95 protein-coding genes and 2 tRNA genes (1 of these 97 only partly in view) are annotated in these 106,383 nt (G+C 44.1%); 28 read left to right on the top strand and 69 right to left on the bottom strand.

All coding sequences use genetic code 11. The features are described 5' to 3' along the window. The 9 genes from THMIRH_RS11570 to THMIRH_RS11610 form a co-directional block, all read right to left on the bottom strand. On the bottom strand, nt 1-738 hold the 5' portion of the coding sequence (locus THMIRH_RS11570) for a tetratricopeptide repeat protein (RefSeq protein ID WP_173292243.1). 213 nt of this gene lie to the left of the window's left edge; the window shows 738 of its 951 coding nt (coding positions 1-738); it begins with the start codon at nt 736-738; its stop codon lies off the left edge, out of view. After that, nucleotides 738-1,088 (bottom strand): hypothetical protein, encoded by a 351-nt coding sequence (locus tag THMIRH_RS11575; RefSeq protein WP_173292244.1) that lies wholly within the window; start codon nt 1,086-1,088, stop codon nt 738-740. Before THMIRH_RS11575 ends, THMIRH_RS11570 begins: the two co-directional genes overlap by 1 nt. 11 nt (nt 1,089-1,099) lie before the next feature. Beyond that, the gene (locus THMIRH_RS11580; RefSeq protein WP_173292245.1) at nt 1,100-1,804 is read right to left on the bottom strand and encodes a hypothetical protein; all 705 of its coding nucleotides are present in this window, start codon (nt 1,802-1,804) and stop codon (nt 1,100-1,102) included. Between the two features lie 15 nt (nt 1,805-1,819). Next, nucleotides 1,820-2,731 (bottom strand): Lcl C-terminal domain-containing protein, encoded by a 912-nt coding sequence (locus THMIRH_RS11585; RefSeq protein WP_173292246.1) that lies wholly within the window; start codon nt 2,729-2,731, stop codon nt 1,820-1,822. A 443-nt stretch (nt 2,732-3,174) separates the two neighbouring features. Beyond that, the gene (locus tag THMIRH_RS11590) at nt 3,175-3,885 is read right to left on the bottom strand and encodes a leucine-rich repeat domain-containing protein (protein ID WP_173292247.1); all 711 of its coding nucleotides are present in this window, start codon (nt 3,883-3,885) and stop codon (nt 3,175-3,177) included. 143 nt (nt 3,886-4,028) lie between these two features. After that, entirely contained in the window at nt 4,029-5,063 is a 1,035-nt protein-coding gene (locus THMIRH_RS11595; protein ID WP_173292248.1) for an HDIG domain-containing metalloprotein, read from the bottom strand. Beyond that, complete coding sequence (locus tag THMIRH_RS11600; protein ID WP_173292249.1) at nt 5,060-5,416, bottom strand: hypothetical protein; 357 nt, start codon at nt 5,414-5,416, stop codon at nt 5,060-5,062. Before THMIRH_RS11600 ends, THMIRH_RS11595 begins: the two co-directional genes overlap by 4 nt. Continuing rightward, nucleotides 5,416-6,747, bottom strand: a complete 1,332-nt coding sequence (locus tag THMIRH_RS11605; protein WP_173292250.1) for a site-specific integrase — start codon at nt 6,745-6,747, stop codon at nt 5,416-5,418. Before THMIRH_RS11605 ends, THMIRH_RS11600 begins: the two co-directional genes overlap by 1 nt. A gap of 18 nt (nt 6,748-6,765) precedes the next feature. Then, on the bottom strand, nt 6,766-7,008 hold the full coding sequence (locus THMIRH_RS11610; RefSeq protein ID WP_173292251.1) for a hypothetical protein: 243 nt from the start codon (nt 7,006-7,008) through the stop codon (nt 6,766-6,768). A gap of 191 nt (nt 7,009-7,199) precedes the next feature. Between THMIRH_RS11610 and THMIRH_RS11615 the strand changes: the two genes are divergently transcribed. The 3 genes from THMIRH_RS11615 (at nt 7,200) to THMIRH_RS11625 (ending at nt 7,717) form a co-directional block, all read left to right on the top strand. Continuing rightward, nucleotides 7,200-7,382: a helix-turn-helix domain-containing protein gene (locus THMIRH_RS11615; protein WP_243831537.1), complete on the top strand. Its 183-nt coding sequence runs from the start codon at nt 7,200-7,202 to the stop codon at nt 7,380-7,382. Between the two features lie 142 nt (nt 7,383-7,524). Further along, a tRNA-Phe gene (locus THMIRH_RS11620) sits at nt 7,525-7,600 on the top strand. 33 nt (nt 7,601-7,633) lie between these two features. After that, nucleotides 7,634-7,717 (top strand) — tRNA-Leu (locus THMIRH_RS11625). A gap of 376 nt (nt 7,718-8,093) precedes the next feature. On the opposite strand, the gene THMIRH_RS11630 is transcribed toward THMIRH_RS11625, so the two are convergent. The 18 genes from THMIRH_RS11630 to THMIRH_RS11715 all read right to left on the bottom strand — a co-directional run bounded on the left by THMIRH_RS11630 (nt 8,094) and on the right by THMIRH_RS11715 (nt 22,099). After that, nucleotides 8,094-10,442, bottom strand: a complete 2,349-nt coding sequence (locus THMIRH_RS11630) for an ADP-ribosyltransferase-containing protein (protein ID WP_173292253.1) — start codon at nt 10,440-10,442, stop codon at nt 8,094-8,096. Nucleotides 10,443-10,492: 50 nt separating this feature from the next. After that, the gene (locus tag THMIRH_RS11635; protein WP_173292254.1) at nt 10,493-10,816 is read right to left on the bottom strand and encodes a hypothetical protein; all 324 of its coding nucleotides are present in this window, start codon (nt 10,814-10,816) and stop codon (nt 10,493-10,495) included. Nucleotides 10,817-11,035: 219 nt separating this feature from the next. Continuing rightward, nucleotides 11,036-11,782, bottom strand: a complete 747-nt coding sequence (locus THMIRH_RS11640; protein WP_173292255.1) for a group I intron-associated PD-(D/E)XK endonuclease — start codon at nt 11,780-11,782, stop codon at nt 11,036-11,038. Between the two features lie 28 nt (nt 11,783-11,810). Then, nucleotides 11,811-12,935 carry a hypothetical protein gene (locus tag THMIRH_RS11645; RefSeq protein WP_173292256.1) on the bottom strand — a complete coding sequence of 375 codons (1,125 nt, stop codon included), beginning with the start codon at nt 12,933-12,935 and terminating at the stop codon, nt 11,811-11,813. 279 nt (nt 12,936-13,214) lie between these two features. Continuing rightward, entirely contained in the window at nt 13,215-13,565 is a 351-nt protein-coding gene (locus THMIRH_RS11650) for a hypothetical protein (RefSeq protein WP_173292257.1), read from the bottom strand. A gap of 13 nt (nt 13,566-13,578) precedes the next feature. Further along, entirely contained in the window at nt 13,579-13,764 is a 186-nt protein-coding gene (locus THMIRH_RS11655) for a hypothetical protein (protein ID WP_173292258.1), read from the bottom strand. A gap of 331 nt (nt 13,765-14,095) precedes the next feature. Beyond that, a complete protein-coding gene (locus THMIRH_RS11660) occupies nt 14,096-15,850 on the bottom strand; it encodes a DUF927 domain-containing protein (RefSeq protein WP_173292259.1) in 1,755 nt (584 codons plus the stop codon). Continuing rightward, a complete protein-coding gene (locus THMIRH_RS11665) occupies nt 15,847-16,902 on the bottom strand; it encodes a PriCT-2 domain-containing protein (protein WP_173292260.1) in 1,056 nt (351 codons plus the stop codon). The genes THMIRH_RS11660 and THMIRH_RS11665 overlap by 4 nt, the downstream gene beginning before the upstream one ends. After that, on the bottom strand, nt 16,899-17,204 hold the full coding sequence (locus THMIRH_RS11670; protein ID WP_173292261.1) for a hypothetical protein: 306 nt from the start codon (nt 17,202-17,204) through the stop codon (nt 16,899-16,901). Before THMIRH_RS11670 ends, THMIRH_RS11665 begins: the two co-directional genes overlap by 4 nt. After that, complete coding sequence (locus THMIRH_RS11675; protein WP_173292262.1) at nt 17,201-17,608, bottom strand: hypothetical protein; 408 nt, start codon at nt 17,606-17,608, stop codon at nt 17,201-17,203. The genes THMIRH_RS11670 and THMIRH_RS11675 overlap by 4 nt, the downstream gene beginning before the upstream one ends. Then, nucleotides 17,605-18,129, bottom strand: a complete 525-nt coding sequence (locus THMIRH_RS11680) for a hypothetical protein (protein ID WP_173292263.1) — start codon at nt 18,127-18,129, stop codon at nt 17,605-17,607. Before THMIRH_RS11680 ends, THMIRH_RS11675 begins: the two co-directional genes overlap by 4 nt. Then, nucleotides 18,126-18,425, bottom strand: coding sequence for a hypothetical protein (locus THMIRH_RS11685; RefSeq protein WP_173292264.1), 300 nt, complete (start codon nt 18,423-18,425; stop codon nt 18,126-18,128). Before THMIRH_RS11685 ends, THMIRH_RS11680 begins: the two co-directional genes overlap by 4 nt. Further along, on the bottom strand, nt 18,422-18,796 hold the full coding sequence (locus THMIRH_RS11690) for a hypothetical protein (protein WP_173292265.1): 375 nt from the start codon (nt 18,794-18,796) through the stop codon (nt 18,422-18,424). The genes THMIRH_RS11685 and THMIRH_RS11690 overlap by 4 nt, the downstream gene beginning before the upstream one ends. Continuing rightward, entirely contained in the window at nt 18,793-18,999 is a 207-nt protein-coding gene (locus tag THMIRH_RS11695) for a helix-turn-helix transcriptional regulator (RefSeq protein WP_173292266.1), read from the bottom strand. The genes THMIRH_RS11690 and THMIRH_RS11695 overlap by 4 nt, the downstream gene beginning before the upstream one ends. Nucleotides 19,000-19,130: 131 nt before the next feature. Next, on the bottom strand, nt 19,131-19,724 hold the full coding sequence (locus tag THMIRH_RS11700; RefSeq protein ID WP_173292267.1) for a hypothetical protein: 594 nt from the start codon (nt 19,722-19,724) through the stop codon (nt 19,131-19,133). 342 nt (nt 19,725-20,066) lie between these two features. Next, nucleotides 20,067-20,423 (bottom strand): helix-turn-helix domain-containing protein, encoded by a 357-nt coding sequence (locus THMIRH_RS11705; RefSeq protein ID WP_173292268.1) that lies wholly within the window; start codon nt 20,421-20,423, stop codon nt 20,067-20,069. Then, complete coding sequence (locus tag THMIRH_RS11710; RefSeq protein ID WP_173292269.1) at nt 20,407-20,661, bottom strand: type II toxin-antitoxin system RelE family toxin; 255 nt, start codon at nt 20,659-20,661, stop codon at nt 20,407-20,409. Before THMIRH_RS11710 ends, THMIRH_RS11705 begins: the two co-directional genes overlap by 17 nt. A 217-nt stretch (nt 20,662-20,878) precedes the next feature. After that, nucleotides 20,879-22,099, bottom strand: coding sequence for a tyrosine-type recombinase/integrase (locus THMIRH_RS11715; RefSeq protein ID WP_173292270.1), 1,221 nt, complete (start codon nt 22,097-22,099; stop codon nt 20,879-20,881). 392 nt (nt 22,100-22,491) lie between these two features. On the opposite strand from THMIRH_RS11715, the gene THMIRH_RS11720 reads away from it, so the two are divergent. Continuing rightward, nucleotides 22,492-22,860, top strand: coding sequence for a DUF2237 family protein (locus THMIRH_RS11720; protein WP_207710575.1), 369 nt, complete (start codon nt 22,492-22,494; stop codon nt 22,858-22,860). 245 nt (nt 22,861-23,105) lie between these two features. On the opposite strand, the gene THMIRH_RS11725 is transcribed toward THMIRH_RS11720, so the two are convergent. After that, nucleotides 23,106-23,498: a hypothetical protein gene (locus THMIRH_RS11725; protein ID WP_173292272.1), complete on the bottom strand. Its 393-nt coding sequence runs from the start codon at nt 23,496-23,498 to the stop codon at nt 23,106-23,108. Between the two features lie 57 nt (nt 23,499-23,555). Here THMIRH_RS11725 and THMIRH_RS11730 point away from each other — a divergent pair, with 57 nt between their 5' ends. Genes THMIRH_RS11730 through THMIRH_RS11740 form a run of 3 tightly spaced genes read left to right on the top strand, consistent with a single transcriptional unit; the run spans nt 23,556 to nt 29,611 of the window. Next, complete coding sequence (locus THMIRH_RS11730) at nt 23,556-24,002, top strand: BLUF domain-containing protein (RefSeq protein ID WP_173292273.1); 447 nt, start codon at nt 23,556-23,558, stop codon at nt 24,000-24,002. Nucleotides 24,003-24,033: 31 nt separating this feature from the next. Continuing rightward, nucleotides 24,034-26,967 carry a chemotaxis protein CheB gene (locus THMIRH_RS11735; RefSeq protein ID WP_173292274.1) on the top strand — a complete coding sequence of 978 codons (2,934 nt, stop codon included), beginning with the start codon at nt 24,034-24,036 and terminating at the stop codon, nt 26,965-26,967. After that, nucleotides 26,954-29,611: a sensor domain-containing protein gene (locus THMIRH_RS11740; RefSeq protein ID WP_173292275.1), complete on the top strand. Its 2,658-nt coding sequence runs from the start codon at nt 26,954-26,956 to the stop codon at nt 29,609-29,611. Before THMIRH_RS11735 ends, THMIRH_RS11740 begins: the two co-directional genes overlap by 14 nt. 43 nt (nt 29,612-29,654) lie before the next feature. Here the strand turns inward: THMIRH_RS11740 and THMIRH_RS11745 are convergent, their stop codons facing one another. Next, nucleotides 29,655-30,266, bottom strand: coding sequence for a flavin reductase family protein (locus THMIRH_RS11745; protein ID WP_173292276.1), 612 nt, complete (start codon nt 30,264-30,266; stop codon nt 29,655-29,657). 80 nt (nt 30,267-30,346) lie between these two features. Then, nucleotides 30,347-31,714: an ABC1 kinase family protein gene (locus THMIRH_RS11750; RefSeq protein ID WP_173292277.1), complete on the bottom strand. Its 1,368-nt coding sequence runs from the start codon at nt 31,712-31,714 to the stop codon at nt 30,347-30,349. A 120-nt stretch (nt 31,715-31,834) separates the two neighbouring features. On the opposite strand from THMIRH_RS11750, the gene THMIRH_RS11755 reads away from it, so the two are divergent. After that, the gene (locus THMIRH_RS11755) at nt 31,835-32,626 is read left to right on the top strand and encodes an SDR family NAD(P)-dependent oxidoreductase (RefSeq protein ID WP_243831453.1); all 792 of its coding nucleotides are present in this window, start codon (nt 31,835-31,837) and stop codon (nt 32,624-32,626) included. A gap of 90 nt (nt 32,627-32,716) precedes the next feature. On the opposite strand, the gene THMIRH_RS11760 is transcribed toward THMIRH_RS11755, so the two are convergent. Beyond that, the gene (locus THMIRH_RS11760) at nt 32,717-33,370 is read right to left on the bottom strand and encodes a hypothetical protein (RefSeq protein WP_173292278.1); all 654 of its coding nucleotides are present in this window, start codon (nt 33,368-33,370) and stop codon (nt 32,717-32,719) included. Nucleotides 33,371-33,744: 374 nt separating this feature from the next. Here THMIRH_RS11760 and THMIRH_RS11765 point away from each other — a divergent pair, with 374 nt between their 5' ends. Both THMIRH_RS11765 and THMIRH_RS11770 read left to right on the top strand, forming a co-directional pair. Beyond that, complete coding sequence (locus THMIRH_RS11765) at nt 33,745-33,897, top strand: EAL domain-containing protein (protein ID WP_279585849.1); 153 nt, start codon at nt 33,745-33,747, stop codon at nt 33,895-33,897. Nucleotides 33,898-34,008: 111 nt separating this feature from the next. Next, nucleotides 34,009-34,233: a hypothetical protein gene (locus tag THMIRH_RS11770; protein ID WP_173292280.1), complete on the top strand. Its 225-nt coding sequence runs from the start codon at nt 34,009-34,011 to the stop codon at nt 34,231-34,233. Nucleotides 34,234-34,311: 78 nt separating this feature from the next. Here the strand turns inward: THMIRH_RS11770 and THMIRH_RS11775 are convergent, their stop codons facing one another. The 19 genes from THMIRH_RS11775 to THMIRH_RS11865 form a co-directional block, all read right to left on the bottom strand. Beyond that, nucleotides 34,312-37,161 carry an EAL domain-containing protein gene (locus tag THMIRH_RS11775; RefSeq protein ID WP_173292281.1) on the bottom strand — a complete coding sequence of 950 codons (2,850 nt, stop codon included), beginning with the start codon at nt 37,159-37,161 and terminating at the stop codon, nt 34,312-34,314. 36 nt (nt 37,162-37,197) lie between these two features. Further along, a complete protein-coding gene (locus THMIRH_RS11780; protein ID WP_173292282.1) occupies nt 37,198-39,504 on the bottom strand; it encodes a YgiQ family radical SAM protein in 2,307 nt (768 codons plus the stop codon). Between the two features lie 155 nt (nt 39,505-39,659). Continuing rightward, a complete protein-coding gene (locus THMIRH_RS11785) occupies nt 39,660-41,615 on the bottom strand; it encodes an ATP-binding protein (protein WP_173292283.1) in 1,956 nt (651 codons plus the stop codon). A 59-nt stretch (nt 41,616-41,674) separates the two neighbouring features. Then, the gene (gene modA / locus THMIRH_RS11790; protein WP_173292284.1) at nt 41,675-42,499 is read right to left on the bottom strand and encodes a molybdate ABC transporter substrate-binding protein; all 825 of its coding nucleotides are present in this window, start codon (nt 42,497-42,499) and stop codon (nt 41,675-41,677) included. Between the two features lie 109 nt (nt 42,500-42,608). Continuing rightward, entirely contained in the window at nt 42,609-42,914 is a 306-nt protein-coding gene (locus THMIRH_RS11795; protein ID WP_173292285.1) for a hypothetical protein, read from the bottom strand. Between the two features lie 2 nt (nt 42,915-42,916). Then, complete coding sequence (locus THMIRH_RS11800) at nt 42,917-43,078, bottom strand: hypothetical protein (protein ID WP_173292286.1); 162 nt, start codon at nt 43,076-43,078, stop codon at nt 42,917-42,919. Next, nucleotides 43,078-43,908 carry an NADPH-dependent 7-cyano-7-deazaguanine reductase QueF gene (queF, locus tag THMIRH_RS11805; protein WP_173292287.1) on the bottom strand — a complete coding sequence of 277 codons (831 nt, stop codon included), beginning with the start codon at nt 43,906-43,908 and terminating at the stop codon, nt 43,078-43,080. Before queF ends, THMIRH_RS11800 begins: the two co-directional genes overlap by 1 nt. Nucleotides 43,909-43,992: 84 nt before the next feature. Beyond that, nucleotides 43,993-44,856: an ORF6N domain-containing protein gene (locus THMIRH_RS11810; protein WP_173292288.1), complete on the bottom strand. Its 864-nt coding sequence runs from the start codon at nt 44,854-44,856 to the stop codon at nt 43,993-43,995. A 13-nt stretch (nt 44,857-44,869) separates the two neighbouring features. Then, nucleotides 44,870-45,268 (bottom strand): hypothetical protein, encoded by a 399-nt coding sequence (locus tag THMIRH_RS11815; RefSeq protein ID WP_173292289.1) that lies wholly within the window; start codon nt 45,266-45,268, stop codon nt 44,870-44,872. 24 nt (nt 45,269-45,292) lie between these two features. Then, complete coding sequence (locus THMIRH_RS11820) at nt 45,293-46,072, bottom strand: HvfC family RiPP maturation protein (RefSeq protein WP_173292290.1); 780 nt, start codon at nt 46,070-46,072, stop codon at nt 45,293-45,295. Continuing rightward, a complete protein-coding gene (locus THMIRH_RS11825) occupies nt 46,065-46,895 on the bottom strand; it encodes an HvfB family MNIO-type RiPP peptide maturase (RefSeq protein ID WP_173292291.1) in 831 nt (276 codons plus the stop codon). The genes THMIRH_RS11820 and THMIRH_RS11825 overlap by 8 nt, the downstream gene beginning before the upstream one ends. Nucleotides 46,896-46,945: 50 nt before the next feature. Then, nucleotides 46,946-47,254, bottom strand: coding sequence for a type II toxin-antitoxin system PemK/MazF family toxin (locus THMIRH_RS11830; RefSeq protein WP_173292292.1), 309 nt, complete (start codon nt 47,252-47,254; stop codon nt 46,946-46,948). Beyond that, the gene (locus THMIRH_RS11835; RefSeq protein WP_173292293.1) at nt 47,248-47,487 is read right to left on the bottom strand and encodes an AbrB/MazE/SpoVT family DNA-binding domain-containing protein; all 240 of its coding nucleotides are present in this window, start codon (nt 47,485-47,487) and stop codon (nt 47,248-47,250) included. The genes THMIRH_RS11830 and THMIRH_RS11835 overlap by 7 nt, the downstream gene beginning before the upstream one ends. A 175-nt stretch (nt 47,488-47,662) precedes the next feature. Then, nucleotides 47,663-47,995 carry an HvfA family oxazolone/thioamide-modified RiPP metallophore gene (locus THMIRH_RS11840; RefSeq protein ID WP_173292294.1) on the bottom strand — a complete coding sequence of 111 codons (333 nt, stop codon included), beginning with the start codon at nt 47,993-47,995 and terminating at the stop codon, nt 47,663-47,665. A 69-nt stretch (nt 47,996-48,064) separates the two neighbouring features. Continuing rightward, complete coding sequence (locus THMIRH_RS11845; RefSeq protein ID WP_173292295.1) at nt 48,065-49,363, bottom strand: TolC family protein; 1,299 nt, start codon at nt 49,361-49,363, stop codon at nt 48,065-48,067. Continuing rightward, a complete protein-coding gene (locus THMIRH_RS11850) occupies nt 49,363-52,521 on the bottom strand; it encodes an efflux RND transporter permease subunit (protein WP_341829832.1) in 3,159 nt (1,052 codons plus the stop codon). Before THMIRH_RS11850 ends, THMIRH_RS11845 begins: the two co-directional genes overlap by 1 nt. Nucleotides 52,522-52,527: 6 nt before the next feature. Further along, nucleotides 52,528-53,790 (bottom strand): efflux RND transporter periplasmic adaptor subunit, encoded by a 1,263-nt coding sequence (locus tag THMIRH_RS11855; protein ID WP_173292297.1) that lies wholly within the window; start codon nt 53,788-53,790, stop codon nt 52,528-52,530. 270 nt (nt 53,791-54,060) lie between these two features. Next, nucleotides 54,061-58,158, bottom strand: coding sequence for an EAL domain-containing protein (locus tag THMIRH_RS11860; protein ID WP_173292298.1), 4,098 nt, complete (start codon nt 58,156-58,158; stop codon nt 54,061-54,063). A gap of 1 nt (nt 58,159) precedes the next feature. Next, entirely contained in the window at nt 58,160-59,137 is a 978-nt protein-coding gene (locus tag THMIRH_RS11865; RefSeq protein WP_173292299.1) for an ABC transporter substrate-binding protein, read from the bottom strand. Between the two features lie 134 nt (nt 59,138-59,271). On the opposite strand from THMIRH_RS11865, the gene THMIRH_RS11870 reads away from it, so the two are divergent. The 6 genes from THMIRH_RS11870 to THMIRH_RS11895 all read left to right on the top strand — a co-directional run bounded on the left by THMIRH_RS11870 (nt 59,272) and on the right by THMIRH_RS11895 (nt 64,308). Further along, complete coding sequence (locus tag THMIRH_RS11870; protein ID WP_173292300.1) at nt 59,272-59,478, top strand: hypothetical protein; 207 nt, start codon at nt 59,272-59,274, stop codon at nt 59,476-59,478. Between the two features lie 77 nt (nt 59,479-59,555). Beyond that, on the top strand, nt 59,556-62,390 hold the full coding sequence (locus THMIRH_RS11875; protein WP_173292301.1) for an EAL domain-containing protein: 2,835 nt from the start codon (nt 59,556-59,558) through the stop codon (nt 62,388-62,390). 9 nt (nt 62,391-62,399) lie between these two features. Next, nucleotides 62,400-62,876: a hypothetical protein gene (locus THMIRH_RS11880; RefSeq protein WP_173292302.1), complete on the top strand. Its 477-nt coding sequence runs from the start codon at nt 62,400-62,402 to the stop codon at nt 62,874-62,876. Nucleotides 62,877-62,985: 109 nt separating this feature from the next. Then, nucleotides 62,986-63,228 carry a type II toxin-antitoxin system VapB family antitoxin gene (vapB, locus tag THMIRH_RS11885; protein ID WP_194240842.1) on the top strand — a complete coding sequence of 81 codons (243 nt, stop codon included), beginning with the start codon at nt 62,986-62,988 and terminating at the stop codon, nt 63,226-63,228. Continuing rightward, complete coding sequence (gene vapC, locus THMIRH_RS11890; protein ID WP_173292303.1) at nt 63,221-63,622, top strand: type II toxin-antitoxin system tRNA(fMet)-specific endonuclease VapC; 402 nt, start codon at nt 63,221-63,223, stop codon at nt 63,620-63,622. Before vapB ends, vapC begins: the two co-directional genes overlap by 8 nt. 164 nt (nt 63,623-63,786) lie before the next feature. After that, entirely contained in the window at nt 63,787-64,308 is a 522-nt protein-coding gene (locus THMIRH_RS11895; protein ID WP_173292304.1) for a transposase, read from the top strand. Nucleotides 64,309-64,581: 273 nt separating this feature from the next. Here the strand turns inward: THMIRH_RS11895 and THMIRH_RS11900 are convergent, their stop codons facing one another. After that, complete coding sequence (locus THMIRH_RS11900; protein WP_173292305.1) at nt 64,582-65,184, bottom strand: LPP20 family lipoprotein; 603 nt, start codon at nt 65,182-65,184, stop codon at nt 64,582-64,584. 412 nt (nt 65,185-65,596) lie between these two features. Between THMIRH_RS11900 and THMIRH_RS11905 the strand changes: the two genes are divergently transcribed. Further along, nucleotides 65,597-68,302: a response regulator gene (locus THMIRH_RS11905; RefSeq protein ID WP_173292306.1), complete on the top strand. Its 2,706-nt coding sequence runs from the start codon at nt 65,597-65,599 to the stop codon at nt 68,300-68,302. A 764-nt stretch (nt 68,303-69,066) separates the two neighbouring features. Here THMIRH_RS11905 and THMIRH_RS11910 read toward each other — a convergent pair. From THMIRH_RS11910 to rlmD, 12 genes are all read right to left on the bottom strand, one after another. Continuing rightward, the gene (locus THMIRH_RS11910; RefSeq protein WP_173292307.1) at nt 69,067-70,944 is read right to left on the bottom strand and encodes a methyl-accepting chemotaxis protein; all 1,878 of its coding nucleotides are present in this window, start codon (nt 70,942-70,944) and stop codon (nt 69,067-69,069) included. Nucleotides 70,945-71,053: 109 nt separating this feature from the next. Continuing rightward, on the bottom strand, nt 71,054-71,932 hold the full coding sequence (locus tag THMIRH_RS11915; protein WP_173292308.1) for an HDOD domain-containing protein: 879 nt from the start codon (nt 71,930-71,932) through the stop codon (nt 71,054-71,056). 43 nt (nt 71,933-71,975) lie between these two features. After that, nucleotides 71,976-72,542: a chemotaxis protein CheW gene (locus THMIRH_RS11920; protein ID WP_173292309.1), complete on the bottom strand. Its 567-nt coding sequence runs from the start codon at nt 72,540-72,542 to the stop codon at nt 71,976-71,978. Further along, a complete protein-coding gene (locus tag THMIRH_RS11925) occupies nt 72,542-74,851 on the bottom strand; it encodes a HAMP domain-containing methyl-accepting chemotaxis protein (RefSeq protein ID WP_173292310.1) in 2,310 nt (769 codons plus the stop codon). The genes THMIRH_RS11920 and THMIRH_RS11925 overlap by 1 nt, the downstream gene beginning before the upstream one ends. A gap of 92 nt (nt 74,852-74,943) precedes the next feature. Beyond that, nucleotides 74,944-75,303 carry a response regulator gene (locus tag THMIRH_RS11930; RefSeq protein ID WP_173292311.1) on the bottom strand — a complete coding sequence of 120 codons (360 nt, stop codon included), beginning with the start codon at nt 75,301-75,303 and terminating at the stop codon, nt 74,944-74,946. 39 nt (nt 75,304-75,342) lie between these two features. Then, nucleotides 75,343-75,912, bottom strand: a complete 570-nt coding sequence (locus THMIRH_RS11935; RefSeq protein ID WP_173292312.1) for a hypothetical protein — start codon at nt 75,910-75,912, stop codon at nt 75,343-75,345. Nucleotides 75,913-76,379: 467 nt separating this feature from the next. Further along, nucleotides 76,380-76,988, bottom strand: coding sequence for a YigZ family protein (locus tag THMIRH_RS11940; RefSeq protein ID WP_173292313.1), 609 nt, complete (start codon nt 76,986-76,988; stop codon nt 76,380-76,382). Nucleotides 76,989-77,162: 174 nt separating this feature from the next. Then, a complete protein-coding gene (locus THMIRH_RS11945) occupies nt 77,163-78,260 on the bottom strand; it encodes a Fic family protein (RefSeq protein WP_243831454.1) in 1,098 nt (365 codons plus the stop codon). Between the two features lie 203 nt (nt 78,261-78,463). After that, entirely contained in the window at nt 78,464-81,463 is a 3,000-nt protein-coding gene (locus THMIRH_RS11950) for a methyl-accepting chemotaxis protein (protein ID WP_173292314.1), read from the bottom strand. Between the two features lie 86 nt (nt 81,464-81,549). Next, nucleotides 81,550-84,699: an efflux RND transporter permease subunit gene (locus THMIRH_RS11955; RefSeq protein ID WP_243831455.1), complete on the bottom strand. Its 3,150-nt coding sequence runs from the start codon at nt 84,697-84,699 to the stop codon at nt 81,550-81,552. Continuing rightward, nucleotides 84,696-85,745, bottom strand: a complete 1,050-nt coding sequence (locus tag THMIRH_RS11960) for an efflux RND transporter periplasmic adaptor subunit (RefSeq protein ID WP_173292315.1) — start codon at nt 85,743-85,745, stop codon at nt 84,696-84,698. Before THMIRH_RS11960 ends, THMIRH_RS11955 begins: the two co-directional genes overlap by 4 nt. A gap of 45 nt (nt 85,746-85,790) precedes the next feature. Further along, nucleotides 85,791-87,032 (bottom strand): 23S rRNA (uracil(1939)-C(5))-methyltransferase RlmD, encoded by a 1,242-nt coding sequence (rlmD, locus tag THMIRH_RS11965; RefSeq protein WP_173292316.1) that lies wholly within the window; start codon nt 87,030-87,032, stop codon nt 85,791-85,793. A 129-nt stretch (nt 87,033-87,161) separates the two neighbouring features. Between rlmD and THMIRH_RS11970 the strand changes: the two genes are divergently transcribed. Continuing rightward, nucleotides 87,162-88,097 (top strand): sensor domain-containing diguanylate cyclase, encoded by a 936-nt coding sequence (locus tag THMIRH_RS11970; RefSeq protein WP_198415232.1) that lies wholly within the window; start codon nt 87,162-87,164, stop codon nt 88,095-88,097. A 94-nt stretch (nt 88,098-88,191) separates the two neighbouring features. On the opposite strand, the gene THMIRH_RS11975 is transcribed toward THMIRH_RS11970, so the two are convergent. The 6 genes from THMIRH_RS11975 to rpmH all read right to left on the bottom strand — a co-directional run bounded on the left by THMIRH_RS11975 (nt 88,192) and on the right by rpmH (nt 92,765). Next, a complete protein-coding gene (locus THMIRH_RS11975; protein WP_173292318.1) occupies nt 88,192-88,479 on the bottom strand; it encodes a hypothetical protein in 288 nt (95 codons plus the stop codon). A gap of 146 nt (nt 88,480-88,625) precedes the next feature. After that, a complete protein-coding gene (gene mnmE, locus THMIRH_RS11980) occupies nt 88,626-89,993 on the bottom strand; it encodes a tRNA uridine-5-carboxymethylaminomethyl(34) synthesis GTPase MnmE (RefSeq protein ID WP_173292319.1) in 1,368 nt (455 codons plus the stop codon). Between the two features lie 72 nt (nt 89,994-90,065). Continuing rightward, complete coding sequence (locus tag THMIRH_RS11985) at nt 90,066-90,392, bottom strand: hypothetical protein (protein ID WP_173292320.1); 327 nt, start codon at nt 90,390-90,392, stop codon at nt 90,066-90,068. Nucleotides 90,393-90,401: 9 nt separating this feature from the next. Next, nucleotides 90,402-92,087: a membrane protein insertase YidC gene (yidC, locus tag THMIRH_RS11990; RefSeq protein ID WP_173292321.1), complete on the bottom strand. Its 1,686-nt coding sequence runs from the start codon at nt 92,085-92,087 to the stop codon at nt 90,402-90,404. A 3-nt stretch (nt 92,088-92,090) separates the two neighbouring features. Next, nucleotides 92,091-92,513: a ribonuclease P protein component gene (gene rnpA, locus THMIRH_RS11995; protein ID WP_173292322.1), complete on the bottom strand. Its 423-nt coding sequence runs from the start codon at nt 92,511-92,513 to the stop codon at nt 92,091-92,093. Between the two features lie 108 nt (nt 92,514-92,621). After that, nucleotides 92,622-92,765, bottom strand: coding sequence for a 50S ribosomal protein L34 (rpmH, locus tag THMIRH_RS12000; protein ID WP_173292323.1), 144 nt, complete (start codon nt 92,763-92,765; stop codon nt 92,622-92,624). A gap of 586 nt (nt 92,766-93,351) precedes the next feature. Here rpmH and THMIRH_RS12005 point away from each other — a divergent pair. From THMIRH_RS12005 to THMIRH_RS12050, 10 genes are all read left to right on the top strand, one after another. Continuing rightward, nucleotides 93,352-94,536, top strand: a complete 1,185-nt coding sequence (locus THMIRH_RS12005) for an efflux RND transporter periplasmic adaptor subunit (protein ID WP_173292324.1) — start codon at nt 93,352-93,354, stop codon at nt 94,534-94,536. Between the two features lie 24 nt (nt 94,537-94,560). Further along, on the top strand, nt 94,561-98,385 hold the full coding sequence (locus THMIRH_RS12010; protein ID WP_173292325.1) for an efflux RND transporter permease subunit: 3,825 nt from the start codon (nt 94,561-94,563) through the stop codon (nt 98,383-98,385). Continuing rightward, nucleotides 98,375-98,878, top strand: coding sequence for a hypothetical protein (locus tag THMIRH_RS12080; RefSeq protein WP_198415233.1), 504 nt, complete (start codon nt 98,375-98,377; stop codon nt 98,876-98,878). Before THMIRH_RS12010 ends, THMIRH_RS12080 begins: the two co-directional genes overlap by 11 nt. 132 nt (nt 98,879-99,010) lie before the next feature. Next, nucleotides 99,011-99,550 (top strand): hypothetical protein, encoded by a 540-nt coding sequence (locus tag THMIRH_RS12065; RefSeq protein WP_194240843.1) that lies wholly within the window; start codon nt 99,011-99,013, stop codon nt 99,548-99,550. 205 nt (nt 99,551-99,755) lie between these two features. After that, on the top strand, nt 99,756-100,376 hold the full coding sequence (locus THMIRH_RS12025) for a nucleotide-binding protein (RefSeq protein ID WP_173292326.1): 621 nt from the start codon (nt 99,756-99,758) through the stop codon (nt 100,374-100,376). 3 nt (nt 100,377-100,379) lie between these two features. Then, nucleotides 100,380-101,744 (top strand): hypothetical protein, encoded by a 1,365-nt coding sequence (locus THMIRH_RS12030; RefSeq protein ID WP_173292327.1) that lies wholly within the window; start codon nt 100,380-100,382, stop codon nt 101,742-101,744. An 85-nt stretch (nt 101,745-101,829) separates the two neighbouring features. Further along, nucleotides 101,830-102,492: a DUF948 domain-containing protein gene (locus THMIRH_RS12035; RefSeq protein ID WP_173292328.1), complete on the top strand. Its 663-nt coding sequence runs from the start codon at nt 101,830-101,832 to the stop codon at nt 102,490-102,492. Between the two features lie 12 nt (nt 102,493-102,504). Next, a complete protein-coding gene (locus THMIRH_RS12040; protein ID WP_173292329.1) occupies nt 102,505-104,094 on the top strand; it encodes a dynamin family protein in 1,590 nt (529 codons plus the stop codon). A gap of 269 nt (nt 104,095-104,363) precedes the next feature. Then, nucleotides 104,364-105,347 (top strand): virulence RhuM family protein/type II toxin-antitoxin system death-on-curing family toxin, encoded by a 984-nt coding sequence (locus THMIRH_RS12045; protein ID WP_173292330.1) that lies wholly within the window; start codon nt 104,364-104,366, stop codon nt 105,345-105,347. 74 nt (nt 105,348-105,421) lie between these two features. Next, nucleotides 105,422-106,210: a sulfite exporter TauE/SafE family protein gene (locus THMIRH_RS12050; RefSeq protein ID WP_173292331.1), complete on the top strand. Its 789-nt coding sequence runs from the start codon at nt 105,422-105,424 to the stop codon at nt 106,208-106,210. Nucleotides 106,211-106,383: the final 173 nt, after the last annotated feature.

Consider the following 106,383-nt stretch of genomic DNA (forward strand, 5'->3'; position numbering starts at 1 on the left):
CAAACCTTTAATGGGGTTGCCGTAAGATTCGGAAATTTCATGGCTTAACAACGCCAAACTCAACAGCACCAGCATAATCCACAACAGGCTGATTTGTTGTTGGCGTAATTGTTTTAACTGATTAGCCACGCTGGTGTTAAGCGGATTTTGGGTTAAAATCTGTCGCCAAATTTTGGTTTTATCTTGAGCAGAATTTGAAAAATCTGCCAGCAGTTCCAAAGCCCATTCGTGATGGGGTTCGCGGGCTAAAAAGTCTTGCAAATAGGCCTTTGCAATATCCGGGCGCTCTAAACTGCCATAAAGCATGGCCAAATGTAACCAGGCCTGGTGGTTTTTGGGGTTAATTTGCAGTGCTTTTTCAAAGTGGCTTTGGGCTTGAGCCAGTTGTCGTTGATACATCATCACGGTACCCAGCGTATCATGATGGTCGTCGTTGAAGGGGTTCATGGAGATTGCTTGGCGGGCGGCGGATTCGGCTAGCTTGTATTGCTTAAGCTGCAAGGCAATCTCGGCTTTAAGCGACCAGAAAAAACTCCTAAACCCACACACCGCTTGCAGCGCATTGGCACGCGTCAGTGCGGTGCTAAAGTTGCCTTGTTGCATTAACGCCAGCAGTTGGTAAAGCCCTGCGTCGGCATCGGCATGGTTTTCGCCAAAGGCTTGGGTGGCTTGGGCCAGCAGTTGCTCGTAACGGTTGAGTTTATACAGCAGTTCTAAAACATCTGATTGCTCACCCATTACCGACCCTGCAATTGGTGTGGCCAACGGTAACGAATGCAGTTTTTACAGGGATAATGCATCATCAGCAAAGTGAGTATAAAAGCCACGATAATCGCCTTGGGTGTGATGGCTAAAGCGCCCATGCCCATCACAAAACCAGCTAAGGTAATCACCAAGAGTTTTGGGGCGGGGTAATAATGGTTTGTTTGCACCCAAGCCGTATTCAAACCAATTAGCAAAACCACCAGCCCTACCAAAGCAATGGGCAAATCTAAACTGCTCAACCAAGCTAAGCCTAACAACAAATAGGTCACAATTAACAACAAGTGATCTAACAAACTGCGTAAAAACAACTTAAGCATTAACATAGTTAAGGGCTTTATTTAAGAGTATAGTTATTGAGGTAATAAATAATCCACTGCTTACGCGCTTCGAAACTACTGCTGTGGTTAGTGTTTGCTGAATAAACCGCATCTTTTGATATACCTTCGTCATAGATAAGACTGCCATGTGCCGCAAAACCTGCAAGATTTTTCATCACTTTATTATCAAAGCCATCATACAAAGCAGCATAGGCGCAAGAACCATCAAAGCAGCTTTCACACAAATAATGAACTTTGGAATTGTTGCTTAAATACGAACAATCTTTTGTTCTGCAATATCCTTGCAAATTGTAATTTCCATAAAGCCTGTCGCAGTCTACGCCACCTCCCGTCGACGAAGCCGATGACGCACTTGCCACACGCCTTGCTTCGGCTTCGCGTTGGCGTTGTGCGGCGAGTTGCCGTTCTTTTTCTTCCTTATCCGCCTTTGCTTGCTTATTGGTGGCAATCAGGGCTTCCACTTCTTTAACAGCGGCGGGGTTATAAGCGATAACTTTTGCCTGTTTGAGCAAACGTTCGGCATCGTCAAACTTCCAGTCTTTGGCGGCTTGTTTGGCTTGGTTCAGCACCGCCTGCTGGTCGCCACGGTCGAGCGCATCGAGTTTATCTAAGGTATCGCTGTCTTTAAGCGATAACGCCTGTGCCGAGCCGAGGCAAAGACCCAGCCCAAGGGCAAGGAGGGTACGTGTAGTGAGGTTCATAAGCCAAAAATCCAATTACTGACTGCGCACGAGACGCACGGCAAGACCATCGTTCTTATTGAACCAATAGTCACCGCCAAAGTCGAAATTGACAAACCACGCGCCGTAGGTGCCGTCGGCATACGCCGACGACGACCAGAATCTTCTTTTTGGCGTATTCGGGAAATCTCGGGTATTTATGGTTGGTTCTTGACTCCCATCAGCACAATAGCTATCTGGCTCACCATCACTACTGGTTTTTTTGACAACGCCAGTACTGCAATAGCGAATACTGAGTAACTCTTCACGCGTGGGCAATCGCCAGTCGGAATAGCCGGCAAAGCTATGGCGCAGTGCTTTAGCTTGCTGCCAAGTATATTCACTCTCTTTGCCTGAGCAGGTGCTGCCTGTCCAGGTTTGCCCCATGGCGCAACGCATCCACATCAGCTTGCCTTTGACGACCACGCCTTTGCCTTCGGCGGCTTTTTTGCGTTCGGCGGCGGCTTGCTTAGCGGCTTTGGCGGCAGCTTGTTCATCGGCTTGGCGTTTTTTACCCGCTTCGGTCAGCGTAGGAGTAAGTTTAATCAGAAGGGGTTGACGTGAGTTGGGGCTGACAAACACATCGTTTTTGCTGCCCTTATACACATAGTCGGTTTCTTCTTTGATGGCTTCAATTTTGTATTCGCCCTTGGGAAGCTCAAGGTCGGTGTACTGCCCCACCACTTCGGGCGAGTTGGGCTGGCGTTGGCCATTGATATAAATTTTGGCATTGGTGGGGTCAGTGGCAATGCGCACTATGCCGGTTTCAGCAGTGGCAGTAAAGCTGGTCACCGCGAGCATTAAGGCAAGCAAGGGCATTTTCAGGATGCTAACTTGGATAGCCAAAAAACGAGCAGCTGTTGTTTGCTTTAAGGTGAACTGCTGGCGGTTTGTAGTGATTGATTCCATCCGTTTTTCCTTTGACAGTTGTGGCTTTAAATTTAAAGGCATTTTGGGCACTTATTTTAACCAGGCCTGGTTAAAAAAGCACTGTATTATTGGCATTGTGTGTTGTTTTTTGGGTTTTATCCGCGGGTTAATATAATGGGACTTCCTTCACCTCAGTGAGTGTTATCTCAAAAAAAGTGTGTAGGGGTTCGTTGACTATATTGGGCAAGGGCGTGGTTACGCGTTTGCTGTTAATTTTGAGTTGTTGGTTTTGTGCCAGCTCAGGCGGCAGTTCGGTGACTTTGCATTTTAGTAGATTAAGGCGTCGAAGGTTGTGGAGGTTTTTGATGCTTTCAGGGAGCTGTCGCAGTTGTGTACCCTCTAGGGATAACAGCCGCAGGTTTGTTAAGTCGCCAAGGCTTTGGGGGAGCGTTTCTAGAGCGGTGCCATCCAGACGCAGCAGTTCAAGTTGCTGGAGTGCACCAAGGCTCTCGGGCAGTGTGTTTAATTGGGTGCAGCGCTGTAAGTCTAGGCGTTTGAGCCCCGTTGAGTTGACCAATACTCTCGGGGAGGTGGGTAATGGCACTGTGAGAAAGATCTAGGTTTTCAAGCTGGGTGAGTTGCCCTAGGCTAGTGGGCAGGGTTTGTATCTCTGAGCCGAAGGTGCGTATCACTTTTAGATTTTGACATTGGGCAAGGGTGTCGGGCAAGGTGTGATAATGCCCTGTCCATAAATCGAGGATTTCTAGCCCAGTCAGTTGGCCGATTTGCGCAGAGATTTGCGTTAGGTCGGTGCGCCCCAAAGTCAGCTGTTTGAGCTGGGTATGGCCGTAAAGGCTTTGCGGCAGTTGGTTGAGCGGGGTATCGCTGATTTTAAGAATTTCTAGGTTGTGGAGTTGGCCAAGGGTTTCGGGTAGGGATTGTATTTGGCATTTGTCGATGGCGAGTTTTTTAAGTTGGGTGAGTTGCCCTATCGACTCGGGTACAAAAGTTAAGGCGTCGTCGCCACCCACTTCAAGTTCGGTCAATTGCAGCAGTTGTTGGGTGCTAATAGCCCCTTGGCGACTGCGGGTAAAGCGGTTAACCCAGGTGGTGAGTTCGGCAAGGGTTTGTTGGTTGGCAGTGTTGTCAGCACTGCCGCTGATTTTTTGCATCAATTTTTTGAAAAAGGCCATAGAGTTTACCGAGTTAAGTTATTAGATTAGCGTCTTATAAAAAGTATGTTCTCCTTACAAGAATAATTTATGATGATTTGAGGGTTTGATTATTTCGACCCAAATAATGCACAGCTTAAACTCCTAGCAACCTCTAAAAAAGGCTAAATTCTATTCAAATAAACACTCTGCCCTCCCACCATCACCTTGGCATAGTTGTAATAATCGGGTTTATCCGAAAACCCCATTCTTCTGAGTGACAGTTTGGTGCTGAGTTGATCGGCATTTTTAATCATTTCACCGCCAATGAATTTGCAAAACCCAGCACTGGTTTTCCAAGTGATGAGGTATTGCAGGGTGATTGCGCCTTTTGACCATTTTGCCTTTAGCCGGCTTAAAGGTTCTGCTAACACCAATAGAGTCAGTTTTTCATGGTCTACCAGTCTGCCTAATTCAGTGTGGGTTTCAATAGTAAGAGTTTGAGTTTTTCCTATATCATGCAGTAAGGCGGCCAGTATGGTGACTTCAGTTTCTTGCACGCTAATTTCATTTTCAATTAGGGATAGGTTGTGTTTGACCATTTGCGCGACTTCTAGGGAATGCACCATTAAGCCCCCTGGAAAACTATGGTGATGCCGCTTGCTAGCAGGTATGGATAACCAGCTTGCCATTAAGTTTTCGTTGTAGAGCAGACTTTGAGCAAAGTCTTTAATCACTTGGGTTTTAAACCCTTGTATCAATTCCAGTAAATTGAGCAGAGTTTCAAAGTGCTGTGCTTTTTCATAGAGACTTTGAATTAGATGATTAGGCAGATCACTTTTAAATAATCGCCAGTTTTCTAATTCATGGCCCGATTCAACGCTGACCCAGAGCCAGAGATTTTCAGCTTGGCTTAACGAGAGTTGAGCCTGCTGTTGTTTGAGGGCTTGGAAGGTCGCATAGCAAACTTCAAAATCTAAGGTTTGTCCTCTTAGCGTGGTCAAACTGATGTAATGAATCGGTTCTGTTGGATAACCCAAAGATGAACTGAAAATACCTGCTAACCCAAGATATTGTTTGCTATTGGGTGGCAAAGGGATTTCAGTGGCTTCATAGGGCATGACTGACTCATCGGCATAATAGTCATAGGGCATGGGGAACGCATTTTGGTTAATTTCGTTCTGGCTATTGTTTTGGTTGTTGTTATTTGAGTTCATCATGAGTACACCTCTTGATTAAGTTGTTCTTGTAAATGTTCTACTAGGTAATGAAGCACATCGGCTGAATCTAGATGATGGTCTTCTAGTTGGTCTAGGACCCAGTACTTCAAAGCATCTTCGTTTTTGGTGCAGTGGCCTTGTCCAAGAATGAAGGTTAGGTAGTCACCGGACGTGATGTTGAACAGGTACATCAGGTTATTGACTAGGCGTTGCACCACTCTTGGGTCTTCGATTTCAATTGCTGGTTTTTGCCAGGGAGCGTTGAATGCGAGACTCGGATGCTGTGGTTCTAGTAGTGGATTGTTGTTCCCAAAATCATAACCGCTGTTTTGATTTAATCTAATTTGACTCATCATGATTGTCTCCCTGTTTGGGTAGGTTGAATGAATTGATCCCAAAAGGCTGATTCCATCGCGATTGCCTGAGGACTGTTTTCTAATGCATCATTGCCGTTTTGGTTGTTTATACCATCTGGGTTTTGCGATAGATTTTCTGGCGTTTGTTTGGTGTTTAATGGCGCATGAAAACCTTCTACTTGGGATGCCAACATTCTTTCCATTGCCGAGCCATCTTTACGGGTTAGGTTAGGCACATATCTGGCATAGACACTGAACAGCATATTGGTGGTTGAGTGCCCCATTTGCTTGGCAATCCAGTTAGGGTTTTCACCTGCCGCTAACCACAGGGTTGCTGCGGTGTGTCTGGTTTGATAAGGCTTACGGTATTTTAGGTGTAGGTATGCCAATAAGGGTGTCCATACCCGTCTTAGAAAGTTAGGTGTGTGGATGGGTGATCCATTATTGGCGTGGAAGACCATTTCAATATCTGGATCTCTGTGGTCATAGCGTTCTTTTAGGGTGTTATAGACAATCGAGGACATTTCTATTTCACGCTGCGATCCATCGTTTTTGGTGTATTCCCAGCGTCCCATGGAGAAGGTTTCTCGAATGAGGATTTCACGGCGTTCAAAATCAATGTTTTCCCATTTAAGGCCGTCGATTTCACCGGTACGCATACCGGTGAAGAATCTCACTAACAAATAATCCCGCCAATCAGGACGAACTGAAGACAAAATCAAATTCACTTCATTAATTGAAAAAGGTTCGATATGGACCTTTTCTTCTTTAAGAGGTTTTATATTGAGGTGTGGTGGCGTAAAATTGTATCGGTCAGCTGCTTCATTCATAACCATATTCAGACACTTGATAAATTTATTAATTGTTTTGGGTTTTAATTTACCGTCCGATTGTTTGGCGACGTTAGAGCGGTACTTTAAAATATCGGCTTTGGTGATTTGGCTGACTTCCATTTCTCCAAAATGTGGGATGAGTCGCACATTCAAATAACGCAAATATGATTGCGCTGTCGATGCTCTCCAAGTAGGTTCCATTTCAGAAAACCATTCCAAAGCAAATGCTTTGAATAATGGGGTTTTGGTATAACCCGGTTTTTGTTTAGCCTCAATGTCAGCAATCTTTTTCACCATACTGCTGTTTGGAAAATACTTGGCGTACTCAAATGAGCCAAGGGTTATTTCCGCTTCGATGCGTTCCATGATAACTTCCAACTTTTTACGGTTGGCTTTGGTGTCGGGGAGTGAAGTATATTCTCTACAGCGAACTTTTTGATGCTGAAAATCAAAGTATAGATTTCCAGTATTGTCTTTTTTTCTAATATTTCCCATTTCAAACTTCCTCCTTAATTAATGAACACCAACACAAAAACCACCATTTGCCATTGGAATTGCAAATGCTGAGTTCGCGGATTCAAGATGCATATCCATTTCAATGTTCTCCCAAATAAACAAAATTTTGCGTTGACCGAAAGGACGAATGTAATGGCGCCCCTCCAGTAAAACGCTGTCCTTAAGTTCATTGCGAATGGTTCTGGCGTTGTATTTTATTTTTTGCGCCAATTCTTCGGTGGTCAAGTAAGTCATACTCATGTTAAAATCCTCTTTATCAATTTAACTGAAACTTTTTCGATTAATTTAATCATAAATCGATTTAGAATTGATTTTACACTTATAAAATCACTTTGCAAGCGTTTTTATCAATTTTTTATTAAAAAAATCGATTTAAGATCGATTTCTATAAGAGGTGACTAATTATGATTAAGTCAAACCTATCAACCCTAATGGGAAGTAAACGCTTAAAGGTCATAGATGTAGCTAGGGAAATAGATGTAAACCGAAATGCAATCGACTTACTTTATAAGGACGAAGCCAAACGAGTAGATATTGAAGTACTAGATAAATTGTGTAAATTCTTTGAATGTACCCCAAATGACATCTTAGTATTTACAACTGAGGACAAATAAAGTCTTTTTGTCAAAGCAGGGGAAACTCATGAAAATTTGTCCCTGATTTGTCCCCGTTTTGTCCCCACAACTATTTTTAATATTTTTGAAATATTATTTGACAGGCGCGAAGCCGCTCTATACAATACGCTCCATTCTGTACGGCCATATAGCTCAGTCGGTAGAGCAAGGGATTGAAAATCCCTGTGTCCCTGGTTCGATTCCAGGTGTGGCCACCATTATTTTCGTTAGATTTTCTTAAAATTTAACACGCGGGAGTGGTGGAATTGGTAGACACACCAGATTTAGGTTCTGGCGCCTTTGGTGTAAGAGTTCGAGTCTCTTCTTCCGCACCAATACTAAAACCCTAGTTATTGATTTAACTGGGGTTTTTTCTTATCCAAAATCAACGATACTGTAAATAATACTGTAAAGTTAAAAAACTCAGCTTGTTTTGCTCGTTAGACCGCTCTAAATTCTCCAGTAATTGCACTCACCCAAAACCCAAACAATCTGTACAGGTGATTCTCCAGTAAACGCTCTCCCTTACCTGTTCAGCCCTATATCTAGCCATGCCCTATTTAATAAAATAAATTATATTATTATTTAAAAAAAGCATCTTAGTGAATCTGCTTTTTCTGCTTTTCCTAAAACTGACCTTTCTAAGCCATAACTGGTAAATGTTTCCTCTCCCATAGGGGCACCGCTTTTGTTTCAATAAATGATTATTTTTCAATGAATGCTTATTGCATAATAGGTATCAGCTTGAGGGCACAATCTCCTAGCGAATGCTGAGGGAGTGCTTAACCCAAAATGTCCTAAACCTAATAACTCTTTAGGGTAAATTGGTGGGATCGGAGTCCACCGCTTCAAGCAAAGCCAGCCTTGAGCAAGCTGGCAATCATAATATTTTTCTGTAATTTTTGAATAGCACCTTAGATTAAATTTTTGGCCAACACCATCGGCAATTTTGGCCAACTTCTGTTTTGCGCTAGCTGCTGTATCAGGCGTACCGATTTTAGATAAAAACCGCTCTTGGGTATCGGTAGTGTCGTCAAACTTGCGGGAAAATAGAATGTTTGGCGAGTCTGCGTTGTCTGGGTCGAATGCTGCGTTTATTGAGCGAATTTGATTAGGTTCAAATACAACAACCTCCAAAGAGTCTTTAAATGGCAGGATTGCTGAATCATAACCCTGGTCAACCAATGAGTTCGTGAACGCCTGCGTTTCAGATGCACTTGCGCCAATCAGCGATCTCTTATCACTTATTGTTGCAATATATGGATTAACGATTCTAAGATGAACAGGTATTAAATTCGGCTCTACTTCTCCAGACTTAGTGTTTGCATAACTGCCTGCCAGAACACTGGAATCTGTAAAATATATTCCTGATCCGAGCCATCCATTATCTTTTCTATTTGGATGAGCCTTTCCAAACCTAAATATGTTATCGGAAGTTCCGTGGTAGAAAGTGTCTGGTCTGATAGGATTTCCCTCTCCACCATCTTTATCTCTTGAAGATTCTGCGCTTCGATTAATTTTTGCAAAGTATGCAAGCTTACCTTGTTCACGAGCCTTCTCCAGTATTAATGAATTTATATCATAAACAAAACCATGCTTAATTGCTCGCGCCTTTCTAGCTTCGTGTGACATATCAAGACCTTTAGCTTTTGCGGCTTCCCATGCAGGTGAGCCTTTGCCGTTGTCTTGGTTTATTTGCTTTGAAAGATTGACTTCTGAATTAGGATTGTTGATACTATCATTAGTAGCAAAAGTAGCGCGTTCTTCTAATGAAGTGGCTTTAAATTCATTAGATATAGGAAAGCTTTGATCTTTGCCACGAAGTTTGTTTGACTTGGCGCGGTCAATCACTGCTACTATATCTTTATATCTATTATTAATACTGCCAAGTCTTGATATAAAAGCACTATCTATACTCCAAAAGTCACCTGATTCGCTTGGTTTCAATGTGACTATAGCTAGATGCCCTTTCTTTTTGTCTGGCAGAGGAACATCAATAACAAGCTTTCCTAGATTCGCTTTGCGAACCTCGGTGTAGTTTTTTACGACATGATTAATAAATTCTTCAATTGACTTAAATCCAGCCAACTTAACCTCGGATTCATGTTTTTTGGCATGAGCAAGTCCATAATCATCATTTCCAGTTTCAAGTCTAATTGAAGCAGTTTGTCTGTATCCATTAGAATCAAGCACGCCTAAATCAATTTCACCATCTATCTCTATAAACTGACCTTTCTTGCCGATTGTCATAAATGATGGGTCATTAAAGTTTACAAGTAAGTCGATGCGAGCCTTCGCCTTTTTATTACCCATACGCGACTTCATGTGTAGCGCTGCAAACTCTGCTACTGCATCTTGTGCAGCTTCTATGTCTGTAATGTAATTGTCGTGGCCTAGCGGGTTTAATGCGTTTTTAAGTGCAGCTAGGAACGACTTAACTTTCTTGATAAGCTGATTAAATAGACCTGGCTTTTTAGCATCTAAATTGATTGATACTTTTGCCCAGAACGCTTGATTAGTGAAGTTGTCGCCCATTACATCGGCCAATATTTCTTCAATGGCCAAGTCTAATTCAGCATCAGGCTTTCCTTCTTTTCTGCGCGCTTCGTTTAGCTTGTCTAGGTACTGCCATTCGTTTTTAATAATTGGCGTTACGGCTGCAACAAGGTCGGCATAAAGATCTGGATTTTCTTCTCGTATAGAATGCAACAACTCATGCCCTGCAATATTCATCACTGGCTTGGTTGAGTCACTGGCAACATAAATGCGGTCATTACGACCAGGCAGAATTAATCCGTTGAAGGCGTTGGCGTTTTTCCCGCCTTTAAAGCCAACAATTCTTTTTCCGAAAAGCGTTTCAAGTGTGGATTGTACATCATCGGGTAAAAGCAATTCATCCGCTCTGGCGTTGACTTGTTCTGGACTGATTCCGTAGTATTTTGCAAGGTCTGTTCTGAAGTCGGTAATGTCTTGTGATTCATTTTTGTCAATCTCTTGCGCTGCTTCTTTGACTTGTTGAGCGGGTAATTTCTGCGTGGCATCTTCAAGCTCTCCTAACATATCTGTTTGGCCTGCTATTGCCGCTTGGTCTAGGTAGGTATCACTACCGGTTAAAGTGAAGTTGTCGGTTTTTTTTTGCGCTTCGTCTTTTTTGGCTGCGTCAGCTTCTTGTTGTTGTGTAGCTTTTGTTTCTGCTCAATATCTTGAAGGTCTTGCTCTGTGTAGGTTGATAAGAGCAGTTGGTCTAATTCTGTTGCGTTGCTTTCAGTGCTGACTCGATCAGCATTTTCTTCTGGCTGTCCGTTAGTTTTTGAATTTCCAGCGCCAGTTCCCTGAGCTTCTGGTAATCCTCTTGGGTTGGTTGTGGTTTGTCCGATTTGTTGTCCTGCATAGTTGAATAACTCCATTATTGTTATGTTTTCGTCACCAAACATAGATGCTTGCTTTGGTGAGCCTTTGGCAACCAGATCTTACGGTGTCAATGGTTGCTCTAATGAGTTTACTTATGGCTGTTTTGCTAATAGCTGATTAATGAGTTTGGTGATTTGTCCATCAATACTTGGCTTTGCAGATTTTGCTTTTTTTTGCTTAATAAGTAACTTTAACCCTGAGAATTTCTTGTTATTTAAGGCTTATTTATAAGGCTTAACCTCCTACTTCAACTCAAACTTATTTAAATAATTCGTAATGTCGTGGATGCCATTAAGTACAGCTTTATTGTTTGGTTCAATCGTCACGGTAAGGCTAATCGAATCTTGCGACCGATTGATATAACTATTGGTAACAAAGAACTCAATAGCGGTACTTGGCAATATTACATAATCATTTCTATAAAAAGTCCTCATCTGTCTTCTGCAAAGTAAAACATAATAGGTGCTGATGTTTGAGTGAATATCAAATATCTTGGTACGAATAGAAAACTGAAATTTATCTGATTTTGACGATGAAGTTTTAACTTGAATGTTAGAGAAGGTATTTCCTTTAAAGACTGTCAAATCAATACCTGAATCAACTGCAGGCCGAGAAACATTATAGCCTTTAAATAGAAATTCAGACGCGACCGCATATTCACCTGCTGCCCCAATAAATGCCGTTTCAGAAATATCCTCTGTGACATTAGATACAATTGACTCAGATCTACCGTAGTAACGGTACACTCCTCTTAAATAAGAGCCTGGCTTTTTACCTTTGACTCTGCGAATGGTTGAATTTTTTTTCGGCTTGCTAACTGGCCCAGCTTTATTGCTGAGGTATGCAGTAACTTTGGTTTTTATCTCCTCTTCTGAGTCTGAAAAAACCTGACCATTATTAATAATTTGATTAGTAATATCATCAACATGCATTCCCTTTACACCAGCAGTTTTCAGTATTTCCTCAGCACTCTCTCCATATGATTTCATTTTTCAGTCCCTTTATTGATACCTGTATTCAGTTCGTATTTTGAGCTTTCTTTTTTGCAATTGCCTCGAGGAAAGCCGATTCTAAAAGCTTTTTAGAAACATAGCCTGAAAAATGCGGGTACTTTTTTAATATGAGGTTTTGAACAAGCTGCGTTGCATGTTTATAACTAATTTCTCCAATAGAAAATGCTGCTGCATAGAACTCTTGCAATATTTGATTCAACTCTATCTCATCCAGCTCATCTTGCGTCTTAAAAAAAGAATTTGATTTGTTAAACCAATAGTCGCGCTCTTGATTGCAATTAATCCATTTTTCAACATGCTGAGCCGCACGCATAGCAGCATTTAAATCAATGTTGCCAGGCATAAACTCTTTTTCATGGCGAAGTAAAAAGTTATCTGATGGAGGTTTCATTCCAACCCTTAGACACAATAAATATGCCACAAACACCGCTTCGACTTCCTGCTGTTCTTTTAACCTAAATCGTCTGTCAGAAATTGACAAAGCCTCATTTTTACCTAAAAAACCTAATGCTAATTTTGATAACTCGTAAACAAGATTAATAAATTGAACATCAGCCGAATGAAAATCATTCAGATACACGATGTAATTAGCTTTGGTTTTTTTCTTTCCTTTAGTTGTTGCTAAGAAAGCTTTTTTTTCAACAACCTCAATGCATCCACTAAAAACATCGAGTAAGGGTTCATACTGAACCGAGATGTTGAATTTGTTGGCGTACTCAATAAACTCATGCAATTCAAGAGCGTTTATTTTTCTATTTGTATTGAAGGATAACTTTAATTTTTTATCTAAAGAGTGTCCATTGGAATCCAAAACTGATTTCGCATCATAAATCAATGAAACTGGTCCAAAAGCGCGGGTTATTATGTAAGGCCTTGAACCTAATTTTACATTACATTGAAAATACTTTTGCCAATCATCCGCGGAAAAAGCGAGGTTAACATATGGGTTTTGCATATTCAGTAGAAGAGCATTAAATGGTGTTAAATGCGGCATTCTGGCAATAAACTGAATCAATTGAACATAATCAAAACGGGATTGGTAAAGCCTAGCTTGCTCAAGTTGTTCTTTAAAAAAGAAACCAGCTTGTCCTTGTGATTTTATTTCTTTTTTACTTGTGCAGACTTCCATAACAAAACCTAATTCTTTTTCCTGAAATTAAATTTAAAAAATCTAACATTTTTAAATCTTGAATTTATGAGTTTCTTGTGTCCAGAGTGTGTGATATATTTTACAGATATTAAGGTTAATCCTTTGGAGTTTACTTAGTATTACTTGCAGGCTCAACCAAAGAATTAAAAATTTTGAACACCGCTCTTATTAACAAAGCATGAATCACATGTTCTTTTCTTTCCCATCAAAAATCAAGCAAACCGACCATAAGGTCAACTTTGCTCAATGCATTCGTATTTACGACACCTTTAAACCCCGCTTTGCTTTTCGCCATTTCTTACAGTATTTAGCTTTCTCACTGCGCTGCTCAGGCTTGGTTAGACGGGCTGCCATATATTGCTCATTTTGTAAATGAAACGCCCACACCTGGTCATGGTAGCCACGCATATAAAGATTTTTGGCTCGATATAACCTACAGGCTTGGCGGTAAAGTCCTCGGATAGTGAAACGCAAGGCGTTCATCTTGCTAACTTCTTTGCCTTTTTCAGTTGTGGCACCTGTTGCGTTTTCCCACGGCTTCCAGTTGTGGATTAACTGGGCTTGCCGCTGTCTTCTCTCAGGTGTCCAGCCGTTATTGTTCGCTTTCATGGTTCGCACTCCATTAGTTCGTTTTTGAATTTCTGTTCACTTTCGCTTTAGAAGCGTTGCATTCAAGATCATTTTGAATGTCAATTGGTTGCTCGGGTAAATCATCAAGAATCATTAAACACCCCGATGTGGGGCTCTTGATTGCACTGACTTTTTTTGGGTTGTGCTCTGTGGCTTTATGATCTGATTGTTGTGTCATGGATGTTCTCCTGCTGAAATCGACAACTTTCTAAAATTATTACTTGGCAACCATCTTTGCACTTGTCCTTAAATAAGTATTGTTATTTGTGCCATGCGCTTTTAATCGTGTTACAGGTGTTACAGGTGTTACATCATTGATTTAGTTTATAAAAACCTGTAACACTTTTATTTTCTCAAGGTGTTACAAGGGTTACAAATCTCATTTTAAATTAGGCTTTGTAACACCTGTAACATTTTTGATTTTGAAGGTGTTACAGGCTCTAGCCCTTTGTTTATGGGCTTGTAACACCTGTAACCCATGTAACACCTTTTAAATTGAATGTTTTAAATTATTGGAGTATTTGCTCACTCACTGCAACCAATCTAAGTGGGTTTGAATGGTCGGGTACTCGTTTTAAAATGTCCTTTCCATCTGACCCAATTATTAAAAATCCTGCAATCCTTAAAGCGGTCTTAACCGTCTTCACACTCAAGCCTTTGCAAACCTCATTTTTAAATACCGTTGGCAAGAAGTAGTAAGTCATTCCGCTGTCCTCTAGTTTTTTATAACCCACACGATTAAACACTGGGGGTGCACTAAAACTATTTAATGGCGTTTGCTCTGATGCTTGTATAACGGTAAATCGACTCTCTCCATGTTGTTCTATGAATCCCTTAATGCGTTCTATGGCTTGATGGTGTTCTTGTGAGTGCATTACATTCCCCATATTACTTAACCAACTCTTAAAGCAGATTTTAGCGGCTTGGTAGGCTTCCCCAAATTGCCAGCCTGTTATATCAAAGTGACTGGCTAACTCGCCCCCTGCGGCAACAATGGCAAAGCGGTTCAAAACTCGTTTTACTTGGTTGTTGGCATCTTTTGGGGTGTTGTTTTTAATAAAGTTGGTCTTTATTTCCTCCATGTAATTTAAGGCGTATGACTTATTGGCGATAAACTTCTCAAGCATGGCCAAACCCGCTTGCCCGTAATAATCTTTAGTCACGGCTTCTAGGTGTTCGGCTTGGTCTTTTGAGCAATTAAAGCTGTCAATCAACACATTAAAAACTCCATATTCACCGCTGACCGCTTCTAAATCAATCAGTCTGACTTCTTGCCCTGCTTTGATGATATTACCCGCTTCTAGCATGGCTGTTTTTAGGTCAATCTCACCAGTGGATAGAAACAGTAAACGCCATTGCTTAGGGGTGCTTTCGGTCATGCGTTGTTTGGCTTGCCCGTTTGCCAACATATAAACGGCATTGCCAATATCACGCCCGTTCATCTCTCCCATTTCATCGAGTAATAAAATGCCGTCATTGTGCAGGAATGCGGTTTGTTCTAAGCCGTTGGTGGTGGCACGCCACATTTTCTTTCTGCTGTGGTCACCCCACACGCTGCCAGCCACATAAAGCGCAATGGTTTTGCCTTGACTGGACTCACCTCTAAAGTGAAAACCTCCCCCCTCAATACCTAGCAAGCTGATAAATGGCGCGGTTAGGCTTGCGCTAATGGCAAAAGCTAAACGGCTGTTGTTTACTGCAAAGCGTGCCACTTCATCACGCCATTGCTCAAGCGTCCCTTGCTGGTTAAAGCCTAAGCTGTCAGGGTGTGCGGTTTGCAGTAATATCTCTTTGCCTTTGGTATCGCCTAGCGTTCGGTCAGGTAACACATAACAACCATCAAACCATCCAACACGGTCAACACACACTGCTATTTTGTGCCCTTTGCTTTTGTTGATGAACTCACTCAATAAGTTTTTAGCCTTGTAGCTGGTTGAAAGGTTCAAGCCCATATTAAGAAGAGTTGAATGCAACAATTCCCCACGCCCTGCAAGTAGTTCCATTGGCATTACCCACTTCTTAGCGTGCCCTTCAATGTCTTTAAACTCCAATACTCGCCCCCAGTTTTTATTTTGACTGTCACGGGTAGAGGCTGTTACTTCTAGCCTTGAACAAATCCACACTGGGCTTGCGCTGTCGCTGTTTGGATCTAGGTAGTTCAAGCCTGTTTCACCATAAAAAAATCCCTCTGGCAATTCGGTGCTTTTGGCTTTGGTAATAGGGGTGACTTTCGGTAACACTTGCTTTGATTGTTTTGCACTCATGCATCACCCTCCAATAAAGTTTGCTCATAATCTTCTAGGACTTGGTTTTGTTGATCAAGGTGGTAACGGTCATTCCAATCACTGCCAACTTCCAGCGGATCAAACTCAGGAATGCTAATTAGGGCATCAATGGCTTTGGCCGCTTCTATGGCTTTAAACCTACCAGTGTTAAAAGCGGTTGGGTTACTTTCTTTGTCTAGGTGGTCGTTATCTCCCGCAATAATGATTTGAGTCATGGGGTAATGTCGTTTAAAAGCTTTGGCCACTGGTAATAGATTGCCAGCATCAAACGCACACACCACACTACTAAATGGCGTGTAATGCTCTGCAAGCGTTGCACCTGTGGCAAAACCCTCACAAATCACAATAGGCGCTCCATCAATCCACTGGATCGGATAATAGCCGCCTGTCTTTTTACCGCCTGCTAAGAAGCGTTTAGTGCCGTCAGGTTGGATAAACTGCAAGGTTTGTACTTCTCCAGCCATTGCGCCATCGCTGCCATACATGGGTACAATCAGGGCGTTTTGGTAAGTCATTACACTGCCAAATAGAACCCCATGTGACGCTATGCCCTTGCGGATTAAATAAGGGTGATTATCAAGGGCTGGGGTAGCGTGCTTTAAGATTTGATATGCCTGTTCACTTACCCGTTTATATTGATTGTCGAGTCGTTGCATTTCCTCAGCTTGCGCTTTGATCTGCTGCTCTTTGCGCTGTTGGCTTTCATAGGCCAAACGCTTTTTGTCTGCATCCGTCATGGGTGCAAATTTGTAACCGTTCTCTACTGCCAGCCTAACCAATGTGGCAATGCTAACCGCTCCTTTTGGCTTAATGCTTTTCCATGTGTAGGCAAAGTCTTTAGGTTTGTAGTTTGTAGCGGTGGCACTCCATTCTCTTGCCAATTCTTTAGCGGTATCGCCAAACTCTGACTTAATCGCCATTAAAACCCTTACCCATTGCTCACGCTCACAATCAGCAGCTAGATAACTGAGCATACCGCTTAAAATGTTTCGATCAATTGGCTGGTGTGCTTGGTGGCTAATGCTTTTCATGGTGTCACCTCCAAACTTTGCATCACGGTAGCGTATTGGCTTTTTAAATACTGCTGTCTGTTTGTCGTAATGCGGTCAAACTCAGTCATGAATGCAAATAAGTGTTGTGATAAACAAAAATGGTCTTCACCATGTTCAACATAAACAGGCTCAATATCTAGTAGGTGCCCTAGGTAGGAATCATGAGTCAGTTCATCCACAAAAAAAGGCAATGACTGGATAAATTCATCACAAGATAAAACGGTGTTTTGCGTTGGTTGCTGCTCAAGCGATTTGCTGGAAATATGAATAACATTGCTCATGCTTCACCTCCACGCTCACGAAATGACAAAGGGCTTAACTCAGCATTGTTTAGGTGGCGATTTTCAATGTCGCTTTTAACCTTGCCTTTAACGCTGTCATTAGCGTAAGCATCCCTTAGCAAATCGTCCATTGTTGAAAAAAATCCAACTGTAAATCCCCTAATCCCATTGGTAAGCGGGAGTTTGGCAAGTCCTAAAGCAATCAACTGCAAATCACCACCACAGGCCTTTGAATCGCATAAATAGCGGATAAAGTCATAAGCCCCAGCCTTGCCAGCGTTGCAGCCATCGCCATAACTCCAGTCGGGATTAATGTCTAGGGATGTTTCAGTTCTTGGAAAATCATTACCTAAGAAAAATGGGTAACTTGCTTGTTTTGCTGTGCGTTTAGTTTTACGGCTCATAATGCACCTCCAGCTAATAATTCAGCTTTAAGGCCTTGCGCTTGGATGAATGCTTTTAGCTGTTCGAGTGACGCAAATAAACGGCCTACGCGGGCAGTTTGGTTGTAGCGTGTGTGAATGTTTGCTTGAATGCCGTTTGGCGTTGTGGTGGTGCTGATTCTGCAAATTAATGCAGTCTTTGAAGTGTTTAAAGGCATGGTTTGCCCTCCGTGATGTTTTTTAGTTGAATGCCCACCTGTTTTAGTTTCAGGTGGACGGGTATCACTAAGTCGCATCACACGACTGCACTTATTCCCTATTGCTAGGTCTTTTATTCGTGCTTTAACCCGTCCATATTGTGAAATATGGTTGCGGTTTTTCATGCTCACATCAGGCACAAAAGCGGTTAAATTTAACCAGGCCTGGTCGATTTTGGGCACAAAAAAAGCCATGTTTGACGCTTGGCATTGCGTGTGATGTTTTTTAGTTAGGCTTGCAATGCTATCCATTGCGGTGCGTTGTGTCAATAGGTGTGTATTCATAAGGCCACCTTTTTAGCTTCTTTGCCTGCCAAAACACTGCTATAAATTGAATTATTAAAAATTATTTCCGCCTTCTCCACGGCTAATGCCGCCCCAGTTCCTGCACTTTTTTGCTTGGTAAGTGTTGATATAAAACTTCCAGCATCAGGCCACGACTTAAACTTAAAAACCCTGCCCGCTGGATCTAGCAACAAAGATGGCTTGCCGTTGCTATCAATCGCCCAAATAACAAAATCACTGTTATGTCGCTCAATCGTAAACGCTTTAACAGCTTCGTGAATTAATCCGTTAATCATCTCAAGCCCCCAAAATTTTTCTTAATCTGATAAGACTTTAAGGCCGCCTTTGCTTGCTCAAACTGTGATGGGTCTAGCTTGTAACTGCCAGCATCAACCTTGTTACCGTCACGGTCATACACGGGTGCGGTTATGGTGTGGATTCTCCAGCCATACGCTCTTAAACGCTTCACCACATCGGGCACATTGTTTGCACCGACTATGCCGATTAACTCATTGGTAGGTCTAGCTTGCTCTAGGATTGCCAGCACTAGGCGGTATTGGCGCATCGAGTTGATGATTAAAGATTGTTTAGCGGTGTCGCTGTTGATAGAATGGTTAAGCACTTCCAATGCCGCTTCATTCGTAATGTTTGGGCGGTTTTCCATCATGCAACCTCCCCACCTAAAGCACGCACACGGCTCTCAAGCCAAGCATCCACTTCATGCTCATACCAACCAACTGCATTAGCGGTTAACTGGATAGGTTTAGGGAATTTACCGTCTTTGATTAACTGGTAGATAGATGATTTTTTCAAACCGATTTTATCGGTCACTTTTGGCATTCTAAGAATGGTTTTTGATTTGTCGCTCATGGCATACTCTCCAACAAAGATTTAACTTATCCGCTTTGGTTTGTAGCGGTGTTGGGAGTATTTGAAAGGAAGTTTAAATGAATGAAAATTCGGGTCTAAATCATTTTAATTTTTACCGTATCGGGGTTTTATTATGTATTTTTTTCCCGCATGGATTTCTTATATTTTTCAAACTTTCTTCTTATAGTTACTGCTTTTATATCTTTACCAGTTTCTGCACTTAATTCCGCAGCGTACTTTTTATAAGCCTTATTGTATGAACCCTCCTCATTTCTAAACCCTTCAATTACTTCGGAAAACAATTTTTCTCTGTCACCATTTATTGTGACTATAATTGATTTGCCATTAAGCCTATCTTTCCATCTTTGATTAGCAAAACTTTGCGCCTTGTTTGGACGGCCTCTTTGATTAACTAATAAAGCATCCTTTGCTAACAATTTCGATAAAAGCCTTAAAGACTTTAGAATTAAAAAATCAGCATTTCGCTCTCTGAACACAGACCTTAAGTCTTTATTAGAAGGATCAACTGAAGCCCGTTCAATACTTTTTTTGTAAAATTCATTCGCAACCAAATCAATAATTTCGCAATTTAATTCCAAACTTTCTAGCTCTGAAGGTGCTTTATTAAGTAAACACTCAAGTTCAACGCCTTCTTTTTTATTGCTCTCATTGATAATATGCTCTAAAAGTAAATACATCTTTTTTTCAAACGATTCACTATTCATCCTACAACCTCCCACGGTCGCACCCAATTTAAATAAGGTGGCAATAACGGGCGTTTGGGTAACGCTTTTCGGCCGCTAAACCTAGTTATTGCCATTTACGGTTAAGCCGTCATAAGGCGGCAATTGTTTGTTTGGTGCTCATGTCTAATTGGCTTCCACAATTTTGTGGATGCGTTAAACTGTCGTTTGCATGGTTTTGTAATCAGCAATCAACTCAAAATCATACAAGTGGCAATGTCTTGCTTAACATCCACCATTGGTGTTTGTATGGACCTAATGACTTTCGCACCGTCTTTTAGAGTAGCTTGATGAAAGAAGTCATCGCTTAGTTCTGTTATGTCTTCAATTTTCGACATCATCCGTTTCCATTAGCAGATCTGCATTCACCCCAAGTACCTGCGACAACCTTAAAAGCGTGTCACCCCTTGGAATGCTTTTGTTGCTCTCATAATTGGCAATTTGTGCCTGCGTGCATTGGGTTTTGGTTGCGAGTTCGCTTTGTGACATTCCAAAATACTCACGCCACGCCTTTAAAAGTGAATAGCCTTGTTCAAGGTTCATCTTAACCACGGCATGGGGTAGGGTATTGCGCTTGCCATCATCTGACTTTCTTAGGCGTTCATAATCTGCAATTGGCAAAACGGCAAAGGCTGGAATACCGCCTTGTTGAATAATTTGCACCTCAGTATGTCCGTTCATCTCTTTTCTTTACCTCTTCAATAAATGCAATCTCTATGACTTCATCAATATTTAAAAATACTCTGTAATCGCCAACTCTCAAGCGGTGCGAATATTCGTGATTGGTCAGTGTGATTAGGTCAATGTTTGGTTGGTCAGACTCCAGCGCATCAATGCCCCTCAAAATTCTGCTAATGACTTGCGGGTTATTTAGCTTTTTGAGTTGTTTACGGGCTTTATTTTTCCATTCAACCTGCATCTAACACCCTTTTTTTAATTGTATATATTAACAGATATTTATATCTATAATTATATTAAAACCATCAAGATAATGCTTTTGCTTTGCGGTTATGCCAAAAAAAGCAACCGAAAAGCAACCCACCTGCTTTTATTTCATCCATTACAAAGCCCATGAAACCGTTGTTTTATTCAACCAAAACAGCAAAAAAGCAAGAAAAGCAGAAAAAGCAACTCACCTAAGCAATGGATTTATTAATCGGTATAACTTTGGCACCACTCACTAGGCTGTCGAGGTAATCGCTCCAGGCCTGCATCATTACTGTTCTTTCTTTCAATAGATCAGCTTTGTTGTAAGTTCGTCTTATGCGGTCTTTGTCTAAATGGGCCAGCTGCAACTCAATCACATCTGCATCAAATCGCAACTCATTCAACATGGTACTTGATGTGTGTCTAAAGCCGTGTGAAGTCATAAAACCCCTGCCTAATGGTTGCCCTGTCTTTGGGTGAATAAAACGCATAATGGCTTGGTTTAAAGTTGCTTCACTTAATGGCTTGCCTGTGCTTCTAGCAGACATAAATACATAAGGCTGTTTGCCAGTAACGGGCCGCATGGCTTCAATAATGGCTAATGCTTGCTCTGACAATGGCACTTGATGTGGGCGCTTCATTTTCATTTCTTCGGCTGGAATGGTGATTAAACGCTTTTCTATGTCGATATAATCCCAGCGCAAGAAACGCACATTGTATGGTCTAAGGAAAACATGGGGCAATAGTTCCAAAGCTTTACAAGTGGCAAAGTCACCTTTATATTCTTTAATGCCATTGAGTAAGATTAAAAAATCCTCTTTAGTAGTCACATGGGCAAAATTAGTATCACGCTTGGGCGTTGGCAATAATCGGCTTATGCTCTCAGCGGGGTTATTGGTGATTAACTGCATTGCTAGCAGCGTATCAAATGTTTGACGGCAATAGGTAGCCAATAACTTTGCGGTTTCATGTTTTCCAGCATCGGCCACTGGTTTGCAGATATTGAGAATATCCACCGCTGTAATCTGCTCTATGGGCTTGCGGTCTAATACTGGAAAGACATAGTTATTTAAACGCTCTAATCGCTTCTTTAAGGTGTTAGGGCTTAGGTTTAGGATTGTGTTTGTTTCAATGGCGTAATAAGAGAATGGCTTATTCAAGTGACTAGATTCTGTCTGTCTAGGGTCACGGTCATTTTCAAGGTTAATTTTGGCCGCCTTATGTTTTTCTCTTGCTTCCAGCAACCCTACTGTTGGATATTCACCAAAGGACAAAGTTATACGCTTACCTTGAAATGTGCAGTCATAACGCCACAACTTTGCACCTGTCGCTTTGACTAATACATAAAGATTCCCACCATCTGCGACACGGTAATCCTTTTCTCTAGGCTTCAAAGCCTTAACCGCTCTGTCCGTTAATTTCTGTGCCATGCTTAGTAGTCCGTATAAATCCAATACTGTAAACGATACTGTAAAATTTACAGTATTGCAATAGAATCTTGCGGATTCTTACGGACTACAAAACCCATTAAGTCATTGATTAATATACTTGTACGGACTAGCATAGACTAGTATTTTGTTTTCTTCTTCCGCACCAATACTAAAACCCTAGTTATTGATTTAACTGGGGTTTTTTCATTTCTAGAGCCTTAAAATTCTTTTTTCCTACACAATTAAATATTTCTTACCAACTTATTCTTGATATTTTTTAAGCCAAATGCATTTGTATTGTCCGCTAGATTTGAGTAAAAGACTCATGGCTAAGCGTCCAATTTTTACAAAACAGCGTAAACTATTGCCTTAAACATTTACTATCAGGAAATATCATGCCTAAGCTTAATTTATGGGGTCAGCCCTTAGAAACTTGTTCACTTGATCCTATGACGGGATTTTATCGGGATGGATTGTGCCGCACGGATGAACATGATCGTGGTCGCCATGTGGTGTGTGCTTTAGTTACGGAAGAATTTTTGGCTTTTTCACAGCGCCAAGGTAATGATTTATCGACGCCTATTCCCGGTATGTTTCCAGGACTTAAGCCGGGTGAGTATTGGTGTTTGTGTGCTTTACGCTGGCTTGAAGCTTACAGAGCCGGTGTTGCGCCCAAAATTCGGTTTGCTGCCACCGATGAAGCGGTTTTGAATTATGTCACCCTTGAAGAACTCAAACCCTTTGCCTTGGATTTAAATTAATCAACACCTCTTTTTGAATTTTTTAAAGGTTGTACCACTTAAAAAAGTGCAACCTCTCTTTATATAAGTCCCCAGCACATCTTGACCTAAATCAAAAATTATGTGAAAACTTCGAAATCAAGGCCTATATTCGATTGAAGTAGCCTTTTGGCAAGCTTTATTATATTGACACACCTTAAACCGATATTGTACAGTATGTACCACTGAGATACAGGGCAACGGGTAGAGGTCTAAGCCCTTAAGTGTTAAGGTGTTTTAGGAAGTTTAGTCTTTTTGGCTATTTCAAGCAGTTGGTTATAAGTAACATCATCAATTGTATCGTCTTGAATGGCGAGCAAAATATCACTCAAAATAGCGTGAAGTTGTTCATGTTTGGTCTGTTCAGTTTTTTCTAAAACATTTGGCATAGACAGGTCAAAAAAGCTGCGATCAACATCTAGCCAAAAGCTGGATACGCAAAAACAACGCTCAATATGTCTGGCCAATTTTTCGCCCACATTGCGGGTAGGATTGATACCAGCAAAGCGACTGACCTGAGTTTGACTGCGTTCAATCCGTTGAGCAAACACCGCCATAGAACCGGCGTGTTTAATCAAAAGTTGGCAATTTTGTCGACGAATTTCGTGAATGTTTTTCATAGTTTGCCCATGTTAAACAGTGACGATTTTAAAGTACATGACCAAATGGTACATAAAGTGAAAAATAACCTTATAGAAATAGCTTATACCAGTCACGCTCAAGCCCCTCTCTCAATTGAAGCGCTTGCCGAGGTTTTAAAACAAGCTCGTAACTTCAATACCTATAACAATATTACAGGACTCTTACTTTATAAAGATGGCTCTTTTTTTCAAGTGCTTGAAGGTCCCGCCGAAACCGTTGAATATTTGTATCAAAAAATAAAGCGCGATTTGCGCCATGACAAGGTTAAAACCCTTTATCAGCGGCCTTTAGCCAAACGCAACTTTTTAGACTGGGCCATGTTGTTTCACGATATCTCAAACTTTGAAAGCGACGGCATCACCCCCAAAATGCAAGACCTTCCTGGATACCTACCCTTCGACTGCCCCGAAACGGCATTTGATGAATGGATAAAACCCAGTGTCGCTAAGGTACTCATAGAAGCATTTCGTCACCATGCTTAATCATGCTTAATCAAACTTTAAAGGATTTAAAGTGAGCCAGTCCCCACAAACACCTCCGACAGAATCACCCCATTACAACGGATATGTGGTCGGAATAGGGGCATCGGCTGGCGGTCTTGAAGCGCTTGAACGCTTTTTTTCAACTTGCCCAAACAATACTGGGATGGCATTTGTGGTGGTGCAGCATTTATCACCAGACCACAAAAGCATGATGTCGGACTTGCTTGCCCGCTACACTCAAATGCCCATTCACCTCGTGGAACATGGCATGAAAATCGAAGCCAACAAGGTGTTTCTTATCCCCGCTGGCACACTGATGCGCATAGTAAACCATCATTTTCAGCTCACGCGAAAATCCCCGCATGTTCTCACCTTGCCGATTGATATCTTTCTAAATTCTCTCTCTGAAAACTCCAAGGCGCATGCCATAGGCGTTATTTTATCTGGCACAGGTTCAGACGGCACGCGCGGCGCCTATGCCATTAATGATGCGGGTGGATTTTTACTGGCACAAGACCCAACCACGGCTAAATTTGATGGCATGCCCAACAGTGTGATTGCCACAGGTTTGGTTGATGAAATTTTGCCCCCAGAAGCCTTAGCAGAACGCATCGTTGCACATATTAAAAATCCCCAAAAGAGAGTTGCAACCAACAACACCCTCAGCAGTGAACGCCCTTTTGATGAAGAATCTGCATTAGAAATGATATTTCAGCGTTTAGCGCAAGCCGGTGGCGTCGATTTTCACGACTATAAAATGGCTACGGTTTCTCGCCGACTTGAACGCCGTATGCAAGTTAAACGCATTGCCAATATGCAAGACTATGCCCTATTACTTGAAGAAGACAACACCGAAGTTGCCAACCTAAGACGCGAACTTTTTATCCCCGTTACCAGCTTCTTTAGAGATACCCTGGCTTTTGAAGAATTAGCCAAAGTCGCGATTCAAGATATCGTCACCAAAGTCGCCGTGGGCGAAACCATTCGGGTTTGGAGTGCCGGCGTTGCCACCGGGGAAGAAGTCTATTCCATCGCCATGCTTTTTATGGAAGCCTTTGAGCGTGAAAAACGCTGGCCAAACCTCAAAATATTTGCCACCGATGCCAACCCGCTGATTTTAGAAACCGCGGCGGCGGGGCAATACCCAGAGTCGGTGGCTGCTGAACTCACCCCAGAAAGATTAGAAAGATTTTTCCATAAAACCGGCTCGGTTTATACCGTTAAACCCGAACTGCGTCAATGCGTGGTTTTTGCACGCCATAACCTTTTAGTAGACCCGCCCTTTACCCGTATGGATTTAGTGTCTTGCCGCAACACCTTAATTTACTTTAAGTCTGAAGCACAAGTGAGAGCCTTGCATCGTTTGCAATATGCGGCGCGTTCTGAAGGATATTTGTTTTTAGGTTCCAGCGAATCCTTGGCCGGCATGAGTAAAGGCTTCACGACTCTGAGCAATAAATACAAGTTATTTCAGCGCACTCAAGTCAGTTTGCCCTTTATTTTAGAAGCCAACATCAGCGACAACCAACTCTACATGCCGCACGCCATTAAGCGCCAACGCACCCAATTGCGTAGCCGAGTGTTAAATGATATTTCCCTGATTGATGAATCCACTGCCAACTTATTAAAAGCCTATACGCCACCGGCGATTTTGGTCAACGAACGCCATGAAGTGGTTCATATTTTTGGTGATTTACAAGCCTACCTCAGGCTAAGAGAAGGCTCTGCCAGTTTAGATGTTAATCGCATCCTGCCCGAAATCTTGGTGTCGGTGGTGTCGGCTTTATTATTTAAAGCGCTCAAAGACAAAACCACTTTGTATTCAGACATGGTTACCCTCAAAGCCAACGACCTTTCACAACGCACACTGCGCATTTGCGTCAGACCGATTGTTATAGAATCAGATGAGCGCTTTGCACTCGTGGTTTTTGAAGAGCAAAATTTGGCAGGCAAGCTCGACTTGAAGGTGGTTGATATCGACGCCGAAACCAGTGCCCGAATCGAAATACTGCAACAAGAATTAGCCGCCACCCGTGAAAGCCTGCAAGCCACCATTGAAGAGCTTGAAACCTCCAACGAAGAACTGCAAGCCACCAATGAAGAACTCATGGCCTCTAATGAAGAATTGCAAAGTTCAAACGAAGAGCTGCAATCCGTAAACGAAGAAATGAACACCGTTAATGCCGAGTTCCAAGAAAAAGTATTGCGCCTTAATCAAGCCAATGCCGACCTCGACAGCATGGCCATGGCGGTTGGCGTAGCCACCATTTTTGTAGACCCGCAGCTGCAAATTACCCGCTTTACGCCAGATACCGTTGGGTTATTTAAGTTACGCGACTCAGACATTGGCCGCCCGCTCAGCGATATTCGTCATACTTTGCACAATGCCGACTTAACGCAATATTTTGAAAAAACCCTGCAAACTGGGCGAATTTTCGAGCAAGAAATCAGCAGTGAAAATGGCAACACCTATTTATTGCGCATTCTACCCTATCATGTAGCCTCCAACCCCTTGCCTGGTGCAGTCGCGACCTTAACAGATGTCAGTGCCATCCAAGACAAATTGCGCCTGCAATCCATTCTAGATGCCTTACCCGAACATGTTGCGGTATTGGCCAATGATGGCACCATTGCCATGGTCAATACCGCATGGAAACGCTTTGCTAAAGCCAATGGCGATCCATTGCTCAAGTTCTCAGGGGTGGGCAATAACTACCTAGAATCTTGTCATGTGATGGACGATAGCGCAGACCCTTCTATCCAAAAAGCCTACTATGGCGTTAAAGCAGTTTTAGAAGGGCAAACGGCATTTTTCAGCCTCAAATACCCTTGTCACAGCCCAACTGAAAAACGCTGGTTTGTGATGAATGTTGCCCCCATCCTAGGTCATTACGAATATGGTGTCGTGGTCAGCCACAACAATATTACCGCCTGGATTGAAGACCAAACCCATGAATTCGACTGAAACACCCGCGCCAGACAGCATTTTAAGCCAAGAAGAACGCTCTAAACTCAGAGATAGAGCCTTACAAGCCCTCTCCAATGGCGACTTGCAACTCGAAGGCGTCACTCCAGCGCAACAAGCCAACCTAGACAGCGTGTTTGAAGAATTGCGTGTCTACCAAGCAGAGTTGGAAATTCAAAATCAAACCCTGCGTTTAGCGCAAAACCAATTGCAAAGCAGCCAAACGCTTTATCAAATGCTCTTTGAGTCTTTGCCCGTAGCTGCCCTGCTGATCAACGCCATGGGCGTTATTAATGAAATCAACCATCAAGCCCTCAAGCTGTTACAACTCAAAAAACGCCACCATCTGCTTAATCACTCTTTGTATCGCTACTTTTCGCAAGACAGCGCCAGTTGGCTTGCCCAAAACTTAACCCGCGAATCCTCACTCAGCCTGCGCGAACAAACCCTAGAGCTCTATACCTCCGAAGGCACTCAGGTCGTGGCGGGGCATCTAGTCAGACTGCCATCTAGCCAAGGCTATGGCAATGGCCAAGCAGATGCCCAGTTCATTTTATTACTGGTCGATTTGAGTCTAGAAATCGCCAAACAAGAACAATGGCAACTGTTTGAGTCGATTATCAATAACAGCCCAACACTTGTCTATGCGTTTGACCGCGAAGGCAAATGCATTCTTGCCAATAACAAACTCGCCGAACTGGTGGGGTTAGAAGACGCTAATCAACTGATTGGTAAAGACCGTTATGATCTCATGGGCGAGCAAGATGCCAAAAACCACTTTAATAACGATGGCTTGGTTTTAAGCACTCATCACCCCATTAATTACGAAGAGCATTTCTTCAAAGATGGTAAAGAGCACTTTTTCTTCAGCAATAAATTCCCGCTTAAAAACCTTAACAACGAGATTTATGCTGTTGCAGGTATTTCGCTGGATATTACCGAACAACGCCTCAGCGAAATGCGTCTTAAGATTGCCTTGCAAGTTTTCTCTCAAGGCCAAGAAGGCATTATGATTTGCAATCAAAACAACCAAATCTTGTCAGTTAACAAGGCTTTTGAAAACATCACAGGCTATAACGAAAAATCTGTCCTCGGCAAAAACCCCAGCGTATTATCCTCTGGCAAACATCCCAAAAGTTTTTATGAAAAAATGTGGCAAACCCTCTTAAGCGAAGGCAAATGGTCAGGTGAAATTTGGAACCGCCGCAAAACTGGCGAAGTCTATCCGCAATTTCTCACCATCAGCCTGGTTTACGACGACAAACATCAAGTCAGTCACTATCTTGGGGTTTTCAGTGACATTACCGCTCGAAAACTCGCCGAAGAAGAAATTCAACAACTGGCTTTTTACGACTCTCTCACCGGTACCGCCAATCGCTTTTTATTACGAGAACGGGTTGAGCAAAAACTCAAAGAAGTAGAGCGTACCCTAATAGAATTTGCCATTTTGTATATCGACCTAGACCACTTTAAAGAAATTAACGATGTCTACGGCCATGGCGCAGGTGACAGCCTGCTTAAAGAAGTGACGCAACGCATCCAAACCCAAATTCGCAAACAAGACACCCTAAGCCGCATTGGCGGTGACGAATTTGTGTTAATGCTCGATGCCATAGAATGTGAAGCCGCCGCGCATACCGCCCAAAAATTGGTGGGCATTTTAACCGCGCCTTATTTTGTCAATGATGTGGAAATGAATATTTCAGCCTCCATCGGCTTGGCCATTTATCCCGACCACGGTCAAGACTTTGAAACCCTACTTAAATTCGCCGATGTTGCCATGTACTATTCCAAAACCAATGGTCGCAATAGCTACACGGTTTTTGAAGACTGGATGATTAAATCCTCACAAGATTTCGTCACCATTGATGTGGCCTTGCGTAATGCGCTAATTCACCAAAAACTCACCCTGGTTTTTCAGCCCCAGGTTAACTTCCAAAACCATCAACTAGAAGGCTTTGAAGCCCTTTTGCGTTGGAACCACCCAGAAATGGGCAATATCTCACCCGCCGACTTTATTCCCATCGCCGAAAAATCGGATCTCATCATCGATATTTCTGACTGGGTGATTCAACAGAGTTTGCAAATGCTCAGCCAGTTGCAACAGGCAGGCTTTAACGCCCCCAGAGTCAGTGTGAATATTTCATCCAGAGAATTCATTCACCCGGCCTTTATTAAGCGCATTAAAAATCACTTGGCGCTTTTCCCTAATTTAAGCGCTCAATGTTTAGAATTAGAGTTAACCGAACGCGTTGCCATGCACGACCTAGATAAGGTTAGAATGATTTTTGAGCAACTCCATGCGCTGGGTGTTTGCATCGCACTGGATGATTTTGGAACCGGCTATTCTTCTTTGAATACCCTCAAAAATCTCCCGCTGCAAACCCTTAAAGTGGATATGTCTTTTGTTAAAGAAGTGATTGTTTCACCTGAAGATACGGGCGTGTGCAATGCCATCATAGCCATGGCCAAAGCGCTCAAACTCAAAACCGTGGTGGAAGGCGTTGAAAACCCAGCGCAAGTCGCCTTTTTTGAAAACGCAGGCGCCGACACGGCACAAGGCTATTGGTTCGCCAAACCCATGGCACTCCCAGCACTGCAACATTGGTTAAAAACCTGGGAAAAAGCAACGCAAAAACCCTAAAATCCCAAAAAACCGCCCTAAAACCAACCAGGCCTGGTCATTTTTAGGGCTTGGGTTGTGCAAAGGTATCTAGGCGTTTAAATTGATAATAGCTGTTGAGTCCACTGATGCCAACGCTTTGGCTGAGTTCTAAATCCAATCCTCCATCGGATGTTTTGGGGTTAGTATTGAGAAGTATGTGCTGAATTTCGCCAATGATTAAGCGGGTATTATTGCGGGCAATCAATATCTCTTCGGCAAACGCTAGGCCATATTTAATGTTAGATGCGGCCACAAAAGGCGCTTTAAAATCGGCAATAAATTCGGCATCTAAATCACAGTGTTCAAACTCGGATTGCTGTTTGGCAAACTTGGCCGAGGTTAAATGCGCCTGTTGCGCAAAACTGGGGTGAATGTGATTGATGGTGTAACAGCCCACTTCTTGAATGTTTTCGTAGGTATGGCGCGGCACCTCACCTGGTGGACGCAGCACAAAACCAATCAAGGCTGGGTCGCTGCCCAAATGCACCACCGAACTAAACACCGCCAAATTGGTTTGACCTTGCGAGTCGATAGTGCCAATCAAATTGGCAGGTTTGATGCCGGTGATGGAGTTAATCAAATGAATGCGCTCACCCAAGGGCAAGGCTTGAATGTGTTGGGCGTTTAAATGCATAAATGGTCCTTATCAAAATCAATTGCAACAGAAGGCTAAAGCCTTCGCCCCAAATAGTCTGCAACACTGGGGCGCAGACTTTAGTCTGCTAAGGGTTCGGTCACTTCTAAAAATAGCGCCTGCAAATTGACGCGGGCTTTGAGTTTGGCGGCCAGCAAATATAATCCGCCCAGTTTGCGATGAAAAAACAGCGCATCCGCTGGTGGCGTATGCCAATAGTCTTGCTCCAAGCTCAGTGCCATACCTTGGTCTTTAATGCGTTGCGCCAAATCGGTTTGCACAAAGTCAAAAGTGCCCGCGTGGCGCAAGGGTTCGCAGGCCAACATAAACAAATCTAACACCGCCGCTTTTTGGCTGGGCAAAATAGTTTGGCTAAAAAAGCCAATTTGTTCAGCCGCCGCTTCTACACCCTTTAAGTCGCCATGCTGCGCGGCACGCATCAACTTTAAATACCCCTGGGAAATACTGTCGCTGTAAGAACGCGTTGCGCCAAAATCTAACAATACAATGCGTTGCGTTTTGGGGTTAAATTGGTAATTGGCAAAGTTGGGATCGGTTTGCACCAGCTGAAACACAAACATTTCTTTAAACAACAATTTAAATAACTGCTGCATAATCAAATCACGCTCGACTTGCGAGGCATGCACTCTGGATTCAATCGCAACGCCTTCCACAAAATCCATGGCCAAAATGGTTTCACTGCTTAAATCGTCGTGAACCTTGGGCAGCGTAAAATGCGGGTCTTGCCCCAAATGTTGTTGATAAAGCTTCAAACAATCGGCTTCATAAAGATAATTGGCTTCGGCGTGCAACTGCAGTTTGGCTTCTTGCAAAATGGGGTCTAGGTTGACCGATTTGGGAATCAAACGCGATAGGCGTAACAAACTGGCAAGATTATCCACATCGCTGTCAATGCTGGTGCGAATACCGGGGTATTGAATTTTTAACGCCAAATGCCGTCCATCTTGGGTGTGCGTTTCATGCACCTGACCAATCGATGCGGCCGCAATTGGGTAAAACGAAAAACGCTGAAACTGCGCCTGCCAGTCTTTACCCCAGCTGGCCTCTAATTCCCCCACCAATTGATTGAGCGGCATCGACTTGGCCTCAGAGCGCAACTTAGCTAACACCAAGGTGAGTTCTTCTGGGATTAAATCGCCCGCATCCATCGACAACAACTGCCCCACTTTCATGGCAGCGCCGCGCATTTGCGAAAGGTGTTCGGCTAAGCGTTTGGCATTTTGCACACTCAGCAGTAGCTCTTTGGCGGTAGGTCGCTGCCCCTGCAACAACTGCTTGCTGCCTTGCGCCAACATACTGCCAGCCACACCGCCCACCAACTGCCCCATTTTACTGAGGCGACTCAAACGGCTGGTGGGAATACGCGCAGCTTGGATGCCGGATTGAGTATTCGTTAAATTGTGTGGATGAGATGGCTTTGATGACATAACTGGCGCTCGCTGATGACCGATATCGGTTAAGGATTGACAATTATTGTACAACAACGCGCAATTAATTATACAATTTGTATCATAGTCGTATAATATAAAGCCAACTGAGGATCGAGCATGACCCAAGCACAAAATTCAGCAGCGCTTAATCAAACAAAACCCTTTACAGCCATGGTGTTTGGGGCCAGTGGTGGCATAGGTCATGCCATGGTGTTAGAAATTCTAAAACAACACCCAGACGCCACCGTTTATCGGTTTGCGCGGCATTTAGAGCGTTTAGCCCCGCTAAACCCAACCACGCCTGGTCAAATTTTGGATGTTTTGTGGGATTTAAACGCCCCTGAAGCCTTGGCAGAAACGCTAACAGAACTGTCTAAACCGCAGGCAAGTGCCAAGTTAAAGATTGATTTTATTTTCTTGGCGAGTGGTTTTTTACATGATGAAACACAGCAACCTGAGAAGTCTTATCAACAGCTCAAACCCGAAAATCTCATGCGCAGTTTTGCCCTGAATGCGGTAGGGCCAGTGATGGTGTTACAAACTTTGTTACAACACCTAGATTTAAAACACCCTTGTAAAATGGGCGTATTGTCTGCCCGAGTTGGCAGTATTAGCGATAACCGCAAGGGCGGCTGGCACAGCTATCGTGCCAGCAAAGCGGCTATGAATATGTTGCTCAAAAACCTAGCCATTGAGCTACAACGCAAACGCGCGCCCATCACTTTAGTAGGCTTACAACCTGGCACCACCGATACCGCACTGTCTAAACCCTTTACCAAAAACCTAACCAACGACCAACTACAATCGCCGGCTTTTACGGCAGAAAATTTATGGCATGTACTTCAAGAACTGACCCCAGAAGACAGTGGTCAGCTATTTGACTTTAAAGGAGAAAGTTTTGAACCCTAACTTTATAGAAACCATAACCCAACTCACCGAGTTATTCTTAATGGCGACGGGCTGCGTTTTGCTGGTGGCTTTTGGCTTTTATGGTACGGATTAGATTTTTTTAGCACTATCGGTCATAAACTCATTCATAGTAGAAGTAATATGTTTTTCAAACAATTTGCCTGCATAATCTTGAGTTGATGATATGCTTTCTAACTTACTGCGCTCATGATCAACACTATCTTTAACATTAAATGATTTCTCAAAAACTAACTCATTATTACGAGTATTAATTAATGCATAAGTAATATCAAAATCTGCCTTGATAGTATATTCTGAACTGCCTAACCCAAATGTTATAAGGCCTTTCCCAAAGCTTGCTAACGCATCATAATCAGCATAACTAGGGCCATGTTTATCATGTGCAATTATTGAAATTTTCAAATTATAGTCACCATTGGCTGGGACAACTTTTGATGAGACAGGTAATTGCTCTTCCATGTAAACCCCAATCTTAGAAAGTGTGTTTGCAGCAGCCACTGAAAGCTCCTGATCTTTAAGAGGCTTTAAAGCGAGCTGCTCTCCATCAGAAAAGACACCAGGACGTGGTTGTGAATAAAATATTTCATAAGAAAAAGATTTATTCTCAAAACCTTTGTTACTCACTTTTGTTAAAGCTTTCATTTCAATATTTGCATGAGTAGCACACCCTGACAAGAAAGCAATGCTCAGAACACCAATCAAAAATATAATTTTTTTAACCATTTTTTTCTCCAAAATTTATATATATCTTTAGCTTAAACTAAAAAAATATATTTTAACTGATTTTGATATTAAGATTAATTTTTTATAAGGATATAAATTTATTACGACTTTTAAACGTTTTTTTTAAAATTTCAAAACCCTAACAACAAATAATTTAGATATAATTGCGAATTTTTAGTTTAAAAGACAAGTGTCATGACGCAATATTTACTGAAAGTTGCAAAGCCAAGCAAATTCAATTTGCATTAAACGACTTTGGCTCCGGCTTTTCATCTATCTCTACTTAAAAATTTGCCATTGCAAACTATCAAAATTTACCAAAGCTTTGTGCGCTACTGGTTCGACCAAGAAAAAGATATTTAAATTTTGAAAACATGATTGGTCTTGCTAAAACAATGAATAGAAAGGTGGTTGCCGAACCTGTCGAAACAGAGGCTCACGGCACAACACTTATTAAAATGGGCTGCCATCTTGGACAAGGTTACTTTATTGCCAACCCCATAGAACACCAGCGTATTCCAGAGTAGATTAAAAGCTGGCAAGCCCCAGAATCTTGACGCGCCTTCAGTTAAAAGCAGGCTCACCAAATTCCAAAGCGCTATTTCCTTTGACGGTTAGGTGCGCGTGAGGATTTAGGTTTGTTTGCACCTGATCCCGCTGGCTTATTAGCAGATTTATTGGCGTTTTTATTAACTGGTTGGTTTGATGGTTTACCTTTGCCATTTGCAGGTTTGGGCTTGCCATTATTGGGTATAGGCTTGCGTCCTTCCTCGGTAATTTTGGTCAAAAACTTTTGCGTGCTGTGCTTACGCCCGGTGCGCGCGCCTTCACCACACGCTTTACCTGTGCCCAAGGGTTGGTAAGTTGTCGTTTGGCATCTATTTAAGCGCTTAAATTCCACTTAAACAATCCACCTTACGACTTGCGTCTTTTAAGGGTGCCTAAGATTGAATATATAAGCGTTCAAACTCTTCGGCTCTGAGGGGTTTGGCGAACAGATAGCCTTGGCCATAGTGACAATTGCGCTCTTTCAACAAATCCAATTGTGCTTGGGTTTCTATGCCTTCGGCCACCACTTTTAATTTGAGTTTTTCACTCATGGCGATAATGGATTCTACAATCGCTTTGTCGTCTTCATCGACGGCCAAATCTTTAACAAACGAGCGGTCTATTTTGAGCGTGCTGATGGGAAAACGCTTGAGGTAACTGAGGGATGAGAAACCAGTGCCGAAATCGTCAATCGCTAGCGTTATGCCCAATTCACGAATGGCGTGCATGGTTTGAATGGCTTGTTCAATGTTGTCAAACAAACTGGTTTCGGTGATTTCTAATTCAACACGCGCCTTGTGAACACCGCTTTCTTGCAAGGCTTGCTGAATAACCTTGATGAGCTTTTCATCTTTAAATTGTTGCGTCGAGAGGTTAATCGCAACTTCTAACGAGCGATTGAGTGCTTGTGACCAAATCTCCGCTTGCCGACAAGCTGCCTGTAAAATCCAAGCACCGATAGGCAAAATCAAGCCGGTTTGTTCGGCAAAACTGATAAATTCGATGGGAGTCAACACGCCTTTTACTGGATGATTCCAACGAATAAGGGCTTCCATGCCCACTAAGGATTGGGTTTGCAAACAGATTTTGGGTTGATAATAAACCTCAAACTCGTGGTTTTGAGTGGCTTTTTTCAATCCGGCCTGTAATTCGATATAGTGATTGGTTTGATCTTGCAGCGCTTGTGAAAAGAATTTAAAGTTATTGCGGCCGGCATTTTTAGCCGAATAGAGTGCTAAATCTGCAAATTTGGTGAGCTCTTCCACGCTTAAAGCATCATTGGGAAAGGTTGAAATCCCGATACTGGCGCCCACCGTTAAAGAGCGGCCTTGAATGCTCACCGGTGCTCGAAGTTCGGTGATGATTTTTTGCGCAATTTTAGAGGCGGTTTCAAACTCGGTGAGCTGCGGCAAAATAATGGCAAACTCATCACCGCCTAATCTGGCCACGGTATCACTGCTACGCACCTGCTGTTTGAGGGTCTTGGCCACCAATGCCAGTAACTCATCACCCGCATCATGACCCAAGGAATCATTCACCAGCTTAAAGTCATCCAGGTCTATAAACAACAGGGCTATTTGGGTGTTTTCGCGATGATTGTGCGCCATCTCGTGGGTAAGTCGGTCTTTAAACAGCACACGGTTGGGAATGCCGGTTAAAGCATCGTAGTAGGCAATGTTTTTAAGCTCAGCTTCGATATTTTTTTCGGCGGTAATATCGTGCATGATACCGACATAATGGGTCACGACTTTTTGGGCATCTTTAATTGCTGAAATACTCAACCATTGCGGAAACGCTTGACCGTTTTTTTTGTGGTCCCAAATTTCGCCAGACCAGTGGCCTGTGTCGGTTAAAAACTTCCACATTTTTTGGTAAAAAGCATCGTCATGTAACCCCGACTTTAAAAATCTAGGGCTTTTATTGAGCAGTTCTCTAGCGGAATAACCGGTAATTTCCGAATAGGCAATATTCACTTTGGTAATGATGCCTTGGCTGTCGGTGACCAGCACACCTTCGTTGGTATGGTCGATGATTTTCTGCGAGAGCAAGAGTTCATTTTCAATGCGTTTGCGTTGGGTGATGTCAGTCAGGATAGACCCGATGGCGTAAACACTGCCACTGGCATCTTTGAGCGGAAATTTAGTGGATATAAAAGTGAATATTTTGCCATTTAAAGTGATGGCAATTTCGCTTTCAACGCTTTGATTTTGATTTAAAACTTGCGTGTCGGCACTTAACAATCCTGCCGCAATGGCGGTTTCAAATAAATCATTTGCGCTCTGACCATAAACCTGCGTTTTATCGAGTCCAAATAAACGGCAAAATGGCTGGTTAACCACCATGTATCGCCCATCGGTATCTTTTAAAGAGATGATGGAAGGACTGTTTTCAATAATGCCAGAGGTTAAGCTACGCTCGCGCTCTAACTCTCTGGTTTTTTCGGTAAGCTTTTGCTCGTTGATGCGAATTTCTCGGACACTGTCGAAGTAGAGCCTTAAAAAGAAAACCAAAATCACCACATAGGCAATCAATCGCAAAACATGCCATAGCCACCAGGTGGCATCCCAAATCAATGAAAAATGAAACAATAAAGCAGCCGCACCAAATAAAAGCGTATGGTTGGCCAAGAGCGCTCGCTCAAAGACATCTGTGGTATTTTGCTTTTGCATAAAGTGAATGGCCGCTAAGATAAACCCAAGACCGCCAATAAAATTAAGCACTTCAGCCGTGCCACTGAAGTGGCCATCACGAATCATCTGCGGAATCCATTCAGGAAAGACAACCGAACCTATGCCCACCGTCACCGCGAACAACGACATGATCCAAGGCGCTTTATTAACAGCTGGCAGCTGCGCGTAACGCACCGGTAGCACAACCAAGGCAAAAGTTACCCCACCGACAAAGGTTGCCAAACTGTGGAGCCAAACAAAGGCATTACCCGCTGATATCCCTGCATGAAATCCATCCAACAATCCCATGCCCATCAAGGTGGTGGCAACCCAAATATACCTAGGGCAAAGGCGTTGGTTGTTGCGCATGGTGATAATGAACATGGCCAAAAATAAGGCCGAGAAAGACCCCATACTTTCCAATAAGGCATGGAACGGCTCATTAACCCATTGCGCGCTATCAAACAGTTGGTTTAAAACCAGCGCCCCCGCCACAGGTATCACCAGACTGGGTACGATAATTTTGAACCAAGTGCTGAAAACAGACTCTGTTTTTGATGCGGGGTTAGTCATATTCTATTCTATGATCCTTTCGCCTTATGCCCTTGATTAAGGGCGTTTGGGCGGGCGATTGCCTCTGGTTTTATTCACTGGCTTGTTACCAGATTTGTTGTCTGGTTTGTTGGCATTTTTATCAGCGGATTTATTGGCAGACGGATTGACTGGCTTACCCTTGCCTTTGCCAGGTTTGGGCTTGCCTTGATTGGGTAAAGGCTTGCGCCCTTCCTCGGTAATTTTGGTCAAAAACTTTTGCGTGCTGTGCTTACGCCCAGTGCGCGCGCCTTCGCCACCCGATTTACCTGTGCCTAAGGGCTGATAAGTGGGCACCAAATGATGTTTACTGTTACCAATTAAATCCTCACGCCCCATGGCACGCAAGGCTTCACGCAGCAGCGGCCAGTTTTCGGCATCGTGATAGCGCAAAAATGCTTTGTGTAAACGGCGTTGTTTAATCCCTTTGGGGGTAAACACTTTCTCGTCTTTATCGTCACGGTGAATTTTACGCAAAGGGTTTAAATCGGTGTGATACATTGCCGATGCCAACGCCATAGGGCTGGGTAAAAACGCCTGCACTTGGTCCGCTCTAAAGCCGTTGGTTTTGAGCCACAAGGCCAAATTCATCATATCCTCATCGGTGGTGCCGGGATGGGCGGCGATAAAGTAGGGAATTAAATATTGTTCTTTGCCCGCTTCTTTGGAGAACTTTTCAAACATCTCTTTAAAGCGGTCATAAGTGCCTATGCCCGGCTTCATCATTTTAGTCAGCGGGCCTTCTTCGGTGTGTTCTGGGGCGATTTTGAGATAACCGCCCACATGATGCGTCACCAATTCTTTGACATACTCAGGTGTTTCAACCGCCAGGTCGTATCGCAAGCCTGAAGCAATCAACACTTTTTTAACGCCAGGCACTTCACGCACTTTACGATACAGCTCTACCAAAGGCATTTGGTCGGTGTTTAAATAACGACAAATGCCAGGATGCACACACGACAAACGCCGACAATTGCTTTCTACACGCTTGTCTTTACAGGCCAAACGATACATATTGGCTGTGGGGCCACCTAGGTCGGAAATAATGCCGGTAAAGCCTTCTACGCTGTCACGAATTTCTTCAACTTCTTTGATAATCGAGGCTTCTGAACGGTTTTGAATAATGCGCCCTTCGTGCTCGGTAATCGAACAGAAAGTACAGCCTCCAAAACAACCACGCATGATATTGACCGAGAAACGAATCATGTCCCAAGCCGGAATTTTGGCATCACCATAAAACGGATGGGGTGCGCGGGCGTAAGGCAAATCAAATACGCTGTCCATTTCGGGCGTGGTCAGTGGAATCGGTGGCGGGTTAATCCAGACATCGCGATTGCCGTGACGCTGCACCAAAGCGCGGGCATTACCGGGATTGGTTTCTAGGTGAAACACGCGTGACGCATGGGCATAAAGCACTGGGTCGTCACGCACCTGCTCAAACGACGGCATACGAATCACGGTTTTATCACGAGGATGATTACGCGGAATTTGCAAAGCGACTTTCACCACTGTGACACCGGCTTTTTCGTCTTGAGTTTGTTGCTTATTGGTGGCACAACTTTCTTCGGTGACCATTTCATAAGGATTCAAAATGGGGTCAATTTTGCCGGGGGTATCCACCTCGGTGGAATCCATTAAAATAAAATCTTCAGGAATCGCTTTCACCGGAAACACCGTGCCACGAATGTCTTTCATGTCTTTGGGGTGTTCGCCTTTGGCACAACGATGCGCCACTTCAATTAAGGCACGCTCGGCATTGCCGTACAACAAAATATCGGCTTTAGAATCTAAAATAATCGAACGACGCACCTTGTCTGACCAATAATCATAATGGGCAATGCGGCGCAAACTGGCTTCAATACCACCAATCACAATGGGCACATCTTTGTAGGCTTCTCGACAGCGTTGGGTGTAAATCATCACTGCGCGGTCAGGGCGTTTGCCGTGTTCATCATTAGGGGTGTAGGCATCGTTATGGCGAATACGGCGGTCAGAGGTGTAATGGTTAATCATGGAATCCATATTGCCGGCGGTGACCCCAAAAAACAAATTCGGCTTGCCCAAAACTTTAAAGGGTTCCGCCGATTGCCATTCGGGTTGAGCGATAATGCCCACACGAAACCCTTGCGCTTCAAGCGCGCGACCAATCACTGCTGCACCAAAACTTGGGTGGTCAACATAGGCATCGCCACTGACCAAAATAATGTCACACGAATCCCAACCCAGCGCATCCATCTCGGCGCGCGACATGGGTAAAAACGGTGCCGTGCCAAAACGGTGAGCCCAGAATTTACGGTAAGAATTGATATTAGGTGCGCCAAGCATAGGAGTATCCTGAAAAAGGTTTTTAAAATAACCTTAAATTATACCACTGCTATGACCTAGCCATCAGAAAAGCTATATAACCTTATGATTTTTAGGCGAAATGCGCCCTAAAAACAACCAGGCCTGGTTATTTTTAGGCGGTTTTTGGGCACTTTTTAAACATTTTCTGGCGCGGGTGCCAAGAAGGTGCTGAGGTGTTGTTTGAGCAAGGCAATATTGAGGGGTTTGCTGAGGTATTCATCCATGCCGGCGGCTAAGAATCTTTCGCGGTCACCTTTCATGGCATTGGCGGTTAACGCAATGATGGGCGTGTGTTTTAAATGATTTTGTTGCTCATATTGGCGAATATGGCCACTGGCAACGATGCCGTTCATGTTGGGCATATTTTCATCCATCAAGATGAGATCATATTGCTGTTGTTGCACGGCATCGATGGCTTCAACACCATCGTTGGCGATATCAAAGGTCAGTTTGAGTTTGCGCAAAATGGCCGACATGAGTAGCTGATTGGTTTTGTTGTCTTCCACCAATAATAGATGGCCATGAAAAGTTTCTGGCGCGGCCATGGGTGCTTGCACCTGTGCAATGGGTTGCCCTATGTCTATGGGTATTTCAAAGTAAAAACAACTGCCTTTGCCCACTTCGCTTTCTACTTTGAGTTGCCCGCCCAACATTTCAACCAAACGGGCGCAAATAGCCAAACCTAAGCCTGTGCCGCCATATTTGCGCGTGGTTGAAGCCTCTGCTTGCGAGAAGGCTTCAAAGATTTTGCTTTGTTGGTCGGGTGAAATACCTATGCCTTGGTCGATGACTTCAATTTTTAATTGCTTGTCTTGCGGATACGAAATATTTAAAAACACCGTTTTGCCTGGTTCAGTAAACTTGATGGCATTGGACAGCAAATTGTTCATGATTTGTTTTAAACGCAACGAGTCGCTGTGCAATACCGGCGGCAAATTGGCCGCTATATCCACTTCAAGGGTGATATTTTTTTGCGAGGCATGGGCTTTAAACAATTCTGCGGTCGAGTTAAAGGCTTCAAAAGTTTCAAAGTCCACCTTGTCTAAATCGAGTTTATTGCTTTCGATTTTACTGAAATCGAGAATGTCGTTAATAATGGCGACCAAACCATGACTGGACTGTTCGATGGTTTTGAGATAAGTCATTTTTTCTGGGTCAGTTTCTTTGGCGCGCAACAACTGAATAAAACCAACAATGGCATTTAAAGGCGTGCGAATTTCGTGCGACATGTTGGCCAAAAAATTACTTTTACTTTCGGTCGCCTGCAAGGCACGGTCTTTTTCAACATCTAACTCTTGCGCCATCTGCTGAATGTGTTGACTGATCCAATAAAAAAACATTAATCCCAGCACAATCACCATCAAACTGAGCCCGATATAACGTAAAAGATATTGGTGTTTTTCGGCCTTAACTTGCGCTTTTAGGGTTTGTAAATACTGCACCTGTTCATACACCACACGATTGGTGTTTTCTTGCAAACGGTCAAACATGGGCACCGATTGTTTGAGCAACATTTTATTTTGCTGGATGCGTTGCGCCAATAAATCGGACTTGGCCTCTTCATCAATCAAGTCATACATTAAGCTCAAGCTGTCACTGATTTCTTGTGCCTTAAGTCGAATACTTTTAAGCTTGGGGATTAAATCAATGCGTAAGATGTTGTATTGGCTATTTTGAATGGGGTTGTAACTTAAGGCCAAACTTAAGTCATCTTTATCGGGCAAATTCAGGGAAATCACATGGGTAAAATCACCGCCCTTTTCCAACAAAGCGACCAAATGATGAATTTTAGCGATTTCGTCATCTATTTTTTTTAAGATGCTTTCGCGGTGTTTGACATTATTAGCAACCGTCAGCTCATAAAACTGCATTTGCATGCTGTTAACATTATGGTTTAGGTCGTTACCCAAAATGCCCTGCACCTCGGCATTGGCGATTTGCTTGTCTAGGGCGTTGGAATAACTCATATAACTGACATACAACCCGGCTTGCAAACTAAAACCCAACACAAAAATGAGCAACAACAGCCACAATTTGGCGCGCAGTTGCTTGGGGGTGCTGGTGACATGATCAGTAGCGTTAGTAAACATAAGTCAAAATGCCATAGAGTTGTGATTTATAAGGTTGATTTCAGTTGGATCAATGCTGGCTATTTCTGATGGGCAGCTTGCCATTCTGCCTCATTAAAAAAACCATAATCTTTCATAATCTTTAAGCCTGCTGCTGACGCGGCAAAGTCCATAAACTGCTGCGCCTCGGCAGGATGTTTAGAAAAACTCAGCCCACTGATTTCTAAGCGTCTGGGTTGCGCCAAATCATCTGGCAGTTCAATGGCCTGCACATAAGGTTGGTTAGCTTCCCAGGTGGTAGTGGCTTGCCAGTTGATAGAAATATCGGCTTCTTGGTGTTTAAAGGCCTCATTAATACGGCGCGAATCGGTGGCGATATAGGTGGCATTTTTATAAGCGGCTTCTTCTAAGCCGACTTTCTTAAGGAGTTTTTGAGTAGCTTGACCGACACTGCCTGACTTAGGGTCACATAAGATCACACTAAGTTTGGTGTCGGTTAATTGTGCTAAGTCTGCGGTGAGATTTTTGGGATTGCCTTTCGCCACCACCAACGCCATGCGGTTAAAGCCTAAAAAAGCGCGTTGGGTGAAAAAGCCATCGGCTTTATTTTTGTCATAATAAGCGGTTGAGCCAGGCAAATATAAATCCCCTTTTTGGCTAAACTTAAGGGCCTCATATAAATCTTGCGAGCCACCTTGGGTAATGATCACCTTAATGCCGGTGTTCGCCTCAAAGGCTTCCGCCATTTTCTTAAGGGGCGGCACCATGGTAATGCCACAATAAAGCAACAATTCTGGTTTGTTTTGGGCTGTTTTATCCTCAGAACTTTGGTCACAGGCGCTTAAACCTAAGGCACTGGCAGAGGCTAAAAACAGCGTATTAAGAAGGTGTCGGCGTGAAAACATGAACTGCAAATCCCGTGTCATCTATGAGTTAATCTGCTTATTCTAAACCAAAATAAGGCTTCATAATTTATTCAATTTGTTCTTTTTAAAGTTGAACACCTAAAGGATATTAAGTGGGACGCTTGCCATTTGGGTTGGGGCGTAGAGTTAACAGCTCTTCAACTTCATGCTGTTCAAACCCCTCAGCAAACGCCAATTGCGCTAAAAGATTGGCTCGACTTTGCAACTCGGCAGGATGCGTGCCATTTTCAATGGCTTCTTCAAGCGCTTCTGAGAGCATATTTAAAATATCGGTCGCTTCTTGATGGTCAGTAAAATTTTTAGTTTGCAACCGCAAAGCATTCACATCAAAGCGTTCTAAAAGTTGCTTAGCCTTGAGGGCATTTTTGATATTTAAAACCGCCGCTTCACTCATTTTTAACTCACTTTTTTGCGCAAAATATAGCGCGGATTATGTTGATAAAGGTCATCCCAGCCTTCATCGGTTCTCGGCGATGACGCTTGTGGCTCGTAAGGGGTTGTGTCTAAAACCCATTCATAACCAAACAGTCCAAATAGCCCGTTAAGCAACCGCAACATTACTGACGCACCGTGCGGCTGATGTCAAATTCATCTTCAAAATTGGAGCGATACGGATTAATATCTAGCCCGCCACGGCGCACATAACGCGCATAAACCGTAAGTTTTATGGGGTTGCAGTGGCTCATCAGATCGGTAAAAATTCGCTCGACACATTGCTCGTGAAACTCATTGTGCTCACGAAACGAAATCAGGTATTTCAGCAAATTCTCATGATTGATTTTCGGCCCCTCATAACGAATCACCACCGACCCCCAATCCGGTTGCCCTGTGACCAAGCAGTTGGATTTTAGCAAGTGGCTGTTAAGCGTTTCGCTCACAAAAGAGCCATCGGTGGTCAACACCTCAGGCGTCAACGCATAACTGTCAACGCGAATATCCAACTCATCCAAACACTCGCCTGGCAAATGACCGATTAGGGTTTCCTCGTCATTCACGCTGCGAAATTCTGCAAACACATCACCACCGGCCGCCGCCGACAAGTCGGCCTCCATCAAGGACAACACCGCCTCTGGCGAAGAAAACTTGGTGCCGTTAAAGGAGTTTAAGTACAACTTAAAGGACTTAGATTCAATTAAATTGGGACAGTCTGCCGGAAAACTAAAATCGGCCACCATCACCACGGGCTTACCCTTGGGGTTTAACCAAGACACCTCATAAGCCGTCCAAATATCCAGCCCATCAAATGGCAAATTATCTAAGCGAATACCCAACTCATCACGCTTTTCTTGGCGCGGAATGGGAAACAGCAAACTGGGGTCATATTGATTGCAATAATGGGTACTCTGCCCTAGCAAACTCTTTTCAGCGGTATTGGTTTTTTCAGTCATGGGTTTTATCCTGGCACATCAAAATTATGCTACTCGATTAGATCATACAGCTCTGACCTAACGCCTAAATTCTCTTTTTAAATCCTAATCCAACGCCAAATACTGGATAAAAAACTTATCCATCTTAGAAAAGCCAAACAGCTTTTTTCCCAAGTCTTTTAGGCTGGCACCAATCAAATAGCAATGCTCATCGTCTAAAATCAAAAAACGATCATGAACCGTTTTCAGCTCTTTAACATTAATTGGGCTGTACTGGCTATTGTATTTAGCAATATCTAAAGCCAGCTGTTTGCTAATAGACTGGGTATAAATGGTAATTTGTGCTTGTTGATTTTTGCTCAACAGCGTTAAGGTTGTTTCATCAATATAATTATCTATAAGTACAATTCGCTGTTTAGCACTTCGAATTAAATCACTGACAAAGGCATAAGCATCAAATATTTGGCCATTGCAAAATATGCCCTGAACAGGCGTTGGCTGTTTTGACTCTAGAGCATCTAAAATGGCATCAACTTTGGTGTCGGTGAGATATTGTTTACGCTCTATGGCGTCCATGCGCTCAAACAGTAAAGCATTCTGATTCATAAAGCGTCGCATGGATACAAAAGTTTCAATGATTCTGATGCTCATGGCAATCGCGACATCACTTTTCAGCACTGCGCTCAACATCGACACGCCCTGTTCGGTAAAAGCATAAGGTAATGCGCTAGAATGTTTTAAGGAATCGAACCGGTCGCAATTTGCGACCAGTTCATTCTTTTCTTGTATCGTAAGCTGAAACCTAAAGCTATCAGGGAAACGAGCCAAATTTCTTTTTACTTGCTCGTTAAGGCGTTTAGTATCAACACCATACAATTCCGCCAAATCACGATCAACCATGACTTGGGCGTTGCGAATGTTAAAAATTCGACTTTGAATACTCAGGTCGTTGACATTTATTTCATTCATAATAGCTAACTACTTATCCTGGCACATCAAAATTGCGTAAGGCTGTGCGATAAGCATTTAATGGACTGAGCAAGGCGTCTGCCACAATCATGGCAAATCCTAGCCAATGGTAAAAGGACGGTTCTTTGCCTTCGGTAAACCATAAGTAACTCAATAATCCTGTTGCCAAAACCAAAGACAAAACTGCCCAAAACTGGTCCAGAAAAAAGCCCATGGCACCGGTATCACTCGATTTAAAAATTTCTATAAACATAATCGCCACGGCAAAACCAATAAACACATAGCCGGTGGTTCCTGTCATTGGCAGTTCCAAAAACTCTGCACCCAGTAAAAATACGATTAGCAACAACATCCACGGAAAGCGGCTTAATAGGGTTAGGGTTGAACTAGATGACACTTTGACTTCACTCATACATTTTCCTTTGGTCGTTTGAGGTTATTCTACAAATCCTAATAAATTTTGTTCGATAAATTGCTGCAAAATCGGCTCAGCAAAACCTTGTAAATCTTCCAGCGGCTGACCCACTTGCGCTGCTAAGGCGCTCAATACTTGCGCTGCCGTTTGGGTTTGGTTGTCCATAAAACCTAAGAGCATTTCATACAAAATAGGCGACAACACCATTTGCTGTACCGCATCTTCATCATCCCTAAACACCAATAAAAAGCTCGGCCATTCGGGCTTGTCACGCATCACACTCGCCTGCATTTCATGCACTGGCCATTCATAGGCCAAGGGCCAAGCCACCGGCGATAATTGATACACTGCCTGCCAATCTAGCAAACAATCCTCATCATTCAACGGCCCTTCTTGCGGTTCAATACTCACTGCCAACTCCACCCATTCGTAATGCGCCAACTCTAGTAAATAGGCAGGGTCATCCGCTGTGGGTTGATATTCGGTTTGCAGAAAGGCCAAAAACTCTTGCCCCAATTCATGGAACAAGGGCGTTTGCGCGTGATGTTGTTGCATAAATGCGCGCACGAGCGCTTGGCAACGCTGCTCGCCCAATTGTTTGGATAAGATGGGAAACAGGCTGTTAAAAAACCCCAGTAGATTGTTAAAAAACAACGCCTGATAAATGTCCAAACGGCGTTTTTCTGGGGTAAATTTAACCAGGCCTGGTTGTTTTTGGACTGAAAAATCGACTTTTTCAGGGGCGCGAATCGCTTGGGTAAAAGCGTTTTGCAGTTGTTGAAACGCGGGCAACTTATTCATGCGCGCTTCTCCAAGCCTGTTGCGCTTGTTGAATCTGTGCCACTTCTTGCATCAATTCAGGCAGGGGCGGAATGTTAAAATCACGCTCTAACAAGGTGGGTTGCAAGCCGTGTTTTTCATAGGTTGCGTCCAACAAATCCCAAACGGCGGCTTTAACCGGCTCACCATGGGTGTCTATTTTTAAATCGTCGGCCTCATCAAAATGGCCAGCCATGTGCAGATATTGAATACGCTGCGTTGGCATGGCTTGCATAAAACTCAAGGCATCATAGCCGTGGTTAATGCTGTTCACATAAATATTATTCACATCCAGCATCAGGCCGCAATCCGCCTCAGACAAGACCGCATTCACAAACTCGACCTCGGTCAGTTCCGTGCTGGGCATCAAGTAAAACGACACATTCTCAATCCCCAGCGGGCGCTCCAAAATATCCTGCACTCGGCGAATGCGCTCGGCCACATAATGCACCGCTTCTTCGGTAAAGGGAATGGGCAACAAATCATACAAATGCCCTGAGTCGCCGCAGTAGCTGAGGTGTTCGGTATAAAACAAAACCTCATGCTCGTTTAAAAAACCTTTTAACTCATGCAAATAAGCCTCGTCCAACGCACGTGGCCCGCCCAAATCCAATGACAAACCATGACACACAAAAGGATAACGCTCCGACAAGGTTCGCAACTCGCGCCCCAAACGACCGCCAAAACGCAACCAGTTCTCGGGGGCAACTTCTAAAAAGTCGATTTTGAAATCGGGATTTGTGAGGATTTCCTCAAAAAAATCGCGTCGCAACCCTAATCCAGCACCTTGAATACTTTGACTCATAAAACTCCGCTCAACTTCTTAATTCCAATCACTCCAACCTATTAGGCATATTAGGCAAACATTTGTAGCAAAGTTTTGTGCCAAACTTCCAAAGGAATACTGCCCATTTTTTTTGTTAACCGCTGTTTATCAACCGTGCGCACTTGGTCAAGCAAAATTCGAGCTGACTTACCTTGAAAAGTCCATTCTGGACGACACCCTAATGACTGACCTTTAGAAGTAATAGGCGCAATAATCACTCTGGGTAAAACTTGATTCATATCATCTGGAGAAATCACCAAGCAAGGGCGTGTTTTTTGAATTTCAGAACCTACCGTTGGGTCTAAACAGACCCAATAAACATCGCCTCTTTTTACCATACCCAATCCTCTTCTTCAGAGGGCAAGTCCGACATCTTTGCCAAGGGTTCATCATCTTGAGTCACATCATAGCCATCAAACCAACCTTTGCGAGGCGTGGCCACGGGTTGAATTAACAAGCAATTGTCTTGCACCGTCAGTTCAACTTCACTTTCTATTTGTAATTGATTGAGTAAGGCAATTGGAATAATAATACCTTTAGAGTTACCGATTTTTCGAATGGTTGCTTGCATATCTCGCCCCGAAGTAATAACAATGTTAAAACAATCATAGCGGATTTATCAATAAAAACAACCCTGACAATTCAAGAAAAATCATTAAAACGCAAAAGGCAGGAGCTTGTCCTGCCTTTTTGGGTTTTAAAGCGGTTTTAGGAGAATTTAGTGTCGCTTCAAGGATGGGCAGGCTTTAGCTTTGTCCACCGCATTTGCCTTCTTTCATTTTAGCGCCGCACTTACCTTCGTCTTTCATTTTGCCACCACACTTACCTTCGTCCATTTTGTGGTCATGATCGTGGTCGTGATGTTCGTCTTTTTTGCCACCGCACTTGCCTTCTTCTTGCATTTTGGCACCGCATTTTCCTTCACCACACTTACCTTCCATGGCTGCAAGTTGCTGTCCTTGACCAGCGATTTTTTGAAAACCAAAAGGGTTTTCAGAGGCAAGCGCTTGGCCGGTTGCTAGGGCAGCAATGCCAGCGCCGGCCATCTTTAAAAAGTTTCTTCTAGATTGATTCGACATGGCTGTCTCCTTTGTGGTTTAAATGGTTATTCAAAATAAGTTTAAACAAAAACCAACCTAAATGCTTGGTTATTTTTTATCCGTCTCTGGGTGCGCCAAATTGTTCACATCCAATCGTCCTAAAGCCCAAAGCATTGTCAGTTGGTCGAGTTGGATTTGCGCTTGTAATGTCGGCAGGGCGCGCTGCGCAGCATACAACCGACTTTGAGCACTCAGCACTTCTAAAACAGAACGCGAACCGGTTTTAAGCCCTTCTTCTGCCGCCTTAACTGCCTGTTGATTGGACACCAGCGCCGCTTGCAATGCTTGTAATCTGGCTTGCCCGGCCTGCAAAGCCAACCAAGCTTTTTGAGCGGTGGTATTGAGTTCTAACTGTTTGGCCTGTTTTTGCGCCAATAACCCTTGAGCTTGTGCTCTGGCACCCGCAATTTTGGCATCCGTGGCGCCCCCCAAATAAAGCGGCAGAGTTAATAACACCCCGCCGCGCACGCCCTGCATATCGTCATAAAAGTGTTGCTGGCTGTCGTTATACACATAAGCGCCAAACGCATTCACCTGCGGGCCATCTTGTGTCTTAAGTTGGGTTTGCTCATGGCTTTTGGCTTGCCATAAGGCTTGCAAAACTTGCACCTGAGGATGTGATCCCAACAAGGTTGGCCATTGCGCTGGTGGATAGGCATCAGGTTGAATGGGCAAACTGTTTAACTGCGCCAAAGCGTCTGCCGAAATAGGTTCGCCAAGCAAGGCTTCTAAATCAGCCAAGGCTTGGGCTTGTTGCTGTTGCACAGCCAGCCAAGCGGCTTGATTATTGTCGGCTTGCGCCTGCATTTCGACCACATCATTTAAGTCTTGATAACCCACTTGAAAACGCTGTTCTACCTGCGCCAAAGATTCACGAATGGCTTCGCGCTCTTGGGTTAAGTATTGAAATTGCGCTGCTAAAATGCGCTGTGCCACCACTGCTTTTGCCAAACTCAGCAGCAGTGTTTGTTGCTCTGCTAAAACCTGCGCCTGTTGCGCTTGGGCTTGCCAATCGGTGACGGTTTGTTCTGCACTTAAGTTTGGCGCATAGAGCGGATAGGTTGCCAGCACTTGATTGGCGGTGCGTGCAAAGTTGTTTTGTTGCATCCAAGCATAACTGAGTTCGGATTGCAGCTTCACTTGTGGCTGATTTTTAGCCGCCGCATTGGCTTGCTGAGCTTGGGCCCCAGCGGTTTGCGCTGCCCATAATTGACTGTCGGGATGGTTTGCCAGGGTTTTGCTTGCTAAGTCTTGCCAAGTAACAACGGGGGTTTGCGCCCAAAGCGTGGCACTGAAAACGCCCGTTAATAAGACAACTCTGGATAACACGCTTTTAAAGCTCAACATCAACGCACCTCGGCTGGCAAGTGTCGCCCATAGCGCACATAGGTGATGAGCGGAATCAACAACATAGACACCAAAGGCGCACTGAGCATACCGCCTAACAGCGGGGCAGCGATATGTTGCATCATTTCGAGCCCCGTGGTGTTGGTGGTGTAACCGGTGATAAAAATGGGTAGCAAACCTAAAACAATCACGCTGACCGTCATGGTTTTAGGGCGCAAGCGCAATACCGCACCTTGCATAACGGCACGCTGGCAATCTTGACGGGTATTGAGTTGCCCTGCTTGTTTGGCCTCGGTGAGGGCTTGGTTTAAATACATCAGCATGACCACCCCAAATTCTGCCGCCACGCCCAATAAAGCAATCATTCCCACGCCAACGGCTATCGAATAATCAAATCCTAAGCCCCACAAAACCCAAACAGACCCCAAGAGTGCAAAGGGTAAAACACCTAACACCAGCAAAACATCGCCGAAATTTTTAAAAATAAAATACAGCAAAATCACGATTAACATCAGTACCAAGGGCACCAGTTCGGTGAGGGTTTGTTGGGCTTTTTGAAAAGACACATACTGCCCCGCCCAATCCACACTCATGCCTTTAGGCAAGTCGAGTTTGTCGGCCAACACCGCTTGGGCATTTTCCACAAACTTCAGCAAATCAACGCCCTCGTGCAAATCAACCAACACCCAAGCATTTAAACGCGCGTTTTCCGATTGAATCATCGGTGCGCCCAGCCGAATCTCAATATCCGCCACCTGCCCTAATTGCAACTGCACCCCCATATCGCTCACGATGGGCAATAAACGCAACTGCTCAACCGAGTCGCGCCAAACTTGCGGATAGCGCACTTGCATACTGATGCGCTCGCGTCCTTCCAGCGTTGTGGCCATCACTTGACCACCCACTGCGCTGGCAATGATTTGATTAATCTGCCCCACACTTAATCCATAACGCGCCGCCTCTGCACGATTGGGCGTAATGTCAATATAACGGGCACTGGCCGCCCGATCTGAAAACACCGAACGCACCCCTGCCAAAGGCTTAATTAAGGACTCAACCGTTTGCCCGAGTTTTTCAATGTCTGCCAAATCATCACCCGAAATCTTAATGCCAATGGGAGTTTTGATGCCGGTGGACAGCATATCTATCCGAGTTTTAATCGGTTGCACCCAAGCATTCGCCAAACCTGGAACTTGCACCGTTTGATTGAGTTCTTGAATTAAATCTGCCAGCGTTAAGCCTTCACGCCATAAGGATTTATCCTTGAGTTGAATGGTGGTTTCGAGCATGGTCAAAGGCGCTGGGTCGGTCGCACTGTTTGCACGCCCAACCTTGCCAAAAACGCTTTCCACCTCGGGCAGGGTTTTAATCAGGGCATCGGTTTGTTGCAACAGCGCGGTGGCTGCGCCAATTGAAATGCCCGGCAAGGTGGTCGGCATATAGAGCAAATCGCCCTCATCCAGTTTTGGCATAAACTCCGAGCCGATTTTTTGCCCAGGATAAAGCACACTTGCCATCAATAACAGCGCCAGCAATCCCGTGGTTTTTGGCCAATTTAAAACCGCTGTCAGTAACGGACGATAACCAGCTTGCAAAAAGCGATTGAGTGGATTGTGTTGCTCATTGGGGAGTTTGCCACGAATGAAAAAGCCCATCAAAACTGGCACTAAAGTAATGGCCAACCCAGCGGCCACCGCCATGGCTAGGGTTTTGGTGAGCGCTAACGGGCTGAACAATTTTCCGGCTTGTTCTTGCAGGGCAAAAATGGGCAAAAAACTCAGCGCAATAATCAGCAAAGACAAAAATAACGGCAAACCGACTTCGCTGGCGGCCTTGGCAATTAGCCGCCAGTGCTCGGCGCCCTGCGCCATAGTGCCGGTTTGTTGATGGTGGGCTTCAAGATGTTTGTGGGCATTTTCAATCATCACTATCGCCGCATCCACCATGGTACCTATGGCAATCGCAATACCGCCCAAGCTCATAATATTGGCGGTCACCCCCAGGTTTTCTAGCAGGATAAACGCGCCCAAAATCCCCAACGGTAAAGACACGATGGCCACCAATGCCGAGCGAAAATGCAATAAAAACACCCAACAAACTAAGGCGACCACCAGCATTTCGAGCCACAATTTATGGGTGAGCGTGGCAACCGAATCTTGAATGAGTCCTGCGCGGTTATACACCTCAACCAATTCCACACCCGAAGGCAGGCCTGGTTGAATTTGCGCGATTTTTGCTTTCACCGACTCAATCACTTGCAGGGCATTTTCGCCAGCACGCATCACCACTATGCCACCAACCACTTCGCCTTCGCCATTTAAATCCGCCACGCCACGGCGCAATTCGGCACCCATTTGAATCTGTGCAATATCTTTAAGCAATAAGGGCGTTTTGTTTGCACTGATCACACCAACGGGCACGGCTTCTAGGTCAGACAATTGCGTAACATAGCCTTTGACCGACACCCGATATTCTGCCTCACCCTGCTCAATCACTGACGCACCCAACGACACGGCGCTTTGTTGTAAAGCGGTTTGCACTTGACTCAAAGAAATGCCATAACCCCGCAGCAAGTTGGGATCAACCACCACTTGATATTGGCGCACAAACCCACCCACTGCCGCCACTTCGGCAACCCCAGGTACGGCTTGCAATTCGTATTTTAAAAACCAATCTTGCAGACTGCGCAACTGTGCCAAGTCATGTTGCTGGGTTTTATCCACCAAGGCATATTGATACACCCAACCCACACCCGAAGCATCTGGGCCTAAAGCCGGTTGCACATTGGCAGGCAGTTGGCCTTTAACTTGATTGAGATATTCCAACACCCGCGAACGCGCCCAGTAAGGGTCGGTGCCTTCTTCAAACAACACATACACATAGGAGTCGCCCATCAGTGAGTAACCACGCACCGCTTTGAGTTTGGGTACAGACATCATTAAACTGGTCAAGGGATAGGTGACTTGGTCTTCGACCACTTGTGGGGTTTGCCCGGGATAAGGCGTTTTGATAATGACTTGCACATCAGACAAATCGGGAATGGCATCTAGCGGAATCTGTTGCCAAGATTTCCAGCCCCAAACGCCGAGCATAATACTCATCAGCAACACCAAAAAACGGTGTTGAATACTGGCGTGAATCACTTGAGTTATCATCATCTGCCCCTAGTGATGGTGCGCAGCATGATCTGCGACACCATTGGATGACGAGGAGGACGCAGCGGGCGCTTGCAGACTTTGCAGATTTTTTTGAATTTGGCTTTCCGAGTCTAATAAAAACTGCCCCGAGGTGACGATGCGATCGCCTTCGTCCAATCCAGACTCAATTTCAACCAGGCCTGCGGTTTGCATACCGGTTTTCACCGTGACCACTTGAAATTGACCATCTTTAAAAGCCTTAACCACTCGGGTTTCTCGACCATCATCAATCACCGCACTCAACGGAATTGCCAACACATGGCGTTTAGGGCCGCCATAAATAATCACCTGCATCAATTGATTGGGGCTGAGTTCATTGGCGCGATTGTCAAACGGAATGCGCACTCGCGTGGCTTGGGTGCGATAGTCTAAGGTGGGGTAAATATAGTCAATCTCACTTTCCCAGTTGGCTTTGGGCAAACTGGCGGTGCGCAAATCAACCGTTAAGCCTTTTTTTAACCAGGCCTGCTGTAACGGCAAGACTTCAGCCACTATCCACAACTGTTTTAGGTTGGTTAAGCTCATCAATTCGGTTTCGGGTTCAACATACATACCGTTTTGCACCACCAACTGTTCCGCCACACCCGATTGTTCAGCGTAGATGGGAATTTGATGAATCGGTTGTTTTTGTTTGGCAATTTTGGCTTGCGTGGCCTCATCTACGCCCAACAAGGTTAAACGCGTTTGCGCAGAATTGACGATTGATTTGGCGGTGAGTTGGGCGGCTGATGAAGTGGCGCGTTGTGCATTTTGCAGGGCTAAAATATAGTCTTGTTGCGCACTGACGATTTCGGGAGAATACAAACGATACAGCAGCTGACCTTTTTCAATAAAGTCACCATCATTGCGCACCCCCAAATCACTCACCCATCCGGCAGAACGCGGGTGAATGTGAATCACACGAGTTTCGTCTGCTTGCACACGCCCAAAGGTTTCGATGTATTTCCACAAGGTGGTTTTTTGCACTTGAGCCGTACGCACGCCAAAGCCTAGTTGCGTAGCACCCGAGCCACCTTGCACACTCAAGGTGGGCGCTTGCTCAGAGGCTTGAATGTCTTGCAACACCAAATCCATACCGCAAATCGGGCAAGTGCCTTCGTGGTCTTGAACCACTTGTGGGTGCATAGGGCAAACGAATTGCTTCGAAACTCCCAAACTGGGTAAATTGTCTGCCGCTAGGCTTACTAAAGGCAACCCTGCCAGCACCCAAACACACAGTAATCGAAACATGACACAGCCCTCGTAGCAATTGCCCTTTGGAATTAAAGCCGGCTAAAGCCAGCGCCCCAACGCTTGTCAAAAATGATCTCAAAATGATCAAAATGCTGGGGCGAAGGCTTTAGCCTTCTTATTCAGAAAATAACAGCAAGAAATTTAGTTTAAACCAAAGGTTGCCTAAAACGGAATCAAACCTATTTATCAAGGGTTAAGGGAAAGTGAAAGGTACCTTGTAAACAAACTTAAAAGATTGTTTACAAATTGTTTAACGGCAATAAATAGTTAGGGCAGTTTTATGGCAACCGCTTCCAGTGCCGCCAAAATGTTATCTCGCATGACTAAAAGCTCGCTCAAATGAGTTTGCACTTTTTCAGAGTCTTTCTGGCGCACCATTTCTACCAATTGATTAGCCTTGGCATGAATTTCCAAGTGCTGAAGATGAATATCGTTAAGGAGCTGTCGATTGATTTTTTTGTCTAATAATTTGGGCGACTGCAAACTAAACCACTCGCCAAATCGACAATGGACGGCATTTAACTCCGGCAATTTGCTTGAAGCTTCGAGCACCCATTTTTGCAACTGATCCACCCAAATTCGATGCTCAATCATGGCAATCAATAAAGAGCGCCCTGCTCGAGAAAGCGGGGAATTATTTGCCCAACTGGGATCAGGCTCCCAGGTTTCAATCCATTCAACCACCGCTTCGGCGGGCATAGGACGGCTGATGGCATAACCTTGCACCAACTCATAGCCCAGTTGCTGCAAGATTTTGCAATGCTCAGGGGTTTCGACCCCTTCGGCGATGACTTGATGGGCAAAGGCCTCACTCATCCCCAAAATGGCTTCTAAAATACTCAAACTTTGCGATTGTTCTAACAAGGTTGAAATAAAAGTTTGATCCACTTTTAACTCATGTACCGGCAAGTCACGCAGATAATGCAACGACGCATAACCCACCCCAAAATCATCAATCGCAAAATTTACCCCTAAAGCACGGGTAGCCATAATCACACTCGAAATTTGTTTGATGTCTTGTAACGCTGAAGACTCTAAAATCTCTAGCGTTAAAAAGCTGGGGTGAATTTGCGGAAACTCATCTAATAAGACTTTTAAATGAGACACAAACTCGGGATGCTCCAGCGTCACGGCATCCACATTCACGCTGACACGCATATCCGCAAACACCGAAATGCTGAAATCTCTAGGGTCTTGCACCATTTTTTGCAATAAAACATCGGCAAAGTCTGACGAGCTATTGCTAAACTTTTGCCAAACCAACATCTGCTTTAATACGCTTCTGATGACCCAAAAACTCATTTTAATTTTGACTTCTGGGCTGGTAATGCCCTCCAAAAAATGTTGTGGCGTTAAAAAACCCTTGCGCGGATGTTGCCACCGAATAAGTGCCTCAAAAGAGTCAATTTTGCCTTTTCTTAAATTCACTTTAGGCTGGTAATACAAGCAAAATTCATGGTTATCTAAGGCCGCCGACACTTCTTTGGATAAATTACCCTCATTAATCACATTGGAGAAATGGTCTTGGAACACCACCACTTGGTTTTTGCCCAAGTTTTTCGCCCGATACATGGCTTGATCGGCTTGTCGAATCAGTTGATCAGCATCTAAATCATTGAGCATATCAAAGGTTAGGTGCGAATCGGTTTCTGGGGCGTAAAAACTGATCCCAATACTCACCGACACCTGTAACTGAGCGCCTTCATAATGCACCGCCACCAAGGTTTCTTCTAGGATGCGTTGCAACAAGCCTTTGACTTGCTCGGCGCGCACTAGGTCGACAATGACCAACACAAATTCATCCCCCCCTAAACGGGCAATGGTGTCCTCGGCGCGTAATAATTTTTGAAAGCGTTTAGACAAAGCCACCAGCAAATAGTCGCCCGCTTCATGGCCATAGGTATCATTCACCTCTTTAAAGCCGTCCAAATCCATAAACCCGACCGCCAGCATTTTGCCATTGCGCTTAGCGCGTGCCATGGCTTGCTCCAAGCGGTCGGTGAGTAAAGTGCGGTTGGGTAGTTGGGTTAAGGCATCATAATGGGCAATTTTTTCAAGCGCGGCTTGTTGATTTTTTTGGGTCGAGATATCCGAAAACAACCCTATATAATGGGTAACATGACCCTCGGCGTTTTTAACGGCACTGATGTGCGCCAACTGTGGATAAACTGCGCCACTTTTATGGCGATTCCAAATTTCGCCTTTCCAAAAACCTTCATCAAAAATTTCCTTCCACATTTGCGCATAAAAAATGGCATCTTGGCGACCCGAGCTGAGTATGCGAGGATTTTGCCCCAGCAACTCTTCACGACGATAACCGCACATTTTTAGGTAGGTGGCATTCATTTCCACGATGTTCACCGAGGCATCGGTCATCACTATCCCTTCTTGGGAAAACTTAAAGACATTGGCGGCTTGCTGCAGTTTTTGCTGGTTACGCGATATTTGTAATAACCGATAAACCTCATTGCCTAAGAGCTGTACATCTTCAACATCTTCAGCGTTATAAGGTTCTGGTTTATTGGCAACCCCCAACAGCATCACCACCTGAGACTTATCAAAAACCGGTACTGTTAAAAACCGCTCTAACTGGGCATGCCCTTCTGGAAAGCCTTTTTTATGGTCGCTGTGCGCCGATTCATAATCATTGACCATGATGGCGCGCTTTTGACGCACACAATCTGCCCAAATGCCCGCGTCTTTGAGCGGATAATGCATACTCATCTTATCCATGTGGCAATAGGTTTGAAGCGTGCGGCGTGACCAACTCAATAAATGAATCGTGTCGGTGGCTTCTTCATAGCCATGGATAAAAGACGCTCCACTTTGGGTTAAGTCTTCTAAACGATCCAACATGGCTTGTAAAAATTCGGCTTCATTATGTTTTTCCAGCCAATAGGGTAATTCCAAAAACACGGCATCTCGGTCGGCTTTGCGTTGCAACGCCATTTGTTGTTGCTTGGACTGGGTAATGTCGGTATGAGTGCCAGACATGACTAAGGGTTGGTGTTGCTCATTCCAAACCAACACTTGCCCACGATCTAACATCCAGCGCCAGGAGCCATCTTTATGGCGCAAGCGCACTTCAATATCCATAATATTTTTGGCACCGCTAAAGTGTTCCGTCAAAGCCTGTTGCACTCTGGGCAAATCATCGGGATGAATCAGTTCAAAAAAAGTCTCCACATGCGGTTTGAGTTCAGTGAGCTCATAACCCAAGGACGCCGCCCAATAGTAATTAAAACAAACCTCGCCCGTTTCTACTTGCCATTCCCAGGTACCTGATTGCGTGGCTTCAATAAAAGACTGCACCCTTTCAGACTCTTGTTTGGCTTTTTGCGCGGTTTTTTTCAATTTAAAAGACAACCAGCCACTGAGCACCAGCAAAACCAGCACCAAAATCGCCGCTGCCAAGGCCGCCTTAATTTCCAAAGCATACACCTGCCAAAAAGCTTTTAAGCTAAACTCGGGTTTCACATCAAACGGATATAAATGTAATTCTCTTAAAAGGGTTTCAAACGACAAATAATCCAAAGCCGGCACAAACCCTGCAATGCCGGCGGCTTTGGCGGCTGGGTCACTGGCTTTTAAATTAAACAAGGCAACCGATAAGGCTTTGATATCTTTATCCGACACATGAGATAAGGCAAAAAATGGCCATTCGGGGAAAAGGTCGGTAGAGAGTAAAAAAGGAAAACTGCCCAATTTTTTTTGATTGAGCACTGTGATGTCCGCAGGCGTTAGCTGCCCTTGCTTAAACCAACTTTCTAAAATACCGGTGCGCACAAATCCTGCTTTGGCCACGCCTTCTAGGACTGCACGCACCACATCATCGTTATTGCCCACCGTTATAAAAGAGATGGCTTCTTTGTTAACACCTTGATGAAAAAGCTCATATAAAGGGATTCGATAAGCACCGGTATTTGAAAAACCAGGCACTGCCACGGTTTGTTTTTCTAACTGCTTTAGCGTTTTTAACCCAGCATCTGCACGCGTAAAAATAACGCCCCCTAAGCTAGAAACCGCTTGTCCGTGATGCAAGGTTTGCACCGTGGCGATTGCACCGCCTAAACTATTTTCGTAGCGAATAATTTGATACAGACTGGGGTTAGTAAATAAGAGGTCAAATTGGTTTTTGTGAATCGACTCACGCAATTCTTTGGCGGGTAAAACTTGATAATTGATGTGGATGCCTGGCAAAGCAGCATTTAAATAGTCCACCAAAGGACCATATTTTTGATGCATACTGGCTTCGTCTAAATGGGCGTAAATACCCAAATTAAGCGTGCGTTCGGCAACACTTAACGAGCTTATGCCCATTAATGCCAGTAACAAACCAATTTGCATCAACCTCTTTAAATACAATTTAGGCTCCTGCCGGCACGGGCAAATAATCCGTTAAAATTAAGTTTTCTAGGTTATCCGCTTGGGGGATGAGTTTTTCTTCGGTCATTAAAATATTAATTTCAGCAATGCGTGTTCTAAACCCAGAGCGCTCCGCAAGCAACTCATAATTTCGCAAAATACTGGGCAAAATAATGCCTGCCAGCCCTTGTTTGGCTTGGTTGTAGGTAATTTCTTGGTGGCTGGCAATGCGATACAAATAGTTATCGGGGTTAATGCGCATGGCTTCGATGATTTTAAAATGGGTTTTGATCAGTTCACGCAGCGTGAGTTCAAATTGAGGCAAACGATCGGCTCTAACCGCTAGGGTATCGGTAATGGTATCTGGAAATTGCCGACTGTTAATCCACTCTTTAGCCCCCGCGGCTTTTAATTTAGACGCATGGGGTTCATATGTAATGGCGGCATCTAACTCGCCGCCCAGCCAAGAGTTTAGTTGATAACTCGGCGCCAAACGCACCCCAAATACATCCTTAGGCGTTAACCCCTGGCGTTCTAAAGCCAAATAAAACAACAAGGTGCCAACCGCAGACGGCTCATAAGCCACCGTATTACCCGCTTTAATCGGCCCACCCGTTTTGGTGAGCACCTGGTCTGCACCCGCCGAAATATCAAACAACATGACGATGACCAGAGGAATTCCCTGACTTCTGGCCAATAAAACTTCATCGACCGTAAAAGTACCGCCATCAATTTCACCGGTGCTTAAAAGTGCCAAGTTTTCAGCATTACCCTGCGTTTTCACCAGCTTGACTTTATTGGGGAGTTCGCCACTTTCTTCGGCTAAATACAGCGACTCATAACCCACCCAAGGATGAATCCCGATTCTTAAAGCGCCAGTTTTCTCACAACTGCTTAATAAAGGAACGCTGGATAAGGCAGATAATGCAAAAAGATTTTTAGTAAACTGGCGTCGAGTCAGCATTAAACAATCGCTCATTGAAATTAAGTCGTTATATCATAACGCAATTTTTTTAGAATTAGACCAATTTGCGCACCCTAAGGGTCAAAAATTAAGGCTTTTGGGAGCTAAACTTTTAAGATAAACCACCACTCAACAAGGAAAAACTAAACATGTTAAGTGTATTAATTGTGGGGATGTTGCTGTTATTTGCAGGACTGGGCGCCTTATGGTTCGGCTTTTTTTATTTGCGTAAACGCCCAGGTTTTGAGCACTGGAATTCTCGTGAAGCCAATCGGTTAATGCTTAAAACCACCCTTATTGCGTATTTTTTAGGCGTAGTGACCATTATTTTTATGATGAATCAAGCGGTTGCTTAGCGTAGAATAAAATTTCTGAGCTTTGACTTTTGCACAGTTGCTGAGTTATATCAATTTTTTACCGATGGAAGCCAAATTTGACGAATCCAGCCCTAAGCCAATTTTTGAACCATCTTGCCCCCTTGCCCAGCGCAATGGTATTGGTTGATTTCAATACGGGTAATTTAGTCTTTTTGAATCAAGCGGCTGAACGCTTATTTGGTTACACCACTGAGCAAGTGGTCGGAAAATCTCAACAAATCCTCCATCCGCCCATCATGAACCAGGCAGATAAAGATACCTTTATCAAACATCGCCAACAACTCGAAAAACAAGGTCAAGTTGAAGGCATGGAAAACATTGCTTTACATGCCGATGGCAGCCACACCCATGTTGAAATCAATGTCAATATTTTAGAAATTGCCCATCAAAAACTCATGGTGGGGGTTTTTACCCCAATAGAAAAGCGCGTGCAAGCCATGCGTGAACTGCGTCAACACAAAGACGAGCTGCAGGCTATTTTTAACAATTCGCAAGTTGGCATTTTTAATGTTGACCAAAATCGCATCATTACCCGAGTCAATCAACGCTTTTTAACCATTTTTGGTTACGACTTAGAAGCTGAAGTCCTGGGGCGATCGGTTGAAGTCATTCATGAAAGTCACAAAAGCTATTTAAAGTTTGGACTGGCGTATTTTTCGCAATTACCGCAAAAAAATGCGCTCCACATTGAATACCCCATGCGCAAAAAGTCTGGCAAACTGATTTGGTGTCGTATCAGCGGTAAAGCCATTCATGCAGACGCTAACAGCATCGCCGAAGGTGCTACTTGGGTCATTGACGACATCAGCGACCGCAAAGCCACCGAACACGCTTTGGAATTGGAGCGCAACCTATTTACCGGTGGCCCCACCACCATTTTACAATGGCAACCGGTGGAAGGCTGGCCGGTAGTCTATGCCTCTAAAAATGTCACTCAAAACCTGGGCTATACCCAAGAAGATTTGCGCGCGCCCGATTTTAGGTTTTCTGAGCTGATTCATGATTTAGATGCTGAACGCGTCGGCAAAGAAGTCAGTCAGTATTTGGCCGAACAGCGAGATCATTTTGAACAGTATTACCGCATCAAAACCAAGAGCGGGAGTTATCGCAGTTTTTACGACTATACCCAGGTGGAATACAATGAGCTCGGTGAGCCCATCAATATTTATGGCTATCTGATTGATATGACCGCCTACCTCAATGCCCAAGAAATGAACCAACTGTTGTTGGCACATTCTACCGAAGGCATTATGGGCATAGACAGCAGAGGGCACACCAGTTTTGTTAACCCCGCCGCTTTGAAAATGTTGGGTTACGAACAAGACGAACTTATTGACAAAGCCAATCATGAGTTAATTCACCACTCAGACGGAGATGGCAACCACATTCACGCACAAGACTGCCGTATGTCTTTACCCCTTAAGACAGGCGAAAACTATCATGTCACAGACGAAGTGTTATGGCGAAAAGATGGCTCATCCTTTGCCATAGAGTATTGGAGCACGCCCATGCTCAAAAACAGTGAAATCATTGGCTCGGTGGTGACTTTTCACGATATTTCAAAGCGCTTAGAACAAGAAAACAAAATCAAACACCTTGCCTATCATGACCCTTTAACAGGCCTGCCCAATCGCCGCCAACTGATGCGCAATCTGCACGCAGAAATACAAGACGAAAACAACTTGGCGCAACGCGCTTCATTAATGTTACTCGACATAGACCACTTTAAAGAAGTCAATGATAGCCTAGGCCACCCCATTGGCGATGAATTGCTAAAAGGCATCGTTGGGCGCATTCAAAATATTATTCGCCCAGCCGACACCTTTGCACGCATTGGCGGGGATGAGTTCGCCATTTTAATCCCCCATGACCTGGGTGGCATCAATGCGCTTAAGATTGCCGAGCGCATTATTGAAACCTTTAAAACCCCTTTCAAAATTAAAAATCATCACATTAAATCCAACACCAGCATAGGCATTACCCTGTGCAATAGTGGGTTAAAAATTGACAACATTATTTCGCAAGCCGACATAGCGCTCTACGAAGCCAAAAACCAAGGGCGTGGCAACTTTGTGTTTTATGAATTGTCGATGATTGACAAGGTTAATGACGATCTCAAGCTGTTTAATGGCTTAACGCAGGCTTTAAATAAACAAGAATTTAGCCTGCATTACCAACTGAAATTTGATGCCAAAAATCAGCAGATAGATGGCGCAGAAATGTTGCTACGCTGGCATCCAAAAGATGAAAGCCTGATCAAATTCAGTCGTCCAGATATTTTTATACCCATGAGTGAAAAACGCAACTACCTGCAAACCATTGGACTTTGGCAATTAGAACAATTGGCCAAAGACATACCGCTACTCAAAGCGGCGGGGTTAAAAGGGCGTATTTCCATCAATCTCTCGGGTTGCCAGCTGTCAAATGTGCACAAATTTGAACGCTTTATTGAGGTGGTTTTACAACTCAACATGGCCTTAACCGACCTAGAATTCGAAATCACCGAAACCGCCTATGCCAATCTGAGCGACACCATTAAAGACGCTTTAAGCAAACTGCAAAACCAAGGGCTCAGCATTGCGATTGACGACTTTGGCACAGGTTATTCGTCACTGGTGGCGCTCAGAGAACTGCACAGCAATATCCTCAAAATTGACAAACAATTTGTCGATGACCTAGACACCAGTGAAGATGATGAAGCGATTGTCAGTGCCATTATCTATATGGCACACGCCCTTGGCAAAGCCGTGGTGGCAGAAGGTGTCGAAACCGAACAACAAATGCTAAAACTGCAAACTCTAGGCTGCGACATCTATCAAGGCTATTACTTTGCACGCCCACAAAGCTGTCAAGATACCTGTCGCCACCTTCAATCCCTAACCCAAAAATAAGGCGCTCTCATGCCAACAAATCCCACAGAATATGAAACGGCAATGCTGAATGCGTTTGTGCAAAAACTAGACAAGCTCAGTTATTATCAAAACGCCTATCAAACCATGAACTTAACCGGTTCTGGACAGCCGCAACTCAAATGGTTTTGGAGTTGGTGGGGCTTTGGTGGCGGCTTTGCTTTTTTACTGTATCGCAAAGCCTATTTAGAAGCATTGGTTGCGTTTATTCTGGGGATTTTGGTCAATGTCATCCCGTTTGGCGGGCTGATATTGATGATCGTCATGGGCGGTACTTCACCATATTTTGTGGTAAAACGCTATGCCACTTTAAAAGCAGAAATTGAACGCAGTCATGCCGACCCAGACGCCAGAATACAAGCCATGCAAGCCGTGGGAGGCTTTCATACTTGGGTCATTTGGGTCACCGCCATTTTCTATGGTTTAGTGTTGTTAGGCATCTTGTCGATGTTATCGATGATTTCTTAAAACTGCCAACAAGCCCTTAAACCCCATCAACAACCTTGAGATTGAAAGCCTCTTGGTATATATTATTGGTATATACTTTTATCGTTAGCCATTGAGGAAGGTGATTATCATGATTAATGCAACCGTTTTTGAAAATAATAAAACCCAAGCCGTTCGCTTACCTGTTGCCGTGCGCTTTCCCAGCTCCGTTAAAAAAGTGGTTGTGCGCGCAGTTGGTAAAGAACGCGTGATTTGCCCACTTGAAAACACTTGGGATAGTTTCTTTTTAAATCCAGAAACCGCTGTTTCAGATGATTTTTTGAATGAGCGTGCCCAACAAACCGAAAGCCCAAGAGAAGCTTTTGATGATTAAATATTTATTGGACACCAACATATGTATTTATGTCATCAAACGCCGACCCATAGAAGTTTTACAAAAATTTAATGAGGCGGCAGGTCATATCGCCATTTCCTCTATTACACTTGCTGAACTCTTGCATGGCGTTGAAAAAAGCCAACATCTTGCCAAAAACCTCAAAGCAGTTGAAGATTTTTGCAGTCGATTAGATGTGCTCAACTATGACGACAAAGCTGCTTCGCATTATGGTGAGATTCGGGCAGATTTAGAGAAAAAAGGCAAACCGATTGGTGTTAATGATTTGCATATAGCTGGTCATGCCAGAAGTATGGGTGCAATTCTTGTGAGTAATAACCTAAAAGAGTTTGAGCGAGTTGAAGGCTTACGGCTTCAAAACTGGATTGACTAAAACTATTCACCCTACTGTTGTGCAAGATTAGGGGCGAAGGCTTTAGCCTTCTTTTTCCAAACGCACAACCCGAGCAGGCTAAAGCCTGCGCACCATAGTTTGGCAAGTTCGGGGCGAAGGCTTTAGCCTTCTTTGTTTTGTTCAGTTTATCAAGAGCCAGCAATATGCGAAAAAGTTTAGTGCACTTCAGTGAATTGGAATCTTTTCAGTTTGTTACTTTCCGTACCCAAGCCAGCATCGAAGATTATCAAGAGCGTTTGCATTTAAGCCCAAATTTGAGCAGCTCTCAAAAACAAACGCTCATTGATGATTATTGTGATCAATCTCTTTTAGGTCGTTATTTGAATGGTGATGTACTAGAACAATTAATGCAGTCCGTAAAGTCGCTAGAACCTGATTATTATCATTTAATTGCCGTCAGTATTATGCCAAATCATGTTCATATACTTTTTCAGCAAAAACAAACGACTACCCAAATAATGCATAAATTAAAAGGTAGTAGCACTTTAATGATTAATAAAATGCTAAAACAGCAGGGACATTTTTGGGAAAAGAGTTATTTTGATAAAGCCATTCGCAACCAAAAACACTTTGATATTACTTACGAATACATTAAAAACAATGCCATCAAAGCGGGGCTAACCGATGCACACCAAAGATTTTGGGGTATTTATGAAGCAGGCTAAAGCCTGCGCCCCACAGTTTGGCAAGTTTCGGGGCGAAGGCTTTAGCCTTCTTTTACCAAACGCTTAACCCCAGCAGGCTAAAGCCTGCGCCCCACAGTTTGGCAAATTTCGGGGCGAAGGCTTTAGCCTTCTTTTACCAAACGCACAACCTCAGCAGGCTAAAGCCTGCGCCCCACAGTTTGGCAAGTTTCGGGGCGAAGGCTTTAGCCTTCTTTTACCAAACGCATAACCCCAGCAGGCTAAAGCCTGCGCCCCACAGCTTTGCATTAACCTTTATTGTGCTGCTTGCTGAGCAATGCCCGCGGCCATTTCGTCAAAGCTTTTTTGGGCTTGAAACTGCTGCCATAAGGCTTGGTCATTTTTCATCGAGGTTTTCACGGCATTTTCGGCAATTTTAGCGGTTGAAGCCGCATCAAATCCTACCAAAGCATACAATTTTCCATCTGGGCCAGTACGGGTTTTATAAATTTTAGACCCCGTCAGGGTTTGATTGGCAATGGTTTTAATCGTTGAGCTGGCGGCGGCATCGACGGTTTCAGTGTCTGCAACACCAGTGGTACCCAAGTATTGTTTGACCATTTTTTGCACTTGCACCTGCATTTGTTCCGCCAAACGCCCACGCGCATCTGTGGCGGCCATATCTTTCATATAGCTTAACCCTGCCTTAGAAGGTTCGGCAATGCCCACGGCACTGACTTCAATACCTGGCACAGGTTCGTCACAAATCCATCCCGGCGCGGCTTCTTTAGAATTTGGGAACACGCAATCAAAGACTGGTGTTGCCGCTGCTGCCTCGTCTTCTTGCTTGGGGGTTTCACTACAGCCCCATAAAAATACGGTGGCAGACAAGGCAGAAATTAAAGCTAATTTTTTCATGAGAGAATTTCCTTTTTGGACAAAATTTGAATTAGGGCAAGGGACATTTTTTGATGCTGAATAACAATTATTTTAAACTCAAACACCACTACAAAATATGGCAATAACCTTAACTGATGCCAAATAATCTCATCCAATACATTTAACCCTTTTTAACCCTGCCCAAACGGCAATTTTTGGGTCTTTTTAACCAGGCCTGGTCAAATTTGGGGGCGTTTTGTGCTTTTTCAGTACAATCTGAATCATAAGATTTTTTAAATATAATTAAATCATTATTTATACAATAGGAATTGATGGTTTTGCTGTTCTACATAACTTATACTAAAGGTCTTTGTTTTTAATCACGCCACTGAATTAAATACTTAATAAATACGATATAAAAATACAATATAAATCCCACAGAGATTGCGCCATGCATAGATTGAAATACAAACCTGAGTTTAAAAGCCAAATATCATTGATTTATATTGTGACCTCTATCATGTTAGGCGTGATTTTTGTTTTGGCTTTTTTAGCATTTGAACGCTTTCAAACTGTGCAAAAAACTTGGGAAACGCAATCTGAAAGAACGGCCCAAATCAACAACGCTTTGGCTGAGATTAATCGCACAACCGGCTATGGTGGCTTTATTCATAACTTTAAAAATCTGGTCTTAAGACGCGACAATGCGCGCTATGACTCAGCCATTCAAAACAATATCAAAGACCTCACCGGCGCTATTCAACGCTTAGACAACCTCATGCATCGCGAAGAAGACAAGCAAGCGGTTAAGCAACTGAATGATACTTTTGATGAATATATTCAAAAATACTACCAAGTTTCTCCCATGATTATGGCCGGCAAAAACTCTGATGAAATAGATGCCATCGTTAAGGTGGATGATGCGCCAGCCTTGCAAGCTAGAGAGTTGCTGGTTAAACACATTGCCGAGCGCACCGCCGAATATGCCGCCCATGCCAAAGCCACTTATGCTCAAGCCATTCAATATTTATGGATTAATGCCGTCATTGTTTTACTCAGTTTACTCTTAGGCGCAGCTTTTTTGGTGCGTACGGTGAAGCAAGTTTTTGCCAAAGAGCTTGAAGTGGAAGATGAAAAAGAAAAACTCGCTTTAGCTTACCAAAGAGATAAAAAGGTTCAAGAAGAACTCAAGCTGATTTCTCAACGCTTATTGCTCGCTACCAAAACTTCAAAAATGGGGGTTTGGGACTTTAACCTGACCACGGGTGATTTAAGCTGGGATGAAAATATGTATCTCATTTATGGCGTGGATAAAAATATTAAAGACAACCTGATAGGCGTTTGGCAAAGTGCCGTTTTACCAGAAGACCTAGAGGTTTCACAAACCCTAATGCAATATTCTATTGCCACGGGCGAGGACTACGACCAAGTCTTTCGTGTGCGTAAACCCGATGGCGAAATCCGCCATATTCAAGCACTGGCAAAACCCGTTTTTGGTACTTTTGGCGAAGCAGAAAAAATGGTGGGGATTAACCAAGACATTACCGAATCTATTCGCAACTTTAATGAATTACGCACGGCTAAGGAACACGCTGAAGAAGCCAATAAAGCCAAAGATCAATTTTTGGCCAACTTTAGCCACGAAATTCGCACCCCGTTAAATGCCATTATAGGGCTGAGCGAAATGGGCGCTTATGAAGCCAAATTAAGCGTCACCCAACAATATCATGAAAAGATTTTTAAATCGGGGCAACACCTACTCCATATCATTAACGATATTTTGGACTTCTCCAAAATAGAAGCCGGCAAAATGAAATTTGAATCGCGCCCAATGAATATGCATCAGGTTTTTGACAGTTTAAAACAGTTTTTTGACAACATGGCATCGTCTAAAGGCATCGCATTTAAAATTATCATTGCCAATAAAATTTCGCCCGCGTACTTTGGTGACCAACTGCGCTTAACCCAAGTGCTGACCAACCTGATTGGCAATGCCATTAAGTTTACCGACCAAGGCTCAGTCACCTTAACGGTCAGTTGCCAAAAACCTAACGAACACTTTTCGATGGTGAGATTCTGCGTTAAAGATACTGGCGTGGGCATCGACTCTCATAGTCAAAAAGTCTTGTTCCAACCGTTTGAGCAGGTCGACAATTCGCATACCCGCAAAGTGGGTGGCACAGGGCTGGGCTTGGCGATTAGCCAACGCTTGGTGCAAGGTATGGGCGGCAAAGAAATTTTACTCAACAGTACCCCTAATGAAGGTTCGGTGTTTTACTTTGAATTGCCTCTGGCAGAAAGCTCGGTGATCCCCACTTTCAAACCACGCCCTAAAGACAGCTTAACCAGCATTAAAGGGCAAATTTTGGTGGCCGAAGACAATGACATCAACCAAGAAGTCGTTAAAGCCAAACTCAAACAATATGGCCTAAAAGTCACCCTTGCAAATGATGGCTTAGAGGCGGTCGAAAAAGCCAGAACGGGCACCTATGACCTGATTTTAATGGACATTCAAATGCCGAATATGGATGGTTATGAAGCCACCCAAGCCATTCGAGAGTTTAATAAAAAAATTCCCATCATTGCACTCACGGCGGCGGCGCGTAACGAAGACCGTGAACTGGCGATTCATGCGGGCATGAACGGCCATCTTTCAAAACCCATTGAGTCTGATAAGTTAGAAGAAGTGCTGGTGAATTGGTTAGAATTAAAGGTTGAACACCCGCCCGAAACCAAAGATGTGCCAGCGGATGCGTTAGACGCTGCGATAGAAAACACCGAAGCAACAAACCCCACCAATGAACCAATGTTTATTGACCGTGATTTGGGCATTAAAATGCTCGATGGCAATGAATCCATGTATGACCTATTGTTAGGGCGTTTATTAGAACAACTCACCGCAGAATGTGATCCGCTCATGGCGGCTTTAAAAGCCTTAAATGGCAATAGCAGTGAAGAAGACTGGAAAATTGCCCAACTCCAAGTCCACACCCTAAAAGGCGTGACCTGCACCCTAGCAGCAACGCCCTTGTGCAACTTATCTACCGAAATAGATGCGCTGTTAAAAACCAAATCACGCCCAACGCCAGGACTGCTTGAACAATATCACAACACCTTCAAAGCCACCATCCAAGCCTTAGAAGCTTTAACTCAATAAGTTAGAGATAGCAAAAAAACAAACATGGGGCGCAGGCTTTAGCCTGCTGAGGTTGTGCGAGATTCAAAAGGAAGGCTGAAGCCTTCGCCCCACATATCTTGCAAAACCAAGGCGCTGGTTTTTACCGGCTAAAGAATAGGGGCGCAGGCTTTAGCCTGCTAAGGTTGTGAAAAATTCAAAAGGAAGGCTGAAGCCTTCGCCCCACATATCTCACAAAACCGAGACGCAGATATTAAAGGCAAAAGATTCGGGGCGCAGGCTTTAGCCTGCTAAGGTTGTGCAAAACTCACCAGGAAGGCTGAAGCCTTCGCCCCACATATCTTGCAAAACTTAGTCACAGGTTTTAGGGGCAAAAGATTCGGGGCGCAGGCTTTAGCCTGCCAAGGCTTTGCAAAACTCACCAGGAAGGCTGAAGCCTTCGCCCCATTTATCTTTTTTAGCCTGCTGAGGTTGTGAAAAATTCAATAGGAAGGCTGAAGCCTTCGCCCCACATATCTTGCAAAACTTAGTCACAGGTTTTAGGGGCAAAAGATTTGGGGCGCAGGCTTTTTAGCCTGCTGAGGTTGTGCGAGATTCACTAAGAAGGCTGAAGCCTTCGCCCCACATATCTTGCAAAACTGAGTCGCAGGTTTTAGGGGCAAAAGATTTGGGGCGCAGGCTTTAGCCTGCTAAGGTTGTGCAAGATTCACCAAGAAGGCTGAAGCCTTCGCCCCATCTCTTGTAAAATCGGGGCGCAGGTTTTGGTTTGGTTGAACTATGGCTTTTTAGAAGTCATCCCATTCATCGTCTTTTTTGACGATTTTGGGGGGATTTTTAACCAGGCCTGGTTGTTTTTGAGGCGTTTTTGACGCTAAAACGGGTTTGGGCAATGCCGCTTTTGTACTGACATTTGCACTCACTTTAGGGCGACTGATGGTCGGCATCGCTTGGCCTGTTTTAAAGAACGCCATGTCTTCTTGCAAGATTTGCGCTTGCTCACTCATGCTTTCTGCTGCGGCACTGGTTTCTTCAACTAAAGCGGCGTTTTGTTGCGATACCTGTTCAATTTGAGCAATCGACCCATTCACTTGCTGAATCCCTTGCGCTTGTTCAAGCGAGGCGGTTGCGATTTCGGTGACCTTGCTGGTGACCGAGCCAATCGCTTCAGTAATCGTTTGCAAGACTTCGCCCGACTGACTGGCTAATCTTGAACCTTGATTAACGCGTTCAACCGTTTCATCAATTAATTTTTTAATGTCTTTGGCGGCTTCAGCAGACTTTTGTGCCAAACTGCGTACTTCGCCGGCAACCACTGCAAATCCACGCCCATGATCACCGGCTCGCGCGGCTTCGACTGCCGCATTCAGCGCCAATAGGTTGGTTTGAAAAGCAATGCCATCAATCAGGGTAACAATATCGGCAATCTTACGGCTAGACTCTTGAATTTGATTCATGGCATCCAGGGTTTGTCCCATAACCTGCGCCCCTTGACGCGACTTGCCTTGCACATCTTGCGCCACTTGTGAGGCACTTTGCGCATTGGCCGTATTTGCCTGAATGACTTCATTCATTTGGCGCATGCTGGTGCTGGTATTTTCCAGCGCAGCGGCTTGGGCTTGCATACTGCCGCTGAGTTGATGGGCACTGAGTTTAACCTCTGCAGAGGAGCTGCTCACACTGACAGAGGCTTGCACCGCAATACCAATAACCGATTTTAATTTGGATGACATGGCTTGAATAGCATTGACCAACTGCACAATGTTTTTGTCGTACATAGAGGGGTTTTTGGCATCGGTATGCACTTGCATACTGGCGGTCAAATCGCCTTCTTGAATCGCCAAAATCACCTTAGAGGCATCTTTTATCACCCGCTCAAGCAATTGCGAGTTGGCATTAGAACCTATGTCTGTGGCGTATTTGATAATTTTGCACACCTTGCCATCGCAGTCTTTAATGGGATTATAAGAAGCCTCTAACCAGACTTCGCGGCCATTTTTTCCAAAACGCTGGTAAGTTCCGCTAAAGGCTTGACCAGAACGCAGTTGAGCCCAAAAATTTTGATAGTCGCTCGATTGGGCAAACTCGGGTTTGGCAAAGATACGGTGATGCTGACCCTGCAATTCAGCTAGGGAATATCCCATGGTTTTGCAGAAATTGTCATTGGCGGTCAAAATATTGCCTTGGCTATCAAACTCAATCACCGCCATCACTTTATGAATGGCCGCAATTTGTGCTTTGGCTTCGATTTCTGCTTTCACTTGCTCGGTGATATTGGTGGCAAATTTCACCACCTTATAGGGTTTGCCGCTGGCATCAAACACTGGGTTGTAGCTGGCTTCTAACCAAATCACATCACCATTTTTTTGTTTGCGTCTAAAGCGTTGCGATAAGGCTTGGCCACGACTAAGGGTTTGCCAAAACTGCGCATACTCAGGCTGATTGGCGTCCTTATCTAACATGAAAATGCGGTGGTGCTTGCCTTGAATCTCTGACAGGCTGTAGCCGACAGTGTTCAAAAAATTGGGATTGGCGTTAAGAATGTGGCCAGACAAGTCAAATTCTATAATGGCGCTGGTTTTGTTAAGCGCTTCTAGCATGGCTTTGCTTTCAGCTAAGGCTTGAGATTGCTGGTTAAGTTGGTTTTTATAACTCGTGCAGAACATCGACTGCCCCCATGATTTACATTTAATAGTTGCAGCTATTGAAACATTTTTTGGGGATAAAATCTATACAACTCAAAAGCCTAATCTATAGGAAAGGCATTAAAGCTATTTAATGGCTTGCTTTATGAACATGGTCGTCATAGCCCCATTTTTTGAGTGCCGCACTGGCCGCTTCGATGGCATTAGGTTGCAAGGCTAAAAATTCTACCGCATGATCAAAGACTTGTTTTTGTTCATGGGTTTCATAATGGTCTGAAAACTGGCGATAAACCAGCACATTAGACACCTGAATCAAAGCCACCATTTTGGCAACTTTGGCATCATAATTTTGTACCGCCTCTAGCGAATCGTAATGATGTAGTAACAAACTTTTACACAACAAATCACCTAAGTGCCAACGCCGCGCCACTAAGCTGCCCACAAAACTATGGGCGGTGTGGTAATGATCTAGCTCGGCTTGATAAGCGGTGACAGGGTTACTCAGTTGTAGATTCAAAAATTGTTCGGCATAGTTTTCAGGGTCGTGACGCATCATATAAATGGCGCCGACATCTTGTAAAAAAGCAATAAAATAGGCTTCGGTGCGACCTATCTCAGGCACCCAGTAAGACAGTTCTGCAGCGGCTATGCCCGAACGGGTTGAGTTTTTGATGAGTTTAAAATCGACATCGCTCACTGGCAAATTCTTTTGCAGATAGCAACTGATAAACAAACGCTGAATTTCTTGCAAACCTAATAAATTAACCGCCGCTAAGGCTTCTAAAATGAGGTCGTCTTCGGTCTTTTGCAAAATTTTATTGGCAAGGCTGAGAAACTCGCCCAAAATTTCGGGGTTTTTAGACAACAAATTCGCAATCTGATTCATGTTGGGTTTTTCCGCCAACATGAGTTCATCCAACTGATAAATTTCGGGCGGCATACTTTGAATTTTAAGATTCTGAATCAACTTTTTAGCCTCATCCATGCCTTCTTTCATTGCAATATTCATCCTGACCTCCGAACTTATCTAACTGCTCTGCTTTATGCGCTCTTTAATGTCTGAGTTGATTAAAAATTCCTTGATGAATTAACGCATCCACATTTAAGACAATAATCATTTTATCGTCTGCGGATTGCGCTTCTGCGACATTGGCCAAGCCTTTAATAAACTGCTCACCCACCTGCCCTGCTTCACTAAAGGCGGGGGCTGGTTGTAATTGTTGCATATCAACACTTTCGACATCGCTCACACCGTCTACTACCATGCCGATGGTTTTTTCTATCTGCTTGCCTTCTATTTTATCCGTAGCTCGCATTTTGGTGATAATGACGACAGTTGAATCATCATAAGTTGGTTGACCTATCTCAAAGCGCTGACGCAAATCCACTATTGGAATCACCGCGCCACGCATATTAATCACGCCTTTGACATAATGCGGCATCTGCGGCAATTGGGTTGGGGGTTCCCACCCCCTAATTTCTTGCACACGCAAAATGTCTAAACCATAGGTTTCACGCCCTAACACAAAGGTGAGCACCTGCTCTGCTGCCTGGGTTGAGGCTACAAAGCTGGCTTCATTGCCAGCACTTGTGCTGGCTGAGCTGACTGAGGCTTCCATTAAAACTCTCCCCACTCGTCACTATTGCCTTGCGATTTTGCACTCAAAGCTTTGGGTGCTGGTGCGGCTAATTTTGGCGTATTTTTAACCAGGCCTGGTTGTTTTTGCACTGGTTTTACAGCCGCTTTAGGCGCTGCCAAAGCGGGTGTTTTTACCGCGGCCTTGGACTGTGAGTTATACGAGGCATTACTGTGTGCACCGATACGGAAGAATGACATTTCTTTTTGTAATAGACGCGCTTGCTCGCTCAAACTTTCTGAGGCCGCACTGGTTTCTTCAACCAAGGCCGCATTTTGCTGAGTGACTCCATCAATTTGCGTAATGGCTTGATGCACTTGGTGCACACCATCTGCTTGTTCAGCCGCTGCTTGGGCGATTTCGTCCATCATTTTGGTGACCGATTCAATTGAGGTGTTGATATCATTCAACATATCCCCAGATTCGGTTGCTAAACGAGAACCTTGTCCAACACGTTGTACGGTTTCATCAATCAGCACTTTAATGTCTTTAGCGGCTTCGGCAGACTTTTGTGCCAAATTACGCACTTCGCCCGCAACCACCGCAAATCCTCGCCCATGATCACCCGCTCTGGCGGCTTCTACGGCTGCGTTTAGGGCTAACAAGTTGGTTTGGAAAGCAATGCCGTCAATCAAAGAAACAATGTCAGAAATTTTGTGGCTCGATTCTTCAATCGCTGTCATAGCGGTAATGGTTTGGCGCATAACACCGACCCCATCATGGGCTTTTTTCTGAACTGTTTTAGCAACATTGGTCGCTTCTTTGGCATTGGCGCTGCTGCTTTGCACCTGGCTGTTCATTTCATTCATGGTGGCAGAAGTTTGCTCTAACGCCGCCGCTTGCTCTTGTACCGATTGGCTTAAATCTAAAGAGCCTTGCGATACTTCTTGTGCCGCGCCGCTGACCACTTGAGAGGCTTCAATGGCCACTTGAACCACTTCACGCACTTTGGCAGATGAATAGTTGATGGCATTTTTCAAATCGTGCAATTGACCTTTAAAAGTCCCAGATGGGAGTTCTTTGGTTAAATCACCTGCGGCCTGAGCTTCTACCACTTCACTGATGGCGCTAATGGCCATTGCCATATTTTTTAACGAGCCGTTAATATTATTTTTTAAACTTAACAATGCACCGCGCGCATCAACGGTAATTTCACCTTCAAAATCCCCTTGATTCATTTCTTGCATGGCGACATTGATTTCAATAACAACTTGGTTGATGCTGCTTAAGGCGTCTTCGACCTGCTTACTAAAGCCTTTAGGAACGCGTTTATCCATTTTGATATCGAACTTGCCATTGTGCAGTGCGTCCATCACTTTGCTGAGTTCGTCCATCATAAAAGACACACTTTCTGCTGAGGCATTAACCCCATCTTTAAGCTCTAGTAAATCCCCTTGATACTGTCCCACGATGCGTTTTTGGTAGTCGGCTTTGGCAATGGCTTCTACTACGCTTTGGGTTTCGTCAATGCCTTTGGCAAAGGTTTCTAGTAAACCATTCAAAGCTTCGGCGATGTCGCCTGTTTCGTCATCATCGCGTTTTGGCATACGCAAGCTGAGGTTTTGGGTTTTAACCAATTCGCCCATCTGCTTAACCAAACCTTCCACATTGTTTTTAATACGCCCCGACACCATTAAACCAATCACTAAACCTAACAATAACGCGCCCAATAAAACCGCCGTCATCATTAACTTTGATTGCTCATAAAGCTGAGTAGAGGCTACGCTAGCCGCGGCAGCGTTTTGTTCTTTCAACTCAGTTAAGGCAGTCATAGCGTTATCCACCGAATCTGCCAATTGACGACCTTCAATCAGAGCCATTTTAATGGTTTGACGCTCTTGTTCTTGCACGGCACCACTGGCTTTTTCAGATTGTGCTAATTCAATCACACGGTTTGTAAAGGCTTCAAACTGATTGCCTTTTTCATTGAGCTCTGCAAATTTTTGCTTAGCGGCCGCTGTATAAAACAACGGCTCTGCTTTTTTAATATGCTCATCAAATAAATCTTGGTATTTTTTCAAGGCATCCAAATATTGCGACTGGTCAATGCTGGCATCGGTTTGTGCTAATAAGAAGTTACGCACCGCTCTAGATTGATACAGCAGGTCTATATTGGCTTCTTTAATGTAGCTTAGTCCTAACAATTCTTTTTGATACATCTCATCCGCCATATCATTGACTTTAGAGGTGTTGTTTAACCCCATAAACCCAATAATGCCCATTAAAACGAGCAATAAGCCGATTAAACTTAATAATTTGGTGCGAATAGATAAATGATAAAACCAAGCCATAATATTTCTCCTATGGAAAGACTTGAAAGTAGCCTAAAAACCTTAGCTTTTAAGCGAATGTTCTAATAATAACTCTTTTAAAGACGACTTATTTAAATTAAGCGCTCGATAATGCCTAACAGTTTTTCTGGGCTAAAAGGTTTAACCAACCAACCCGTAGCACCCGCTGCTTTGCCTTGACCTTTCATGTCGTCAGACGATTCGGTTGTTAGGCACAAAACTGGGGTAAATTTGTAGTCAGGCAAGCCTCTCAGGGCTTTGACCAACTCAATGCCATTCATATTGGGCATATTAATGTCGGTGATAACGGCATCAAATTGCTGTTGTTGTGCCATGGCAAACGCAATGGCACCATCTGCGGCTTCATGCACTTCATAATTCGCCACCCTCAAGGTCATGCTGACCATTTGCAACATAGATCTTGAATCATCGACGGTGAGTATTTTTTTCATAGACGGTTTCCTGAATGAATTCGATTTAATGGTTTGCGTTTATTTTAAGCTGTTGCAACAGGCTGCCATCCAGGTACGCCAATGGCTATTATGGTGATGCATCTGCTCAATGTTTGATCTTAAATAACCCACGATTTCTTGGCCTATCTCTTGAAAAACTTCAATGAGTTGCTGATTGCTGAGCTCACCACTATACAGTTGATAAGACTGCACCGCGGTTAAAGATTTGCTCAGTTTTTGCACAGCGGTTTGTGTCATCTCGCCGCCCAGCAGCATTAAAGAACGCAGCACTTCAAAGTCGCGAATTTCATTTAAATCGCTGTTTAAAAATTTTGAACCTACCGCACCTAACATATCAGATTCATTTTTTTCAGCACTGCGTTGCAGGATTAATATTTTGTTCAAATGAAAACTTAATAATCCCAGGTAAATGTCTTTAGATTGTTTAGTGCCGTCTTCTTCTAGGTTAAGTTGATCCATAGAAAACACCACGCCCTCTAAATTTTGAAAGTACATTTCAATCACATTCAAAAAATCTTCGCGCTGCTCTGTGTGGTACTTAAACAGTTTAAGCAATTCAAATTGTGGTTCTTTCTCTTGCGCTTGCACAACCTATCCTTACTGTATTTATCGAACTTAGTGAACTTAAGGCAAATTATAAATCATTTAATTTACTTTTGTGCAAAATAATTAAATTATTTTTATGCGCAAGCCCAAATTCAATTTATAAAAGCTTAATTGACGCTAAATAAACAGGCTCAACCCAGTTAAAGATATTTGGAATCTTAAGAAAAGGCGTTAAAAAAGGTCGTTGAGCAGGGAAAAACCCAACAAAAGGCACCTTTAATTGGGGTCAGAGTAAAATTAAAGCAAAAATTTAATGTTACTCTGACCCTAATTTAAAAATTAAGCAGAATATTCGATTTAATCGATTTTGATTAATTTAAGGATTTAAATAAAATGGCGTTATCGGTGAGCTTGCGTAACAGCTCGGTTTGGTGGGTTTCGGGAAAAGACGCCTTAAATGGCGAGTGAAACAAATAGGGCATTGACATCGAATATGTTTACAGACTTTGTTAGCTTGTTGTTCGGTCTTTAAAGATAACTTCAACTGAAAAACCAGCCAGACTCTGGGTAAGCTTAATCTTTGACTTTTCTGGGAGCTTAACCGTTAAAGCAACTTCTGTTTTGTATTGAGCATCAGTAATCTGGCCAGACAAGGATTCAACTAAGCGCCGCAAATGGTTCTCTTCATTAAAAGAGCAAAGCAAAGTCACATCGATTAGCGGTGTGTACTCCTCTGTTTTCAATGCTTGTAAAGCTTTTTGTGCCGACTCTCTGTAGGCTCGAACCAAACCTCCAGCACCTAGGCGAATTCCCCCAAAATATCTCACTGTCACGACCACAACATTACCAATATTGCTGTAGTTAATTTGGCTTAATATCGGCTTTCCTGCGGTTCCACTGGGTTCTCCGTCATCATTACAACCCGAGTTGGTTGAATTATTAGGATCTCCTATTAAATATCCCCAGCAAACATGCCGAGCATCTGGATATTGCGCTCTAAGCTCTAAAACAAAATCCATAGCGTCCTGCCTTGATAAAACCTTTTTGGCCCAGCTAATGAATTTGCTTTTTTTTATCTCAATTTCTTCACAAACGGTGTCAACCGGCTCTAAAAACATAAAACTTCCTAATTCGAACACCTAGATATCAGACTAACTGATCATAAAATTTTGATTGGGTATTTTGGGTTGTTTTTAACATACCAACCAGTCTATGTTAATTTTTTTTGTTTTTATTAACATAAGCTTTGAATGCGTTACTTTTTTCTGATTTTTTTAACATGGCAACTAGAACTATAAGGGTTGGCTCAGTAATTCATAAAAACGCTTGTTGATAAAGAACTTACTATTTCCCACTTGAGTGCTGTGCAGTATGCCAATGTCTTCTAATTGTTTTAAATATTTAGAAGCCGTTTGGCGAGTAATGCTGAGTCTATGTTCGATAAATTCAATCTTGGTATAAGGGTGAACGAATAAAGCCTCTAACAGGTCTTTGGAATAGAGTTTAGTTGAATATTGCTGAATCTCACTGGCTGTTGTCTGCATCTGCTCATCTATTTGATGAATCAGTTGAATGGTTTGATTGGCGGTTTGCTCAATCCCCTCCAACATAAACAACACCCATTCTTCCCAAGTTTGTTCTTTGCGAACACTTTGCAGTAGGCGGTAATAATCGGCTTTATGGGTGGTAATAAAGCGGCTGAGATATAAAATCGGCAGGTCGAGCAATTCAGACAAGACAAGATACAAAATATTCAAAATACGACCCGTGCGACCATTGCCATCATAAAATGGGTGAATGGTCTCAAACTGATGATGAATGACCGCCATTTTGATTAAAGGGTCAATATCGTCTAATTCTGGATTATTGATGTATTGTTCTAGATTACTCAGCGCATTGCGTATGTCGTTTTCCTGTTGTGGTGGGGTAAAAATCACTTCGCCTGTTTGGTCATTTCTAAGCGTTGTACCACCTTGTTTGCGAATGCCGGCATCGTTTTTTTCTAAGATCGATTGAATTTGCACGATGTCTTTAACCAGAAGCAGTTTGTTGTTAGAAACCAAATCAAACCCCTTACGCAGGGCCTCACCATAATGGCGGACTTCTTTGACCGCTTGCGATAAATCACTGGCATCAACACTTGAGCGATAGAGATCATCATGAGTAGTTATGATATTTTCGATTTCGCTGGAGTCTTTGGCTTCTTGAAGCACCAAAGCGTTAATAAGAACCGCTTGATTTGGAATGAGTGCCGTGACACCATTTAATCTGGCTAAGGCAGTATTGGCAGTGATTGCTTTTTTTAAAACGGCTTTGGTTTCTAAGTCTTGTTGCAGAGGCAAGTTTGGAGGAATATAACCCGTAAGTTGATTTACGATTTGTTCTGTCAAATTTCTCTCCTCCAAAAACAAGAAACCCCTCACAGGGCGCTGTTCTCGTCACAGTGGACTTGGGTAGCGGGAGGGGTGTTGTTGCTTAGCATTATAAAACCATCATAAAAGGCCGTAAAATTTTGCTAGAACGCCTAGATATCCGCCAACCAGTCATGCCTATTTTCAGGTTTGAATGGCGGCGGCATTGGCATAAAGCGGACTTAAGCCGCCGTTTGCTCCATTAACTGCCCTAACAATTCAACCACCTTGTCTGATTGCGCATCCAAATCGGTTACGCCTTTTTCTAGGACTTCATAATCGTCTATGCTAAAGGCATCCATAATGGTTTTGATGAGCGCATGCATGGCGGCATGTTCTTCACCCAAAGCTTTCATGGATGGCAAGTGCATCAACGCTTGGCCTTGTGAGCCGTAATACCATTTACCTAAAGCACAAGCGGTATGGTCTATGGCACTTTCATAGGTCACGCCTATGTCTGCGCCATCAATAAAGCTGCGAATTTTGCTCTTCCAGCCTAAATGGGCTTTGACCATGGTGTCAAATTGTTTGGCTAAATCGGATTTGGCCACTAGTTTCTCACGACGACATTTAACGGCTTCAACTGAGTTGGTATTGGGTTTGCAACCCGCTTTAATCAGCTTAGACATGAGTTCTTCTGGTTTAACCGGTTTATGAACGATGTCTTTCATGCCAGATGACATAATGGTTTTTTCAAAATCCGCACCATGACCCGTGTAGGCTAGGATGGGTTTTTGATAACCCGTTTTACGGATAGCTTTGGTTGCCTCTATCCCATTCATCACGGGCATTTCAATATCCATCAAAATAGCCGCCGGATTGTAGCGTTGACATTGGGTAATGGCTTCTCGACCGTTTGCCGCTACTTTGGTGTGATAACCCATTTTGGTCAACAACATCACCGCCACTTTTTGATTGGAGACATTGTCATCCACCACCAAGACCAGATACTGGCTTTCAGCTTGGTCTTGCGTAGCGCGTTGAACCGTTTCGCAATCCCCCAGTTGGAACGAGCCAACCAAGGCATCCATATTTTTAGCCACATCGCCCAAATACTCGGCAAGAGAGGCGTTTTCTAGTACCAGCGTTGAGTTTTCACTGGCTGATTTATCTAAGCTGATAATCGATTGATTCACATCATGAATTTGGCGCGCTTGCTGTTGCGCGTTTTCAGAGATATGACGAATATTGGCGGTCATGTCAGTGACTTGGTTAATGATGGACTCTAAGGATGTCCCGGTGGCTTGAACTTTTTCTGTTCCTTGGGCAATCTTTTCGGCGGTCATGCCAATTAAACCGTTAATCTCTCTCGCAGCATCCGCTGACTTTTGTGCAAGATTTCTCACCTCTCCTGCAACCACGGCAAATCCACGACCATGTTCACCGGCTCTGGCGGCCTCTACCGCTGCATTCAATGCCAAAAGGTTGGTTTGAAAAGCAATACTGTCAATCAAAGTTACAATGCCGGTAATTTTTTGACTCACCTCGGCAATTTCCGCCATAGCGGTGATGGCTTCTTGCATATTGCGATTGCTTTCTTGAACCCCCGCTTCGGTTTGAATGGCCAGCTGATTAGATACCTTAGCTTGTTCGGTGGTTTCGTTTACCTTTTGGGTTAATAGGTTCATGGCTACGGCGGTTTTTTGAAGTTCATCCGCTTGCGCTTTAATAGAGCTGGACAACATCTCGTTACTTTCGGACACATGCTCGGCCGAATGCGACACTTCTTTGGCTTGATTATTAAAGCTACAGAAGGAGGTTCTTAAAGATTCAATCCCTGCGCCCAAACTTTTAATGGTCCAACCATATTGCCCTTGGTGTTGTCTTTGCGCCTTTAGGGTTAAGTTTTTAGCGGGTAAACCACCAATTAGAATCGAGATATCACTGAGGGTGGATTGTAAATTTTGCATTAAGGAGTTGATGTCTAAGCAAAGGTCTTTATAAAAACCGCTTAACTGAGAGGCATCTAAACGGGTATGTAGTTTGCCGTTTCTGGCATCTGATACCAAAGTTTTGATGCTGTTTTGCACAAACAACTCTTGGAAAATATCTTGCCATTCAATCGCCACCCCTAAAGATTTGCCATTGCCATCAAAAATAGGCGTCATAGACAACTGTACTTCAGCGGAATAGAAATTAAACTTAAAGGTTTTAGGCTCTTTTAAGTCTAAACAAGCCATCAGAATATCCATGTCGTTTCTGAATAAGCAGCCGATATTTTTGCCGGTTAATTTTTTCAAATTAAAATCGGGCACATCTTTTTGAATAATGGCTTCAATCGGTTTTAAGAATTCGATTAAGGAGGCATTCATAAATACAATGGTGCCGTTTTGGTCGGACAACATAATGTAGGTTTTTAAATCATCCATACCCGACATCATGCGTTTTGAAAAGCGTGCTTCGACATTGATTTCGTTTTGCTGTGCGGCCAACCGCGTTTGCATGGTTTTTAAACGACGGTTCATGGTGCCAGCGGTATTCGCACCGTGCGTATTGATTTTACCCGTTAAATGGCCATTGGTTAGGTCATCAACCGCTTCAATGGCTTCTTGAATGCGGTGCAAATAATACATGACATGCATGGCCGAAATCAGCGTGAGCACTATCACCGACAGATTTAAAATTTCCGAGTCGATATCGAAGAAATAGGATAAGAATTCATTGGTAATCGCAATGATGGTTGCGGGAATGATCGTAACTAGAGGTGGCCAATGGGCTAGGGGATTGAAACGCGCATAGAGAGAGTCTGGCACACCATGACGCAATTTAACCTTACCTGCCTTAACCGCGGCGTAAGCTGCTTCAGCACCCTTAATTTGCTCACGAGTGGCGGGCATTCTGACACTGATATAGCCGGTAATTTTGCCGGATTCTATAATGGGCGTGGCATTGGCTTCAACCCAATAAAAATCGCCATTCTTACGGCGATTCTTAACAATTTGATTCCAAGGGCGGCCACTTTGAATGGTGCCCCAAAAGTCTGCAAAGACTTGTTCTGGCACATCTGGGTGACGCAGCAAGTTATGCGGTTTACCCACCAGTTCTTCCAGTTCGTAACCACTGGCGGCAACAAACACTTCGTTGGCATAGGTAATGGTGCCTTGCAAATCGGTTTTTGAAACCAGCATTTGCCCTTCTGGAATGACATATTCATTGTTTGTCACTGGCTGATTATTACGCATAACGCTTCCTTCTATCTCTCGGCTCAAAATATAGAAATCACTTTAGCAAAATGGACACCAACTTGCCAAAGTTTTCATGTTTTTGATTATGAAACTATTTTTACCCTAAACCACACCGCATATAACGCTGGTAAAAAAAGCAGCGTTAAGAAGGTGCCCACGCCTATGCCGCCAATCAATACATAAGCCATTGGCCCCCAAAAAGTGGAAGTGGTTAGCGGGATAAACGCCAACATGGCCGCCACCGCTGTTAACACCACCGGACGCGCTCGGCGAATGGTGGCATCAATCACCGCCTCGCTCATGTCTAAACCGTGCTTTAAGTTTTCGTCAATTTGACCGGTTAAAATAAGGGTGTTACGCATCAAAATACCCCCCAAACCAATGAGCCCCAAATTGGCGACAAAACCAAATGGCTGATTAAACAAAATCATCGCCGCCACCGCACCAATCAAACCTAAAGGCGCGGTCACCATCACCATAAACAGACTGCTAAAGGATTTTAAGTACACCATTAACAACAGTGTTAGCACCAATAACATCACGGGCATCATGGCTTGAATAGAGAATTCCCCTTTGGCAGATTCTTCAACCGAACCGCCCACATCAATACGATAACCAAAGGGCAAGGCATCGATTAGCGGCTGCATTTGCGCTTGAATCAGCGCAGTTGCCACAGGCGGTTGAACACCTGGAATGACTTCACTGTTAACCGATAAATACAACTCGCGGTTACGGCGCTCTAAAATGGGTTCTTCAAAATCGACTTCTAATTTGCCCAACTGTTCAAGTGGCAAGCTTTGCCCAGAAGGCGTTTGAATCATCAAACCATTGAGTTGCGCCACTTGAGTGCGCGTGGCTTGGTCGGCTCGCAGAATAACCGCCAAGGTGCGAATGTGATCACGCACCTGCGATACCGCAACCCCTTGCAACTGCGCTTGCAGTTGTTGCGCCACGGCTTGTGGCGTTAAGCCCAATTGTGCCAAGCGCGCATTGTTGAACACCACATTTAAAATAGGCGCTCTTTGTCCCCATTGCAAATGCGGGTCAATCGCAAAATCTTGCTTGGCAATCAATTGGCGAAGGTCTTCGGCTATGCGTCGCAATTCTTGGGCATCGGGCCCGACCACTCTAAAGGTGACTGGCCAAGCCACTGGCGGACCAAACAATAAAGGATGCACGCGCACCCGAGCTTCGGGGAAAGCGCCTTGATTGATGAGGGTTTGCAATTTACTCTGCAAAGCATCTCGAGCATTTTTATCGTGGGTGACCACAATAATTTTGGCAAAAGCTGAATTAGGCATTTCGGGGTTCAGTGCCAAGAAGAAACGCGGCGCACCCTGTCCAATATAAGACGACAAAGATTTCACTTCTTCATGCCCATTAATTAAGGCTTCTAGGCGTTGGGTCACCGCATCGGTCACTTGAATCGCCGTGCCTTCTGGCAGGGTGACATCCACCATGAGCTCAGGGCGATCCGAACTGGGGAAGAATTGTTTGGCCACAAATTTGCCCATGCCCACTGCCGCCAAAACAAACAACAGCAAGGTAATGGCAACCACCACAAACTTATAACGCAAACAGCCGGTAATCACTTGACGCAAAGCCCGGTAGCCTTTCGAGTCATAGACACTTTTATGCACATTTTCGGCTGAATTTTGACCAGGTTTTATGCCCTTTAGGGTGCTGGTTGTTTTTGAATCTAAATTTGGCTTTGGATTAGGATTAGGATTAGGTAATAATTTCACCCCCAAATAAGGCGTAAAGGTCACCGCCACTATCCAGGATGCGATTAAGGTAATGCCTAACACCCAAAAGATGCCGCCGGCATATTCACCCACGCGTGATTGCGCCAAACCGATTGGCAAAAAACCCACCACGGTGACTAAAGTACCCACCAACATCGGGGCAGCGGTTACTGTCCAAGCATAGGCAGCGGCTTTGGCCTTGTCCATGCCCTCTTCCATTTTGACCAGCATCATTTCTATGGCAATAATGGCGTCATCCACCAATAAACCCAGTGAAATAATCAAGGCACCGAGGGTGATGCGGTCAAAGTTAAGGCCATTTAAATACATAAACAAAAAGGTCATGCCCAGCGTTAAAGGCACAGCCAAAGACACAATCAATCCGGCTCTAAAACCTAACGCCAACAAACTGACGACCAAAACCACACCCAAAGCGGTGACAAATTTCAGCTGAAAAGTCGATACCGCACCATGAATGGCATCGGCTTGGTTGGTGACCTTTTCAATTTTTAAGCCCAATGGCAGTTGTTGTTCATAGGCTTTTTCAAAGGATTGCAAGGCCGCCTCAAGTTTTAAACCATCCACCTTAGGTTTCATGACCACACCCACCAACAAAGCCGGTTCGCCTTTATTGCGAATCACATAACTCGGTGGTTCTTCAAAGCCTTGCTTAATCTCAGCGATGTCTTTTAATAAGATTTGTTGAGTGCCTAAAAGCAAAGGCGTATTTTGCAAACGCAGCACATTTTGCTCATGGGCAGACAGATTGAGCTGATCACTTTTTAAACGAATGTATAAGCGCGGCCCTTGGGTTTCGATAAAGCCAGCCGAGGTGACCGCCAGTTGTGCATCAATCGCTTGTTGCACTTGGGTGAGATTTAAACCCATTTGCGAGATGCGCACTGTGTCTAAGTCAATAAATAACTTGGGGGCTTGTTCACCCAACAACGACACTTTTTTAACGCCTTGCACTTGGCGCAGCGCAATTTGCAACTTGTCGGCTTCGCGCACCAGTTTGTCTTGCGGCCAGTTATCTGCCGTTAAACTATAGAGGGTAAAAAAGACATCTTCAAAATCATCATTAAAGACTGGCCCTATCACGCCCTTAGGTAAACGACTCGCTTCATCGCCCAAGCGTTTACGCACTTGGTAATACAGTTCTTGGGTCATGTCCATGGGGGTGTTCTCAGCAAAGGTCACCAATAAATCGACACGACCGGCGCGGGCTTTGGTTTCCACACGATCAAAATACAAAATTTCTTCTAGGCGTTTTTCCAGCGGATCGGCCACCTGGTCTTGCATTTCGGCGGCGGTTGCCCCTGGCCAGGTCGCCGAAACCACCATCGTATTAATGTTAAAAGACGGATCTTCAGCGCGCCCCATGTGCAAAAACGCATAGATACCGGCCAAGGCGACCACGATGATGAAGTAGAGCGTTAATGATTGTTCTTTGACGGCATAGGCAGAAACATTCCAACGATTCATCATTCTGCCGACTCCCGAATGGCCTGACCTTCGTTGAGTTGATGCACCCCTAGGGTGACCATTTTTTCAACCTGACTGAAATCGCCCTGCACCCAAGCCGAACGCTCTGACATTTTAAGCACCTTGACCGGCACACGAGTCACCTTGCTGTCTTTCACCGCCCAAATAGACACAAAGTCGCCTTTTTCATAAATAGCCGTATTGGGAATTTGAATTTGAGTCACGGCGCTGGCAAAACGCAATTGCGCCGTTTGCCCTAAGGCTAAAGAGCTGTCGGCGGGTAAAGTAAAACGAGCTGTCCAAGTGCGGCTGATTGGGTCGGCTTGCGGAGAAACCTCTCGCAAATTCAAGGTTAAGGTTTGTGCGCCCATTTGAAGTTGTGCCTGCTGAGGCAAATCCTTTAAGCGACTTTCTGGTACCTGCACACTGACTTCAAGTGCATCGGCACCCACCCAGGTTGCTAGGGGTGTTCCCGCGGCAACCACTTGACCTTTTTCAGCCGAAATCGCCACAATTTTGCCCAGGCCTGGTGATTTTAAAGCGGCATATGCGAGTTGATTGCGGGTTTGGGTTTCTTGGAGTTGTTGTGCTTTTAAGCGTTCTTGCAACACCGTGAGGGCATTTTTGGCTTGGTCGACATTTTGCTCAGAGGTCAGATTGCGCTGTACCAACTTTTGCAAACGCGCCAATTCCATTTTGGCGTTTTCCAACTCAGACTCAGTGGCGCGGATATTGGCGGAGGTAACCTCTAAGGCCAGGGCAAAGTCGGTCGGATCCAGCTTAAAGAGCACTTGATTAGCTTGCACCGCATCCCCTACTTCCACCAAACGCTCAGCGATTTGACCGCCCACGCGAAAACTGATGGGGGTTTGATAACGCGCCGTGACCACGCCACTCAGCTGCCAGTCAGGCAATTGTGTCGCACCACTTAAAGTTTGGGTTTTTACCAAAGGAACGCTTGGCAACACCTCTGCCGACTCAGTTGACGACTGACAAGCCGCCAGTCCTAACACCCAAAAAGATAGGCCTATCGATTGTATGAATTTCACACGGAACTCCTCAAATCGTTTAACCGGCAAAATGCCGGCTTAACGCTATAATTTAAATATTTTAGATGGTTTTTTCTGTGATTTTTTGGCCGTTTTAACCAACTGCACCATCACCTCTGTGTGCGTCGTGTGCGGGAACATATCGATTAAGTTAGCTTTGCGACACTCATAACCTTGTTTTTCTAACCACTGCACATCGCGAATTAAGGTGGAGGCATTACAAGACACATACACAATGCGCTGGGCATTGAGTTTGCCCAAATGTTGGCAAACTTCTTGTGCACCTTGGCGACCTGGGTCGAGCAAAATCGCATCATAGGTTTGTTTTAAAAACCATTCGCTGCGCAGCTGTTCTTCGAATAAATTGGCTTTAAAAAAGCGTGAATTAGCGATGCCTAAGCGTTCGGCATTGTGTTTAGCCGTTTGTACCAGCGTCAAATCGCCTTCTATACCGGTGACCTGCGCCACCTGTTTGGCTAAAGGTAAGGTAAAGTTGCCCACGCCACAGAACAAATCCAACACTTTATAATCCGGTTTGAGTGACAACCAATCTATGGCTTGCGCCACCATGGCTTCGTTAAGGGAAGCATTGACTTGAATAAACCCTTCGGCAGGAAAATCTAACGACAATCCTTGAATGTCATATTGCCCCAACGCCTCCGTGGGTTCGGTTGCATCGCTGGTCAGGTCAATCGGCACGCCAGACCAAATCACCTTGTTACCCGATTCAACCAAAGTTATTTCCTTGAGATTACGGCTCGCCAAAGTTAATAAGTGCTCACGCTTGGCTTGAATGGCTTGATTTAACGCAGGCGACAACACCGGACATTGCGGTACATCAATCACCTCATTAGACCCTAAGGCACGAAACCCTAAACGAGCTTCTTTATCTGACTTATTGCGTCCCAACACCAAACGGGCGCGGCGGCGATATGCCAAGCCTTCGCCAACGATGGGTTCTAAAATTTCACATTTTTTAAGATTGACCGCTTTGCGTAGCGCATTAAAAAAGTTGAGCGCCTTCCAATGACGCTGGGCGGCTAACTCAAAATGCTGATATTGACAGCCACCACATTCGCCAAACAACGCACAAAAAGGTTCGGCGCGCTGCGCGCTGGGTTCTAGCACTTTAATGAGGTCGGCATTATCAAAGTTCTTTTGCTGTTCGGTAATGCGCACCTGCACCCAATCGCCAGGTACTGCGCCAGATACAAACACGGCTTTGCCGTCATTACGCCCAACGCCACGCCCGTCATGCGACAGGCCTTCAATCTTAAGTTCAATCATGTGTCTTCCCTATTTAGTTGCCTAATTATAGCCAAAACAAAACCTTAATTTCCTTATTCACCTAAGCAAGCTTTGTTAAAATTAAAAACTAATGATCTTCAGCTGGTGGAGTTAAGTAAGATGCAAGTCATGCAAAATGATCTTTTACGTTATAAAACGCTCATTGAAAACCTCAATGCCGCTGTTTTAGTTGAAGATGAAAATCGCACCATTTCTTTGGTTAATCAAACTTTCTGTGACCTTTTTCACATCCCTGCTCCGCCAGAAGCCCTGATGGGCATGGATTGTTCTGAATCTGCTGAGCAATCGAAAAGCCTTTTTAAAGACCCAGAAGCCTTTTTAGCGGGTGTGACCAAGTTGTTAAAAGATCGTGAACCCGTGTTTAACGAAGCCTTAGAAATGCTTGATGGCACCATGCTAGAGCGCGATTACATTCCGATTTTTGATGACAAAATCTATCTTGGACATCTTTGGGTTTACAAAGATTTAACCCCACATTACAAACTTGAACATCAACTCACCGAAGCACGCAATGCCTTGGCTGCCCTAAGTTTGACCGACCCCTTAACGCAATTAGGCAATCGACGCTATATTGATTCTACGCTGGAATTTCAAATGGCTTTGGCGCAACGACTGGGTCGTTCGTTGAGTTTTGTGATGATTGATTTAGATGATTTTAAACAGGTCAATGACACCTATGGTCATCAAAAAGGCGATGCGGTTCTGCAGGCGTTTACCGAGTTTTTAAGCGCGCACCTCAGAAAAACCGATTTTTTGGGTCGTTTAGGGGGTGAAGAGTTTGTGATGATTTTGCCAGATACCTCTGCGATGACCACCTCAGAGCTGATTGATAAACTGCTTATTAAATTACAAAACCGGACACTGGCCGACCTCAAAATTACTTTCAGTGCCGGCATTACCGAATTACCACCCAATATGCCCATCTCAAGCCACGCCAGCGGCATCAATGAAATCATTCATTTTGCCGATACCGCCATGTACGAAGCTAAATCCTTAGGCAAAAACCAATGGGTAGTGAAAACTTTCCAGTCGATTGAACATTAAATCATCTTATCCCTAATCCCGCTTATGCCAACCAGGTTTGTTTAACAAACCTTGTTGGTATGGCATAGATTGGAAAGCTTTTGTTTATTGAGCTTTATTGAGCGTAAGGTAAAACGGGCTGTTCGGTTTTTTGATATTGGTTTTTCTTTTGCGCTTGCGTTTGAGTCGCTGTACCATTTTCGTTTTTTGTACCTTTGTACTGGTTTTGTTTGCCAGATCCGCTACCATCACCGCCTCCGCCATTTGCACCCTTGTATTGATACTGGTGCTGACTGCCTGAGCCACTGCCATTTCCGGCGCCATTACCTCCACCGTTGCCAGCCATGACTGGATTAATAACGAATAAAGATGCGACTACAAGGCTTAGAGTGAGGGTTTTCATTTTTGTTATCTCCTTAATGCGGCCATTCAATTGACGACCAAACACAGTTTACAACAAAAACCTGAACCCAAACTGAATAAATGTAATATTTTTACATTTATAGGTAAAGCATAATTTAACCCTCAAGCACCGACCTACCAGCGGATTTATTTTCCAATACAGAAAGAAGTGAAAATTCGACCTAATAAATCATCTGAGGTAAATTGCCCAGTGATTTCCGACAAGGCTTGTTGCGCTTGGCGTAAATCTTCAGCCAGCAACTCGCCTGCAGCATAAACCTCTAACTGCTGCTGACCATTCTCAACTAAGGCTAAGGCTTGTTCTAGGGCTTCAAGGTGACGCTTGCGTGCCATAAAAACGCCTTCTTGCGTTTGCGCAAAGCCCATCTCGGTTTTCAAATGGTCTTTGAGTAAATCCAATCCCAAACGGTGTTTTGCCGACATCCACAACTCAGCCTGCAAGCCATTTTTGCCGTCAATTTTAACCAGGCCTGGTTGTTTTTGAATCAAATCAATCTTGTTGTGGATCAAAGTAACCGGAATATGTGCGGGCATTTTGTCCAAAATGGCTTGGTCTTCTGGGTGGATATTTTCATCCGCCTGCACCATCACCAAAATACGGTCAGCATTTTCAATCGCGGCCCAGGCGCGGGCAATGCCAATTTGTTCCACCGCATCGGTGGCATCGCGTAGCCCTGCGGTATCTAAAATATGTAAGGGCATGCCATCAATTTGAATTTCTTCTTTGACAATGTCCCGCGTCGTGCCGGCTATGTCGGTGACGATGGCGGATTCTTTGCCCGACAACGCATTGAGCAAACTGGATTTGCCCGCATTGGGTCGACCCAAAATCACCACCGACATCCCTTCTCGTAACAACACGCCTTGTTGTGCCGAGGCAAATACGCGATGTAATTGCTCCAAAATGTGTTGCAGCTGTCCAGCCACTTTGCCGTCTGATAAAAAGTCGATTTCTTCTTCTGGAAAATCAATCGCCGCTTCCACATAAATACGCAGGGCGATGAGTTGCTCGACCAAGTCATTCACCTGTGCTGAAAACTCACCTTGTAAGGATTTTAAAGCTGACTTAGCGGCTTGCTGAGAAGATGCATCAATTAAATCAGCAATGGCTTCGGCTTGCGCCAAATCGAGTTTGTCATTTAAGAAGGCTTGTTGTGAAAACTCTCCCGGCTTGGCTAGGCGTGCGCCCAATTTTACCGTGGCTTCTAAAACCCATTGCAAGACTATCGGCCCACCATGCCCTTGAAACTCAATGACATCTTCACCGGTAAAGGAATGCGGATTTGGAAAATACAGGGCGATGCCTTGGTCCAGCACTTCGCCACTGGCGCTGTAAAAATTGCCATAGTGTGCATAACGCGGGCGCGGCGTTTTGCGCAACATGGCTTCGGCAATGCTCAAACTTTTAGGGCCAGACACGCGTACTATGCCAACCCCGCCTCGACCTGGCGCGGTGGCTATGGCGGCAATGGTGTCTTGATTGCGAAATTCCATTTGATCCTTCCTTGTGCCTTAGCTGTAAACAAAAAACGCCCAATTAAGGGCGTTTATGAACTTTGTATTGGATTAAGCGACTGTTTGGTAAACAGTGGTTTTGATATCCTTAACAAATCCCTTAGCTTCATAAGCGGCTTTGGTTTTTTCCAATTGCGCTTTTGAGCTAAAGGTCATTTCTTCTGCATCTCCATTAATACTGAATGACAACACATAAAGCGGTGTTGTTTCAATATCCGCAGCAGAAACACCTGACTGAGTCGGCGATGCTGACGCGTCTAATGACAGATATCCAGTCGCTGTTTTGTAACAAACTGGCGTTTGCTCGTCCATCACAATATACTCAACCTTGCCATACATGGGGTGGTCAGTACCGAGTTTTTCATAAGATAAATGCATGATTCACTCCTAAGCTTTTTTAGGGGCTGGATCTTCTTCGCCCGCTTCAATTTTTTTAGTGATGTACCACTGTTGTGCCACCGATAAAATGTTGTTAACTACCCAGTAAAGGACCAAACCTGCTGGGAAGAACATGAAGAATACGGTAAAGATAAACGGTAAGAACTTCATCACTTTCTGCTGCATTTCATCCATCATGGCTGACGGGTTTAACTGCTGCTGAATGTACATGGTGACACCCATAATGACCGGCAAGATGTAATAAGGGTCTTTGGCAGACAAATCGGTAATCCACCACATCCACTCGGCTTGACGCATTTCGGCTGAGTAAAGAACAACCCAGTAAAGTGCGATGAAGACCGGCATCTGAACCAAAATCGGTAAACAACCACCTAATGGATTGATTTTTTCTTCACGATACAATTCCATCATTTTTTTCTGGAAAGTTGCTTTATCATCGCCATAACGCTCTTTTAAAGTTGCTAGTTTAGGCGAGAACTTTTTCATTTTAGCCATAGAACGATAAGAGGTTTCTGACAATTTATAGAACAGAATTTTAATCACCAGCGTCAGCGCAATGATTGACCAACCCCAGTTACCTAGGAAAGAATGAATTAACTCTAGCAACCAGAAAATAGGTTCCGCAATAAAAGTTAATACCCCATAGTCCACTGTCAATTCCAAACCAGGCGCAATTTCTTCTAGCTTGTCTTGGATGATCGGGCCCATGTAAATTTGTGAACTCAAAACCCCTTGTTGACCAGCAGCAACCGTGACCATCGGTTCAACAACACCAGCCGCATAACGCCCCTCAGACAGAGGTTTGATAAAGAAGTTGTTTTGTGCTGCCTGACTTGGAATGATCGCCGCCATAAAATAATGCTGAATCATCGCTGTCCAACCACCCAAAGCGTTATAGCTTGGAATGGCCATCTTATCTAGATCATCAAAAGCATGTTTGGTGTATTTGCTTTCGGCATTCGGATCATAAAGCACAGGGCCTGTGTAGGTATACATCATGGCATTGTGATCAGGGTCAAATGGCGTGCGCACCAATTGCGAATATAAACTACCTGCCCAGCTTTGCTCTGTTTGGTTTTGAACCTTAAAGTCTAAACCAACCAAATACTCGCCCTTTTTGAAGGTATAAGTTTTGGTAATGGTCACACCATTTTCAGACCAAGTGAGCGGAACGCTGAGCGTATCACCACTCATCACATATTCTGTGGCTTCTGCCTTAAAGGCTGATTTATGGGTGGGTGCTGTTAAGGTTGCATCCGGTTGCACGGCAATCCCGTTTTGTGCAATATATGTCAAGCCACCTGGTTGATCAGCCATTAATTGGAAAGACTGGGTTTTGTCTGCGGTGGCATGATATTGCAACAGTTTTGTGCTACGAATATCACCACCTTGAGTATCGATTTCGATATCCAATACATCGGTAACCACATGAATACGCTGGCCTTGAGCCAAAGTAGATTGTAATTGTGGAACACTGCCTTCGGCCACCGGTGCATGGGCAGTCGGAACGCTAATATCTGCGGCATTATTAACGCCAGGCACAGCTGAAACAGCTGCCGAGTTAGTTGAAGGCTGCGCAGCCGGCGGCTGAGGGGCGGTAAACTTCATCCACTCTAGCCAAATCCACATCAGGGTAAAGGCTAAAGCCAGCCACCAAAAAGATCTCATATTCATGGGTTACTTCTCTTTTACTTCTGTCAACGACAAGGACGGCTTATCTTTTAAGCCACTGCGTTTAATTTGTCTAATTAAATGTAAAAAACTCTGATTTAGGGTTTCGTTATCCACTTCTTGCATTTTATGGCGACCCAAAACGACAATATCATACCCGCTTAAGGCTTTGCTATGTTGACGAAATGCCTCTCGAGCCAGTCTTTTTACCCGATTACGCCAAACGGCTTTAGCCAACTGTTTTTTGGCAATGGCTAATCCTAATCGCGGATGCAACAAATCATTCGGACGAACGATAAAGGTCCAATGACGATTGGTAAATTTTTCAGCTTGAGCAAAAACGAACTTAAACTCGTTGGGAGTCAGTAGTCTTGAAGATTTGGGGAAAGAATTGGATAAATCTTGATGAGTCTGATTGGCTGGATTCATTGGTGATTCATGAATGGTTGGCTTTCAATCAATCTCATCAGATTTAAAAGTTTGAAATGACGGAATGCTGACGACAATAATGGAATCAATGAGAACATTGATTCGAAATTATTTGTCAGACACTGTCAATCTTTTACGGCCTTTAGCACGACGAGCGGCTAAAACTTTACGACCATTTTTAGTGGCCATACGAGCACGGAAACCATGAGTACGCGCACGCTTGATTACGCTTGGTTGGAATGTTCTTTTCATGACATCAATCCTTAATATAGTCTTCCAAAAGTGGAAAAGCGGGAATTATAATGATTTTTTAAAATAAAAACAACACACTAACTGAAAATTACTCAATATCTCTCGCTCTTTTTTTAATAAGACGCTATGCAAACCTCATTTTAAGCCCGTTAAAAACTTTCTTTATGTGGCAAAAACCTGACTAAATTCAGCACTTAACCCAACTTCAGCAAGACATAATCTAAGGTAAATATAAAACTTATTACGCCATAAATAAGGTTCTTTTGCCTAGGAATAAATCAGTGTCTTTTGGGTCATAAAATTTTAAAATATCATGGTTTAATAATATAACTATATAATTATTTACTAATATAATCAATAACTTATGTTTGTATAGATAATTTTTAACCTTCCTCATAAGTTTTATTTGTTAGCCATAAAAAGGTTTGTTTTGTATTTCATTTGCCCATTCCAGTAAAGTGGTACAGCTTCTTCAAAAGCGCTTCAACTACTGAAGATTCTCTTTTACGCAATGACAAAATTAGAAACGCGTAAAAGTTGAAAACCGCCATTGGATAAATATTGGCTTTAAAGGAAATACAAACTCATGATTCGTCGAAGAATTAACCCGATTTTATTTGCTCTCATGCTTGGCCCCAGCTTGTTACCGTCTTCTCAAGCCTTCGCCGAAGACATTAAAACAGAAGTTGTCCAGTCAGCGGTCTATGATCGTTTTGTATCGCTTGGCGGCACAGTCATCCCTTTTAAAGAAGTCACCATTACCGCCCAGCAAGCAGGTCAAATTAATTATATTGCAGGTATTGAAGGCGACAACTTTAAAGCTGGCGCGTTATTAATCTCTACCGATGATGACATTTTGCGCGCTCAACGCAATGCCGCCTTAGCGCAATGGCAACAAGCCTCTTATGCCTTTCAAAATGCCACCACCCAATATAACCGTGAGCTTTGGAGCCCCTCCAATGAAAAATCTATGCCCGGCATGGCTTTGCCTGGTTTAATGGATCAAATGTTTACCAAGCCCATGGGGAATGCCATAGGCGTGGGTGACGACAAAGTTGATCGCCGTGCTAATGAATTGGGCGCTTTAAGCAAGGTGAAAGAAGCGCAAGCGCAAATGAATCAGATCAAAGCGCGTATTGATGAAATTGATGTGCGTCTGTCTGACACCAAATCAACCGCACCTTTTGACGGCGTGATTGTTAAAAAAATGGTTGAAGCCGGCGATAGCGTGCAACCTGGACAACCCTTAATGGTTTTTGCCAAAAGCAATCACTTAAGTGTTGCGGTACATGTACCCGTCAACTTAATGATGAGCATTCAAAAGGGCGCTATTTTTGATGCCCGCTTGGCAGACAAACGCCCTATCCAAGTGCGTGTTGCACAAGTTTTTCCGGTGGCGAACAACCAGCAACATACGGTTTTGGTGAAGTTTGATTTACCGATAGGGGCGCCAGCAGCCCCTGGTATGTATGCTGAAGTTGCGGTACAAAATGCCTCTTCACAAAATCAGGCTTTCCCTGTCATCCCTAAATCTGCCATGGTCAAACGCGGTAGCCTGCCGACGGTATTTACGGTTAATGAGAAAAACAATCAAGTTGAAATGAAAATTGTTCGATTGGGTAAGGCTGCTCAAAACGGCTACTTCATTGTGCTTTCAGGCATCTCCGCTAATGAAAGAATTATCGTAAACCCGCCCTCTAATATTGTTTCTGGATGGATTCTCAACAATGGCAAGTTATCGCCACCTAATAAAACCAACCAAGAACTTTAATAACCGCTAGAGCTAGGCAAAAAAATGACACAACCCAATCAAACGCAAAATGCTTTGCCAGAAGAATCGGCATCTAAGCACGATATTGCAGGCAACACTGCCAAAAGTTATATCAACTCACCGATTACCCCTTTGTTTATTATTGTTGGGTTCGTGATTGGTATTATGGGTATTTTATTTACCCCAAGACAAGAAGACCCTCAAATCTCTGTGCCGATGGTCGATGTCATGGTGCAATATCCAGGCGCCTCTAATAAACAAGTTGAAGCCCTAGTCTCTGAACCTTTGGAGCGATTGTTTAAAGAAATTAAAGGCGTTGAGCATGTTTATTCGGCTTCTGACAGAGGTCAATCCATTATCACTGTGCAGTTTTTGGTCGGTGAAAATATGGAAGACGCGCTGGTTAATGTCTATAACAAAATGGCCTCCAACCTAGACCATATGCCTGAAGGGGTTTTGCAACCTGTTATCAAACCCAAAGGGGCGGATGAAGTACCAGTCGTCACCTTTACGCTGTCATCCAAAACCCTAGAAAGCACCCAGTTACGACTTTTAGGATTTGATGTCTTACAGGCAATTGCATCGATTGATCATGCCGCACAAGGGTTTGTGGTGGGTGGCGACCCAACGGAAATCAAAGTAGAAATTGATCCTGAAAAAATTGCAGGTTATGGCATTTCTTTAACCCAAATTGGGCAAGCTATTCGAGCAGCCAATGCCGAGTCCAGTGCGGGTGAACTGTCGGCTTGGCAACAAAAATACCTTGTTTATACCGGGGACTTTCTTACCTCTGCCGATGATATTAACGATTTAATTGTCGGTGTAAAAGACAAAGCACCGGTGTTTGTTAGAGATGTGGCTACGGTTACCGAAGGCGCAAAAGATGCCACCAACCTAGTTCGCTTTTACACCGGCCCTGCTAACAAAAGCACTTATGTTGCCCCAGAAGGCGAAAATGCCATCACCGTTGCTTTGGCAAAACAGCCAGGCGCTAACGGGGTGAGCGTTGCCAATGATGCCATTTCGCGTTTAACCGAGCTTAAGGGCACTTTAATTCCTGATGATGTTCATATAGCCATTACGCGTAACTATGGCAAAACTGCCAACGACAAAGTGAACGAGCTGATTTTTAAACTGTTCATTGCCACAGGTTCTGTCACGCTTTTAATCTGGTTCTTCTTGGGTTGGCGTGCGGCTGCGGTGGTCGCGATAGTCATTCCAATTGTTATTTTATCGACCGTATTTGCTGCCTGGATGATGGGGCTAACGATTGACCGAGTCAGTTTATTTGCACTGATCTTCTCAATCGGGATTTTGGTTGATGATGCGGTGGTGGTGCTCGAAAACATCTATCGTCGCTGGCTAATGGACTCTGACACGGGAGTTAATGTGACCGTTGATGCCGTTTCTGAAGTGGGCAACCCTACCATTATTGCAACCTTTGCCGTCATTGCAGCTTTGATGCCAATGGCATTTGTCAGCGGCATGATGGGACCTTACATGGCACCCATCCCAGCACTGGGTTCAGTGGCGATGGTGATTTCATTATTTGCCGCCTTTGCGTTTACCCCTTGGTTAGCGCAACGCATGAAGCCAAAAATGGAATCACTCAAAGCCGCTGAAGAAAAAGAACATGAACAAAGCGAACGACTAGGTCGTTTCTTTGAAAAACTCTTAGGCAGCTTACTGGTTGAAAAAGTTAAGGGCTGGGGTTTATTGCTTGCCATCATTACCGCATTTGCGCTGGCTGTTTATTTGGTTTACAGCACGATGGTTCCGGTAAAGTTACTGCCTTATGACAACAAACCAGATTTCAGCGTGGTGATTAACTTCCCAGAAGGTACGGACTTAACCATCACAGCAAACTTAACGCACAAGCTGGCAAAAACTTTGCAAGAAGAAGTGCCTGAAATCACCACCATGGAAACCTATGTGGGCACCCCCGCCCCCTTCGATTTTAATGGCTTGGTTAGACACTATTATCTGCGTAACTTTGTGTGGAACAGTGATATTCAAGTTCACCTAAGCGATAAGTCAGAACGCCATCGTTCTAGCCATCAGGTTGCAGAGAGCATTCGCGCTAAATTAACGGAAATTGCGCATCAAGCAGGTGCCAAAGTGCAAATCGTTGAAATGCCTCCTGGGCCACCTGTATTGCAATCCATTGTTGCCGAAATCTATGGGCCTGATGAAGCAACTCGCAATGCCACTGCTGAAAAAGTCACCCAAATTTTTGAGCAAGCAGAAATGGTCGTCGATGTTGATAACTTCATCACCGAACCTCATGACACCTGGCGTTTTGTCATCGATAAACAAAAAGCCATGGAAAGCGGTATCAGTGTATCCACCATCAACCAAACCGTTGAAATGGCGATGGGTGGTTTCAAATTAGGCGATGTAAAACAAGGCTTTAAACGCGGCGAACCCACCTTTATCGTGTTACAAGCCCCGCAAATGGTTAGAGCAGAGTTTGCTCGCATAGGTCAAATTCCGGTGCAGAGTGAACTCGGTATCCTTGTTCCGCTTAATGAACTTGGGCGCTTCATTATCGAAAGACAGCAAACGGTGCTTTATCACAAAGATTTAACACCTGTGCAATATGTCACTGCCACTGGACAAGGTCGCTTAGGAGCGCCCATTTACGGGATGTTGGATATTCAAGAGCTGATGGATCAATCTCCTGAACTCAATGGTCTGAACAGTAACTTTGTGTTTGTGCCTAATGGCTTAACCGAAGTTGGCATGATGTGGGCAGGTGAGTGGACCGTTACTTACCAAACCTTCCGCGACATGGGTCTGGCATTTGGTGTGGCGCTACTCATTATCTATATGCTGGTGGTCTGGGAATTCCGTAACTTTTTAATTCCACTCATTGTTATGGCACCCATTCCCTTAACCATTATTGGTATTGCACCTGGACATTGGATTATGGGCGCTGAGTTTACCGCAACATCGATGATTGGCTTTATTGCACTGGCAGGGATTATTGTGCGTAACTCGATTTTATTGGTGGATTTTTCGCGCCAAGAAATTGCCAAAGGTGTAGCGATTACCGATGCCGTGATTTTTGCCTGTAAAGCCAGAACTCGCCCTATCATCATTACGGCAGCCGCATTGGTGTTAGGCTCAAGCGTCATCTTGTTTGACCCAATTTTCCAAGGCATGGCCATCTCGCTGATTTTCGGGATTTTAGTGGCCACTCTATTAACACTAGTCGTTATTCCACTGGGATGCGTGTCCGGTCGTGCTGCTTTCTGTGCATCGCCCTCAAATTACACCGCAGAGATGGGTGCTCATGTGTGTGGCTTAAAAACCCCTGAAATTGAAGAAGCCACCATCCATCCCCGCATGAAGTTGGTTTTTGCCAAAACCGCTATCGACCCATTTAATCCGATGGCCATGGTTAAGCAAGCACCCAAAGCGGTGGCTTTAGCTGAAGAAAGTTTTGATGAACCCAAAAAAGCCGCGGTGGTGGTTAAAAAAGTTGAAGTGACTGAAACTCCGCAAGTCATCGCAGAACCCGAAACACCCGCAGCTGAACCTGAAATGAAGGTAGAAGAACCTGAAGTGGTGGCAGAAGAATCTAAAGCGGTGGTAGAAGAACCCAAGGTGGTTAAAAAGCCGGCTGTTCGTCGTACTCGTAAGCCTGCAGCACCCAAAAAAGGTGCAACCCCTGAGGCCAGCGTGACTGAAGAAGCTCCTGCTGTTAAAACCCCAGCAGCCACAGAAACCGCACCCAAAACATCTGAACCTGAAGTTCAGCAGAGCGCACCCGTAGAACCCGTCGCACCGCGTGGGCGCAAAAAAAGAGGCATTCAACTAAAGGATTTAAATGAAGATGAAAAATAAACCAACGCAAAAATTAATACACGCTTGTTTAGTGGGTGGATTATTGATGGGTATGAGTCAGGCTAATGCGCAAAATTGGCCTCAGTCAGAAGACACTTATCGCTCTACGCAACAGTCACCGCAATGGATTGAACAGAAAGCCGCACCAAGCGTGCAACAAAATACTGCACCCATGACGCAACAAGCGCCAGCACCCCAATTCTATGGACAACCTATGCCTTATGGCTATGGCGCCCCTATGAATGGATATCCAGGTTACCCCGCACCCGCTTATGGCGGCTATGGTTACCCCGGATATCCGGTTAACAACGGATATGGCTCACCGCAAGGATGGAATAACGGCCCAAGACCGCCATTCTTTGGAAACAATGGGTTTGGACCTTGGAACGGTTCCAATTTTCCGCAAATGCCCGATATGGGCAATATGCCGAATATGGAAATGCCAAGTCCCAGCTTCACGTTTCCGACGATGAACATGCCCTTTTGGAACTGAGTTAAAGGATTAACTCAAATCGTTTGAGAAGAGATCCTACCCTCTTCAAAAACACAATACAAAACGGAAAGACTCAACGCACTCAAGTCTTTCTGCAAAGTACCGAGTGCACATTCTATCAAGGAGTATGATATGAACATGAAAAAATTAGCTTTAGCTTCTCTAGTCACTGCAACGATGTTAGGTGCACAAACAGCATCTGCAGATTGGTTCAATGGTCCATGGAACAACAACAATGGTTATAACAACAATGGTTGGAACAATGGCCAGGGTCAAGGACAAGGCTACGGTTATGGTAATGGACTAGGCAACGGACAAGGCCAAGGTCAAGGCAATAGCCAAGGTCAAGGACAAGGTAAAGGGTCTGGTAAAGCTAAGGGTAACTTCAACATGGGCTTTGATGCTGAATCAGATATGCAAGGTTCTGGTAACGGTCAACAAAACCAGAAGTGGGATGGCAGCGGAAATGGTAACGGTAACGGTTGGGGCAATGGATATGGCAACAACGGTTATAACAATGGCTGGGGTGGAAACTACCAAGGTCAACCTTACTACTACCCACCACAAGGTTATGCTCCACAGCAAGCGCCTATGGCTCCACCTGCTTACTACCCTTACCCAATGCCACCAGCGCCTCAAGCTCCAGCAGCACCAGCGCCAGCAGCTAAGTAATTGTTGTAAAACAGTATGAATTTCCAGTGCTTGGTCAAAAAATGACCAGGCCTGGTGATTTTTAAGCCTTTCTACACATAAAAATGACAATTCATTATGAATGTTTATTGCTTAAATCAAAATGAAATTAAAATAAGCCAAATGCTGATTTTATTTTGACTTAAACGAAAAAAATACCAACATAAAATATCTAACTGGAAAAAACATGATCACCGTTGTAGGAAACATGAAAGGCGGAACCGGTAAAAGCACCCTAGCTTTTAACCTAGCCATTTGGTTGGCACATCAACATAAAGCACTGCGGTTGTTTGACTTAGACCCTCAACAAACCCTGACCGATGTGGTTGAAGTTCGCAACGAAGAACAATATCAGCCTCAACTGCCCAAGCCACATTTGTTGCAAGACCTTGCCGATTTTACCCATACTGGTGAGCACATCATTATGGATGTCAGCATGAGCGATCAAGCATCCTTAAAGTTGGCCATCGCTTTGGCGAATCGCATAGTGATACCTGTCGCACCCAGCCAAGCGGACATTTGGTCGACACAAAGATTCATCAAATTAATCAAAGAAACTCGTACCGATTTACCTAAGATGATTGCGGTCATTAATCGTGCCGATACCCATCCGTTTGTGGCAGAAACCAAAGAAACGGAAGAAGCTTTAGATTATTTACCACACATTGAGCGCTTACCCACTCGCCTTCATAATCGCACCAACTATCGCCGTTCGTTCAGCGAAGGCCTAGCGGTTTTTGAAATGGATCCCAACGGTAAAGCCAGTCACGAATTTATTAAAGTTGCTAAACAAATATTTAAGGAATAAACCATGTCAGTTATAAGAACCTTACTCAACAACGGATTTTTCGTACTCCTACTTTTGGTGGGCGCAACCCTTTATCTGGCCTATTCCGATAAGATCAAAGAAGAACATGGTCTTTTAACACCGACAGAAGTCGCTCACACTGAAACCACCGTGGCCGAGCCTGCTGAACCGGTGGCAGAAGCAACGCCAGCAATCACCGAAGAACCAGCCCCTGTTGTTGAAACCACTGCGCCTGCAGAAGCAGCACCTGAAACGGTAGCAACTCCAGAACCTGAAGTCGCCGCGCCTGTCACCGAAGTTGCCACAACTGAAACAGATGTCGCCACGCCAGAAATAGCGGCTCCAGAAACGACTGCCCCTGAAGAAACCGTTGCTGCAGCACCCGTTGCCGAAGAACCTGCCATCGAAATCCCTGAAACCGAAGCGGCACCAAGCTTACCGCCAATGGATGAAAGTGTTTTAGCGCAATTTAAATCTGCAGAAGAAGCCATTGCGGCTGCACGCCAAGCCTTTTATGAAAAAGACTATTTAACGGCTGAAAAAATTTATTTCCCCTTAGCCTTCAAATCACAACAAGCCGATATTGTGGGTGAATTAGCCAATGTACTTTACGCCGATGACAAACAAGACTGGGCTAAAAAAGCTTGGTTAGAGTCGGCGAAGTTATTAGTTAAAGAAGGGCGCTTTAATGATGCGATGTTATTGGCACAACGCTTAAGACCCGTTGCGCCTCAAGAAGCTGCCGAAATTGCTGACAACCTTCAAAAACTGCATCAAGCGCAGGTAGAACAACAGCGTCTTGCTCAACAACAAGCCATGCAAGCCAAAGCGCAACAAGAAGCCGCTTTAGCCGCAGAGCAAGCAAAACAACAAGAAGCTGAACGACAAGCCCAACTAAAAGCACAAGAAGAAGCGCAAGCACAATATCAAGAGCAAATGAAAGCGCAACAAGAAGCTCAGGCACAACGCCAAGCGCAAATGAAAGCTCAACAAGAGGCTTATCAAAAGCAAATGCAAGCCAGAATGCATCAAGCCAATCCTAATGCGCCTATCATGCCTACCCCTGAAGAACAACAAGCGCGTATGCAAGCTTATCAGCAACAAATGCAAGCTTACCAAGAACGCTTAAAGGCTTATTATGCTGCGCAAGCTCAGCAACCGGCTGCTCAGCCGCAAGCTGCAGCCCCACAAATGCCTGCGATGCCCAGCCAACAAGAACAGCAAGCTCGTATGCAGGCTTATCAACAGCAAATGCAGGCATACAATGAACGCTTAAGAGCTTATTATGAAGCTCAGCGTCAACAGGCTAACCCAAACATGCCTATGCCGAATGGCCCACAGCTCTTCTACCCAGGTCAACCCAGATAATTTAAATCATCCAAGAGATTAAAACCCTCTTATAAAATGAATGTATGAACGGACAAAGTTGTTCGTTCATATCCAAGGAAACTCCATGTCCCTAGAAAAAATCGACGCCATAAAAAATAAAAATGAAGGCAACGAAGCCATTCAAGCCTGTGATATTAATGAACTTGCTAAGACCATGACCCAAGGGATTCGTCGTTGGGAAAAGGTTATTTACCCAATGATGGTCGCTTTTATCATCTTAGCCGCCTATGGCTTTTGGCTCATTTACAATGTCACTAAGGATATGCGTCAAATATCAACCAATATGATTGTGATGACTAAGGCCGTGGTCACCATGACAAATACCCTAAATCAAAAAATGAACAATATTGATAAACAACTGACAGAAGTGAATCAACATATGGCAGGGATTGATAACTTGGATAATCAATTAACCAAAATCAATGCCTCAGTACTCAGCATTAATGAATCTCTCATTCATGTCGATTCAACCTTGACCGGTATTCATCAATCTGTGCAATATATGGGCTATTCAACCAGTAATATGAGTGGCAATTTATCTGAATTGAACCAAAATATTTCGGCCCCCATGAATTCGATGAACTCGATGATTCCTTGGGCAAATATGCCCGGCGGCGGTAACAAGCGTAACAATGGTCCGCGTAATTACCCAACCCAACCTTATCCTCAAATGCCTTATGCGCCGCAGCCTATGCCGGTGCCTCAAGCTGCTAACCCAACCAAATAAGAGGTTTTTGAAATGACTCCCCATGAACGCTATGTCAAATTAGAACAACACTTAGCTCAAGAAAACCCGGTGTTGCTCGACATCATAAAAACTTATCAAGCTTTAGATAAGGTCGGTTACAAAACAGGTCTTCTGAACCGTGACCAGTCTTATGCAACTGATATTTCGTGGTGGCCACTCATTTCAGTTTTAGGCACTTTTTCAGCAGGTAAATCTTCATTTATCAACCAATACACCGGCAAGGCTGTGCAATCCACGGGGAACCAAGCCGTTGATGATAAATTTACAGTGATTTGTTATGGCTCTGGCGATGAGGTGAATACCCTGCCTGGTCTTGCTTTAAATGCCGACCCGCGTTTTCCTTTTTTTGGCATCAGTGAAGAAATCAATAAGGTCGAACAAGGCGAAGGGCAACGCATCGACAGTTATTTACAACTGAAAACCGTTCCATCTGAAATTTTAAAGGGCAAAATCCTGATTGACTCCCCCGGATTTGATGCCGATTCTCAAAGAAATGCAACCTTACGAATCACCAACCACATTATGGATATGTCGGATTTGGTATTGGTATTTTTTGATGCCAGACACCCTGAACCCGGAGCCATGCGTGACACTTTGCAACACCTAGTGGCCACCTCCGTAGGTCGCCATGATGCAGATAAAATTTTATTTATTCTCAATCAAATCGATACCGCAGCACAAGAAGACAATCCTGAAGAGGTGATTGGTTCTTGGCAAAGAGCCATTGCTCAAGAAGGCTTAATTGCAGGTAATTTTTATGCCATTTATAACGAAGCCTTATCCAATAAAATTGCCGATGAAGCCTTAGCCAACCGCTTTAAGCGCAAGAAAAATGTCGATTTAGCGCGTATTGAATCACGCATGGAAAAAGTCAGCACCGAGCGCGCTTATCGAATTGCCCATGGTGCTCAACACATTGCCGAAGAACTCGAAACGGTTAAATTACCTTTGTTAAAACAAGCCATTAAAAGCTGGCGCCGTAAAGTTTTAACTCTAGATATTGTTATTTTTGGCGCTATTTTGGTCGCTATGGTTTGGGGCGGCATGCAAATGCCTAATTTTGTTGCCAATGTCCAAGCATGGCTATTGTCAGATATTATTTATGGTGGCTCTGCCGCCTTCATCGCGTTAATTTTGGTGTTTATGGGGCACTTTACTTTCCGCAAAAAAATGGCAGTTTGGGATGCCAAACGCTTAAGTCAAACCCACCCAGATATTGCCAATGCCTTACTGTACAACAATCGTTTTTGGCGTGGAATGCACCATGCTTTACCGCGTGGCTGGGGATCAAAAACCTCTACACAACTGACTAAAATTGTTAAGTCGTCTAAAGATGCCATTCAAAAACTTACAGATCAGTTTGCGGATCCCTCTGGGCACCTAAAAGCCAAAAAAGAATCAGAAGCGGTTGCCGCTTTAGAAGCCCTTAAAGCTTCAGAAGCAGAGCATCAGGCAGCTTTGGCAAAAGCACAACCCAAACTGGAACTACCTGCTGAAAAAGTCGAAACAGTGATTGAAGAGGTTCAACCTGTGGCAGAAGTCACCGCGCCAGAAAAAGTCGAGGCTTCCGCAAAGGCTTAATCCTAAAGCATCCTCAACTTCCGCCAACTGCGCCAATCGCTCAAATTTTTGCCGACCTTTGCTCAAAGGTCGCGTTTGGGCGATTAGCTTTTCTCAACCCTACCTCCCTGTTATCGCAAGCTATCAAACTCCGTTTAATGTGTTAGGAATGTTACAATCCCTAGCTGATAATCATGCTTTGTATTTGCGAATCTTTCCTGTCGCACAGGCTAACCTTAAGGGATTTTTATGCTATCTAACAATAAAATACTTACATCAAACTTCAAACAATGAATCTTGTTGAAATATTTAAAACTGATGATGAGCAAGTCAACTTACAAGTTTCTCTTGAACAGGATACGGTTTGGCTAAATAGGCAACAACTGTCCGTTTTGTTTGACCGTGATATAAAAACCATTGGTAAGCACATTGCCAATGTCTTTAAGGATGGTGAACTCGAAAAGAACTCAGTTGTCGCAAAATTTGCGACAACTGCCGAAGACGGTAAAACATACCAAACCGAACACTATAATTTGGATGTCATTATTTCAGTCGGCTATCGTGTTAAATCTCAAAGAGGCGTTCAGTTTCGCAAGTGGGCAACCAGCGTTTTAAACCAGTATCTCGTGCAAGGATATGCATTAAACGAAATACGTTTACAGGAGCGAAATATTGAGTTTAAACAAGCCATAGACTTGTTATCAGCAACATTAACAAATCAATCATTAGTAAGCAACGACGGACAAGCTGTGTTGAACGTCATTCATGATTATGCTCATTGCTGGTCTTTGTTACAGGGCTATGATGAGCAAAGTCTAGTAGACAATAAAACGCCTCAATCACAAATGCTGTCTATTGACTATAAAGACGCATTAAAAGCGATTGAGGTGCTCAAAAAAGAGTTGATAGCAAAGGGCGAAGCAACAACTCTATTTGGACAGATAAGAGGACCAGGTTTAGCGTCTGCTTTAAAAACTATTGAGCAGGGTTTTGGTGATGAATTGTTTTACCCTAATGTCGCAAGTCGTGCCGCTCATTTGTTGTATTTTATTATTAAAAATCACCCTTTGGCAGATGGAAATAAACGTTCAGGTTCATTTTTGTTTTTGTGGTATTTGCGGTTAAATCAGCCATTTCTAGCAAAACCAGTAGCGCGACTTATTAATAATAATACTTTGGTTGCATTGGCGCTATTAGTTGCAGAGAGCAAACCAGAACAAAAAGAACTGATGATTCGCTTGGTTGAGCATTTTTTGCCTCTAAAACAAAATTAAAACCCTTACGGAATTAAACATTAATTAAAACAATTGCTTATGCAGTTGTAAGACTTTCAAGGTTGTATAAGAACATGCTGTTAGAATTTGCCATTTACCTCACCACGGGCGCTTTGGTCGGCTTTTTAGCTGGACTCTTAGGCATAGGCGGTGGCTTAATCATCGTGCCCATTCTGAGCAGTGTGTTTCTCTATTTTTTGGACATTCAAGATGTGGTGCACTTGGCGATAGGAACTTCGCTAGCCACCATTTTAATAACCTCATTTAGCTCCGTTAAAGCCCATCACCAATTGGGCAATGTGCGCTGGGACATCGTTGGAACCCTCAGTATCGGAATTTTTCTGGGCGCATTTCTAGGCGGCTGGGGTTCGCAGTTTATTGCCAACAATACCCTTGCCATTATTTTTGGAAGTTTAGAAATCATCATTGCCATCATGATGCTCTCCAACTATCAGCCCAATCCGCATAGAGAACTGCCTGGCATAGCCCCCCAAACCGCAGCAGGTTCGGTGATTGGTGGCCTAGCCTCTTTGGTGGGGATTGGCGGTGGAACCTTAACAACCCCTTATCTGGTTTGGCACAATGTCACCATGCATCAAGCCATTGCCACCTCAGCCGCCTGTAGCTTACCGGTTGCGGCAGCAGGTACCTTTGGTTATTTACTGGGTGGTTTAAATGCAACCCATTTGCCAGAGTATGCAACCGGCTATATTTACTGGCCAGCGTTTATCGGTATTGTTTTAACCAGCTACTTTACCGCGCCCATGGGGGCTAAGGTCAGTCGACATTTGCCTGTTAAGGTATTGAAAAAATTATTCGCGCTATTATTAATTCTATTGGCGATTAAAATGTTTTTCTTTTAATTAAGCGTTCTAGACTAACTCATTTATTTTCAAAGAGTTAACAACCCACTTGCCTAGCTTATCCACAAGGTTAATCCACAAGTTATCCACAGGACCGGTCTGTTTTTCAACTTTATTCACAGGTATAATCTCGTTTGTTCCCAATTCATGATATTTAATTAGAGATTACGCCT

Origin of the sequence: Thiosulfativibrio zosterae, assembly GCF_011398155.1 — a bacterium.
Classification (GTDB): domain Bacteria; phylum Pseudomonadota; class Gammaproteobacteria; order Thiomicrospirales; family Thiomicrospiraceae; genus Thiosulfativibrio; species Thiosulfativibrio zosterae.

Bases quoted from the DNA above. Each gene is read 5' to 3' on its own strand.
- THMIRH_RS11575 (WP_173292244.1), bottom strand. From the start codon at position 1,088: ATGTTAATGCTTAAGTTGTTTTTACGCAGTTTGTTAGATCACTTGTTG.
- THMIRH_RS11580 (WP_173292245.1), bottom strand. From the start codon at position 1,804: ATGAACCTCACTACACGTACCCTCCTTGCCCTTGGGCTGGGTCTTTGC.
- THMIRH_RS11585 (WP_173292246.1), bottom strand. From the start codon at position 2,731: ATGGAATCAATCACTACAAACCGCCAGCAGTTCACCTTAAAGCAAACA.
- THMIRH_RS11590 (WP_173292247.1), bottom strand. From the start codon at position 3,885: ATGGCCTTTTTCAAAAAATTGATGCAAAAAATCAGCGGCAGTGCTGAC.
- THMIRH_RS11595 (WP_173292248.1), bottom strand. From the start codon at position 5,063: ATGATGAACTCAAATAACAACAACCAAAACAATAGCCAGAACGAAATT.
- THMIRH_RS11600 (WP_173292249.1), bottom strand. From the start codon at position 5,416: ATGAGTCAAATTAGATTAAATCAAAACAGCGGTTATGATTTTGGGAAC.
- THMIRH_RS11605 (WP_173292250.1), bottom strand. From the start codon at position 6,747: ATGGGAAATATTAGAAAAAAAGACAATACTGGAAATCTATACTTTGAT.
- THMIRH_RS11610 (WP_173292251.1), bottom strand. From the start codon at position 7,008: ATGAGTATGACTTACTTGACCACCGAAGAATTGGCGCAAAAAATAAAA.
- THMIRH_RS11615 (WP_243831537.1), top strand. From the start codon at position 7,200: ATGGGAAGTAAACGCTTAAAGGTCATAGATGTAGCTAGGGAAATAGAT.
- THMIRH_RS11630 (WP_173292253.1), bottom strand. From the start codon at position 10,442: ATGTTAGGAGAGCTTGAAGATGCCACGCAGAAATTACCCGCTCAACAA.
- THMIRH_RS11635 (WP_173292254.1), bottom strand. From the start codon at position 10,816: ATGTTTGGTGACGAAAACATAACAATAATGGAGTTATTCAACTATGCA.
- THMIRH_RS11640 (WP_173292255.1), bottom strand. From the start codon at position 11,782: ATGAAATCATATGGAGAGAGTGCTGAGGAAATACTGAAAACTGCTGGT.
- THMIRH_RS11645 (WP_173292256.1), bottom strand. From the start codon at position 12,935: ATGGAAGTCTGCACAAGTAAAAAAGAAATAAAATCACAAGGACAAGCT.
- THMIRH_RS11650 (WP_173292257.1), bottom strand. From the start codon at position 13,565: ATGAAAGCGAACAATAACGGCTGGACACCTGAGAGAAGACAGCGGCAA.
- THMIRH_RS11655 (WP_173292258.1), bottom strand. From the start codon at position 13,764: ATGACACAACAATCAGATCATAAAGCCACAGAGCACAACCCAAAAAAA.
- THMIRH_RS11660 (WP_173292259.1), bottom strand. From the start codon at position 15,850: ATGAGTGCAAAACAATCAAAGCAAGTGTTACCGAAAGTCACCCCTATT.
- THMIRH_RS11665 (WP_173292260.1), bottom strand. From the start codon at position 16,902: ATGAAAAGCATTAGCCACCAAGCACACCAGCCAATTGATCGAAACATT.
- THMIRH_RS11670 (WP_173292261.1), bottom strand. From the start codon at position 17,204: ATGAGCAATGTTATTCATATTTCCAGCAAATCGCTTGAGCAGCAACCA.
- THMIRH_RS11675 (WP_173292262.1), bottom strand. From the start codon at position 17,608: ATGAGCCGTAAAACTAAACGCACAGCAAAACAAGCAAGTTACCCATTT.
- THMIRH_RS11680 (WP_173292263.1), bottom strand. From the start codon at position 18,129: ATGAATACACACCTATTGACACAACGCACCGCAATGGATAGCATTGCA.
- THMIRH_RS11685 (WP_173292264.1), bottom strand. From the start codon at position 18,425: ATGATTAACGGATTAATTCACGAAGCTGTTAAAGCGTTTACGATTGAG.
- THMIRH_RS11690 (WP_173292265.1), bottom strand. From the start codon at position 18,796: ATGATGGAAAACCGCCCAAACATTACGAATGAAGCGGCATTGGAAGTG.
- THMIRH_RS11695 (WP_173292266.1), bottom strand. From the start codon at position 18,999: ATGAGCGACAAATCAAAAACCATTCTTAGAATGCCAAAAGTGACCGAT.
- THMIRH_RS11700 (WP_173292267.1), bottom strand. From the start codon at position 19,724: ATGAATAGTGAATCGTTTGAAAAAAAGATGTATTTACTTTTAGAGCAT.
- THMIRH_RS11705 (WP_173292268.1), bottom strand. From the start codon at position 20,423: ATGAACGGACATACTGAGGTGCAAATTATTCAACAAGGCGGTATTCCA.
- THMIRH_RS11710 (WP_173292269.1), bottom strand. From the start codon at position 20,661: ATGCAGGTTGAATGGAAAAATAAAGCCCGTAAACAACTCAAAAAGCTA.
- THMIRH_RS11715 (WP_173292270.1), bottom strand. From the start codon at position 22,099: ATGGCACAGAAATTAACGGACAGAGCGGTTAAGGCTTTGAAGCCTAGA.
- THMIRH_RS11725 (WP_173292272.1), bottom strand. From the start codon at position 23,498: ATGAAAAACATTCACGAAATTCGTCGACAAAATTGCCAACTTTTGATT.
- THMIRH_RS11740 (WP_173292275.1), top strand. From the start codon at position 26,954: ATGAATTCGACTGAAACACCCGCGCCAGACAGCATTTTAAGCCAAGAA.
- THMIRH_RS11745 (WP_173292276.1), bottom strand. From the start codon at position 30,266: ATGCATTTAAACGCCCAACACATTCAAGCCTTGCCCTTGGGTGAGCGC.
- THMIRH_RS11750 (WP_173292277.1), bottom strand. From the start codon at position 31,714: ATGTCATCAAAGCCATCTCATCCACACAATTTAACGAATACTCAATCC.
- THMIRH_RS11755 (WP_243831453.1), top strand. From the start codon at position 31,835: ATGACCCAAGCACAAAATTCAGCAGCGCTTAATCAAACAAAACCCTTT.
- THMIRH_RS11760 (WP_173292278.1), bottom strand. From the start codon at position 33,370: ATGGTTAAAAAAATTATATTTTTGATTGGTGTTCTGAGCATTGCTTTC.
- THMIRH_RS11765 (WP_279585849.1), top strand. From the start codon at position 33,745: ATGATTGGTCTTGCTAAAACAATGAATAGAAAGGTGGTTGCCGAACCT.
- THMIRH_RS11775 (WP_173292281.1), bottom strand. From the start codon at position 37,161: ATGACTAACCCCGCATCAAAAACAGAGTCTGTTTTCAGCACTTGGTTC.
- THMIRH_RS11780 (WP_173292282.1), bottom strand. From the start codon at position 39,504: ATGCTTGGCGCACCTAATATCAATTCTTACCGTAAATTCTGGGCTCAC.
- THMIRH_RS11785 (WP_173292283.1), bottom strand. From the start codon at position 41,615: ATGTTTACTAACGCTACTGATCATGTCACCAGCACCCCCAAGCAACTG.
- modA (WP_173292284.1), bottom strand. From the start codon at position 42,499: ATGTTTTCACGCCGACACCTTCTTAATACGCTGTTTTTAGCCTCTGCC.
- THMIRH_RS11795 (WP_173292285.1), bottom strand. From the start codon at position 42,914: ATGAGTGAAGCGGCGGTTTTAAATATCAAAAATGCCCTCAAGGCTAAG.
- THMIRH_RS11800 (WP_173292286.1), bottom strand. From the start codon at position 43,078: ATGTTGCGGTTGCTTAACGGGCTATTTGGACTGTTTGGTTATGAATGG.
- queF (WP_173292287.1), bottom strand. From the start codon at position 43,908: ATGACTGAAAAAACCAATACCGCTGAAAAGAGTTTGCTAGGGCAGAGT.
- THMIRH_RS11810 (WP_173292288.1), bottom strand. From the start codon at position 44,856: ATGAATGAAATAAATGTCAACGACCTGAGTATTCAAAGTCGAATTTTT.
- THMIRH_RS11815 (WP_173292289.1), bottom strand. From the start codon at position 45,268: ATGAGTGAAGTCAAAGTGTCATCTAGTTCAACCCTAACCCTATTAAGC.
- THMIRH_RS11820 (WP_173292290.1), bottom strand. From the start codon at position 46,072: ATGAATAAGTTGCCCGCGTTTCAACAACTGCAAAACGCTTTTACCCAA.
- THMIRH_RS11825 (WP_173292291.1), bottom strand. From the start codon at position 46,895: ATGAGTCAAAGTATTCAAGGTGCTGGATTAGGGTTGCGACGCGATTTT.
- THMIRH_RS11830 (WP_173292292.1), bottom strand. From the start codon at position 47,254: ATGGTAAAAAGAGGCGATGTTTATTGGGTCTGTTTAGACCCAACGGTA.
- THMIRH_RS11835 (WP_173292293.1), bottom strand. From the start codon at position 47,487: ATGCAAGCAACCATTCGAAAAATCGGTAACTCTAAAGGTATTATTATT.
- THMIRH_RS11840 (WP_173292294.1), bottom strand. From the start codon at position 47,995: ATGTCGAATCAATCTAGAAGAAACTTTTTAAAGATGGCCGGCGCTGGC.
- THMIRH_RS11845 (WP_173292295.1), bottom strand. From the start codon at position 49,363: ATGTTGAGCTTTAAAAGCGTGTTATCCAGAGTTGTCTTATTAACGGGC.
- THMIRH_RS11850 (WP_341829832.1), bottom strand. From the start codon at position 52,521: ATGATGATAACTCAAGTGATTCACGCCAGTATTCAACACCGTTTTTTG.
- THMIRH_RS11855 (WP_173292297.1), bottom strand. From the start codon at position 53,790: ATGTTTCGATTACTGTGTGTTTGGGTGCTGGCAGGGTTGCCTTTAGTA.
- THMIRH_RS11865 (WP_173292299.1), bottom strand. From the start codon at position 59,137: ATGAGCGATTGTTTAATGCTGACTCGACGCCAGTTTACTAAAAATCTT.
- THMIRH_RS11870 (WP_173292300.1), top strand. From the start codon at position 59,272: ATGTTAAGTGTATTAATTGTGGGGATGTTGCTGTTATTTGCAGGACTG.
- THMIRH_RS11880 (WP_173292302.1), top strand. From the start codon at position 62,400: ATGCCAACAAATCCCACAGAATATGAAACGGCAATGCTGAATGCGTTT.
- vapB (WP_194240842.1), top strand. From the start codon at position 62,986: ATGATTAATGCAACCGTTTTTGAAAATAATAAAACCCAAGCCGTTCGC.
- vapC (WP_173292303.1), top strand. From the start codon at position 63,221: ATGATTAAATATTTATTGGACACCAACATATGTATTTATGTCATCAAA.
- THMIRH_RS11895 (WP_173292304.1), top strand. From the start codon at position 63,787: ATGCGAAAAAGTTTAGTGCACTTCAGTGAATTGGAATCTTTTCAGTTT.
- THMIRH_RS11900 (WP_173292305.1), bottom strand. From the start codon at position 65,184: ATGAAAAAATTAGCTTTAATTTCTGCCTTGTCTGCCACCGTATTTTTA.
- THMIRH_RS11905 (WP_173292306.1), top strand. From the start codon at position 65,597: ATGCATAGATTGAAATACAAACCTGAGTTTAAAAGCCAAATATCATTG.
- THMIRH_RS11910 (WP_173292307.1), bottom strand. From the start codon at position 70,944: ATGTTCTGCACGAGTTATAAAAACCAACTTAACCAGCAATCTCAAGCC.
- THMIRH_RS11915 (WP_173292308.1), bottom strand. From the start codon at position 71,932: ATGAATATTGCAATGAAAGAAGGCATGGATGAGGCTAAAAAGTTGATT.
- THMIRH_RS11920 (WP_173292309.1), bottom strand. From the start codon at position 72,542: ATGGAAGCCTCAGTCAGCTCAGCCAGCACAAGTGCTGGCAATGAAGCC.
- THMIRH_RS11925 (WP_173292310.1), bottom strand. From the start codon at position 74,851: ATGGCTTGGTTTTATCATTTATCTATTCGCACCAAATTATTAAGTTTA.
- THMIRH_RS11930 (WP_173292311.1), bottom strand. From the start codon at position 75,303: ATGAAAAAAATACTCACCGTCGATGATTCAAGATCTATGTTGCAAATG.
- THMIRH_RS11940 (WP_173292313.1), bottom strand. From the start codon at position 76,988: ATGTTTTTAGAGCCGGTTGACACCGTTTGTGAAGAAATTGAGATAAAA.
- THMIRH_RS11950 (WP_173292314.1), bottom strand. From the start codon at position 81,463: ATGCGTAATAATCAGCCAGTGACAAACAATGAATATGTCATTCCAGAA.
- THMIRH_RS11955 (WP_243831455.1), bottom strand. From the start codon at position 84,699: ATGATGAATCGTTGGAATGTTTCTGCCTATGCCGTCAAAGAACAATCA.
- rlmD (WP_173292316.1), bottom strand. From the start codon at position 87,032: ATGATTGAACTTAAGATTGAAGGCCTGTCGCATGACGGGCGTGGCGTT.
- THMIRH_RS11970 (WP_198415232.1), top strand. From the start codon at position 87,162: ATGCAAAATGATCTTTTACGTTATAAAACGCTCATTGAAAACCTCAAT.
- THMIRH_RS11975 (WP_173292318.1), bottom strand. From the start codon at position 88,479: ATGAAAACCCTCACTCTAAGCCTTGTAGTCGCATCTTTATTCGTTATT.
- mnmE (WP_173292319.1), bottom strand. From the start codon at position 89,993: ATGGAATTTCGCAATCAAGACACCATTGCCGCCATAGCCACCGCGCCA.
- THMIRH_RS11985 (WP_173292320.1), bottom strand. From the start codon at position 90,392: ATGCATTTATCTTATGAAAAACTCGGTACTGACCACCCCATGTATGGC.
- yidC (WP_173292321.1), bottom strand. From the start codon at position 92,087: ATGAATATGAGATCTTTTTGGTGGCTGGCTTTAGCCTTTACCCTGATG.
- rnpA (WP_173292322.1), bottom strand. From the start codon at position 92,513: ATGAATCCAGCCAATCAGACTCATCAAGATTTATCCAATTCTTTCCCC.
- rpmH (WP_173292323.1), bottom strand. From the start codon at position 92,765: ATGAAAAGAACATTCCAACCAAGCGTAATCAAGCGTGCGCGTACTCAT.
- THMIRH_RS12005 (WP_173292324.1), top strand. From the start codon at position 93,352: ATGATTCGTCGAAGAATTAACCCGATTTTATTTGCTCTCATGCTTGGC.
- THMIRH_RS12010 (WP_173292325.1), top strand. From the start codon at position 94,561: ATGACACAACCCAATCAAACGCAAAATGCTTTGCCAGAAGAATCGGCA.
- THMIRH_RS12080 (WP_198415233.1), top strand. From the start codon at position 98,375: ATGAAAAATAAACCAACGCAAAAATTAATACACGCTTGTTTAGTGGGT.
- THMIRH_RS12065 (WP_194240843.1), top strand. From the start codon at position 99,011: ATGAACATGAAAAAATTAGCTTTAGCTTCTCTAGTCACTGCAACGATG.
- THMIRH_RS12025 (WP_173292326.1), top strand. From the start codon at position 99,756: ATGATCACCGTTGTAGGAAACATGAAAGGCGGAACCGGTAAAAGCACC.
- THMIRH_RS12030 (WP_173292327.1), top strand. From the start codon at position 100,380: ATGTCAGTTATAAGAACCTTACTCAACAACGGATTTTTCGTACTCCTA.
- THMIRH_RS12035 (WP_173292328.1), top strand. From the start codon at position 101,830: ATGTCCCTAGAAAAAATCGACGCCATAAAAAATAAAAATGAAGGCAAC.
- THMIRH_RS12040 (WP_173292329.1), top strand. From the start codon at position 102,505: ATGACTCCCCATGAACGCTATGTCAAATTAGAACAACACTTAGCTCAA.
- THMIRH_RS12045 (WP_173292330.1), top strand. From the start codon at position 104,364: ATGAATCTTGTTGAAATATTTAAAACTGATGATGAGCAAGTCAACTTA.
- THMIRH_RS12050 (WP_173292331.1), top strand. From the start codon at position 105,422: ATGCTGTTAGAATTTGCCATTTACCTCACCACGGGCGCTTTGGTCGGC.